101 protein-coding genes, 2 other RNA genes and 3 pseudogenes (2 of these 106 only partly in view) are annotated in these 114,528 nt (G+C 60.4%); 67 read left to right on the top strand and 39 right to left on the bottom strand.

Going from position 1 to position 114,528, the window contains the following annotated elements:
• Window positions 1-564, top strand: the final stretch of a protein-coding gene (metH, locus tag L904_RS18495; protein ID WP_059762621.1) for a methionine synthase. Its footprint begins 3,210 nt before the window's first position; the window shows 564 of its 3,774 coding nt (coding positions 3,211-3,774); its start codon lies off the left edge, out of view; it ends in the stop codon at window positions 562-564.
• 69 nt (window positions 565-633) lie between these two features.
• Here the strand turns inward: metH and L904_RS18490 are convergent, their stop codons facing one another.
• Together L904_RS18490 and L904_RS18485 are read right to left on the bottom strand one after the other, a co-directional pair.
• Entirely contained in the window at window positions 634-1,965 is a 1,332-nt protein-coding gene (locus tag L904_RS18490; protein ID WP_035261261.1) for an MFS transporter, read from the bottom strand.
• A 78-nt stretch (window positions 1,966-2,043) separates the two neighbouring features.
• Window positions 2,044-2,820 carry an AAA family ATPase gene (locus L904_RS18485; protein ID WP_035261258.1) on the bottom strand — a complete coding sequence of 259 codons (777 nt, stop codon included), beginning with the start codon at window positions 2,818-2,820 and terminating at the stop codon, window positions 2,044-2,046.
• A 332-nt stretch (window positions 2,821-3,152) separates the two neighbouring features.
• Here L904_RS18485 and L904_RS18480 point away from each other — a divergent pair, with 332 nt between their 5' ends.
• Window positions 3,153-3,794: a hypothetical protein gene (locus L904_RS18480; protein ID WP_035261255.1), complete on the top strand. Its 642-nt coding sequence runs from the start codon at window positions 3,153-3,155 to the stop codon at window positions 3,792-3,794.
• A 44-nt stretch (window positions 3,795-3,838) separates the two neighbouring features.
• Here the strand turns inward: L904_RS18480 and L904_RS18475 are convergent, their stop codons facing one another.
• The 6 genes and pseudogenes from L904_RS18475 to L904_RS18450 form a co-directional block, all read right to left on the bottom strand.
• Window positions 3,839-4,882, bottom strand: a complete 1,044-nt coding sequence (locus L904_RS18475) for a zinc-dependent alcohol dehydrogenase family protein (protein ID WP_035261253.1) — start codon at window positions 4,880-4,882, stop codon at window positions 3,839-3,841.
• A 95-nt stretch (window positions 4,883-4,977) separates the two neighbouring features.
• Window positions 4,978-6,035 (bottom strand): annotated as a pseudogene (locus L904_RS18470) (ABC transporter ATP-binding protein).
• Window positions 6,036-6,048: 13 nt separating this feature from the next.
• Complete coding sequence (locus L904_RS18465) at window positions 6,049-6,831, bottom strand: iron ABC transporter permease (RefSeq protein ID WP_035261247.1); 783 nt, start codon at window positions 6,829-6,831, stop codon at window positions 6,049-6,051.
• Window positions 6,828-7,712, bottom strand: a complete 885-nt coding sequence (locus L904_RS18460; RefSeq protein WP_020813650.1) for an ABC transporter permease subunit — start codon at window positions 7,710-7,712, stop codon at window positions 6,828-6,830. The genes L904_RS18465 and L904_RS18460 overlap by 4 nt, the downstream gene beginning before the upstream one ends.
• A 101-nt stretch (window positions 7,713-7,813) precedes the next feature.
• Complete coding sequence (locus L904_RS18455) at window positions 7,814-8,920, bottom strand: ABC transporter substrate-binding protein (RefSeq protein WP_003522812.1); 1,107 nt, start codon at window positions 8,918-8,920, stop codon at window positions 7,814-7,816.
• A 291-nt stretch (window positions 8,921-9,211) separates the two neighbouring features.
• On the bottom strand, window positions 9,212-10,090 hold the full coding sequence (locus L904_RS18450) for a MurR/RpiR family transcriptional regulator (protein WP_003522811.1): 879 nt from the start codon (window positions 10,088-10,090) through the stop codon (window positions 9,212-9,214).
• A gap of 174 nt (window positions 10,091-10,264) precedes the next feature.
• Between L904_RS18450 and L904_RS18445 the strand changes: the two genes are divergently transcribed.
• From L904_RS18445 to L904_RS18420, 6 genes are all read left to right on the top strand, one after another.
• Window positions 10,265-11,038, top strand: a complete 774-nt coding sequence (locus tag L904_RS18445; protein ID WP_020813648.1) for an N-formylglutamate amidohydrolase — start codon at window positions 10,265-10,267, stop codon at window positions 11,036-11,038.
• A 226-nt stretch (window positions 11,039-11,264) separates the two neighbouring features.
• Window positions 11,265-12,779, top strand: a complete 1,515-nt coding sequence (locus tag L904_RS18440) for an amino acid permease (protein ID WP_020813647.1) — start codon at window positions 11,265-11,267, stop codon at window positions 12,777-12,779.
• A gap of 64 nt (window positions 12,780-12,843) precedes the next feature.
• The gene (locus L904_RS18435; protein ID WP_031234598.1) at window positions 12,844-14,211 is read left to right on the top strand and encodes a glutamine synthetase family protein; all 1,368 of its coding nucleotides are present in this window, start codon (window positions 12,844-12,846) and stop codon (window positions 14,209-14,211) included.
• Between the two features lie 18 nt (window positions 14,212-14,229).
• A complete protein-coding gene (locus tag L904_RS18430; RefSeq protein ID WP_020813645.1) occupies window positions 14,230-15,618 on the top strand; it encodes an aldehyde dehydrogenase family protein in 1,389 nt (462 codons plus the stop codon).
• On the top strand, window positions 15,615-16,760 hold the full coding sequence (locus L904_RS18425; RefSeq protein WP_020813644.1) for an iron-containing alcohol dehydrogenase: 1,146 nt from the start codon (window positions 15,615-15,617) through the stop codon (window positions 16,758-16,760). The genes L904_RS18430 and L904_RS18425 overlap by 4 nt, the downstream gene beginning before the upstream one ends.
• A 384-nt stretch (window positions 16,761-17,144) precedes the next feature.
• Complete coding sequence (locus L904_RS18420; RefSeq protein WP_020813643.1) at window positions 17,145-17,861, top strand: ParA family protein; 717 nt, start codon at window positions 17,145-17,147, stop codon at window positions 17,859-17,861.
• A gap of 48 nt (window positions 17,862-17,909) precedes the next feature.
• Here the strand turns inward: L904_RS18420 and L904_RS18415 are convergent, their stop codons facing one another.
• Window positions 17,910-18,428, bottom strand: coding sequence for a Spy/CpxP family protein refolding chaperone (locus tag L904_RS18415; RefSeq protein WP_020813642.1), 519 nt, complete (start codon window positions 18,426-18,428; stop codon window positions 17,910-17,912).
• 57 nt (window positions 18,429-18,485) lie between these two features.
• Between L904_RS18415 and L904_RS18410 the strand changes: the two genes are divergently transcribed.
• The 3 genes from L904_RS18410 to L904_RS18400 are packed head-to-tail and all read left to right on the top strand — an operon-like array spanning window position 18,486 to window position 20,977.
• A complete protein-coding gene (locus tag L904_RS18410) occupies window positions 18,486-19,040 on the top strand; it encodes a Crp/Fnr family transcriptional regulator (RefSeq protein WP_020813641.1) in 555 nt (184 codons plus the stop codon).
• Window positions 19,041-19,077: 37 nt separating this feature from the next.
• Window positions 19,078-19,725, top strand: a complete 648-nt coding sequence (locus L904_RS18405; protein WP_031234597.1) for a TetR/AcrR family transcriptional regulator — start codon at window positions 19,078-19,080, stop codon at window positions 19,723-19,725.
• A 46-nt stretch (window positions 19,726-19,771) separates the two neighbouring features.
• Window positions 19,772-20,977, top strand: coding sequence for an MFS transporter (locus tag L904_RS18400; protein WP_020813639.1), 1,206 nt, complete (start codon window positions 19,772-19,774; stop codon window positions 20,975-20,977).
• Between the two features lie 69 nt (window positions 20,978-21,046).
• Here L904_RS18400 and L904_RS18395 read toward each other — a convergent pair whose 3' ends face one another.
• The gene (locus L904_RS18395; protein WP_020813638.1) at window positions 21,047-22,435 is read right to left on the bottom strand and encodes a L,D-transpeptidase; all 1,389 of its coding nucleotides are present in this window, start codon (window positions 22,433-22,435) and stop codon (window positions 21,047-21,049) included.
• A gap of 155 nt (window positions 22,436-22,590) precedes the next feature.
• On the opposite strand from L904_RS18395, the gene L904_RS18390 reads away from it, so the two are divergent.
• The 3 genes from L904_RS18390 to L904_RS18380 all read left to right on the top strand — a co-directional run bounded on the left by L904_RS18390 (window position 22,591) and on the right by L904_RS18380 (window position 24,270).
• Window positions 22,591-23,424, top strand: a complete 834-nt coding sequence (locus L904_RS18390; RefSeq protein ID WP_020813637.1) for an aldose 1-epimerase family protein — start codon at window positions 22,591-22,593, stop codon at window positions 23,422-23,424.
• 117 nt (window positions 23,425-23,541) lie between these two features.
• A complete protein-coding gene (locus tag L904_RS18385; RefSeq protein ID WP_003494827.1) occupies window positions 23,542-23,880 on the top strand; it encodes a TIGR01244 family sulfur transferase in 339 nt (112 codons plus the stop codon).
• A 48-nt stretch (window positions 23,881-23,928) separates the two neighbouring features.
• Complete coding sequence (locus L904_RS18380; RefSeq protein ID WP_003494829.1) at window positions 23,929-24,270, top strand: RidA family protein; 342 nt, start codon at window positions 23,929-23,931, stop codon at window positions 24,268-24,270.
• A gap of 224 nt (window positions 24,271-24,494) precedes the next feature.
• Here the strand turns inward: L904_RS18380 and L904_RS18375 are convergent, their stop codons facing one another.
• The 4 genes from L904_RS18375 to L904_RS18360 form a co-directional block, all read right to left on the bottom strand.
• Window positions 24,495-25,247, bottom strand: a complete 753-nt coding sequence (locus tag L904_RS18375; protein ID WP_020813636.1) for a HugZ family protein — start codon at window positions 25,245-25,247, stop codon at window positions 24,495-24,497.
• A gap of 189 nt (window positions 25,248-25,436) precedes the next feature.
• On the bottom strand, window positions 25,437-27,086 hold the full coding sequence (locus L904_RS18370; protein WP_020813635.1) for a thiamine pyrophosphate-binding protein: 1,650 nt from the start codon (window positions 27,084-27,086) through the stop codon (window positions 25,437-25,439).
• Window positions 27,083-28,285, bottom strand: a complete 1,203-nt coding sequence (locus L904_RS18365) for a CaiB/BaiF CoA-transferase family protein (protein WP_035263582.1) — start codon at window positions 28,283-28,285, stop codon at window positions 27,083-27,085. Before L904_RS18365 ends, L904_RS18370 begins: the two co-directional genes overlap by 4 nt.
• A gap of 101 nt (window positions 28,286-28,386) precedes the next feature.
• Window positions 28,387-29,337 carry an alpha/beta hydrolase gene (locus L904_RS18360; RefSeq protein ID WP_035263583.1) on the bottom strand — a complete coding sequence of 317 codons (951 nt, stop codon included), beginning with the start codon at window positions 29,335-29,337 and terminating at the stop codon, window positions 28,387-28,389.
• 148 nt (window positions 29,338-29,485) lie between these two features.
• On the opposite strand from L904_RS18360, the gene ettA reads away from it, so the two are divergent.
• From ettA to metF, 3 genes are all read left to right on the top strand, one after another.
• Complete coding sequence (ettA, locus tag L904_RS18355; RefSeq protein ID WP_003522791.1) at window positions 29,486-31,135, top strand: energy-dependent translational throttle protein EttA; 1,650 nt, start codon at window positions 29,486-29,488, stop codon at window positions 31,133-31,135.
• Window positions 31,136-31,295: 160 nt separating this feature from the next.
• Window positions 31,296-32,309, top strand: a complete 1,014-nt coding sequence (locus L904_RS18350) for a metalloregulator ArsR/SmtB family transcription factor (RefSeq protein WP_031234190.1) — start codon at window positions 31,296-31,298, stop codon at window positions 32,307-32,309.
• A 1-nt stretch (window position 32,310) separates the two neighbouring features.
• A complete protein-coding gene (gene metF, locus L904_RS18345; RefSeq protein WP_020811805.1) occupies window positions 32,311-33,204 on the top strand; it encodes a methylenetetrahydrofolate reductase [NAD(P)H] in 894 nt (297 codons plus the stop codon).
• Window positions 33,205-33,670: 466 nt separating this feature from the next.
• On the opposite strand, the gene L904_RS18340 is transcribed toward metF, so the two are convergent.
• The 7 genes from L904_RS18340 to L904_RS18310 form a co-directional block, all read right to left on the bottom strand.
• Window positions 33,671-34,897 carry a lytic murein transglycosylase gene (locus tag L904_RS18340; protein WP_003522178.1) on the bottom strand — a complete coding sequence of 409 codons (1,227 nt, stop codon included), beginning with the start codon at window positions 34,895-34,897 and terminating at the stop codon, window positions 33,671-33,673.
• Between the two features lie 122 nt (window positions 34,898-35,019).
• On the bottom strand, window positions 35,020-35,799 hold the full coding sequence (locus L904_RS18335; protein ID WP_035239183.1) for a GH25 family lysozyme: 780 nt from the start codon (window positions 35,797-35,799) through the stop codon (window positions 35,020-35,022).
• A 234-nt stretch (window positions 35,800-36,033) separates the two neighbouring features.
• Window positions 36,034-36,753, bottom strand: a complete 720-nt coding sequence (locus L904_RS18330; RefSeq protein WP_020812113.1) for a class I SAM-dependent methyltransferase — start codon at window positions 36,751-36,753, stop codon at window positions 36,034-36,036.
• The gene (locus tag L904_RS18325) at window positions 36,750-38,000 is read right to left on the bottom strand and encodes a DUF3419 family protein (RefSeq protein WP_035263584.1); all 1,251 of its coding nucleotides are present in this window, start codon (window positions 37,998-38,000) and stop codon (window positions 36,750-36,752) included. Before L904_RS18325 ends, L904_RS18330 begins: the two co-directional genes overlap by 4 nt.
• A 248-nt stretch (window positions 38,001-38,248) precedes the next feature.
• Window positions 38,249-39,322: a lytic transglycosylase domain-containing protein gene (locus tag L904_RS18320; RefSeq protein ID WP_004430705.1), complete on the bottom strand. Its 1,074-nt coding sequence runs from the start codon at window positions 39,320-39,322 to the stop codon at window positions 38,249-38,251.
• Between the two features lie 125 nt (window positions 39,323-39,447).
• Window positions 39,448-40,083 (bottom strand): LysE family translocator, encoded by a 636-nt coding sequence (locus tag L904_RS18315; protein ID WP_004430707.1) that lies wholly within the window; start codon window positions 40,081-40,083, stop codon window positions 39,448-39,450.
• A gap of 52 nt (window positions 40,084-40,135) precedes the next feature.
• Entirely contained in the window at window positions 40,136-41,347 is a 1,212-nt protein-coding gene (locus L904_RS18310; protein ID WP_004430709.1) for a pyrophosphate--fructose-6-phosphate 1-phosphotransferase, read from the bottom strand.
• A 319-nt stretch (window positions 41,348-41,666) separates the two neighbouring features.
• Between L904_RS18310 and L904_RS18305 the strand changes: the two genes are divergently transcribed.
• The 21 genes from L904_RS18305 to L904_RS18205 all read left to right on the top strand — a co-directional run bounded on the left by L904_RS18305 (window position 41,667) and on the right by L904_RS18205 (window position 63,174).
• Window positions 41,667-42,407 carry a DnaJ family molecular chaperone gene (locus L904_RS18305; RefSeq protein WP_004430712.1) on the top strand — a complete coding sequence of 247 codons (741 nt, stop codon included), beginning with the start codon at window positions 41,667-41,669 and terminating at the stop codon, window positions 42,405-42,407.
• On the top strand, window positions 42,404-43,183 hold the full coding sequence (locus L904_RS18300) for an N-acetylmuramoyl-L-alanine amidase (protein WP_035263585.1): 780 nt from the start codon (window positions 42,404-42,406) through the stop codon (window positions 43,181-43,183). Before L904_RS18305 ends, L904_RS18300 begins: the two co-directional genes overlap by 4 nt.
• 248 nt (window positions 43,184-43,431) lie before the next feature.
• On the top strand, window positions 43,432-43,971 hold the full coding sequence (locus tag L904_RS18295; protein ID WP_003522187.1) for a lytic transglycosylase domain-containing protein: 540 nt from the start codon (window positions 43,432-43,434) through the stop codon (window positions 43,969-43,971).
• A gap of 92 nt (window positions 43,972-44,063) precedes the next feature.
• The gene (locus tag L904_RS18290) at window positions 44,064-45,251 is read left to right on the top strand and encodes an FAD-dependent oxidoreductase (RefSeq protein ID WP_035263586.1); all 1,188 of its coding nucleotides are present in this window, start codon (window positions 44,064-44,066) and stop codon (window positions 45,249-45,251) included.
• A gap of 59 nt (window positions 45,252-45,310) precedes the next feature.
• Entirely contained in the window at window positions 45,311-46,501 is a 1,191-nt protein-coding gene (locus L904_RS18285; protein ID WP_035263587.1) for an FAD-dependent oxidoreductase, read from the top strand.
• Window positions 46,502-46,557: 56 nt separating this feature from the next.
• An RNA gene (rnpB, locus tag L904_RS18280) (RNase P RNA component class A) lies at window positions 46,558-46,959 on the top strand.
• 111 nt (window positions 46,960-47,070) lie between these two features.
• Entirely contained in the window at window positions 47,071-47,349 is a 279-nt protein-coding gene (locus tag L904_RS18275) for a type II toxin-antitoxin system ParD family antitoxin (protein WP_020811524.1), read from the top strand.
• Window positions 47,350-47,438: 89 nt separating this feature from the next.
• Window positions 47,439-47,792, top strand: a complete 354-nt coding sequence (locus L904_RS27185; RefSeq protein WP_020811525.1) for a type II toxin-antitoxin system RelE/ParE family toxin — start codon at window positions 47,439-47,441, stop codon at window positions 47,790-47,792.
• Window positions 47,793-48,222: 430 nt separating this feature from the next.
• Window positions 48,223-48,663, top strand: coding sequence for a division/cell wall cluster transcriptional repressor MraZ (mraZ, locus tag L904_RS18265; RefSeq protein ID WP_003522190.1), 441 nt, complete (start codon window positions 48,223-48,225; stop codon window positions 48,661-48,663).
• A 14-nt stretch (window positions 48,664-48,677) separates the two neighbouring features.
• A complete protein-coding gene (gene rsmH, locus L904_RS18260; protein ID WP_020811526.1) occupies window positions 48,678-49,703 on the top strand; it encodes a 16S rRNA (cytosine(1402)-N(4))-methyltransferase RsmH in 1,026 nt (341 codons plus the stop codon).
• A gap of 1 nt (window position 49,704) precedes the next feature.
• Complete coding sequence (locus tag L904_RS18255) at window positions 49,705-50,259, top strand: hypothetical protein (protein ID WP_020811527.1); 555 nt, start codon at window positions 49,705-49,707, stop codon at window positions 50,257-50,259.
• Window positions 50,259-52,001, top strand: a complete 1,743-nt coding sequence (locus L904_RS18250; RefSeq protein WP_003522193.1) for a penicillin-binding protein 2 — start codon at window positions 50,259-50,261, stop codon at window positions 51,999-52,001. Before L904_RS18255 ends, L904_RS18250 begins: the two co-directional genes overlap by 1 nt.
• 57 nt (window positions 52,002-52,058) lie before the next feature.
• Window positions 52,059-53,528 carry a UDP-N-acetylmuramoyl-L-alanyl-D-glutamate--2,6-diaminopimelate ligase gene (locus tag L904_RS18245; RefSeq protein WP_035263157.1) on the top strand — a complete coding sequence of 490 codons (1,470 nt, stop codon included), beginning with the start codon at window positions 52,059-52,061 and terminating at the stop codon, window positions 53,526-53,528.
• The gene (locus L904_RS18240; RefSeq protein ID WP_035263158.1) at window positions 53,525-54,958 is read left to right on the top strand and encodes a UDP-N-acetylmuramoylalanyl-D-glutamyl-2,6-diaminopimelate--D-alanyl-D-alanine ligase; all 1,434 of its coding nucleotides are present in this window, start codon (window positions 53,525-53,527) and stop codon (window positions 54,956-54,958) included. Before L904_RS18245 ends, L904_RS18240 begins: the two co-directional genes overlap by 4 nt.
• A 23-nt stretch (window positions 54,959-54,981) precedes the next feature.
• Window positions 54,982-56,082 carry a phospho-N-acetylmuramoyl-pentapeptide-transferase gene (gene mraY / locus L904_RS18235; protein WP_003522196.1) on the top strand — a complete coding sequence of 367 codons (1,101 nt, stop codon included), beginning with the start codon at window positions 54,982-54,984 and terminating at the stop codon, window positions 56,080-56,082.
• A gap of 3 nt (window positions 56,083-56,085) precedes the next feature.
• Window positions 56,086-57,495, top strand: coding sequence for a UDP-N-acetylmuramoyl-L-alanine--D-glutamate ligase (gene murD / locus L904_RS18230; protein ID WP_035263160.1), 1,410 nt, complete (start codon window positions 56,086-56,088; stop codon window positions 57,493-57,495).
• A gap of 5 nt (window positions 57,496-57,500) precedes the next feature.
• On the top strand, window positions 57,501-58,655 hold the full coding sequence (ftsW, locus tag L904_RS18225) for a putative lipid II flippase FtsW (protein WP_003522198.1): 1,155 nt from the start codon (window positions 57,501-57,503) through the stop codon (window positions 58,653-58,655).
• A gap of 6 nt (window positions 58,656-58,661) precedes the next feature.
• Window positions 58,662-59,798, top strand: coding sequence for an undecaprenyldiphospho-muramoylpentapeptide beta-N-acetylglucosaminyltransferase (gene murG / locus L904_RS18220; RefSeq protein WP_003522199.1), 1,137 nt, complete (start codon window positions 58,662-58,664; stop codon window positions 59,796-59,798).
• A complete protein-coding gene (murC, locus tag L904_RS18215; protein ID WP_020810677.1) occupies window positions 59,795-61,210 on the top strand; it encodes a UDP-N-acetylmuramate--L-alanine ligase in 1,416 nt (471 codons plus the stop codon). The genes murG and murC overlap by 4 nt, the downstream gene beginning before the upstream one ends.
• Complete coding sequence (gene murB / locus L904_RS18210; protein ID WP_020810676.1) at window positions 61,207-62,172, top strand: UDP-N-acetylmuramate dehydrogenase; 966 nt, start codon at window positions 61,207-61,209, stop codon at window positions 62,170-62,172. Before murC ends, murB begins: the two co-directional genes overlap by 4 nt.
• A gap of 192 nt (window positions 62,173-62,364) precedes the next feature.
• Complete coding sequence (locus tag L904_RS18205) at window positions 62,365-63,174, top strand: GGDEF domain-containing protein (RefSeq protein ID WP_031233977.1); 810 nt, start codon at window positions 62,365-62,367, stop codon at window positions 63,172-63,174.
• A gap of 115 nt (window positions 63,175-63,289) precedes the next feature.
• Here the strand turns inward: L904_RS18205 and L904_RS18200 are convergent, their stop codons facing one another.
• The gene (locus L904_RS18200; protein WP_020810674.1) at window positions 63,290-64,594 is read right to left on the bottom strand and encodes an MFS transporter; all 1,305 of its coding nucleotides are present in this window, start codon (window positions 64,592-64,594) and stop codon (window positions 63,290-63,292) included.
• Between the two features lie 543 nt (window positions 64,595-65,137).
• Between L904_RS18200 and L904_RS18195 the strand changes: the two genes are divergently transcribed.
• The 9 genes and pseudogenes from L904_RS18195 to L904_RS18155 all read left to right on the top strand — a co-directional run bounded on the left by L904_RS18195 (window position 65,138) and on the right by L904_RS18155 (window position 77,425).
• Window positions 65,138-66,064, top strand: coding sequence for a D-alanine--D-alanine ligase (locus tag L904_RS18195; RefSeq protein ID WP_003522204.1), 927 nt, complete (start codon window positions 65,138-65,140; stop codon window positions 66,062-66,064).
• On the top strand, window positions 66,052-66,984 hold the full coding sequence (locus L904_RS18190) for a cell division protein FtsQ/DivIB (protein WP_035263162.1): 933 nt from the start codon (window positions 66,052-66,054) through the stop codon (window positions 66,982-66,984). The genes L904_RS18195 and L904_RS18190 overlap by 13 nt, the downstream gene beginning before the upstream one ends.
• Complete coding sequence (ftsA, locus tag L904_RS18185; protein WP_003513208.1) at window positions 66,981-68,312, top strand: cell division protein FtsA; 1,332 nt, start codon at window positions 66,981-66,983, stop codon at window positions 68,310-68,312. The genes L904_RS18190 and ftsA overlap by 4 nt, the downstream gene beginning before the upstream one ends.
• Before the next feature lie 92 nt (window positions 68,313-68,404).
• Window positions 68,405-70,165, top strand: a complete 1,761-nt coding sequence (gene ftsZ / locus L904_RS18180; protein ID WP_020811994.1) for a cell division protein FtsZ — start codon at window positions 68,405-68,407, stop codon at window positions 70,163-70,165.
• 265 nt (window positions 70,166-70,430) lie between these two features.
• Window positions 70,431-71,389: pseudogene (gene lpxC / locus L904_RS18175) on the top strand (UDP-3-O-acyl-N-acetylglucosamine deacetylase).
• 233 nt (window positions 71,390-71,622) lie between these two features.
• Window positions 71,623-72,489, top strand: coding sequence for an outer membrane protein assembly factor BamD (locus L904_RS18170; protein ID WP_003522209.1), 867 nt, complete (start codon window positions 71,623-71,625; stop codon window positions 72,487-72,489).
• 15 nt (window positions 72,490-72,504) lie between these two features.
• Window positions 72,505-74,178, top strand: coding sequence for a DNA repair protein RecN (gene recN, locus L904_RS18165; protein ID WP_020810274.1), 1,674 nt, complete (start codon window positions 72,505-72,507; stop codon window positions 74,176-74,178).
• Between the two features lie 114 nt (window positions 74,179-74,292).
• Window positions 74,293-76,467, top strand: a complete 2,175-nt coding sequence (gene ligA, locus L904_RS18160) for an NAD-dependent DNA ligase LigA (RefSeq protein WP_020810273.1) — start codon at window positions 74,293-74,295, stop codon at window positions 76,465-76,467.
• Window positions 76,468-76,531: 64 nt separating this feature from the next.
• The gene (locus tag L904_RS18155) at window positions 76,532-77,425 is read left to right on the top strand and encodes an aminoglycoside phosphotransferase family protein (protein ID WP_020810272.1); all 894 of its coding nucleotides are present in this window, start codon (window positions 76,532-76,534) and stop codon (window positions 77,423-77,425) included.
• Between the two features lie 6 nt (window positions 77,426-77,431).
• On the opposite strand, the gene L904_RS18150 is transcribed toward L904_RS18155, so the two are convergent.
• Together L904_RS18150 and L904_RS18145 are read right to left on the bottom strand one after the other, a co-directional pair.
• Entirely contained in the window at window positions 77,432-77,965 is a 534-nt protein-coding gene (locus tag L904_RS18150; protein WP_020810271.1) for a GNAT family N-acetyltransferase, read from the bottom strand.
• A gap of 182 nt (window positions 77,966-78,147) precedes the next feature.
• Complete coding sequence (locus L904_RS18145) at window positions 78,148-79,077, bottom strand: DMT family transporter (RefSeq protein WP_031233882.1); 930 nt, start codon at window positions 79,075-79,077, stop codon at window positions 78,148-78,150.
• A gap of 197 nt (window positions 79,078-79,274) precedes the next feature.
• On the opposite strand from L904_RS18145, the gene gcvA reads away from it, so the two are divergent.
• Genes gcvA through L904_RS18130 form a run of 3 tightly spaced genes read left to right on the top strand, consistent with a single transcriptional unit; the run spans window position 79,275 to window position 81,367 of the window.
• Complete coding sequence (gene gcvA / locus L904_RS18140; RefSeq protein ID WP_020810269.1) at window positions 79,275-80,177, top strand: transcriptional regulator GcvA; 903 nt, start codon at window positions 79,275-79,277, stop codon at window positions 80,175-80,177.
• Between the two features lie 43 nt (window positions 80,178-80,220).
• The gene (locus L904_RS18135; RefSeq protein ID WP_020810268.1) at window positions 80,221-80,829 is read left to right on the top strand and encodes a 3'-5' exonuclease; all 609 of its coding nucleotides are present in this window, start codon (window positions 80,221-80,223) and stop codon (window positions 80,827-80,829) included.
• A gap of 46 nt (window positions 80,830-80,875) precedes the next feature.
• A complete protein-coding gene (locus L904_RS18130; RefSeq protein WP_020810267.1) occupies window positions 80,876-81,367 on the top strand; it encodes a CreA family protein in 492 nt (163 codons plus the stop codon).
• A gap of 234 nt (window positions 81,368-81,601) precedes the next feature.
• On the opposite strand, the gene L904_RS18125 is transcribed toward L904_RS18130, so the two are convergent.
• Window positions 81,602-82,069 (bottom strand): chemotaxis protein CheW, encoded by a 468-nt coding sequence (locus L904_RS18125; protein WP_003522339.1) that lies wholly within the window; start codon window positions 82,067-82,069, stop codon window positions 81,602-81,604.
• An 87-nt stretch (window positions 82,070-82,156) separates the two neighbouring features.
• On the opposite strand from L904_RS18125, the gene L904_RS18120 reads away from it, so the two are divergent.
• From L904_RS18120 to L904_RS18110, 3 genes are all read left to right on the top strand, one after another.
• The gene (locus tag L904_RS18120; RefSeq protein WP_236766922.1) at window positions 82,157-82,453 is read left to right on the top strand and encodes a hypothetical protein; all 297 of its coding nucleotides are present in this window, start codon (window positions 82,157-82,159) and stop codon (window positions 82,451-82,453) included.
• A 141-nt stretch (window positions 82,454-82,594) separates the two neighbouring features.
• The gene (gene sco / locus L904_RS18115) at window positions 82,595-83,194 is read left to right on the top strand and encodes a cytochrome oxidase assembly protein Sco (RefSeq protein WP_003522341.1); all 600 of its coding nucleotides are present in this window, start codon (window positions 82,595-82,597) and stop codon (window positions 83,192-83,194) included.
• A gap of 94 nt (window positions 83,195-83,288) precedes the next feature.
• Window positions 83,289-84,167 carry a 50S ribosomal protein L11 methyltransferase gene (locus L904_RS18110; protein ID WP_031234255.1) on the top strand — a complete coding sequence of 293 codons (879 nt, stop codon included), beginning with the start codon at window positions 83,289-83,291 and terminating at the stop codon, window positions 84,165-84,167.
• Window positions 84,168-84,313: 146 nt separating this feature from the next.
• On the opposite strand, the gene L904_RS28195 is transcribed toward L904_RS18110, so the two are convergent.
• Window positions 84,314-84,487: a hypothetical protein gene (locus L904_RS28195; RefSeq protein ID WP_003522343.1), complete on the bottom strand. Its 174-nt coding sequence runs from the start codon at window positions 84,485-84,487 to the stop codon at window positions 84,314-84,316.
• Between the two features lie 293 nt (window positions 84,488-84,780).
• Here L904_RS28195 and L904_RS18100 point away from each other — a divergent pair, with 293 nt between their 5' ends.
• On the top strand, window positions 84,781-86,622 hold the full coding sequence (locus L904_RS18100; protein WP_035264392.1) for an aminopeptidase P family protein: 1,842 nt from the start codon (window positions 84,781-84,783) through the stop codon (window positions 86,620-86,622).
• Here L904_RS18100 and L904_RS18095 read toward each other — a convergent pair.
• Both L904_RS18095 and L904_RS18090 read right to left on the bottom strand, forming a co-directional pair.
• Window positions 86,619-86,933, bottom strand: a complete 315-nt coding sequence (locus L904_RS18095; RefSeq protein ID WP_020812065.1) for an AzlD family protein — start codon at window positions 86,931-86,933, stop codon at window positions 86,619-86,621. The two genes, L904_RS18100 and L904_RS18095, sit on opposite strands and share 4 nt — an antisense overlap.
• A complete protein-coding gene (locus L904_RS18090) occupies window positions 86,930-87,649 on the bottom strand; it encodes an AzlC family ABC transporter permease (protein ID WP_020812064.1) in 720 nt (239 codons plus the stop codon). The genes L904_RS18095 and L904_RS18090 overlap by 4 nt, the downstream gene beginning before the upstream one ends.
• Before the next feature lie 183 nt (window positions 87,650-87,832).
• On the opposite strand from L904_RS18090, the gene L904_RS18085 reads away from it, so the two are divergent.
• Window positions 87,833-88,069: a DUF2164 domain-containing protein gene (locus L904_RS18085; RefSeq protein WP_003522348.1), complete on the top strand. Its 237-nt coding sequence runs from the start codon at window positions 87,833-87,835 to the stop codon at window positions 88,067-88,069.
• Window position 88,070: 1 nt separating this feature from the next.
• On the opposite strand, the gene pncA is transcribed toward L904_RS18085, so the two are convergent.
• Window positions 88,071-88,697 carry a bifunctional nicotinamidase/pyrazinamidase gene (gene pncA, locus L904_RS18080; RefSeq protein ID WP_003522349.1) on the bottom strand — a complete coding sequence of 209 codons (627 nt, stop codon included), beginning with the start codon at window positions 88,695-88,697 and terminating at the stop codon, window positions 88,071-88,073.
• Window positions 88,698-89,154: 457 nt separating this feature from the next.
• On the opposite strand from pncA, the gene L904_RS18075 reads away from it, so the two are divergent.
• A complete protein-coding gene (locus L904_RS18075; protein WP_020812063.1) occupies window positions 89,155-90,441 on the top strand; it encodes a DUF2778 domain-containing protein in 1,287 nt (428 codons plus the stop codon).
• 53 nt (window positions 90,442-90,494) lie between these two features.
• On the opposite strand, the gene L904_RS18070 is transcribed toward L904_RS18075, so the two are convergent.
• The 5 genes from L904_RS18070 to L904_RS18050 form a co-directional block, all read right to left on the bottom strand.
• Window positions 90,495-90,920, bottom strand: a complete 426-nt coding sequence (locus L904_RS18070) for a DMT family transporter (protein ID WP_020812062.1) — start codon at window positions 90,918-90,920, stop codon at window positions 90,495-90,497.
• The gene (locus L904_RS18065; RefSeq protein WP_020812061.1) at window positions 90,917-91,399 is read right to left on the bottom strand and encodes a DMT family transporter; all 483 of its coding nucleotides are present in this window, start codon (window positions 91,397-91,399) and stop codon (window positions 90,917-90,919) included. The genes L904_RS18070 and L904_RS18065 overlap by 4 nt, the downstream gene beginning before the upstream one ends.
• Window positions 91,400-91,670: 271 nt before the next feature.
• Window positions 91,671-92,483 carry a glycosyltransferase family 25 protein gene (locus L904_RS18060; RefSeq protein ID WP_020812059.1) on the bottom strand — a complete coding sequence of 271 codons (813 nt, stop codon included), beginning with the start codon at window positions 92,481-92,483 and terminating at the stop codon, window positions 91,671-91,673.
• Between the two features lie 102 nt (window positions 92,484-92,585).
• Window positions 92,586-95,060 carry an ATP-dependent helicase gene (locus L904_RS18055; RefSeq protein WP_031234254.1) on the bottom strand — a complete coding sequence of 825 codons (2,475 nt, stop codon included), beginning with the start codon at window positions 95,058-95,060 and terminating at the stop codon, window positions 92,586-92,588.
• 101 nt (window positions 95,061-95,161) lie between these two features.
• The gene (locus tag L904_RS18050) at window positions 95,162-95,572 is read right to left on the bottom strand and encodes a carboxymuconolactone decarboxylase family protein (RefSeq protein ID WP_020812057.1); all 411 of its coding nucleotides are present in this window, start codon (window positions 95,570-95,572) and stop codon (window positions 95,162-95,164) included.
• Window positions 95,573-95,811: 239 nt separating this feature from the next.
• Between L904_RS18050 and L904_RS18045 the strand changes: the two genes are divergently transcribed.
• The 4 genes and pseudogenes from L904_RS18045 to L904_RS18030 all read left to right on the top strand — a co-directional run bounded on the left by L904_RS18045 (window position 95,812) and on the right by L904_RS18030 (window position 105,487).
• Entirely contained in the window at window positions 95,812-96,978 is a 1,167-nt protein-coding gene (locus L904_RS18045; protein WP_020812056.1) for an efflux RND transporter periplasmic adaptor subunit, read from the top strand.
• Window positions 96,975-100,124, top strand: a complete 3,150-nt coding sequence (locus L904_RS18040) for an efflux RND transporter permease subunit (protein WP_020812055.1) — start codon at window positions 96,975-96,977, stop codon at window positions 100,122-100,124. The genes L904_RS18045 and L904_RS18040 overlap by 4 nt, the downstream gene beginning before the upstream one ends.
• A 134-nt stretch (window positions 100,125-100,258) precedes the next feature.
• Window positions 100,259-101,671, top strand: coding sequence for an FAD-binding oxidoreductase (locus L904_RS18035; RefSeq protein WP_020812054.1), 1,413 nt, complete (start codon window positions 100,259-100,261; stop codon window positions 101,669-101,671).
• A 91-nt stretch (window positions 101,672-101,762) separates the two neighbouring features.
• Window positions 101,763-105,487, top strand: a pseudogene (locus L904_RS18030) (AsmA-like C-terminal region-containing protein).
• Window positions 105,488-105,778: 291 nt separating this feature from the next.
• Here L904_RS18030 and L904_RS18025 read toward each other — a convergent pair.
• From L904_RS18025 to ssrA, 5 genes are all read right to left on the bottom strand, one after another.
• A complete protein-coding gene (locus tag L904_RS18025; protein WP_020812052.1) occupies window positions 105,779-106,108 on the bottom strand; it encodes a hypothetical protein in 330 nt (109 codons plus the stop codon).
• A 234-nt stretch (window positions 106,109-106,342) separates the two neighbouring features.
• Entirely contained in the window at window positions 106,343-106,552 is a 210-nt protein-coding gene (locus L904_RS18020) for a ribbon-helix-helix domain-containing protein (RefSeq protein ID WP_003522362.1), read from the bottom strand.
• Between the two features lie 113 nt (window positions 106,553-106,665).
• Entirely contained in the window at window positions 106,666-106,869 is a 204-nt protein-coding gene (locus L904_RS18015) for a DUF4169 family protein (RefSeq protein ID WP_003522363.1), read from the bottom strand.
• Between the two features lie 44 nt (window positions 106,870-106,913).
• The gene (locus tag L904_RS18010) at window positions 106,914-107,426 is read right to left on the bottom strand and encodes an SspB family protein (protein ID WP_020812051.1); all 513 of its coding nucleotides are present in this window, start codon (window positions 107,424-107,426) and stop codon (window positions 106,914-106,916) included.
• Window positions 107,427-107,655: 229 nt separating this feature from the next.
• Window positions 107,656-108,030: a transfer-messenger RNA gene (ssrA, locus tag L904_RS18005) on the bottom strand.
• A 142-nt stretch (window positions 108,031-108,172) separates the two neighbouring features.
• Here ssrA and L904_RS18000 point away from each other — a divergent pair.
• From L904_RS18000 to L904_RS17970, 7 genes are all read left to right on the top strand, one after another.
• A complete protein-coding gene (locus L904_RS18000) occupies window positions 108,173-108,481 on the top strand; it encodes a DUF2853 family protein (protein WP_003522365.1) in 309 nt (102 codons plus the stop codon).
• Window positions 108,482-108,580: 99 nt separating this feature from the next.
• Window positions 108,581-109,375, top strand: coding sequence for a thymidylate synthase (locus tag L904_RS17995; protein ID WP_020812050.1), 795 nt, complete (start codon window positions 108,581-108,583; stop codon window positions 109,373-109,375).
• Window positions 109,372-109,899, top strand: coding sequence for a dihydrofolate reductase (locus L904_RS17990; protein ID WP_020812049.1), 528 nt, complete (start codon window positions 109,372-109,374; stop codon window positions 109,897-109,899). The genes L904_RS17995 and L904_RS17990 overlap by 4 nt, the downstream gene beginning before the upstream one ends.
• 143 nt (window positions 109,900-110,042) lie before the next feature.
• Entirely contained in the window at window positions 110,043-111,161 is a 1,119-nt protein-coding gene (gene hflK, locus L904_RS17985; RefSeq protein ID WP_003522368.1) for an FtsH protease activity modulator HflK, read from the top strand.
• A 1-nt stretch (window position 111,162) separates the two neighbouring features.
• Complete coding sequence (gene hflC, locus L904_RS17980) at window positions 111,163-112,086, top strand: protease modulator HflC (RefSeq protein WP_020812048.1); 924 nt, start codon at window positions 111,163-111,165, stop codon at window positions 112,084-112,086.
• Between the two features lie 192 nt (window positions 112,087-112,278).
• Window positions 112,279-113,823, top strand: coding sequence for a Do family serine endopeptidase (locus L904_RS17975; RefSeq protein ID WP_003522370.1), 1,545 nt, complete (start codon window positions 112,279-112,281; stop codon window positions 113,821-113,823).
• Window positions 113,824-113,913: 90 nt separating this feature from the next.
• Window positions 113,914-114,528, top strand: the 5' portion of a protein-coding gene (locus tag L904_RS17970) for an SDR family oxidoreductase (protein ID WP_020812047.1). 135 nt of this gene lie beyond the right edge of the window; the window shows 615 of its 750 coding nt (coding positions 1-615); the start codon lies at window positions 113,914-113,916; its stop codon lies off the right edge, out of view.

Below are 114,528 nucleotides of genomic sequence, written 5' to 3'. Positions count from 1 at the left end.
GATAGCGGCGTTGCCGATTATGTCGGTGGCTTTGTGGTGACGGCGGGCATCGAGGAAGTGGCGATTGCCGAGCGGTTCGAGCGGGCGAATGACGATTATTCGTCAATCCTCGTCAAGGCGCTGGCCGACCGTTTCGCGGAAGCCTTCGCCGAGCGCATGCATGAGCGGGTGCGCAAGGAGTTCTGGGGTTATGCGCCGCAGGAAAACTTCAACGGCGATGAGCTGATTGGCGAGGCCTATGCCGGCATTCGCCCCGCACCCGGCTATCCGGCCCAGCCCGATCATACCGAAAAGAAGACGCTGTTCGCCCTGCTCGATGCCACCAATGCGGCGGGTGTGGAGCTGACGGAAAGCTACGCCATGTGGCCGGGCTCCTCCGTCTCGGGCATCTATATCGGCCATCCCGAGAGCTATTATTTCGGTGTCGCCAAAGTGGAGCGCGATCAGGTTCTGGACTATGCGCGCCGCAAGGACATGCCGGTGGAAGAGGTGGAGCGCTGGCTCGGTCCTGTCCTCAACTACGTGCCGACGAACGGCGCTGAGGAAATCGACAGCGCTGCCTGATGTTCGGTGTGCTGCCATTCAATAAAAAAGCGCGGGTCTTGCCCGCGCTTTTTGCATTCATTGGGTTGTTTAAGACCGTAACGCTGCCAGTTCTTCGATGCCGACATGGCTCTCCACCTCGCTGCCGCGCAGATAGAGATAGAGGCCGATCGCGAAGGCGAGGACGGCGATGAAGACCAGATACCAGGCATGGGCCATGGGGTTGACGGCAAGTGCGGTCGTCACGCCAATCGGCGTCAGCCCGCCGAAGACGGCATAGGAGACGTTATAGGCGAAGGAGAGGCCGGAGAAGCGCACCGAGGCCGGGAAGGCGCGCACCATGACGTATGGCACCGCGCCTGCCATGCCGACCGAAAGGCCCATGACGCCGTAAAGCACGAACATGGTTTGAAGCGATGTGCCGGCATAGCTGTAGAAGGTGACGGTGGCGATGCCGAAGAAGATGCTCGCCCCCATGAAGAAGATGCCGGAGCCGATGCGGTCGATCAGCGCGCCGGCGATGATGACGCCGAAGATCAGGAACAGCGTGCCGAAGCTGGTGCCGGCGAGCGCCTGTGTCGGGGTATAACCGTAGAGCTTCTGCAGGAAGGTGGCCGTCATCAGCGTCGTGACGACGATGGCGGCCGAGAGAACCCAGGTCAGCAGGGCGGAAATGACCACGCCGCGCATATGGTGCTTGAGCACCAGCCCGAGCGGCAGCTTGTCCGTCAGCGATTTCGACTTCTTCATCTCGGTGAAGATCGGCGTTTCTTCCAGCCAGCGGCGCAGATAGACGGCGATGAGGCCGAAAATGCCGCCGAGCAGGAAGGGAATGCGCCAGGCGTAACCGGCCACGTCCTCCGGTGTGAAAAGCGAGTTGATGGCGAAAGCGATCAGCGATCCCAGCATGATGCCGAAGGAAAGGCCCGATGTGAGGAAGCCGCAGGCGAGGCCAACGCGGCGGAAGGGCACATGTTCGGCAACGAAGGTCCATGCGCCCGGCACTTCACCACCGATGGCCGCGCCCTGCAGCATGCGCAGGATGATGAGCAGGATGGGGGCGGCCACGCCGATGGTGGCATAGGTCGGCATCAGTGCCATGCCCAGCGTGGAGAGCGCCATCAGCAGGATGGAGAAGGCGAAAACCCGCTTGCGGCCATAACGGTCGCCATAATGCGCCAGCACGATGCCGCCCAGCGGCCGCACCAGATAACCCGCGGCAAAGATGCCGAAGGTCTGGATCATCACCAGCCAGTCCGGCATTTCCGGCGGGAAGAACAGATGGCCTATGACGGTGGCGAAAAATACGAAAATGATGAAATCGTAAAATTCCAGCGCGCCGCCGAGGGCCGAAAGGCCAAGAGTTCTGTAATCCTGACCGTTGAGGGGCCGGGCTGCCGCCGGTGTGGTGGTGGGAGACATAAGGCTGCTTCTTTTCTAAATTACGTATTACTTATGGGCATGCGGCAAGCGCGGCGCGATTTCAAGCCTTATCGACGCTCAATCGCTCAGGTATTTCGAGGGACGATCAAGAAAGCGGCGCAGGAAACTGATGTTTTCCAGCTCGTCATAAAGGCGCTCGGTGATGCCGTCCGCGTCGAAATGATAGATGGTCGCCTCGGGAATGGCCAAAAGCACCGGCGAATGGGTGGCGATGATCAATTGTCCGCCACTATCGGCGGCGTCGCGGATAAGGGCTGCCAGTTCGAGCTGCTTTTGCGGCGAGAGCGGGCTTTCCGGTTCGTCGAGAAAATAGAGGCCGGCGCCGTGCAGCCGCTGTTGCATGATATCGAGAAATCCTTCGCCATGCGAACGCCGGTCGATGACATTGTTCCTGACGATCCTGCGAAACGTATCCGGGGTTTCTTCCGGAAAGTCTTCGCCCTTCTTGAGCGCCTTTTCCCGCTCCCAGCGAAAATCGTCCAGCGCGTTCTCGTTCTGCCGGCGGATATAACCAAGCACGTCTTCCGCGCGCATGAACATGCGGATTTTCGGATATTTCTTGCGGGCGAAATAGAAGGACTTCGCCACGGTCTCGGCATGCTGAAGGTAGAGGTCGCCGGCAACCTGGCCGTGATTGCCGATGGCATAGGCCGTCATTCCCGCCGCCAGCCCTTCCAGCAGCGTCGATTTGCCAGAGCCGTTATTGCCGGCAAAAAAGGTGATCGGCGTCTTGAATTCGAGGCGTTCCAGATGGCGCAGCGCCGGAACGGAGAAGGGATAGTCGTCTCTTCCGTCCGGGGTCTCTTTCATGGTTACGCTGTCGAGAAACAGCATGTCGCGTTCCTTGTATCTAATCCGTCATGTTCGCCGACGTTGCGCTCTGTCGCATCATCGTGGCGTTATGCTAAAAGCAATCGCGTGTGATTGCGGCTTAACGTGGGGCGCTGTTCGCGCCAATGGTTTGCAGCGTCGGCGGAGATACGTCATGCCGCATCTTTCGAATTTCATTTTATTATAAATTAGCACAGTTAATTCCTGTAATAAATCTATCAATATTAGATATATTCAATATATATCTTAAATTTAAGATGTTATCGTAAGTATAAATCTCAAATTAATTTAGTAATGCCAGTTGTTGTCATTCTCGTTGTTGTTGGAGAGAGTGAATGAAGCATATTGCGCTTTTTTCGGTTGGGTTTCTATTTTCCGCGATATTCGTGAGCGAAGCTGAGGCGCGGAAGTCCCGGTTTTTTGCCATCCCCGGATTCGGCGGCGGCGAGACAATCGATCTCGTTTACGATCTGCCGGATAACGAGCCTTTTCTTCGCGACGGGGAAGCATTCGACATTGGTTATCTCAACAGCGGGGATAGGAGCGGTTATGTGCTGTATCGCGGCGAGCGGTACAGCAGGCTCAGCGATGCGGATATCGTCAGGCTGAAGGCGACGCTTGGTTTTGATCCGACGACAAAAGACCGCATGGAGCGGGCGGCGAGGGGCAGCGACGCGCCCTGGAACCTCGTTATTATCATAGCGGTCGCAATTGCTGGTATCTTTGTGCTTGTTCACAAGGGCATGCAGCTGGTGCGGTGGATTTCGCGATTGGCGACGACCTCCGCAATTGCGGGAAGTAAGCGGCAGGAGGAGGACACCCCCGACCCGCTGGAGGTCCGCAAGAAACAGCTGGTAAACCGTCAATGGAGCGATAGCCAGACGGATCACGCGGCGCGTATCCCGGCAGCATCGCCGGCCCATGCGTCTGCCCGAGGAACCACGCCCGTCCGGACATTCGGACGCAGGAGCGCCTGAGCGGTGTGAAATCCCTAAACCTCAGACGGTCTCGGGAGCCCGCACTATTCGAACCGGTCGATGATGCTGATGCCGCTTTCCTTAAAGCTGTCCATGGCGGGCAGGGCGGTTGCTGCCTCGGAAAGCGTGATGTGGCGGCCGATCAGCTTTTCCGGCGCGAGCCTGCCGCTTTCGATCATCGCCAGCATGTCCTCGTAACGCCACGCCTGCATGCCGTGGCTGCCGTAAATCTCCAGCTCATGCGCGATCACCCGCGCCATGGGAATGGCGGGCATGGCGTGATCGGCCAGCATCAGCCCGATCTGCACATGGCGGCCGCGCCGACGCAGGTTGCTGATGGAGTTGCAGCAGGTCTGCGGGTGACCGAGCGCATCGATCGAGACATGCGCGCCGCCACCCGTCACTTCGCGTACCGCCTCGGCAACATCGGCAACCGAGCGGCTGTTGATGGTGGCGGTCGCGCCCAGCTGCCGCGCAAGTTCGAGCTTGTCTTCCGCAATGTCGATGGCGACGACCTGCGCGCCGAGGCCGGCGCCGATCATGATGGCGGAGAGGCCGACGCCGCCGCAGCCATGCACCGCCAGCCATTCGCCACCCTTCAGGCGTCCCTGATCGGTCACGGCCCGGAAGGAGGTGGCGAAACGGCAGCCGAGGCCGGCAGCGGTGGCGTAACTCATCGTATCAGGCAGATGCACGAGGTTCTGGTCGGCATAATCGATGGCGACATATTCGGCGAAGGAACCCCAATGGGTGAAGCCGGGCTGGAACTGCGCCTCGCAGACCTGCTGGTTGCCGGAGCGGCATTCATGGCAATGGCCGCAGCCGGAAACGAAGGGCACGGTGACGCGGTCGCCGGTCTTGAAGCGGGTGACGTTTTTGCCGACAGCGGCGATCACGCCTGCGAATTCATGGCCGGGAACATGCGGCAGGCGAATATCCGGGTCATGCCCCATCCAGCCGTGCCAGTCGCTGCGGCAGAGACCTGTCGCCTTGACCTCGATGACCACGCCGCCATCGGTCGGTTCCGGATCTGGCAGGGACGCAACAACCGGGGTTTCGCCGAACAGTTCGTAAAAAAGCGCGCGCATCATGGCCTCACATGGTTGGTATGCAGGTTCGAAGTCATACCTGCTCTACCATGTCCCGCAAATGGGCGAAGCGGTTTTGCGTCTGGAAAAGCGCTTCAGTCCTTGATGACCATCAGGTCGCCGGCTGCGAATTTCAGCGTCACCTGCTCACCGACGGCGGGCGGTGCTGTGCCGGGATCGTTGAACATGTCGAAAGACAGGGTCGAGCCGCCGAGATCGAGACGGGTGCGGATGACGGAGCCGAGGAACTGGCTGGAGGTGACGAGGCCGGAAATGGCGACATCGCCTTTCGCATCGCTGCCGAGCGAGCCCGCTTCCGGTCGCAGGGCAAGGGTGATTTTTTCGCCATTCGCCGCATCGACCGGCTTGTGCAGGGTGATCTGCTGCTCTCCGACACGGATGGTATTGGATGAGGAATCGACCACGGTGGCGTCGATGAGGTTCAGCGTGCCGACGAAGGAGGCGACGAAGCGGGTCGCGGGCTTGTTGTAGATATCGAAGGGGGAGCCGATCTGGTCGGCGCGACCGCCATTCATGACGACGATGCGGTCGGAAATCGACAGGGCCTCTTCCTGATCTGGGTCACGAAAATGGTGGTGATGCCGAGTTTCTGCTGGATCTGGCGGATTTCCTCGCGCAGCGACACGCGGATTTTGGCGTCGAGCGCGGAGAGCGGCTCGTCCAGCAGAAGCACTTCCGGCTTCGGTGCGAGCGCGCGGGCGAGCGCTACGCGCTGCTGCTGGCCGCCCGACATCTGGTAGGGGTAACGATCCGCCAGATGTTCCAGATGGATGAGCTGGAGCATTTCCTTCACGCGGGCGTCGATCTCGGCTTTCGGCTTGCCGGCGACTTTGAGCCCGAAGGCAACGTTTTCATAGACATTCATGTTCGGGAACAGCGCATAGGCCTGGAACACCATGCCGATATTGCGCTGGTTCGGTCTGAGCGCCGTCTGGTCCTTGCCGTTGATGACGATCGATCCGCCGCTCGGGGTCTCGAAGCCGGCGATCATGCGCAGCACGGTGGTCTTGCCGCAGCCCGACGGCCCAAGGAAGGAGACGAACTCGCCCTTTTCGATGGCCATGTTGAAATCATGCACGACCTGCACGGAGCCGAAGGATTTCTTGATGTTGCTAAGTGTCAAAAAGCTCATGAAAATATTGTCCTCAGGCCTTGGGAGGCGCGCCCTTCTGGTAGCGTGAAACGAGTTGGATCAGACCCAGGCAACCCCAGGTGATGCCGAAGGAAATCACGGCAAGTGCGGCCGGTTCATAGGCGCGGTTGGCACCGAGCAGCTGCATGTAGGGGCCGAAGGCCGGGCGGTTCAAAAGGGCCGCCATGGTGAATTCACCGATGACGATGGCGAAGGTCAAGAACGCACCTGACAGCACGGCGACCAGAACATTCGGCAGGATGATGCGCGAGAGGATGGTCGTCCAGCCCGCGCCGAGGCTCTGCGCCGCTTCCGTCAGCGTCGCCACATCGATGGTTCGGAGGCCAGTATCGACGGCGCGGTACATATAGGGCAAGGCCAGTGTGGCATAACCGAACATCAAAAGCAGGTTGGTGCCGAAGCTCGTGCCGGTCAGCGGCAGCCAGCTCGAGGTGTTGTAAAGCCGGATATAACCGAAGACGATGACGATGGCCGGGATGACCAGCGGCAAAAGCGTGATGAATTCGATATAGGGGCGCAGGCTTGGCAGTTTCAGGCGCACCCAATAGGCGGTGGGCACCACCAGCAGAACCCCGAAGACGATGGTGAACAGCGCCATCACCACCGAATAGCTGAAGGTTTCCTGAAAACGCGGGTCGGTGAGCACCTTGCCATAGGCGTCGAAGGAATATTCTCCGCGCCGCATTTTCAGCGAGAAGTTGGTCATGCCGATCAGTGGCAGGGCGAAATAGAGCAGGCCGAAGATCAGCGCGCCCCAGGCGAAGAAACGCTTCATTTCAGCCACCTTTCGCTGCGGGCGCGCAGCCAGATATAAAGCGCATTGGCAATGCCGGTGACGACGATCATGCCGAAGGCAAGCGCGTAACCGAGATGCGGATTGCCGAGAACGTCACCACGGATCTGCGCGAAGAGCAGGATAGGCACGATGTTGAGCGAGGAACCGGTGAGCGCGATCGCGGTCGCCACCGCGCCGAAGGCATTGGCAAACAGCAGCGACATGGTGCCGAGCAGCGACGGCAAAAGGATGGGGAATGCCACCATGCGCCAATATTGCAGGCCGGTGGCGCCAAGGATTTCCGCCGCCTCGCGCCATTCGCGCTTCAGCCCGTCCAGCGCAGGCGTGATGATGAGAATCATCAGCGGTATCTGGAAGAACAGATAGGTGACGGTCAGGCCCCAGAAGGACAGGATGTTGAAACCGAGCAACCTCAGATCAATGCCGATTTGCGTCTTCAGGAAGACGGTGAGAAGGCCGACCGGGCCAAGCGTGGCGATAAAGGCGAAGGCGAGCGGCACGCCGGCGAATTGCGAGGCGACGCCGGAAAAGGTCAGAAGCGGTCCGCGAATGCGCTGCGGCAGGCCACCAAGAACCACGGCGGCGGCGACGGCAAAGCCGATCAGGCAGCCCAGCGCCGCCGAGGCGAGGCTGATCTTGATCGAAATCCAGTAGGCCGCAAGGATGGAGGAGGTGAAAAGCCCGGCGATATTTTCCAGCGTGAAGCTGCCATCGGCATGCTGGAATGCGCCAATGACGATCTTCATCGTCGGCATAATCAGAAACAGTAAAACAAAAACGGCAAAAGGTACGACGCCAATCCAGTGCAGCGGCAGTTTCCTGCCCGCGTCGGATGGTCCGCCGGTGTTGGTTGATGGCATCCTTGTCCCCAAACGCCGTTTTCAAACGGTCTGTATATAAAGGTCTACATCATAAAAGAAGCACCCCGGCTTTTGATCGGCCGGGGTGCGTTTTCAACAGTTTACTTCACGTTTGCGCCGACAACGCTGTCCCAGCCACCGGTGACGGCAGCCTTGTTGGCGTCGACTTCCTCGAGTGTCGGGAAGATCGCCTTTTCATAGGCTGCTGCCGGCGGCAGGCTGTCGATCAGTTCCTGCGGAACCTTGCCGGCCTTGACCATGGCGTTGAAGCGGATCGGGTGGCAATAGCCCTTCAGCCAGCCAAGCTGACCGTCGTCGGAGTAGAGGTGTTCCATCCAGAGCTTGGCAGCGTTCGGATGCGGGGCGTAAGCGGAAATGCCCTGAACGTAGACGCCGGCCAGAACGCCCTTCTCAGGAACGATGACTTCCGTCGGCGGGTTGTCGTTCAGCGTCTTCTTCCAGGAAAGGGCGTTATAGTCCCAGGCGACGATGATCGGGGTCGCGCCCTGCGCCAGCGTGCCGGCCTTGCCGATAACCGGCAGGAAGTTGCCGGCCTTGTTGAGATCGGCGAAATATTTGAGACCGGCTTCACCGGCTTCCTTGCCGGACTTCGCACCGGTGGAAAGGCCGGCGGCGAGAACGCCGAGGATGGCCTGGTTGGAAGCGCGCGGATCGCCCGCGAGCGCCACCTGACCGGAATATTCCGGTTTCAGCAGGTCGGCCCAGTCCTTCGGTGCGTTGTTGACGAGGTCCTTGTTCACGAAGAAGGACATCACGCCGTAATAGTCGCCGTACCAGTAACCTTCCGGATCCTTGACGTTGTCGGGAATTTCGTCCCAGGTGGAGACCTTGTAGGGCTGCAGCAGGCCTTCGGCCTTCATCTGCGGGCCGAAAGCGAGGCCGACGTCGACGACGTCAGGCGCCTGCGGGCCCTTATTGTCCTTGTTGGCCTTCACCGCTTCGACTTCGTCGGCGGAGCCGGCGTCGGGGTTCAGTTCGTTGACGGTGATTTCCGGATATTTCGCCTTGAAGGCGGCAATCACGTCGCCGTAACCGCACCAGTCGTGCGGCAGCGCGACGGTGGTCAGCATGCCTTCCTTCTTGGCGGCGGCGATCAGCTCGGCGCTCGGTTCAGCGGCGGCAATTGCGGTGGAGGCGATGACCAGTGCAGTGGTCGTAGCGAGCAGTCGGCGGCAGTGAGAGATCACTTTTTTCTCCTCTTCGTGTTCTCATATTGCGGACGCTGATACGGATTCTCGATGAAGCTAATGTGACGGCTGGATTGCAATTTATTTATCCGGATTCCGTCACTTTACGCCCGTTTTCCGCCATCACCCGGCTTTTTGCCTGCAATTGCGGGAGATTCCCCTCATGATCCGTGGTGGCCAGATACGTTCCCCAGCTTGGTTTCTTGTCCTGTTTTATCGTGCTGGTAGCGATGACAGGTATCCAATCAGCGTGCGGCATCCGCGTCAAGCAAGTTGCCCGGCTATGTAGTTTCATGTTCTGTCCGGCCTGCGGAACAGCCGCGTCTGTTCGAACAGGCCTTCCAGTGCATTCATGCGTTCCCTGGTTTCATCCCAGGTGCCGTTCTGCACCGCTTCGATCAGCGCTTCGACCACGAACAGCGTGACGACCGAGGAATCCCATGCCGAGGGAGCTTCGATCCTGACGCGGAAAGTGTGCAGCGCGTGGCGCGCCACCGGCGATGTCCATTGATCGGTGAAGAGAATGATCTGCACGCCGTTTGCCTTGGCCACTTCGGCCAGCGTCGTCATGTCGTGCTCGTAACGGCGGATGTCGAAGATAACCAGTATGTCGCCGGCGCTCATGTTCAGCATATATTGCGGCCAGGCGCTGGAATTCGACGACATCAGCGTCGTCTTCGGCCGGATCACCTGCATATGGGTGAAGAAATATTCGGCAATCGCGCCGGTGATGCGCCCGCCGACGAAATAGATGCTGCGCTTGCGGTCGGAAAGCAGTGCCGCAGCATTGTCGAAGACGGCGGTGTCGAGATCGCTCAGCGTATCGCGCAGATTGCCGGTGATGGCATCGGCGAAGCGGTTGAGAATATGCAGGCCGGGCGCGTTGGTTGCCCAGCGGTCATGTTTGGCGATGGGGCCGGAGATCGTCGCTTCCAGTTCCTGGTGCAGATGCGCCTGAAATTCCGGGTAGCCCTTGTAGCCGAGCTTCTGCACCATGCGCGCCACCGTCGGCGTCGAAACGCCGGCATTTTCCGCAATGGTGGTGATGCTGCCGAGGCCGGAGACGGGGTAGTTGCCGAGCAGGCTCTCCGCCAGCCGTTTTTCCGAACGGGTCAGTGCGTCGTAATGGGCATGAATGACATCCGACACGGTCGCCGTCGTGCTGCGCAAATTTTTCCCCTTCCGGTCTTCTGCCGGTGCATGGCTAAAATAAACATCTGTGCCAGCTATCGAGTCAATGGGAAAATGAAGAGAAAATTTCAAAATTCCATTTGACACTCGCAATAATGTGAAGAATTCTTTTCGGCATTGACGGAGCGACGGGGTTCCGGGCGGGGTTCGTGCATGACGGTGCGGTCACGGTTTTTCACAGATGCGGAAGGGCAGGCCGTCGGCATCGAGAATGCTGCGGCGAAGGGCGATGTCCTTCTCGTCTGCGAACATGCCTCCGCCACCATTCCGCAGAAATTCGGCACACTGGGTCTTTCGCCGGAGGTGCTTTCGAGCCATGCGGCCTGGGATCCGGGCGCTCTGGCCGTTGCCCGGCTGCTTTCGGAAAAGCTTGACGCCACGCTCGTCTATCAGCGGTTTTCGCGTCTCGTCTATGATTGCAACCGGCCGCCCGAATCGCCTTCCGCCATGCCGGTGAAAAGCGAGATTTACGATATTCCCGGCAATTTCGATCTCAGCGAAGCGGAGCGGTTCGCCCGCACCTCAGCACTTTATGTGCCGTTTCATGACCGGGTGAGCGAGATCATCGCCGCGCGGCAGGCGGATGGCCGCAACGTGGTGGTGGTGACCATCCACAGTTTCACGCCGGTCTATCACGGCCGGTTCCGAAAGGTTGAGATCGGCATCCTGCACGATACCGACAGCCGCCTCGCGGATGCGATGCTGGCGGGCGCCGAAGGGTCCACGCTCACGGTCAATCGCAACGATCCCTATGGCCCGGAAGACGGCGTGACGCATACGCTGCGGCTGCATGCGCTGCCGGACGGGCTTTTGAACGTCATGATCGAGATCCGCAACGATCTCATCACCAATGAAGGAGAGCAGGCGGCAATCGCCGGTTTTCTTTACGAGCTTATGGGGAAGGCGCTCTCATCGATCGATGAGTGAGGGAGCTATGGCCGGCCGATGGTGAAAACACCGGGGTCGGCTGCCAGATGAGACTGCCGCCATTTTATAAAAACCGGCCATGCAGCCGGAAAAACACAAAGCGGCAAGGGAACAGCAAGTGCGTGCGGCCAATCGCGGGAAATTCCCGGGTGAAGCCGGAAACTGGGGCACAATCGGCCAATAATGGCTGACTGGCTTGTTTTTTTCTTATTCAGGAGAGAAGGGCATGGACAGTTCATCGTCAGGCGTCAGCTACAAGAAGGCTGATGCATCCTATTTCGAAAAACGCGGACTATCCCGTTATGCGGGCGTGTGGTCGCTCTGGTCGCTCGGCGTCGGCGCGGTCATTTCCGGGCATTTTTCCGGATGGAATTTCGGCTTCTCCACCGGCGGCTGGGGCGGCATGCTGGTGGCGGGCATCATCATCGCCATCATGTATCTCGGGCTGACATTTTCGATTGCGGAAATGAGCCCGGCCTTGCCGCATACCGGTGCGGCCTATTCCTTTGCCCGCACGGCCATGGGCCCATGGGGCGGCTTCATCACCGGGCTTTGCGAGAATGTCGAATATGTGCTGACGCCGGCGGTCGTCGTCACCTTCATCACGGCCTATGTGAACTCCATTCTCGGCCTCGATCCCGCTTATTCACCCTTCGTGTGGATAGCGTTCTACGCGATATTCCTTGCGCTCAATGTCTTCGGGCTTGAGCTTTCCTTCAAGGTGACGCTGGTTATCACGCTGATTTCGCTTGCCGTTCTGGTGTTCTTCTGGATCAGCACCATCCCGAACATCGATTTTTCGCGTTTCGCGCTCAACATCGGTGTCGGACCTGACGGCAAGGCGGTGGAGCTGCCGGAGGGCGGCGGTTCCTCCTTCCCCTTCGGGTTCTCGGGCGTTCTCGCGACGCTGCCTTTCGCGGTCTGGCTGTTCCTTGCCATCGAGCAACTGCCGCTGGCGGCGGAAGAATCGGTCGATCCCAAGCGCGACATGCCGAAGGGCATCATCCTCGGCATGATAACGCTGATGGTTTCGGCCTTCATGATCGTATTGCTCAACCCATCCCTGCCGGGCGTCGGCGCCTTCCATCTCAGCTCCTCGCTTGAGCCGCTGCTCGATGGTTTCAAGGCGATCTATGGCGATGGCGGCGTGGTGGTGCTGGGTCTCGTTGCCTTGACCGGCCTGATCGCCAGCTTCCATACGATCCTCTACGCGCAGGGCCGGCAGATCTATTCGCTGTCGCGTGCGGGTTACTTCCCGACCGTGCTGTCGATCACCCATTCCAAGTACCGCACGCCATACGTTGCCAACATCACCGGCGCGATTGTCGGCTTGGCGGTCATGCTCGTCATCTGGTTCGCGCTGGGTGCGGAACAGGGCGGCAGCATCATCGGCAGCGTGCTTTTGAACATGGCCGTATTCGGTGCGATGTTCTCCTACATCATGCAGGCGATTTCCTTCATTCTGCTCCGAAAGAACCTGCCGCATATCGAGCGGCCGTTCCGCTCGCCCTTCGGCATTCCGGGCGCGGTTCTGACGGTCATCATCGCCATCGTCACGCTGCTCTACCAGATCCAGGATCCGAACTTCACCAAGGGCGTGCTCTGGGTCGCCGTCTGGTTCGCCGTGGCGATTGCCTACTTCGCCTTTGTCGGACGCCATCGCCTCATCCTGTCGCCGGAAGAGGAATTCGCGCTGGAGCACAAGCAGGCTGCGGTTGCCGCAGCGGCTGCAAAGGCCTGATGTTCAAACAAACGGGCGGCCGCATTCCGGCCGCCCGGCCACGACAATAAAGGGAACGGACAAAATGACGAGCTACACATTCGACGCGCTTAAAATGGATGTCGCCGAGGGGCGCATCGACACGGTTCTGGCCTGCCTTGTCGACATGCAGGGGCGTCTGATGGGCAAACGGTTCCAGGCGGAATTCTTCGTTGAAAGCGCCTTTGAGGAAACCCATAGCTGCAATTACGTGCTTGCTACCGACATGGAGATGGAAACCGTTCCCGGTTACAAGTCCTCCAGCTGGGAAAAGGGTTATGGCGACTATGTGCTGAAGCCCGATCTTTCCACGCTGCGGCGTGTGCCGTGGCTGGAAGGCACGGCGCTGGTATTGTGCGACGTGCTCGATCATCACACCCATGAAGAAGTGCCGCATTCGCCTCGCGCGCTCCTGAAAAAGCAGGTGGCGCGGCTGGAGGCCATGGGGCTGAAGGCCTATATGGCGACCGAACTGGAATTTTTCCTGTTCGACCAGACCTTCGACGCGGCACGCGCTAACGGTTACAAGGGCCTGAACCTCGCCAGCGGTTATAATGAGGATTACCATATCTTCCAGACGACCAAGGAAGAGGATGTCATGCGGGCGCTGCGCAAGGGCCTGCAAGGCGCCGGCATTCCGGTCGAGAATTCCAAGGGCGAAGCGTCCGCAGGTCAGGCGGAAATCAATGTGCGTTATGCCGATGCGCTGACCATGGCCGACCGGCACGCCATCATCAAAAACGCGACCAAGGAGATTGCGTGGTCCAAGGGCAAGGCGGTGACCTTCCTCGCCAAGTGGAATTACAACGCCGCCGGCAGCTCCTCGCATATTCACCAGTCGCTGTGGAGCGCCGATGGCAAGACGCCGGCCTTCCTCGACAAGGACGCCAAGCACGGCATGTCGGAACTGATGCGGCACTATGTTGCCGGGCTTCTCGCCCATGCCAGCGAGATCACCTATTTCCTCGCGCCCTATATCAATTCCTACAAGCGGTTCATGGCCGGCACCTTTGCGCCCACCAAGGCGATCTGGAGCCTCGACAACCGCACGGCGGGATATCGTCTCTGCGGCGAAGGCACCAAGGGTATCCGCATCGAATGCCGCGTCGGCGGCTCGGACCTCAATCCCTATCTCGCCATGGCGGCTTTGCTTGCGGCGGGCATTGACGGCATCGAAAATAAACTCGAACTTGAGCCCGCTTTTGTCGGCGATGCCTATGGCGGCAAGGACGTGCGCGAGATACCCAAGACCCTGCGTGACGCCACTGCCTATCTGGATGGATCGAAAATGCTGCGCAACGCCTTTGGCGACGATGTGATCGATCATTACGTCCATGCCGGACGATGGGAGCAGGAAGAATACGACCGCCGCGTGACCGACTGGGAAGTGGCGCGCGGTTTCGAACGAGCCTAATCATTACGGGAAAACATCATGACCATGATCCAGAATATCTCGCCCATCGACGGCTCGGTTTATGCCGAGCGGGAGGCGATGTCGCTGGAGGCGGCGCGGGCCGCCGTTTCGAAAGCGCGCAAGGCGCAAAAGGACTGGGCGCGGCGTCCGCTTGAGGACCGCGTTCAGCTGGTTCTGAAGGGCGTCGCCCGCCTCAACGAAATGGTGGCGGAAGTGGTGCCGGAACTGGCGCATATGATGGGCCGTCCGGTGCGTTATGGCGGCGAGTTCAAGGGGTTCAACGAGCGCTCCAACTATGTCGCTTCCATCGCCGCCGATGCGCTGGCGCCGCTCGTCATCGAGGAAAGCGGCAATTTCGAACGCCGCATCGAGCGCGAAGCGCATGGCGTGGTCTTCGTCATCGCGCCGTGGAACTATCCTTACATGACGGCGATCAACACCGTCGCACCCGCCTTGATGGCCGGCAATACGGTCGTCATCAAACATGCGGCGCAGACGCTGCTGGTGGGCGAGCGCATGGTGCGGGCTTTCGTCGAGGCCGGTGTGCCTGACGATGTCTTCATCAATGTTTTCCTCGACCACGGCACGACCTCGGCGCTGATTTCCGAGGGCCTGTTCAACTTCGTCAATTTCACCGGTTCGGTGGAAGGCGGCCGCGCCATCGAGCGCGCCGCGGCCGGCACCTTCACCGGTCTCGGGCTTGAGCTTGGCGGCAAGGACCCCGGTTATGTGATGGAGGACGCCGATCTCGACGCCGCCGTCGATACGCTGATGGATGGCGCCACCTATAATTCCGGGCAATGCTGCTGCGGTATCGAGCGCATCTACGTCAATGAAAACCTCTATGACGCCTTTGTCGAGAAGTCCGTGGCGTGGGTCTCCAACTACAAGCTCGGCAATCCGCTCGAGCAGGAGACCACGCTCGGGCCGATGGCCAACAAGCGTTTCGCCAAGGTGGTGCGCGCGCAGGTCGCCGATGCTGTTGCCAAAGGCGCGAAGGCATTGGTCGATCCGAAGCTTTTCCCCGCCGATGATGGCGAGAGCGCTTATGTTGCGCCGCAAGTCCTCGTCAATGTCAATCATTCCATGGAATTCATGACCGAAGAAACCTTCGGCCCGGCCGTCGGCATCATGAAAGTGAAGAATGACGACGAAGCCATCGCGCTTATGAATGACAGCAAATACGGGCTGACCGCCTCGCTGTGGACGCAGGATGCCGCCCGCGCCGGGCGCATCGGCCGCGAAATCGAAACCGGCACCGTGTTCATGAACCGCGCGGATTATCTCGACCCCGCCCTTTGCTGGACCGGCGTGAAGGAAACCGGCCGTGGCGGCTCGCTCTCCGTTCTCGGTTTCCAGAATCTGACCCGACCGAAATCCTACCATCTGAAGAAAGTCACGAAATGAATATCGTCGCCAACTGGAGCTATCCCACCGCCGTCAAGCTTGGCCGTGGCCGGATCAAGGAACTGGCGGAAGCCTGCAAAACGCTCGGCATCAAGAAGCCGCTGCTCGTGACGGATCGCGGCCTTGCCAATATGGCGATCACCGCGCATGCGCTCGATGTGCTGGAAGAGGCGGGTCTCGGCCGGGCGATCTTCGCCGAGGTCGATCCGAACCCCAACGAAATCAACATGGAAGCCGGCGTGAAAGCCTATCGCGATGGCGGCCATGACGGCGTCGTCGCTTTCGGCGGCGGTTCGGGCCTCGATCTCGGCAAGACTATCGCCTTCATGGCCGGGCAGACACGCCCGGTCTGGGATTTCGAGGATATCGGCGACTGGTGGACACGGGCGGATGCCGCCAAGATCGCGCCCATCGTCGCCGTGCCGACGACGGCGGGCACGGGTTCGGAAGTCGGTCGCGCCAGCGTCATCACCAATTCGCAGACCCATGTGAAGAAGATCATCTTCCATCCGAAGCTCTTGCCCGGCGTCGTCATCTGCGATCCGGAACTGACGGTCGGTATGCCGAAGGTCATCACGGCGGGCACGGGCATGGATGCCTTTGCCCATTGCCTCGAGGCCTATTCGTCGCCCTTCTATCATCCGATGAGCGCCGGCGTGGCGCTGGAGGGCCTGCGGCTCGTCAAGGAATTCCTGCCGCGTGCCTATAAGGACGGCACGGATATCGAGGCGCGCACCAATATGATGGCGGCGGCGGCGATGGGGGCGGTTGCCTTCCAGAAGGGTCTCGGCGCCATTCACTCGCTCTCGCACCCGATCGGGGCGGTCTACAACACCCATCACGGCATGACCAATGCCGTCGTCATGCCGGCGGTGCTGCGCTTCAATCGCCCCGCCATCGAAGACAAGATTGCCCGCGCGGCCGCCTATCTCGGCATTTCCGGCGGTTTCGACGGCTTCTATGACTATGTGCTGGAGCTTCGCAGGGAACTCGGCGTGCCGGAAAACCTGACCGCCATGGGCATCAAGCCCGATCGTATCGACGAACTGGCGGCGGAAGCGATCAAGGATCCGAGCTGCGGCGGTAATCCGGTGCCGATGACGCTGGAGAATACGAAGAAGTTGTTCGAGGACTGCTTTTAAGGAGCGACCTTTATTCGTCAGGTTTGTGAGAGGTTGAGAGGGTGCCGCTTGTTTCTTCTCCCCGCCGGGGAGAAGGTCGCGGCAGCGGGATGAGGGGGCAAGCTCTCGGTCTCTCGCTGACGTTGCCCCCTCATCCGACCCTTCGGGCCACCTTCTCCCCGGCGGGGGGAAGAAACGAGTGGCAACGTCGTGCCCTGCGCGGGGAGCGAGCTACGTACGATTTCTAATCCATGAAGCCCGCGACGACCCGGTCGCGGGCTTTTCGTTGCGCGGCATAACCGTTCTTAGCCTTTTATTAACCCTGTTCGTTAAGATTATGGAAAGCACCATGATTGGCTCGGTGCGTGAATGAGCATGAAATGGCTCTGATCAATCGGGGATATCATGCCTGTCATTACTTTTGCCAACACCAAGGGCGGCGCCGGAAAAACCACTGCCGTGCTGCTTCTGGCAACCGAACTCGCCCGCAGCGGCTACCGCGTGACGGTTCTGGATGCCGATCCGCAATTGTGGATTTCCCGCTGGCACGATCTGTCCGGCGAGATCGAAAATCTCTCGGTGATTTCGCATGTGACGATGGCTTCGCTTGAAGGCCATATTCGCGAGAATAAAACCAATACCGACTGTTTCATCATCGATCTGCCTGGGTCGAAAAACCCGCTGCTGACTATGGCGCTCGGTATTTCCGATCACGTGCTGATCCCGGTGCAGGGCTCTGCCATGGATGCGCGCGGCGCTGCCGAGGTTCTGGATCACATCGAATTCCTGAACCGCAAGATGGGCAAGGCCATCGCCCATTCCATCGTACTGACACGGGTGAATGCCATGGTGGCGACGCGCTCGCTGCTGCTCGTCAAAATGCTGCTGGTGGAAAAGAACGTCTCGGTGCTCAATACGCCGATTGTCGAGAGAGCGGCCTATCGCGATATTTTCGATTATGGCGGCACGCTTCTCTGTCTCGATAAGGACAAGGTCAGCAATATCGACAAGGCGGTGGAGAACGCGAAAGCCTTCGCCACCGAAGTCGTCGGCCTGCTGCCGAAACGTCTTTTGCGGCTCGGCACGCAACCCGCGCGCCTTTTCACCCGCAAGGCCGCCTGAAAGCCGGAGCTGCCGCCAGGGCAGGGACCGGCTCCGTCCGCGCGCTCGTTAAGGTGCATAGCCGCGCAGCCTGTTGTACCGTGCGACCTGCTCCTTGGTCAGCAGCTTTACCGTTTCGAGATGAGCGGCAAGGTGGATGTATCTCAGTCTGGCGCGGCTTTCTTCAATACGGTCGAGTTGCGCTCGCAATTGATCCGCATCGATTGAGCCATTACGGAAGCCTGCATCCAGTGCCGCTTCGCGGGCGATCATTTGCCTGCCTTCTGTCGCAGCATCTTTCCGCATGGTTTGAAACAGCTGTTGGACGGCGGCGGCCTGCTCGGTCGTCAGCGCCAGTTCGGTCGCCATCTTGCTGACGTGTGAGGGACCCGGCATACCGTTGAGATCGGCGGCTTTCGCAAAGCCCCATCCGCCTCCCTGTTCCAGTTCGGCAATATCTTCAGCCGACAGGCTCTTGATGGTTCGGCTCTGCTGGCCCGCATAGGGAGATTGGTGGAGATGCTGCTCTTCCCCGGCGGCTGAGAGGGGGAGAAGAGCGGTGAGGAAGATAAGAACCGTGGATTTCATGGGGCTACTTGGGTTGTTGCGATCCCCTGAGCTTGTCAGCAGGCCGGTTTGCCGGACATGATAGAAATCATGTCGAGTTCGATTTTTGACCAGCTTCGCCCGAAGGCGTCCGCGTCCAGATCCTTTGAAAAAGGCGAATACCTTTTTCATCAAGGCGATTCCATTCACGTGCTGGCGCTGGTGGTCGAGGGCTATGTCCATCTGATGCGGTTTCAGGAGGATGGACATAGTGCCGTGTTGCAACGGGCGGGGCCGATGTCGGTTCTTGCCGAAGCCTCGGTGTTTTCGGAGAAATATCACTGCGACGCCATCGCCATGACAGCCGGACGTGCCTTGTTCGTGCCTATCGGCACGCTGCGGCAATTGCTGGAACGCGAACCCGCATTCGCACTCGAATGGATAAATCATATCTCCGGCGAGCTAAAAAAGGTCAGGACGCGGGCGGAAATATTGGCGCTGCGCTCGGTTGGCGCGCGGCTCGATGCCTGGATCACCGTCAATGAAGGTCTGCTTCCGCCCAAGGGGCAATGGAAGAGCCTCGCTGCTGAAATAGGTGTTTCTCCCGAGGCGTTGTATCGGGAAATAGCCAGGCGCCCGGCTTCATCGCGCTAGTTCGCACAGAGGATAAAATTATTCGCTTGATTTGGAAATGATCGTTTCCTATATTCCAGCCATGAGCAATATCAACCACACCAATTCACCGGAACAGCGCCATCGCGGCAGGCCGCGCGAGTTTGACGTCGACCGTGCGCTCGATGGGGCGATCCGCGTTTTTTCGCGGCGCGGTTATCATGCCACCTCCGTCGGTGATCTCACCGATGCGATGGAACTGGCGCAGGGCAGTCTTTACAAGGCTTTCAAGGACAAGAAAGCCATCTTCATCGCCACGATGGAACGCTACAGGATCGTGCAGACCGAGCGTTTCGAGGCGGCGGTGGCCGGTTGTGACACCGGTTATGAGCGCCTGAGAGCAGGCCTGATGTTCTATGCGGAACGGTCATATGGCGGTGTCGGTTCCGATGGATGTCTGGTGGTTGGTGCTGCTGCCGATCTGGCGGCTCTGGATGACGATATTGCAATCGTGGTCGAGCGGGCGGTGAAGGCGAGGGAGAGAATTGTCGCCCGCCTCGTTGCCGAAGGGCAGAAGGATGGTTCCGTGCGTTCGAAGGCCGATCCCGACGATCTCGCCCGGGCGATGCTGTGCATGATGTACGGCATGCGCGTGGTGGGAAAGACGGGGCGCAGCCTCAAAGACATGGTGGCCGTGGTGGATATCGCCATGAAGCTTGCCGAGTGATTTTGTGACTATTTAGGAAACGACTGTTTCCATTTTGGAGAAAATGATGACGACGCGTGTAATTGAAGGGGATGATGTCGAGGCAACATCCATTTCCCCGGCCTTGACTTTTTTGCTGGCGACAGCCTGCGGACTGATTGCCGCCAATCTTTATTATGGCCAGCCGCTGGCCGGCATTATCGGGGCGGAACTTGGTCTTTCCGCGGGCGCGACGGGGCTGATCGTGACCCTGACCCAGATCGGCTACGGTATCGGTCTGCTGTTTGTCGTGCCGCTTGGCGATCTCGTTGAAAACCGCAAGCTGGTGGTCAGCGCCGTCGCGATGGCGGTGCTTTCCCTTGTGGCAGCGGCATTCGCGCCGCATGCGGCCCCGTTTCTGATTGCGGCCTTTCTGGTCGGCGTCAGTTCCGTGGCGGTGCAGGTCATCGTTCCCTATGCCGCCCATATGGCGCCGCACGCCATTCGCGGCCGGGTGGTCGGCAATGTCATGAGCGGGCTGATGGCCGGCATCATGCTGGCGCGGCCGGTTTCCAGCCTGTTATCGGAAGTGGTCTCCTGGCGGGGTGTGTTTCTGACCTCGGCGGCCGTCATGGCGCTTCTTGCCGTGGTGCTTTTCCGGCTTCTGCCTGCCCGTATGCCCGATGCGCGCCTGAGTTACGGCGCATTGATGGCCTCGATGGGCCGGCTGGCGCTGCACACGCCGATCCTGCGGCGGCGGGCGATCTATCACGCCTTCCTGTTTGCGGCCTTCAGCCTGTTCTGGACCACGACGCCGCTTTATCTGAGCGGACCGCATTTCAATCTGAGCCAGGGTGAGATCGCGCTCTTTGCGCTGGCCGGTGCGGCCGGCACCGTGGCCGCGCCGATTGCCGGGCGGATGGCGGATCGTGGCTGGACGCGTGCGGCCACCTTCTTTGCCCTGGTGGCGGTGGCGCTCTCCTTCGCCGTTACGCATCTTGCGCCCGAAGGCTCGCATCTGGCGCTCGCCATTCTGGTCGTCGCAGCCATCGTTCTGGATTTCGGCGTCACCACCAATCTGGTGCTTGGCCAGCGTGCCATCTTCACGCTCGGAGCGGAATTCCGCAGCCGCCTGAACGGCATCTATATGGCGACGTTCTTCATGGGCGGCGCAATCGGTTCCGCCGTCGGCGGCTGGGCCTATGCCGTCGGCGAATGGCAAGCCGCCTCGTGGATCGGCTTCGCCTTGCCGGTGGCAGCCCTGCTTTATTTCCTCACGGAAAAACGGGACTGAAACGCCATTAAATGAAAAAAGCCCGGCGGACCAAACCGCCGGGCTTTCTCTTTTTTCTTTCGGTCGATCCTATTCCGCGAATTCGACCACCACGCCGGGGCGGACCATTTTCGCCAGTTCGGTCGCATCCCAGTTGGTCAGGCGGATACAGCCGTGGCTGTTGGTCTTGCCGATCTTCGAGGGTTCCGGCGTACCGTGAATGCCGTAGGTCGGCTTCGACAGCGCAATCCAGACCGTGCCGACCGGGCCGTTCGGACCCGGCGGAATCTGCAGGATCTTGTCGTTCTGGCCCTGCTTGAAGTTGATCTTCGGATTATAGGTGTAGCCGGGATTGAGCGCGATACGCTCCACCGTGTGCGTGCCGCTCGGCGAGGGCGTGTCCGTGGAACCGATGGTGGCGGGATAGGCGGCGATCAGATTGCCGTCCTGACCATAGGCGAAGACCTGTTTGATGCCCTTATGCGCGACGATACGGGCGACCTGTCCCTTTTTCGTCTCGCCCGGATTGACGACCTTGATGATGGTGCCGGGCACGGAAAAATCGATGCCGGGGTTGAGTTCCTTCAGATAGTTCTCATCCATGTGGAAGCGTTCGGCGAGCGCTTCCGAAGTCGAGGTGAAGGAGAGGGCAGGCAGCTGCGACTTCTCGGCATAGTCGTCCGGGATGGAGGCGACATAGGGACCGGCGGCGTCGGCGGCGGTGATGGTATAGTCGACGATCGGCATACCGCCGGAAGCGCGCAGACGCTCCAGAATGTCATCGGAATTGTTGGGGTCGAGCTTTTCGCCGGTCATGTCCTGCCAGGCGGCAATCGCCTTGTTGACATTGTCGCCCATCTTGCCGTCGATAACGCCGGGCGAGATGCCTTCACGGTCGAGGAATGTCTGGAGCGCAACGATTTCTTGGCGCGAGCGATTGACCGGCGTTGTCACCGGTGTATGGCGCTCGATCAGGTGGTCCGGCTGCGGAACGGCGGCGGTGGTGCTTTCGCCCGGCATCGGCTGGCCGAGCGGGCCGCTTTCCACCGCACCGGGTGCGGGAACGGAGCCGGTGTAGAAATTCTCGTCGGAACCGTCGCCGCGGTATTCGCGGTAATCGCGCACGCTGCCATTGTCCTGATAGCCGTAGTCTCGTTGCGGCTCACGATACTGGCCGCCGGGGGCGGGCGGATAATAGGTGGTGTCGCGCTGGCGCGCCTGCTGCCGCTGCTGGTAGCCAGAGGGCATTTCGGTGGCCAGGAGATTGCCGTACTGGTCGTAAAACACCGTGCGTCCCATGGAATCGCGGCTGATGACGATATCGCCGCGCTCCGGCATGAAGTCGAGCACGCGACCGTCCGGGGTCACCAGCATCGTCTGCTGATCGCCATAACGCTGCTGCGCGCCAGCCTGTAGCGGGGCGATAGCTGCCGCCAGCGCGACTGTCAGACCCAGAGCTGCGTTAAGAAACTGTTTCACGATTCTGCTATCCCTTGCTTGTTCACCGATAAACACACCGCAATCTTGACCCTATTGTGAAAAAGGTGAATTCGCGGTTAATGCAATCTTAATTTCCGTCACGGTTAGTAGCGTTTCCGTGAAGCATGCGTTTTTAGGGTCACAGGGAGGTTATCTTGCGTTCGTTTCAGGCTGGCAGATCGCCACGCATTTTCCTCGATGAAACCTCCGTTTTCGATATCGGCGCCTGTGTTGTCGATGGCATCGACATCGCGCCCGGCCGCGCCATTCCCGACGATGGCGATGCACGCATCGACCACTCGCTGGAAGGCTTTCTGTTCACCTGCGGCCCCGACCATATCCGCCATCCCGAGCCGATCCATGGCGACGGCGAAGGGCGTCGATATCCGCTGCATGGATCCTTTTCCTCCCATCCCGCGACGATCATCGCGTTCGACGTTCACGAGTCCAATGCATTGGCGCGCGTCGAGGTTCCCGTGAAGCTTGCCGATGGCGGCACTGCGCTTCTGGAACGGACATGGCGTATCGACGGAGAAAGCGGCGAAGTCAGCCTCGATGACCGGATCGTCAACACGTCCGAGCGGCCCATCCCGGTGTTCCTGATGTATCACATGAATATCGGCGCGCGTCTCTTCGACGATGCCGTGCGGCTTGAAGGCGGGATGTTGGAAGGCGGCGGCCACAGCTGGCGTTTCGGCGAAGAGCCGGGCACCGTTTTCTGCGTTCCCGCCGGTGATGACGAGTGGGCGTCGCTCGCGCTCGGACCGATTGCGGCCATCGGCGGGAAGACGCTGACCGTGCGTTTTCGCACGGAAACGCTGCCCTATCTGCAGATGTGGCGCAACCAGCAGGCGCCGGCCAATGTGCTCGGCATCGAGCCGGTATCGCATCGCTGGGTGGGGCGCGGCGAGCTTGAGGCGGCCGGCGAGTTCAATATTCTCCAGCCGGGCGAAAGCCGTTCCTTCGGCCTGCGCTTTTCCATCCTCTGAACTGTAGCGAATGACGGTGCGCCATCATTGACGCACGGGGTTTGACCGCTTACATCGGATGCGGATTTCAAGGGTGACAGCCAGCGGCGCGGACGCCGGTTTCAGCGGAGGCATGACATGGATATCAGGCGCATAGACGACGAATATTCGGTAACGGGACAGATCAGCGTCGCCGATCTCGATGAGATCAAGGCGCTCGGCTTCAAGTCGATCGTCTGCCACCGCCCTGACGGCGAAGAAGACGGCCAGCCGCTTTTCGCCGATATTGCCGAGCGTGCCGAACAGCTTGGCCTTACCATCATGCATGTGCCGGTTGGCCGTTATGGCGTCGATGCCGATGCCGTTACCGGCATGGTGGATGCACTGGACGAATTGCAGCGCCCGATGCTCGGCTATTGCCGTTCCGGCGCGCGCTCGACGGCGATTTACGAAAAGACCCATCACCTGCGCGGCTGATTTTCCGCGCATCGTTCTATTTTAAATGCCAATCAACAGGAGTTTTCCATGACCATCAAGCGTATCGAGCCGGGCAAGCGCATGAGCGGCGCCGTCGTTCACGGCAACACCGTTTATCTGGCCGGCCAGGTTGGCGAAGGCACGAGCGTTACGGAGCAGAGCAAGTCCGCTCTCGCTGAAGTCGACCGCCTGCTGGCCGCTGCCGGTTCGGACAAGTCGAAGATCCTGCAGACGATCATCTATCTCTCCGACATGTCCACCTTCGGCGAAATGAACGCCGTCTGGGAAGGCTGGATCGACCCGGCAAACCCGCCGGCCCGCGCCACCAGCGGCGCACCATTGGCAACGCCGGATTACAAGGTTGAGTTCATCGTGACCGCTGCTCTCTGAGCATCCGTCTGAATTTTTAAGAAAAGGCCGGGTCGCGGAATGCGGCCCGGCCTTTTTTGATGGGAAATTCGAAACGTTCGTTTCGTCATCCTCGGGCTTGTCCCGAGGATCCAATCACCTATCGCAAATTGATAGGTAGCAGATGCTCGTGACAGGCCCGAGCATGACGGAGGAGAGGGGATTGTCCCAGGTTTGTGAATCGCTTGGAAACTTCACTTCAAAAGCTAAGCAAGCGCCTTCTCAAACTGCTTCAACGTCGTCACCCGCTCCGCAAACCACAGCCGGGCCAGATCGCTGGCCGAGGCGAGATTGATGCCCTCAGGGTCGATGGAGGTGATCGTCCAGCGGCCAGTCTTTGCGCCGGCCAGAACGGCAAGCCGGGACGCTTCGCCCTTGATGGCGTTAAGGCGGATCGCTTCGCTTTTCGCCGCCGCCATCAGTTCGGCTGCGCCTGACAGATCGGTGCGCAGATCGGCCGGGGTGATGTTGCTGGCATTGCGGGCCGGGCCGCCATTGATCTGCACACCTTCCGTCCGCAGCCGGTAAAGCCGCGTGTCGGGAAGGGAGAGATAAAGTTTCGCTTTGGGGTAGCGGGCAATGTAGCGCGCGATGGCGAGCGGCACTTCATCCGGACCGATTTGTTCCGCCGTGCCCACCAGTGTCAGCCGCGGCAGCGTCAGCGCGTCACCCTTGCCGAAAGGGGCGAGCGTCAGTGAGATGCGCGCGTCTGTCTCCATGTTGCGGGCATGCAGCGTCAGCCCGGCCGCGAAGAAGAAGGGCGTGCCGTCCGGCTCGATGCCGATATTGGTGGCGGTCGTATAGGGATAGCCGCTGACGGGATCGAGGGTCGCGAGTGCTGCCGTGCGGGAAGTGTGCAGGACATCGCGGGCCACGCGCACGGCCTCGAAAGGCGCGCCGGCCGAGGGCTCGATCTTTGCGCCGCGCGGGGTGATGACGGGAGGGGCTGCATCCGGCATGTCGTTTCCTGATCCAAAGGGCTGCTGAAAGAAGTGTGAGACCCCTCCTTCGTCATGCTCGGGCCTGTCCCGAGCATCTGCAACCGATGAACTTTACGATACGTGATTGGATCCTCGGGACAGGCCCGAGGATGACGTCGTGCGAGCGTCAGGATTTACACCATGCCGGAGCCGTGTCCATGCGTCATATCAGCTTCCGGTCCTGATCTGCGTCAGGGTGCGCGTCGGCGTGATCGCTTCGGCATCCAGCTTCACCTCGATGATGGCCGGCTTGCCGCTGGCCCGCGCCCGTTCGAAGGCGGCGGCGAAGTCTTCGGTCTTTTCCACCGTTTCGCCGTGGCCGCCATAGGCTTTGGCAAAGGCGTTGAAATCCGGATTGACAAGATCGGTACCGCTGACACGGCCGGGATATTCCCGCTCCTGATGCATGCGGATCGTGCCATAGGTGCCGTTATTGACCAGCACGGTGATGATCGACAGGCCGTAACGCACGGCGGTGATGAATTCCTGCCCATGCATCATGAAACAGCCGTCGCCGGCAAAGCAGATCACCTCGCGTTCCGGGAACAGATGCTTGGCCGCGACCGCCGCCGGCAGGCCGTAACCCATCGAGCCTGATGTCGGGGCCGATTGCGTATTGTAGCGACGGAAACGGTGGAAGCGATGGACCCAGGTGGCATAGTTGCCGGCGCCATTGGTGAAGATCGCGTCCTCGGGCACATTGGCCTCGATCCAGTCCATGATCGGACCCATCTGCACAGCGCCGGGGCCGGTCTGCGGTGGGGTGGACCAGCTGAGATAGGCCGCATGCATGGCGGCGGTGCGATCGGCCCATGCATTTGCGGAAAGCGTAAGCGAGGAGAGGGCGGCAACGAAGTCATCCGGTGCAGCGCATATCGCCAGATTCGGTCGATAGACGCGGCCAAGCTCTTCGGCTTCCGGATAGATGTGGATGAGTTTCTGCGACGGGTAGGGGATGTCGAGCAGCGTATAGCCGGAAGACGGCATTTCGGAGAGGCGGCCGCCGAGCAGCACCACGAGATCGGCCTCCTTGATCTCCTTCGCCAGCGCTGGGTTGATGCCGATGCCGACATCGCCCGCATAAGAGGGGCTGAGGTGATCGAATAGCATCTGGCGGCGGAAGGAACAGCCGACAGGCAGCTTGTTGTTTTCCGCAAAAGCCTTGAAGCCCGCGACGCTTTCCTCAGACCAGCGCGTGCCGCCGATGATGAAGACCGGGCGCTTCGCCTCGCCCAGCATTTTTGCGAAGGCGGCCATCTGTGACGGGCCGGGATGCGCTTCGACCGGAGTATAGGGCTTTGCCTTGGGCGCTTCGACCTCTTCCACCAGCATGTCTTCGGGCAGCGTCAGCACCACCGGGCCGGGGCGGCCGGAGGTGGCGACGGCGAAGGCGCGGGTGACGAATTCGGGGATGCGGCGCGCATCGTCGATCTCACCCACCCATTTGGCGAATTCGGTGAAGGCGCGGCGATATTCCACTTCCTGAAAGGCCTCGCGCTCGCGCGCTTCGCGCTGCACCTGACCGATGAAGAGGATCATCGGAATGGAATCCTGCCTTGCGATGTGCAGGCCGGCCGAGGCGTTGGTCGCGCCCGGTCCGCGCGTCACCATGCAGATGCCGGGTTCACCGGTCAGCCGGCCCCAGGTGTCGGCCATCATGGCGGCGCCGCCTTCCTGGCGGCAGACCACGGTTTCGATGCCGCTTTCATAAAGCGCATCCAGCACGGCGAGATAGCTTTCGCCCGGAACGCAGGAAACGCGGGAAACGCCATTGGCCTTCAGCGCTTCGACGATCAATTGCCCGCCTGTTCTCTTCATGGCGTCGTGGTCCTTTCGATGTTTTCCAGTTCGGCCAGCACCTGCGCCTGATGTTCGCCGAGCTTCGGGCTCGGGCGTTCATAGCGCAGCGGCGTTTGCGACATGATAATGGGTGTGCGGACACCGGGGATGACGGTGCCGTCTTCCGCCTCCAGATCGACGCGAAGGCCACGGGCCTTCACCTGCGGATCGGCGAACATTTCCTCGATGGAATTGATCGGCCCGGCCGGCACGGCATTCTTTTCGCAGGCGGTCAGAAGATCGCGCTTCTGCCATTTCAGCGTTTCGGTGGAAACGATCTGCCGGACTTCCGCTTTGTGGGCCACGCGGGCCTTGTTCGTCGCGTAACGTTCGTCATCGGCAATCGCGCCGATGCCGAGAATGGTGCAGAGGCGGCGGAACTGGCCGTCATTGCCGACCGCGAGGATGAGGAAACCGTCGGCCGTCGGCACCACCTCATAGGGGGAAATATTCGGATGGGCGTTGCCGAGCCGGACGGGTGGCCTGCCGGAAATCAGGTAATTCATGTTCTGGTTGGCGAGCACGGCCGATTGCACATCGAGAAGCGCCATGTCGATATGCTGGCCTTCGCCGGTGCGGATGGCATGGATCAGCGCCGCCTGAATGGCTGACACGGAATAGATGCCGGTGAAGATATCGGCAACCGCCACGCCCGCCTTCATCGGCTGGCCGTCGGCTTCGCCCGTAATCGACATGAAGCCGGACATGCCCTGAACGATATAGTCGTATCCGGCGAGATCGGCATAAGGCCCGGTCTGGCCGAAGCCGGTGATGGAACAATAGATCAGCTTCGGATTGAGCGCCTTCAGGCTCTCGTAATCGAGGCCATATTTGGCAAGCCCGCCGCGCTTGAAATTTTCGATGACGACATCGGCGGTGCGCACCAGCCGGCGCACCAGCTCGCAGCCCTCGGGCGTTTTCAGATCGGCGACGATGGAGCGTTTGCCGCGATTGGTGGCGTGGTAATAGGCGGCGGAGAGGTTTTCGCCATCATCGCTTTCGACGAAGGGCGGTCCCCATGCGCGGGTATCGTCGCCGCCCTCGGGGTTTTCCACCTTGATGACGTCGGCACCCATGTCGGCCAGCATCTGCCCTGCCCAGGGACCGGCCAGAACACGCGCCAGCTCGATGACGCGAATGCCTGATAGCGGCGGTTTCCTGTTCGGCATGTCGGTCATCGGTCCCCCGGTATTTTGTGTCTGCCGGTTTATAGACCGCTGCTTGCCGCGTCGCATGTGATTTTATCTCATGGACTTATTCCGTTTCGGCAAAGGCCGCCTCAATCGCCGACGACGCGGCTGCACCAGGCGGCGAAATCCGCCGCGACGGCCTGCCAGCCGATTTCGTTCAAGGTCTCGTGCCGCATGCCCTTGTAGATCGTGTGCTCGACATGGCTGAAACCCGCCTCGCGGAAACGTTCGGCGAGCCAGACGATCTCTTTGCCGTCATTGGTGGCTTTGTCCTGATCGCCGCTGACAAGCAGAAGCGGCAGGGTTTTCGGCAGGCGCTCGATGAGTTTCGGTGCGCGATAGGAGAGTTCGAAGACATCCTGCCACAGGGAAACGCTCGCTTCGAACTGGCAGAGCGGGTCTTCCACATAGGCGTCCACCGCCGCCCTGTCGTGGCTCAGCCAGTCGGCATGGGTGCGCCTTTCCGGCATTTTCGCATTCCACACGCGGAAGGTTGCCTTCGGCAGAATGGCGCTCGGCACATCCGAGCCTTTCAGCATTTTTTCCAGCCGCAGCAGAACCTGTGCCAAACGGCCCATGAAGCCGGGATTGAGGTTGGAATTCCAGATAGACAGGCCATCGAAGGCATCCGGATGGCTGACGGCGGTGTTCAGCGCCACGAGGCCGCCCATGGAATGGCCGAACAGGATTACCGGCAGGCCGGGATGCCTTTCGCCGACCATCTGGCGCATCGCCATGACATCGGCAACGACCTTTTCCGCACCGTCCTTCCAGCCAAAACGGCCGAGAGGCGCATCCGCCGCTCTCGTGCGGCCATGGCCGCGATGGTCGTGGGCGTAGACTTCGAAACCCTGCTTCGACATCACATCCGCAAGCCGGCGATAACGGCCCGCGTGGTCAACCAGCCCGTGGCAGATCATCAGCACGCCGCGCGCGGGGGCAAGAGCGGAGGGCTGGTGGCGAAAGGCGATGGATGCGCCGGAGGGGGCTTCCAGCCTCTCAATACGGCTGAAGGCCAAGTCGTCGGTCGTTTCATTCATGATCGCGCCTGTCCCTGCCATAACATCCCTTGTCATAATCATGGGGTCATAATCGTGCCAGAGGTTGCCCCAAGGTCCTATTTACCCTACATAGCGGCAAATTTCCCGATACGTACTCTTAAAAATCCGATGTGGAGCATTCGCTACAATGGCACGTCAATTCATCTATCACATGGCCGGACTGAACAAGGCCTATGGCGCGAAGAAGGTTCTGGAGAACGTTCATCTCTCCTTCTACCCCGACGCCAAGATCGGTATCCTCGGCCCGAACGGCGCCGGTAAGTCGACTGTTCTGAAAATCATGGCCGGCCTCGACAAGGAATATACCGGTGAGGCCTGGCTGGCAGAAGGCGCGACCCTCGGTTATCTCGAGCAGGAGCCGAAGCTCGACGAAAACAAGACCGTGATGGAAAACGTCATGGAAGGTGTGGCGAGCAAGACGGCCATTGTCGACCGCTACAACGAATTGATGATGAACTATTCCGACGAAACGGCGGATGAGGGCGCGAAGCTTCAGGACATCATCGACAGCCAGAATCTCTGGGATCTGGAAAACCAGGTCGAAATGGCCATGGACGCGCTGCGTTGCCCGCCCGGCGACTCGGCCGTAACAGGTCTCTCGGGTGGTGAACGCCGCCGTGTGGCGCTCTGCCGTCTGCTGCTGTCGCAGCCGGACCTGTTGCTGCTCGACGAACCGACCAACCATCTCGACGCGGAAACCATCGCATGGCTTGAAAAGCACCTGCGCGACTATCCCGGCGCCGTGATGATGATCACCCACGACCGCTACTTCCTCGACAACGTCACGGGCTGGATTCTCGAACTCGACCGTGGCCGCGGCATTCCTTACGAAGGCAACTACTCCGCTTACCTGCAGGCGAAAGCCAAGCGCATGCAGCAGGAAGCCCGCGAAGACGCCTCGCGCCAGAAGGCCATCAGCCGCGAAAGCGAGTGGATCGCCTCCAGCCCGAAGGCACGCCAGACGAAATCCAAGGCACGTATCAAGGCCTATGACGAGCTGGTGGAAGCAGCGGAAAACCGCCGTCCCGGCGATGCGCAGATCGTCATTCCGGTTGCCGAGCGTCTCGGTCGCGTCGTCATCGAAGCCGACAATCTGACGAAATCCTATGGCGACCGCGTGCTGATCGAAAACCTGTCCTTCAAGCTGCCGCCCGGCGGCATCGTCGGCGTCATCGGTCCGAACGGTGCGGGTAAGTCCACGCTGTTCAAGATGATCACCGGTCAGGAAAAGCCGGATAGCGGTTCGGTGACTGTCGGTGAGACGGTTCAGCTCGGTTATGTCGACCAGAGCCGCGATACGCTGGCGGGTGACAAGACCGTCTGGGAGGAAATCTCCGGCGGCAACGACATCATCAAGCTCGGCAAGTTCGAAGTGAATTCGCGCGCCTATTGCGGCGCTTTCAACTTCAAGGGCGGCGATCAGCAGCAGAAGGTCGGCAATCTCTCGGGTGGTCAGCGTAACCGCGTGCACCTCGCCAAGATGCTGAAGGCCGGCGGCAACGTTCTGCTGCTCGACGAACCGACCAACGACCTTGATACGGAAACGCTCGCAGCGCTTGAAGAAGCGCTGGAAGCCTTCGCAGGTTGCGCCGTTATCATCAGCCACGACCGCATGTTCCTCGACCGCCTGGCCACCCACATCCTCGCTTTCGAGGGTGACAGCCATGTGGAATGGTTCGAAGGCAACTTCGAAGACTACGAAAAGGACAAGGTCCGCCGCCTCGGCCCGGAAAGCATCAAGCCCGGCCGGGTGAGCTACAAGCGCCTGACGCGCTGATCCTTTTCCGGATCCCTTCAGAAAGGCCCGCCGCAAAGCGGGCCTTTTTCCATGTAATAAGTTGACATGATCGCCTCACGGAACACTTTGCGCTTGCATCGAACGCCACATCGACATAAAGATATCTTTATATCTTGATTAGCTTGCGAGGCGCGGCAGAGTGGCGTTCGGTCTGGACAAATTGGTGGATCTTCTGAAGGCAGCGGGTGAGCCGACGCGCTTTCGCTTGCTGGCGCTTCTTTCGGCCGGCGATCTGACGGTTACCGATCTTACCGAAATTCTCGGCCAGTCGCAGCCGCGCATCTCCCGTCACCTCAAGCTTTTGACGGAAGAGGGGCTGATCGAGCGTTATCAGGAAGGCGCCTGGGCCTATTTCCGCTTGCGGCAGGATGGTGAGCCCGCCATTGTGGTCCGGCAGCTGCTTGGCGCCGCATCGCCCTCCGATGCCGTTCTCCAGCGTGACAGCGAGCGGCTTGCAACCGTCAAGCGGGTGCGGGCGGAGCGGGCGCAGGATTATTTCAGCCGCAACGCCTCCGCCTGGGACGAGCTGCGCCGCCTGCATGTCAGCGACGAGGCCGTGGAAGGCGCGCTCCTGAAGCTGGTGGGCACCACGCCGGTCGATTCGCTGCTCGATCTCGGCACCGGCACCGGCCGCATTCTGCAGCTTCTGAGCGGTATCTATCGCCGCGCGATCGGCGTTGATGCCAGCCGCGACATGCTTTCGGTGGCGCGCGCCAATCTCGACAAGGCGGGCGTGGTCAATGCATCCGTGCGCCATGGCGATATTCTCAATCTGCCGCTCGAAGGCCAGGATTTCGATCTGATCGTCATCCATCAGGTTCTGCATTTCCTCGACCAGCCGGAAATCGCGCTGGCCGAAGCCGCGCGCATGCTGCGTCCCGGCGGGCGGCTGATCGTCATCGATCTTGCGCCGCATTCCTTCGAATATCTGCGCGACGAGCATGCGCATGTGCGGCTGGGTTTCTCGCATCCGCTGATGGAAGAATGGCTGAAGAAGGCCGGGCTTTCTCTGGAGCGCGCTGTCGATCTTCATTCTGAAAAAGCGTCCGACGAAGCTCTGGACGTGACGATATGGGTTGCCCGTGACCAGCGGCTGCTGATGGCAGACGATGTGGTGCAAGAGGCCGTTTTACTTGCTGCCGGGAGGGCATGATATGTTGAGGTCGGAAACCGCGCGCCAAAATGGCGATATCCGGTTGTCTTTCGAGTTTTTCCCGCCCAAGAATCCCGAGATGGAAACCCAGCTCTGGGAAACGGTTGCCGAGCTGAAGAAATGGAACCCGGATTTCGTGTCCGTCACCTATGGCGCCGGTGGATCCACCAAGGCACCGACGCTGGATGCGGTGCGCCGCATGATCGGCGACAGCCATCTGGCAACCGCCGCGCATCTGACCTGCGTGGATGCCAGCCGTGAGGACGTGCATCAGGTCATTGAAGAGTTTCGCAATGCCGGCGTTCGTCATTTCGTGGCGCTGCGCGGCGATCCCTCCACGGGCATCGGTACGGCCTATAAGCCGCATCCGGAAGGGTATGAGAACGCTGCCGCTCTGGTGAAGGGGCTGCGTGAAATTGCCGATTTCGAGATTTCCGTGTCGGCCTATCCGGAAAAACACCCTGAAAGCGCAAGCGAAGAGGTCGATATCGATATGCTGAAGCGCAAGGCTGATAATGGCGCGACGCGGGCGCTGACGCAGTTCTTCTTCGATAATGACGTGTTCGAGCGCTATATGGAGCGGGTGACGGCGGCAGGCATCACCATTCCGGTGGTTCCGGGCATCATGCCGATCCAGAACCTCACCCAGCTCAAGCGTTTCGCCGGTCGCTGCGGCACCAGCATTCCCGGTTTTCTGGATGAGCGTTTCGAAGGTTATGACGACGATCTGGAAGGTCGCGCCCGCGTGGCCGCGGAGGTTGCCGCCGAGCAGATCGCCGATCTGCAGCGGCGTGGCGTCAATGAGTTCCATCTCTACACCATGAACCGCGCGCCGCTGGTTGACGCGGTGCTTGAAAATCTCGGGCTGGAGCGTCTGCGCCGCAGCGCCGCCTGATTTTACCGCAGCGGATTACCGACATGAAAAAAGCGCAGGTCCCTTAGGGCCTGCGCTTTTTAAACTCGTGTCATCTACGGTTCTTATCTGCGTTTGGTCTTCACGTCTCGTCAGATGAAAAGCATCATCGCTACGAACAAAAACGCCAAACCGACTGCCAAGGCATTGAGAGATTTTGTAAGTCCCATGGGTGCCTCCTCTTGTTGACAGGTTCGATAATATGACCGTTTTGTGGCAGTTGAAAAGCGGTTTTTGTGATGCAGTGCAGCACGTCTCTAGGCAGCATAAAAAAGAAATTTCTGTAATTATTTGAAAATAAAAGATTATTTTCTTATCACGCAGTGCTTCATATGTTTAAAAAAAGTAAATGACCGGGGTGTTATCCCCAGTCATCAGGTCGAGATTAACACTTTATGCCTTGATTCCGTCCGACAGATTAAGGGCCGGAAGGCGCCGTTAAGATTGCTTAAAGCGCTTGGAGAAGGGCGGTCGAAGGCCAGCCATCGGCGGGCAGTCCGAGACGCTGCTGCTCCTTCTGGATGGCGACGCGGGTGCCAGAACCGAGAATGCCATCCACCTTGCCGACATTGTGTCCGCGCGCTTCGAGCTTGGTCTGAAGCTCCTTCATGGTCGCATCATCGAAACCGGGCTCCGGGTTGCCCTTGTTGTAGACCGGAGAGCCCATGAGGCGGGTGGCGAAATAGGCGGCCGAGGTCGTGTAGATGAACGACTGGTTCCATTCCAGATAGATGTTGAAGTTCGGATAGGTGATGAAGGTCGGTCCCTTGCGTCCCTGCGGCATGATGAGGGCAGCGGGCAGGGTGGCGAAGTTTCTGTTGCCGTCGCGCGGGGTCACGCCCAGTGCGAACCAGTCACCCGCGGTCAGCGGGCCGCCGAGGCCGGATTTTTCCCAGGGCAGGTTTTCAGGCAGGGAGACTTCCTGAATCCAGGGTTCGCCCTTCTTGAAACCGAGATGCTGGATGAACTTCGCAGCCGTCAGGATTGCATCCGGGGCGCTGCTCTTGACGTTGATGTGGCCGTCGCCATCGCCGTCGACGCCGAAGGCGATGATGTCCTTGGGCAGCATCTGCACCTGGCCGATTTCACCGGCCCATGCGCCGGTATTGGCGGCGGGATCGAGATCGCCGTGCTGGACCATTTCGATCAGCGCCAGCAGCTGCGGACGGAAGAGTTCCGGGCGGCGGCAATCATGCGAGAGGGTCACCAGCGCGTTGCGGGTGTTGAAATCGCCCTGAACGGCGCCGAAATCCGTCTCCATGGCCCAGAAGGCGGCGATGACGCCTGCCGGAACACCGAATTCGTTTTCGGCGCGGGCGAAGGTGGAGGAGAGTTCCTGAAGTTTCTTGCGGCCGATATCCAGACGGGCCTGGCTGACGGTGCGCTGGGAGAATTCCAGGAAGGTCTGGCGGAAGACGCCCTGTGCACGGTCACGCGAAAGCACCTTCGGGTCGATCTGCGCGCCGGCAAGCGCCTTCTGGATGGCGTCGGCCGGAATGCCCTTGGCAAGCGCGTCGGCTTTCACGCCTTCGAGAAATGCACCGAGATCGCCGCCGCAGGCAACCTGCTTGGGGTCGTCGGGCGCGGCCACTGGCGGTGTGGCGAGGGCGGAGCCGGTGGAAAGAAGCGACAAAGCGGCGGCAAAAACGATGCTGCGCGACCGGAACGTGGGCATGGGAATTTCCTCGATAGGTTGTTAGCCCGCTTTACCCATATGTTTGCGACAAAAAAACGGACCGAATGATCTGGCGCTGCAGAACAACGCCGATTTTTCAAAAGTGTTGCTTCTTGGCCGTGTTATTTGGCGGAAGCAATCCATTTCCGCCAGTTTTTCTCCGTGCCGGCAAAGACATTGATGTCGGTCGGACCGTTCACGCCGGGCACGACGCCGGTTGCAGTATATTGCCAGAAGGCCCATTTGCGATCTTCGTAGATCTTGGCCGGATGGGCGGCGACGGAGCGGACCCAGAAATGGTAATCCTTGAACTGACCGACGAGATTGTCGCGGTGAAAGTCGACCGAGGTATAGATGATCGGACGCTTGCCATAGTGGGCTTCGATGCGGTCGAGGAAACGCTGCATCTCGGCGCGAACGATGCCGGGCGCCGGGCGCGTCTTGCAGGTGGGCGAGGCCGGGTTCCATTCCACGTCGAGAACCGGGGGCAGGGTGACGGCTTCCTTCGGCACATTGCGAATGAACCAGTCGGCCTGGGCGTCTGCTGTCGAACAGAAATAATAGAAGTGGTAGGGCGCGTGCAGAACATCTGCCGCCGCCGCGCTGCGCCAATGGTCGCCGAATTTCGGATCGATGCGGTCCGATCCCTCCGTCGCCTTGATGAAGACGAAGGACACGCCTGATTTGCGAACGGTCGGCCAGTCGACATCGCCATTCCATTTGGACACGTCGATGCCGTGCACCTCATGGCGGTGCGGGTTGTTCGTACCGAAATCCTGCGGATCGGTATCGGAAAATTTCGGCCTGGAAACGGATGCGGTTTCCAGCAGGTCATAGCTGGTGGAGGTGCAGCCGCCGATCAACAGCAAAGCCGACAATAGTGCCGATAAACGCAGCCGCATTGAAACCCTGATGAAAGTGTTGCCCATCCCGCGGCCGCAAAACGGCGCGCCGTATCTCCCGATTTACGCATAACATGGTAAACAAGCGGTTATGACAAGGGCAAAGGTGCTTTTTGCATCTCGCAAGCCGCTGGATTTGAAGCGATTTGCGATTTTTACTGCTGAAACCTCGCCCGGCGGAGCCTTGAAGGCAACGCCACAGGCGCGCAGGCGAGTTTCGCAATCCGCCTGGAATCAGGCGTCGGCCAAGATGCGGTGGATTTTCGGCTGCTGCGCTTCGGCAACTGGAAGCGTGATGACAGCCCGCCAGGCATAACCCCGGGCGATTTCCTCGAATTCGAGATTACCGTCGAAACGGCCGGCCATATTAGCCAGAACATAGCGGAGATTGGCGCGGGGCGTGACGTGGAAACGGGTGAGCCAGGCTTGCAGAAGGGTGCGGAACCACTTCGGCAATTGTTCCTGCTGGCCGAAATCGACGATATGCAGCGAGCCGCCGGGTTTCAGCGCCGTGAGCGCCTGTTCGATCGCCTTTTCCCAGTCCGGTATCATCGACAGCGCATAGGGGATCATGACGCGGTCGAAGCCGTCGGGCTGGCCGAATTCGGAGGCGCGAAAAGCGGTGGCGTCGGCCACGCGCAGAATGGGGCGTTCCGCCTTGCCGGCGAAATTCTCGGCTGCGGTCAGCAGCATTTCGGCGGAGATGTCGAGGCCAAACAGTCTCGCCTGCGGAAATTTGCGGCTGGCCAGCAGCAGGTTGCGGCCGGTGCCGCAGCCGACTTCCAACAGCGTGCCGCCCTTCGGCACATCGAGGCCGGAAATGGTCCGGTCACGGCCGAGAAGGTAATATTTGCGGGTGATATCGTAGATATGCCGCTGGTGGCGATACATGCGGTCCATCAGGCTCGCATGCGCGCTATCTGCAAGGCCCACATTCTCGCCGACGGTTTTCATGCCATAGCCCTCTGGTAGATATGGAAGCCGCCGTAGATGGCCGAGCGGTCCATGGCGTTGAGCTCATTGGAGCGCTCTTCGAGATAGACCCACTGGTTGCGGATATCGGGCGAAAGCCGGCCTTCGATGACGCTCTTTTCGGCCGCGGTGCGGAAGATGACGCGCGCGCCCGATGCGGCGGTGCGGCTGATCTGCGACCACAATTCGTTGAGCTGCGTGTCCGTCATCCAGTCCTGTGCGTCGAGGAGGATGTAGCGGTCGACGGCGCTTGCCGGCTTGCGCGAGAGAAGCTCGGTATAGGTGGCGTGGTGCACTGCGACGCGCGCCGTGTTGTTGCGGATCGTCTCATAATATTCCGGCTTGAGATAGGCAGGCAGTGCGCCTTCATGCGGCTCGGGGTAACGGCGCGCGAAGGCCTGCCAGGCGAAATAATTGTCGCTGAGCGGGAAGTTGCAGGCGAGCTTTTCCAGGCGCTGCTTGAGAACCGAGGCAACCGTGCCGTTATCGGAAAGGCTGGCCAGCTCGTCATATTGGCGCGGCGGAATACCGAGGCCGAAAAGCGAGCTTTTGCGCTTCGTCAGCCAGCGCACCACCGGCTTGTCGAACAGCGGTGCGACCTTGCTGTCGAAGAACTGGCGCTGTTCATCCAGCGTCCGGGTCTTGGCCATTTCGGTGAGTTTCACGCCGTGCAGCCGGGCCATGAGATGGCCGGCGCCGATGAAGCGGCCGAGCAGGCCGGTGCGGTAGATGTTCCTGTCGAACACCGAGATGCGGCGGCGGCCGGAAAGGGTGCGCTTCGACCAGTAAGCCTTGGTCGTGGCGTCAAGGTGCTCGGCGATGAAGCGGTCGTAACCGTGGCTGTTGCTGCGGGTGTTGGCGCGGCCGAAATGGCGCACCACATCCTGATGGGCCGGCAGATGGCGGAACGCGGCAAGCTTCAGCTTGTTCAGCGCAATGTGATGCGGGTTGAGATCAACCACATCGATGCTGGCAGGGTTGCGGGAGAGATAGGCCAGCATGTTGCAGCCGCCTGAGCCGATGGTGACGATGCGGTGGCCTTCGCCAAGCTCCATCGCTTCCATGTCGATCTCAGGGTCTTCCCAGATCTGTGGATAGACGAGGCCGGAAAAGAGGACGCCGAAGAAGCGCTCGGACAATCCGCTTTTTGAGAGCGCCTTGTGCTGGAGCAATGCGGACTTCAGTTTTGTGTTCTTGCTGAAGCCGGTCTTGGGTGCCGCACTCGTCATATGTTCACCTCTCAGTCGATTGAGAGGCGTCTACAGCCGTGACACTACAATTTGATGACAGGGGCTGTGGGCAAAGACGGGGAATAAAGGAGACGGTGGAAAACCAGCCCGTATCTCGGATTGCCGATAAGCTTCCATTGGATACGGCGTCATCCTCGGGCTGGTCCCGAGGATGACGAAAAAAACGTCGCGGCGTTTATTTGGAAAGGCTGCTTAGCTCACGGCGCTCCCAGCGCCGCCAGAGGCCATCACTTGCGCAGAACGTGCAGCATGCCCTTGCGCTTGGCATCGTAATAATAACCGCGTGCGTAAAGCCGGACGGCATTGTCGCGGTCGTTACCAGCCACAACCCATGCGCCGCGCAGATATTTCACGGCGTATTTGAGATTGGTTTCGGCATCGAAGAGGCCGGAGGCGGGGCCATCGAAGCCCATGGAGCGGGCCGTGGCGTGCCGGATCTGCATCAGGCCGAAATTGCCGCTGCTATAGGCGCCGGGATTGTATCGGCTCTCGCGCTGCACCACGCGGTGAACCAGATCTTCCGGCACATCATACATGGCGGCGTATTTGGTAATAAGGCCGCTCAGCTTTTCGCGTCCGGCCGGCGCGGAATTGAGCGGCGCCGTCATTGATTCGTTCTGCCGGATGGCGGCAAGTGCGGCATTGGTGGGGCCGGCGGCATAAGCCAGAACCGTGCTGTCCGGCTTCGGCAGCGGAATGACTTTGCGTTCCGCCGTCAGTTCGGTGCCGATGGAGGGCGAGCCGGGCGGCGGCGGTGCGGGAGGGAAGCTGCCCTTGATGGCAACCACCTGCGGCAGATCGGCGGCGGCATTGTGGGCAGCCGGCTTGGCCGCCGTTTCGATGGCTGCTGCCGCGGGAGCGGCGCCTGTCGGCGCGAGTGCTGCAACGGCGGTGGGTGCGGATGTCGCCCCTGCGGCCTGAGCCACTTCCGTCTGGTGCGGCTGCATCTGGGCGGTGATGGCTGCGGCGGCTGCGATTTCGGACGCCGGCGGCAGGGCCACGCGTCCGCCCTTGACGGCGACGGCGGTGGGAAGTGCTGCTGGCTGGGAAGAGGTTGCGGTTTCGGCGGTCTGCACCGCTGATGCTGCCGAGGTTGCGCCCGCTGCGGCTTCGGCCGTTGCCGGCTGCGTCGATGTTTGCGCAGGAGTGGTCGCGGGATTGACCGTCGCGATCTTCGGGCCGTTAGGCCCTTCCTTCGCAGTATATTCGACGCTTGTGCATGCGCTCAATGCCAGTGCCAGACCCACGGTGGAAGACAGAAGAAGTGCACTTCTTCCGCGGAATTTGCCCGAATTTCGCATGTTGCCGCCTTCGTTATGCCTGTCTTTCGATACCCCCGCGTCGAGCGAAGCAGGCAGTGTCCCGTCGAGCCTTCATTAACCTATTGTAAGGATAGCGGCAAGCCGGGACGTGGCGGCCCGGTTTTTCAGGCTGCGATGCGCCTGTATCCGGCGCTGACAGCGCGGCCGGAAATGAAGTGAGTGCGGTATTTCGGCCGGATTTTCTTGTCGCCCGACATGCGGCGCACCAGCGCGAGCGTCGGGCCGGCAAACAGCGCCTGCGCGGTCAGAATCACAAGCGCCAGAAGCAGGATGGCGGCCTGCGCCATGGCGAGCGTTTCAATTGTGTTGCCTGACGTGGAAACGAATTGTGGCAACAGCGCCAGAAAGAAAGTGAAGTAGCGCGGGCGCAAAGCGGCAATGGCGTAACAATCGCGGAAAATGCCGCTCCAGGATTTGCCCGGCAGATTGTCATTATCGGCATTGGCCGCCTGGGCGGCCGGCGTGGCGAAGGTCCACAACAGAAACAGCATCAGCCAGCCGATGCCGGCCCATTGCACGATTTCCACGAAGGATTGCGGCAGGTAGGCGAGACCGGCCACCGGAATGGCCGAAATCGTCATGGCCGTGACGATGCCGAGCGCGCCGCCGACAGCGGAGGCGAAGACCGTCTTTTTGCCGCGGATGGCGGCATAGGAGGCAACAGAGAATACAAGGGGAGAGGGGAGTGCGAACACAACGGCACATGCTGCACAAAAAATCAGCCAGGCCTGTCCAGACATTCTCTTCCTCCTTGCCCTCCCTGTCGCCGTCTTATTTTAGACTATCGTAAAATCAGGCCGCTGTGAACGGCTGACCGACGTGTTCCATCACTTCGGTAAACCATTTTGCAGAGAGGTCGAAATGCTTTCCGCCCTTGATACGCGGAAACTCGATCGTCCGCAATTTGCCATTCTGGTCTTCGTCATGGCCGGTGACGCCGGAGACCTTGTTGAGCGCGCTTTCGACGGCGAGATCGACCATGCCCTGGATGAGGCGCAGATCGTCCCCATTGGCGGCGGCGGAGCGGGCGAAGTAACCCGATTTCTGTACCATGGAGCGTTCCGCGCCGATGAGGCTGGCGAACTGCTTCTGGAACCAGCCGCCAACATTGATCGTGTCGATCTTGACGTGGCCGAAGGCGTCGCGCTTGACGGCCTCTCCGGACGCTTCGCGTTCGGCAACGATCGAATCAAGGCCGGCGCCTTCCGACACGAACAGCGTGACATAGCCGTTTTTGTCCATGATTTCCTTCAGGCGCTCGGCTTCCGCCTCGATGTCGAAGGCCATTTCCGGCAGGTAGATGCCGTCGATGTTCTTCATCTGCGTGTTCATCATCAGGCCTTCGACATATTCATTGCCGCTGGTCTTCTGGATATAGGCGCGGGCGGTGGCGGCCGTCAGCCAGCCGCAATGGCGGCCCATGACTTCGTGGATGACGAAGGTCTTCGGTGCAGCGCTCTGCTCGTTGCTGACATTGTCAAAGAAGGAGGCGCCGACTTCGGCGGCCGTCCAGGCGCCGAGCGACTGCTTGATCGGCACCACGTCATTATCCACCGTCTTCGGCAGGCCGACGACGGTGAGGTTATAGCCGTTCGCGCCGAGATAGGCGGCAAGGTCCGCAGCCGTCGTGTTGGTGTCGTCACCGCCGATGGTGTGGAGAATGGTGATGCCGTCGGCCGCCAGCCGGTCAGCGGCGACGCGCAGCGGATTGTCGCCTTCCTTGACCAGACCGCGCTTGGCGCAATCGGCGGCATTGGTGAGCTTGACGCGGCTGTTGCCGATCGGCGAGCCGCCGTAACGGTGCAGCAGATGCGCCTTTTCCCGCATGTCTTTGTTGATTTCGATACGGTCACCCAGAAGCACGCCCTGATAACCCGAGCGGTAAGCGATGATGTCGATCTCGGGCGCAATGTCGCTGTAACGCTCGATCAGGCCGCCCACGGCCGAAGAGAGACAGGGCGCAAGGCCACCCGCGGTCAGCATTGCGACTTTCTGTTTGGCCATCATGGCTCTCCTTTTCACATATACCCAAAGACATGTCTGGCAAATGGATGCGACAGCCGCGTGTAGGTGTAAAGTGAATTTATGAAGAAAAACGCGGATTTCTCGCGGTTTTTCAGCGGCTTGAGCAAAGTGGTGGAATATAATCGTTTCAATCGGCATAGCCGGTGGCCGGCTATCTGCCGTCTGTGGAAAACCGTGGTCCCATCGTCTGCCGCGCTCTTGTTCCTGAAGCAAAACTGTCGCAAAGATGAATAAAAGTTAATGCCGCCGGACCGCTGGACATATTGCATTCGCGGCAATATCCCGTCATGCTTGTCGCATGATGTTCGATTTCGCGTGTCTGCAAATTTCATCCCTGTGGGAACGGCTGCTCGGCGCAATCGGCGACGCGGCAGGCGGTGCACTCGGGCGCGTGGTGGAAGCCATCCGCACCCTTTTCGAAGGTGATCCGGAAACCCGCCGCAAGGTTTCCTTTTCCGTGGCCATCATTGCACTTTCCGCCAAGATGGCGAAGGCCGACGGGGTCGTCAACGATGCCGAGGTTCGCGCTTTCCGGCAGATTTTCGATTTCCCGGAAGAAGAAGCCAAGAACGTCGCTCGTCTTTATAACCTCGCGCGTCAGGACGTTGCAGGTTACGAAGCCTATGCGGAGCGGCTGGCGGGTCTTTGCGGTTCCGGGCACGCCAATTGCGAGATGCTGGAAAGTGTCATCGACGGCCTGTTCCACATCGCCAAGGCCGACGGGCTGATCCACGAGCGGGAACTGGCCTTCCTCGGCCGGATCGCGGAAATCTTCCGTATCACCGAAGATCATTTCGAAACGATCATGGCGCGGCACGTCCACATGGACGGGCGCGACCCTTACCGCGTACTCGGTGTTTCACCTTCGGACGATTTTCTGGATATCCGCAAGCGGTACCGAACGCTGGTTGCCGAACACCATCCCGACAAGCTCATCGCCCGCGGCGTTCCCATGGAATTGCATGCGGCCGCGAATGAGCGTATGGCGGCTCTCAACGCCGCTTATGCGGCCATTGAGAAAGAACGCCGCGTCGCATGAGTGAATGTCTGCCGGATTTTACCCCGGATTTCGGGGGCGCAGCCGTTGCGCCTTCGCCTAATCATGGCGAAAGGCTGGGTGTAGCCGGTCCTGACATCATTCTTCTGCACTATACCGGCATGACGACGGCCGACGGCGCGCTGTCGTGGCTCTGTAATCCCGAAAGCCAGGTCTCAAGCCATTATTTCGTCTTCGAGGACGGGCGCGTCATCCAGCTCGTGTCGGAAACCCGCCGTGCCTGGCATGCGGGCAAAAGTACCTGGGCGGGGGACGAAGACATCAATTCCCGCTCTATTGGTGTCGAAATTGCCAATCAGGGCCATCCAGGCGGCCTGCCGGAATTTCCGAAAAAGCAGATCGAAGCCGTCATCGAATTGTGTCGCGATTGCGGCCAGCGCTGGAATATCGCCCCTGAAAGGGTGTTGGCGCATTCGGATGTCGCCCCGATCCGCAAGGTCGATCCGGGTGAAAAATTCCCGTGGGACATCCTGTCGCAGCAAGGTGTCGGCCATTGGGTGGAGCCTGCGCCGATCCGTGGCGGGCGCTTTTTTCAGCGCGGGGACCATGGCCAGCCGGTCGAAGCGCTGCAGTCGATGCTGTCCATTTATGGTTATGGCGTTGAAATAACAGGCGCTTATTGCGAAAAAACCGAAGGCGCCGTGGCTGCTTTCCAGCGGCATTTCCGCCCCGCTCTGGTGGATGGCATCGCGGATTTCTCCACCATTGACACGCTGCACCGGCTGATCGCCAGCCTGCCGAGATTTTCGGGCGCTTAACCGCCGATTCTGGAAAAGCATTCCCGCTTTTCCAGCGTGTTCAAGTCGCTTTTTTTCTTGTGCCACAGTTAATCCGCATTGAGGAAGTTTAAGAACGTCACTGCATGCGGTGTCGTTCTTCAGGGGAACTTACCGTCAATATCAATCAAGGAGACTGGACAGCGGAAGGTCGTTATCGACTTTCCGGGCGCAGACTATTTGTGTCGCTTCATTGTTTCGGTCATCCGATCTGGAGAATTTTTCTACATATGAACAGGGTTGTTGTTGCTGTCGTGGCGGGCGTTGTTATGCTCGCTTCGCAGGCGGGGATTGCTTTTGCCAAAGACGAGGACGTCAAGACCAAAACCGTGACGCTGGAGACCTTCTTCCGCAAGCCCGGTTATCCCATCCCCGAAAAGAGCCTGCCTTCCTCGCTCAGGAACGATTATTCCGATCTGATCGTCAAATATGCCAAGCGTTACGGCGTTCCCACCAATCTGGCGCATGCCGTGGTTTCGGTCGAAAGCAAGTTCAATCCGAAGGCCCGCGGCAGCGCAGGCGAGGTCGGGCTGATGCAGATCAAGCCGGCGACGGCGCGGATGATGGGCTATCGCGGCACCACCAAGGCGCTCTACGATCCCGAGACCAATATTCGCTGGGGCATGCAATATCTGGCGACGGCGCATCAGCTGGGCGGCGGCCAGGTCTGCAGCACGATCCTGCGCTACAACGCCGGTCATGGCGCCACCCGCATGAACCCGGTCTCCAAGCGTTATTGCGGCAAGGTGCAGGCGCTGCTGGCCGGCTGAGGCCGGTTTGTATTGCTTGTTAAATTGCGAAAAGCGATTCCGGTTCGGCCCGGCATGCTGTAGTCAGAAACAAAGCTGATACGGAGCATGACATGCCGGATTTCAAATATATCGTGGTCGGGGCCGGGATGATGGGAGCGGCCGCGGCGCGGCATCTTTCGGCGCAAATGGATGGCGTGGCGCTGATCGGACCGGGCGAACCCGCTGACCGCAAGACCCATCAGGGTGTGTTTTCAAGTCATTACGATGAGGCGCGCATCACCCGCGGGTTTGACGGCGATCCGGTCTGGGCGGAACTGGCGCAACGCTCCATCCGCCGTTATGCGGAGATCGAGGCCAAAAGCGGCATCCGCTTTTTTACCGAAGCAGGTTGCCTGTTCACCGGCAATGGTAAGGGTCTTGCGGGAGATTATGTCTCGCGCGCCCTTTCCTCGGTCGACCGTCTCGGTCTTGGTGTAGAGACACTCGGCAGCGATGTGCTCGTTGACCGGTTTCCGATGTTCTCCCTGCCGGCCGATCACGACGGTTATTTCGAGGCGCAGAATGCCGGTCACGTCAATCCGCGCGCCCTGGTGAAGGCGCAGTGCGCCATTGCCGAGGTGCAGGGTGCGAAACTGCTGCGTGAGACGGCGGCGCATATTCGCGACACCTCCCATGGCGTGGAGGTTTCGACCCGCGAAGGGGCCGTCCATACCGCCGAAAAGGTCATTGTCGCGGCGGGCGGTTTTACCAACATGGCGGAACTTCTTCCATCGCCGGTCGATATGGCGGCAACGGGCCGTACCATCGTGTTTTTCGAGCTGGATGAGGCGAGGCAGGCCCTGTTCGGTGCGATGCCTTCCACCATCGTGCTCGCGGAAACCGAGGACGACATCGTCTATATCCTGCCGCCGGTGCGTTATCCCGATGGCAAGGTCTATCTGAAGATCGGCGGCGAAAGCGAGAAGGGCAGGCTTGAAACGCTCACTGACGCGGTTGACTGGTTCCATTCGGACGGCACGCCGGGTGAGGTGGAATTTCTGAAACAGCGGGCGCTCTCCTTGATGCCGGAGCTTGCCGGCTGCCCGGTCACTTCAGGTTCCTGTGTCGCCTCCATCACCCGCAGCGGCTATCCCTATATCGGCTATACGCAATCCTCCAATATCGCGGTTCTGACCGGCGGCAATTTCGTCTCCGCCAAGTCTTCGGACGAAATCGGCCGACTGGGCGCCATGCTGCTTTTGAACGGCCAGTTGACCGAGGATGAATTCGCCGCCGAAATGTCGCCGGTTTTCGTCTGACATTCAGGGGCGAAGCAGCTACAAGGTTGCGATGGAAGTGAGCGGGTGAAGAGGGCGGCATGTCGGGACATTTCAGATACATCGTCGTGGGTCGCGGCATGATGGGTGCCGCCGCCGCCCGCCATCTGGCTGAAACGGTCGATGGCGTCGCGTTGATCGGCCCCGGCGAACCTGCCGACATCAAATCGCATCGAGGCGTCTTCGCCAGTCACTATGACGAGGCGCGGATTACCCGCACCATCGATGGTGATGCCGACTGGGCGCTGCTCGCCAACCGCTCGATAGCGCGTTACGCCGATATTGCCGCAAGAAGCGGCGTTGAATTTTATGCGCCGGTCGGCTGCCTGATGGTGGGGCCCGAACGGGGCGGCGATAATCCTTTTGTCGACGATGTCCGCAAGGCGGCGGCGCGGCTCGGGGTTTCGACGGAACTGCTGGACGGGGAAGGCCTCGAAAGCCGCTTTCCCTATTTCTCCTTCGAGCCGGGTTGCGAGGGGGTATTCGAGAGAAACAATGCCGGATACGTCAATCCGCGTGGGCTGGTGAAGGCGCAGGCTGTTCTCGCTGAAAAGGCGGGTGTCACGCTTATTGACGATATCGTCGTCTCGACGCGGGAAGAGGGTGGTCGCGCACGGGTGGAGACGGCCTCGGGCGCGGTTTATACCGCAGACCGGGTGCTGGTGGCGGCCGGCGGCTTCTCGATCACGAAAGATCTGCTGCCGCAGCCGGTGGCCCTCGATGTTTATGCGCGCACCGTCGCTTTCTTCGAAGTAGATGAGGGCGATCTGGATCAATATGCGGACATGCCGTCGTTGATCTATGAGCCGCGCGACACGACGAAACATATCTATCTTCTGCCGCCGGTGCGTTATCCGGATGGCAAATTCTATCTGAAGATCGGCGGCGATCCCGACGACAAGAGGCTCGGCAGCGACCCGGAAATCCGGGAATGGTTCCGCTCCGGCGGACGCGAAAGTGTGCGTGATCATCTCTCGGAGATCGTCGGATCGCTGGTGCCTTCCATCGATCTCTCGCGTGTCTCGATGGCCGCCTGCGTCGTCTCCAAAACGCAAAGCGGTTATCCGGCCATCGGCTTCACCGCCTCGCCGAAGATTGCGGTTCTGACCGGCGGTAACGGTACGGCGGCCAAGAGTTCCGATGAGATCGGACGGCTCGGTGCTGTGCTGCTGCGGGACGGAAAAATCGCCGACGGCGCCTTTGCTACGGATTTCAAGCCGGCATTTCTTTGATCCTTGCCTGCGCTTTTCGGTGGCTTTCGCCTCGGAACATGGTTATTGAGCCCATGCCAGTTGGCCGGGCAGCCGCGCTTTACCAATGTCGAAAGACGGTAAGGTGAGGAAAGTCCGGGCTCCACGGAAATACGGTGCCGGATAACGTCCGGCGGGGGCGACCCCAGGGAAAGTGCCACAGAGAGCAAACCGCCATGCATCGCATGGTAAGGGTGAAAGGGTGGGGTAAGAGCCCACCGCGCTTCTGGTAACAGCGGCGGCAAGGTAAACCCCACCGGGAGCAAGACCGAATAGGGATGACACGGGGCGGGCGAAAGCCCGTTCACAGCCGGTTTCCAGGCCCGTCATCCGGGTGGGTTGCGCGAGGCGGCATGCAAATGCCGTCCCAGATGAATGGCTGCCACGTTCCGGGTCAAACCGGGGCCATACAGAACCCGGCTTACAGGCCAACTGGCGAATTTTCCTCAATCTTGCGGCGGCTCCTACATGCCGCTTCCCCCATGGCTAATCAGGAATGTGTATGATTAAATCATACCGTGTGATACAAGGGTGAATGAAAGGCGAAAACCATGCGCACCACCCAAGCTTTCAGCATCACACTTCCCCTGGAAATGGCGGAAATGGTCAAGGCAAAGGTCGCTTCCGGCGAATATGCGACGGAGAGCGAGGTTATCCGTGATGGCCTTCGCACCCTGGCAGCCCGCGATGCGGCCGTGGAGCGGTGGTTGCAGGAAGAAGTGACATCCGCATACGATGCTCACAAAGCAGACCCGGGCAGGGCCAAGCCTCTCAGTGAAGGTTTGGCTGAGGTCAGGTCGCGTATTGCCAAGGGTGAGGGGCGCACGTAGCTCCCACCTCTCGGAAACCCTTTATCTATTTATATTTATGCAATTCGTAATGCCAAGTTGCCGCATGTTTTTGCTGGAAACGCTTTTAAATGAAGTATTACGTTGTGCGCCTGTCACCCGAAGCGCAGACCGATCTGGTGCATATCCATCAAAATATCGCCGGCAAATCAGGGTCGTCCGCTGTCGCAGATCGGTACATTGATCGCATCGGCATATTTCTTTCAACTTTGAATGTCTTTCCCGAACGGGGCACGGTGCGTAACGAACTGCGTGTGGGACTCCGCATAATCGGTTTTGAACGCAGCGCCAGTGTCGCTTTTGTGGTGGAGCAGGACGATGTGGTTGTTCTGCGTCTTCTGGCTAAAGGCCAGGAGTTTGATGAGGAAGCACTGCGCCCTGAGAATGCGGTTATAGAGCGCAGCGATGGAAACCATCGTGACTGAGCTTCTCATCGATTCCATTATTTTCTGACGTTGACGGCCTGACCCATCTGCCCGTGAAGCCGGGTAATGTGGCCATCTCCTTGTTTTAACAAAGAAAAACAGCGCCTTCACCGCATCTTCCCGTGCCGTGAAAGCGCATCGCCGCGCGGCTCGGTAAACCATTCGTTAAACTTAACGGCTTATGAATTTCCGATGCGAAGTCGGTATCGTGCCGGCTTCTCCCATTGACGCCCATAGTGTCCCATGATATCCCAAATGCACACCACATTGGGTCGTGTTTTTGACCCGCAATCGCTGAAACGAGTGAGGAGCCTGCGAGGGGCTGCTGCAGGGCACGTCGCCCTGGCGCTTGGCGATGTGTCGTGCGTACCGGTGTCGTCTGCAAAGTGGATGGTTCGCTTTGCGGAATGCGGTTTTGGCGAGTTGAGTAATGGACCGCTTTTTATCGAACGTGACGAACAGGATCGACGCCAAGGGGCGCGTTTCGGTTCCGTCTCCGTTTCGTTCGGTGCTGGTCAGGCGCGGCATTCAGGAGCTTTATTGTCTTCAGGATTTCGCCTTTCCGGCCATCAGTGTCGGCGGTCCGGATTTGCTGGAGCGCTACGAGCGGCAGATCGCGTCGATGGATGCCTTCTCGCCCGAGGCGAACGCGATGTCGCTGCTGGTTCACGGCGGCGGCGTTTTCATGAAGCTCGACCAGGAAGGTCGATTGATGGTGACGGATTTCGTGCGGGAATTCACCGGCATATCCACCGAGGTCACCTTCGTCGGACGGGCGGATCATTTTCAGCTTTGGCAACCGAATGCGTTTTTGGCGGCGCAGGCGGAAGCAAGAGCGGGGCGCGGTTTTTCGGCTGCTCGCCCCGCCTAGGACGGGGACACGGAATGGCGGCGAATTCTGGCGGACGATCTTCTGATGCCGATGGCGGACCTCAGCGTCACATACCGGTCCTGCTTCGCGAAGTCATTGCCGCGCTGGAGCCATCATCCGGCAAGGTCATCCTCGACGGCACGTTCGGCGCCGGCGGCTACACCCAGGCCATTCTCGATCAGGGCGCTGACGTCATCGCGCTCGACCGCGATCCGACCGCGATCGCCGGCGGTCAGGCGATGGTTGCCGCCAATGGCGGCCGGTTGAGCCTCATCCAGTCGCAATTCTCCGATCTCGCGAAGCATGCCCCGCAAGGCGGGCTCGATGGCGTCGTTCTGGATATCGGCGTTTCCTCCATGCAGATCGACGAGGCCGAGCGCGGTTTTTCCTTCCAGAAAAACGGCCCCCTCGATATGCGCATGTCGGGTTCCGGCGTTTCGGCGGCCGATGTCGTCAATCGTGCGAAGGTCAGCGATCTGATCCGCATCTTCGGTTTTCTCGGCGAAGAAAAGCAGCCGGGCCGCATCGCCCGCGCCATCGAGAAGAAGAGGGCCGAAGAGCCGTTCCGCACCACCCGCGATCTGGCGGGCCTCATCGAAATTGTCACGCCGCGTAAGGCCAAAGACAAGATTCATCCCGCAACGCGGGTGTTTCAGGCGCTGCGCGTTTTCGTCAATGACGAGCTGGGCGAGCTGGCGCAGGCGCTTTTTGCCGCCGAGCAGGTTTTGAAACCCGGCGGCCGGCTGGTCGTCGTCACCTTCCATTCGCTGGAAGACCGTATCGTCAAGAAATTCTTCTCCGACCGTTCGGGCAAGGCCGCTGGTTCCCGGCACCTGCCGATGGTGGAGGACAAGCCCGCCATTTTCGATAACATCGGCAAGCCGATGATCGCCGCCAGCGATGAGGAGGCGGAACTCAATCCGCGTGCCCGATCCGCCAAACTGCGGGCCGGTCTGCGCACGACCGCACCGGCGCGCGCGGCGGATTATTCGATCTTCGAGCTTCCCGATCTCGCCAGCCTTGAAAAGATGGGAGGCTGATATGCTGCGCACTTTCGATGTCATCTTGATGGGTGTGATGGTCGCCGCGGCCGTCGTCACCTATTCGATCAAGCACAAGGCCGATCTGAAGCTTGAGGAGGTCCGCAAGCTGGAGGCCGAAATCAAGCTTGAGAAGGATACGATCGATCTTTTGAGAGCCGACTGGGCGCTCTTGACGCAGCCGAACCGTCTGCACCGGCTCGTGAATGCCTATCAGGACGAGCTTGGCCTTTCGCCGACGCTGCCGACGCAACTGGCGCAACCGCGCGAGCTGCCGATGCTGCGCTCGCAACTGCCGCAGCCGCCCGAGCCGGAAGGTATGAGCGTCGAGGATGTCATTGCCGCCGCCGTCAACGGTTCCAAGCCGGGTGCGACGCTTGGCGCGGCCACCAAAAAGAAATCACCGCCGGCGGGTCAGATTGCCGTCAACGGCACTCCGGTTCCGACACCTCGGGCGCGTGTTTCCCGTCCCACAGCGGCTCCGGCCGTCTCCGCCGTCGCGGGCGATGAAACCGACGACATGGATGACACGATAACAGGATCGGTGAACCGCTGATGTCTTTTCTCTCCCGCGTCATGGTTTTGAAGAGCAAGGCTCATTTTTCCGCCAGCACCACCGGCGTCTATACCGATCATGCGGCCTTTGAAGGCGCGCGCAAGAAGCGCGCCGCCCAGGCGAAAAGCCGCGTCGGCCTGATCATTTTCGGTTTCGTCGCCTTTTACGCCGTCGTTGGCGGGCGTCTTGTGCAATATGGCATGGCCGAGCAGGAAACGGTGTCGAGCATCGCACCCGCCGACCGTTTGATGGCGTCGCGCCCCGATCTTCTCGACCGCAATGGCGAGGTTCTGGCCACCGATATTCGCACCGTCTCGCTGTTTGCCGAACCGCATCGCATCGTCGATATCGATGAGGCTATCGAGAAGCTGCGGACGGTTCTGCCGGATCTCGACCAGCGCAGCACCTATCAGAAGCTTTCTTCCAATTCGCGCTTCCAGTGGCTGCGCCGGCAGCTGACGCCGAAGCAGCAGAGCCAGATTCTGGCGCTCGGCATTCCAGGCGTCGGCTTCCGCCCGGAAAAGCGCCGCTTTTATCCCGGCGGGCCGACCGCCGCGCATGTCGTCGGTCACGTCAATATCGACAATCGCGGCGTTGCCGGCATGGAACGTTACGTCGACAGCCAGGGCCTTGCCGATCTGACGGCGCTCGGCATGACCAGCGACCAGCCGCTGGAGCCGGTGAAGCTTTCCATCGATCTGCGCGTGCAGTCCATTGTCCGCGAAGTCGTGACCTCGGCCATCACCAAGTTCCAGGCGATCGGCGCCGGCGCGGTGGTTCTGGACGTGCATACCGGCGAAGTCCTCGCCATGGCCTCCGTGCCGGATTACGATCCGAACAACCCGGCCGAAGGCGCCAAGGAAGGCTGGCTCAACCGCATGTCGAACGGTACGTTCGAAATGGGGTCCACCTTCAAGTCCTTCACCATCGCCATGGGCCTCGATTCGGGCCGCGTCCGTCTCGGCGACACCTTCGATGCGCGTTATCCGATCCGCATCGGCGGTTTCACCATCAAGGACTTCCACGGCAAGGGCCGGATGCTTTCGGTGCCGGAAATCTTCCAGTATTCCTCCAACATCGGTACAGCCAAGATTGCCGACACGGTGGGAACGGAAGGCCACAAGGAATTCCTCACCCGGCTTGGCCTTTTGACCCGCATGCAGACCGAATTGCCGGAAGTGGCTCTGCCGTCGCAGCCGCGCGAATGGAAGAAGATCAACTCGATTACCATTTCCTTCGGCCACGGCGTTTCCACGACACCGCTGCAGACGGCGGTTGCCGGCGCCGCACTGGTCAATGGCGGCAAACTGATCGAACCGACTTTCCTGCCGCGTACCCGCGAACAGGCCGATCAGGTGGCCAAGCAGGTTCTGAAGCCGGGCGCCAGCAAGGACATGCGTTTCCTGTTCGAGTGGAACGGTGTCAACGGTTCGGGCCGCAACGCGCGCGTCGATGGTTTCAACGTCGGCGGCAAGACCGGCACGGCCGACAAGGTCGTCAACGGCCGTTACGTGCACGACAAGAACTTCAACGCCTTCCTCTCGGCCTTTCCAATGGACGATCCGCAATATGTCGTGCTGTCTTTCATCGACGAGCCGAAGACGGACAAGGGCAATGGCGCGGCACTCGCCGGCACATCCGCAGCGCCGATGGTGCGCGATATCATCACCCGCACGGCGGCGGTGCTGGGCGTGAAGCCGAAGTTCGGCAAGGATGGCTCGGCCTTGCTCGTGTCTTATTGATTGTTAGCTTATGATGTTCCGGCGATTCGCGCCGGGGGGACAAGACGGACACAGTCGATGAATTTGCGAGATATATCCGGAAATGCGTTTCCGGAATTGAAAGAATTGCTCCTGTCTGAGATCGGGGCGATCGAAATCGGGGGGATCACCGCAGACAGCCGCAAGGCTGCGCCCGGCAGCCTGTTCGTGGCGGTTGCGGGCACCAGGGCGGATGGCGCGGCCTATGTGAAGGACGCGGTCGCCAAGGGCGCGGTCGCTGTCGTTTCCGGACACGCGCTGGATGCCGATGTGCCGGTGCTTTCGGTCACCGATCCACGCCTTTATCTCTCCCTTGCCGCTTCCCGTTTTTATGGAAAACAGCCGGAAACCATGGTCGCCGTCACCGGTACTGCGGGAAAGACGTCCGTTGCTTCCTTCGTGCGGCAAATCTGGGCTTTCGCCGGCCATGCCGCAGCGCAGATCGGCACGACAGGTGTGATTGCACCCGGCCGCGAGGACTACGGCGCGCTCACCACGCCCGATCCGGTAACGCTGCATGCGCTTCTGGCCGAACTTGCGGCCGAAGGCGTGACGCATGCGGCGATGGAGGCGTCCAGCCATGGTCTCGACCAGCGCCGTCTCGATGGAGTGAGACTGGCAGCCGCCGGTTTCACCAATCTCGGCCGCGACCACATGGATTATCATCCGACCGTCGAGGACTATATGGCCGCGAAGATGCGGCTCTTCGATACGCTGATGGAAAAGGGCGCTCCCGCCGTGATCTTTGCCGACGATCCATGGTCGCAACAGGCGATCCGCGCGGCGCGCGAAGCCGGTCTCGATGTGCGCACGGTCGGTCGCAAGGGCGAATATCTGGCCCTGAAGCGTGTCGAGCACTTCCGTCACAAGCAGATGATCGAAGTGCATCATGACGGTGAGATTTATGAAGTCGACATCCCCTTGGCGGGTGACTTTCAGGTTGCGAACGCTCTCGTCGCAGCCGGTCTTGCCATGTCCACCGGCGTTCCCGCGGCAACCGCGTTGAAGGCGCTCGAAAAGCTGATCGGCGCTGCCGGCCGTCTGGAACTCGTAGGCCAGACGAAGAACGGCGCGCTTGCCTATGTGGATTATGCCCACAAGCCGGATGCGCTGGAAAATGTGCTCACCTCGGTCCGGCCCTTCACCTCGGGCCGCATCATCACCGTCTTCGGCTGCGGCGGCGACCGCGACAAGGGCAAACGCCCGATCATGGGCGAGGTTGCGACGCGGCTTTCCGACATCGTCATCGTCACCGACGACAATCCGCGTTCGGAAGATGCTGCAACGATCCGTTCCGAAGTCATGGCGGCAGCGCCCGGCGCATTGGAAATCGGCGACAGGGCGGACGCTATCCGCCATGCGGTGTCGCTGCTTTCGCATGGAGATACGCTGATCGTCGCGGGCAAGGGGCATGAAGAGGGGCAGATCGTCGGTTCGGTAACGCTGCCGTTTTCCGATCATGAACAGGTGCGCGCTGCACTGGCAGGGCTGGAAGGATCCAAGATTTGAGCTGGTTATGGACAGTCGCCGACATGATCGCCATCACGGCGGGACGCCCCGTGGGCAACCTGCCGACCGGAATCACCGGCATTTCCATCGACAGCCGGACGGTCAAGCCGGGCGAAGCATTCTTCGCCATCAAGGGCGACCGAGTGGACGGTCATGATTACACCAGCTTCGCCGTTGCGAACGGGGCGGGACTTCTGGTCGTTGCCGAGGCCAAGCTGCCGGCGCTTGGCCGCCTGACCGTGCCGATGATCGTGGTAGAAGACGTGCTTGCCGCACTTGGCAAGCTCGCCATCGCGGCGCGTGAAAGAACGTCGGCGCGCATCATTGCGGTGACTGGTTCGGTCGGCAAGACCACGACCAAGGAAATGCTGCGGCAGGCGCTCGCCCCTTCGGGCCGGGTGCATGCGGCGGTGGCCTCCTTCAACAACCATTGGGGCGTGCCGCTGACGCTGGCGCGCATGCCGGCGGACACGGAATTCGGTGTGTTCGAAATCGGCATGAACCATTCCGGCGAAATCCGGCCGCTGGTGAAGCTGGTGCGCCCGCATGTGGCGATCATCACGACCATCGCGCCGGCCCATCTTGGCAATTTCAAGAACATCGAAGAGATCGCCGCCGCCAAGGCGGAGATTTTCGAGGGTCTGGAGGAGGGCGGTTCCGTCATCCTCAACCGTGATAACGCCCAGTTCGAACAGCTTGAAGAAGCGGCGCAGGAACAGGGTATCGAGCATATCCTCACCTTCGGGCAGCACGCCAAGGCGGATTTCCGCCTCGCGGATTTCGAGAGCACGACGACGGGCTCGACGATCTGGGCGATCCTGAACGGCGAAACCAGCGAATTGCACATCAATATTCCCGGCCGGCACATTGCCGATAACGCCATGGCCGTGCTGGGCGCCGTTGCCGTCACCGGCGCCAATCTCGACCGCGCCTTCGAGGCGCTGGGAACGCTCGAGGCGGTAAAGGGGCGCGGCCAGCGCCATCAGCTGGCAATCAACGGCGGCACCTTTCTGCTGATCGATGAAAGCTACAATGCCAATCCGGCCTCCATGCGTGCGGCGATTGCCGTGCTGGCGGAAACGGAAACGCAGGGTCACGGTCGGCGCGTCGCCGTTCTCGGCGACATGCTGGAGATGGGCGAGTTTTCCGCGCAGTTGCATGAAGAGTTGGCGGGCCCACTGCTCGCGGCCGGTATCGAACATGTCTGGCTGGCGGGGGAGGCGATGGCCGCATTGCGCGATGCGCTGCCTGATAGTGTGACCGTCATCTGGTTCCCGACGACGGCGGAACTGACCGATTTCGCCCTGCAATGGGTGCAACCGGGAGACGCGCTGATGGTAAAATCGTCACTTGGCCTCGGTTTCGGCAAGATTGTCGCTGCCCTGCTTGACAAGTATCCGGCATTCCCCGAGACGGAACGCCAAGTCTGAAATAGCCTTTTGAAAGGGCAATTATGCTGATCTGGCTCGTCGAACTGTCGGATAAAATTCAAATCTTCAACCTGTTCCGGTACATCACCTTCCGGGCGGGTGCTGCGATGTTCACCTCTGCGTTGATTGTCTTCCTGTTCGGACCGGCGATCATCAATTCGCTGCGCGTGCGCCAGGGCAAGGGCCAGCCCATCCGCGCCGATGGGCCGCAGACGCATTTCAAGAAGGCCGGCACGCCGACCATGGGCGGGCTGATGATCCTTGCCGGCATTCTCGGTGGTTCGCTGCTCTGGGGCGATCTGTCGAACGTCTATGTCGTCGCCGTTTTGATGGTGACGCTCGGTTTCGGAGCCATCGGCTTCTATGACGATTACCTGAAGGTGACGAAGCAGAGCGACAAGGGCTTTTCCGGCAAGGCCCGTCTCGGCATCGAATTCCTGATTGCGGCGATTGCCGTGTTCTTCATGATGAAGATGGCGCTGGCTTCCGCCCCGCATGGCGGCACGCTCGGCAGCTCCATCGCCTTTCCCTTCTTCAAGGAATTCGTGATCAATCTCGGCTACTTCTTTGTGCTGTTCGGTGCTTTTGTCATCGTCGGTGCGGGCAATGCCGTGAACCTGACGGATGGCCTCGACGGGCTCGCCATCGTGCCTGTGATGATCGCCGCGGCCACCTTCGGCGTGATCGCCTATCTCGCCGGTAACGCGGTTTTCGCCAATTACCTGCAGATCAACTTCGTGCCCGGCACGGGTGAGCTTGCCGTCATCGTCGGTGCGGTCATCGGCGCGGGCCTCGGCTTCCTCTGGTTCAACGCGCCGCCCGCCGCCATCTTCATGGGCGATACGGGTTCGCTGGCGCTCGGCGGGCTCATCGGTTCCATCGCTGTCGCCACGAAGCACGAGATCGTCATGGTCATCGTTGGCGGTCTCTTCGTCATGGAAACCCTGTCGGTCATCATCCAGGTCTTCTGGTTCAAGCGCACCGGCAGGCGCGTCTTCCTGATGGCGCCGATCCATCACCATTTCGAGAAAAAGGGCTGGACGGAAAGCCAGGTGGTGATCCGTTTCTGGATCATCTCCGTGGGTCTCGCGCTGCTTGGCCTCGCCACCCTGAAGCTGAGGTGAGCGATGATCCCGGTCACGTCGTTCAAAGGTAAGAAGGTCGCTCTCTTCGGGCTTGGCGGTTCGGGTCTCGTCACGGCCCGGGCGCTGGTGGCCGGCGGGGCGGATGTCGTTGCTTTCGACGACAATCCCGACAGTGTCGCGAAGGCTGAGGCCGAAGGCATCAAGACGGCGGATCTTCGGACGATTGACTGGCCGAACTTCTCGTCCTTCGTTCTGGCGCCCGGCGTGCCGCTGACGCATCCGAAACCGCATTGGTCGGTCGACCTTGCGAAAGCTGCGGGCGTCGAGATCATCGGCGATATCGAGCTTTTCATCCGCGAGCGCCGTGCGCACGCGCCGGATTGCCCTTTCATCGCGATTACCGGCACCAACGGCAAGTCCACGACGACGGCGCTGATCGCGCATATTCTCAAGGCTTCGGGCCGCGATACGCAGCTCGGCGGCAATATCGGTACGGCGGTGCTGAGCCTCGATCCGCCGAAGGCGCAGCGTTTCTATGTTGTCGAGTGCTCGTCCTACCAGATCGATCTCGCACCGACGATCAATCCGACCGCCGGCATTCTGCTCAATCTGACGCCTGACCATCTCGACCGTCACGGCACGATGCAGCACTATGCCGATGTCAAGGAACGGCTGGTGGCTGGCAGTCAAACGGCCATCGTCGGCGTCGATGACAGCCATTCGACATTGATTGCAGACCGTATCGAACGCGCCGGTGTCAAGGTGGAGCGCATTTCCAAGCGCAATGTTGTTTCCGAAGGTCTCTATGCCGAAGGCAGCCGCATTTTCCGTGCGCATGGCGGCACTTATTCGCTGCTCACCGATCTCGAGGGTATCCAGACCCTGCGCGGCAGCCACAATGCGCAGAATGCTGCGGCGGCAATCGCCGCCTGCCTTGCGGTCGGCGTTTCCGAAGAGGAAGTTCGCGCAGGCCTGAAATCCTTCCCCGGCCTCAAGCATCGTATGCAGCCGGTCGGCCGACGTGGCAATGTCACCTTCGTCAACGACAGCAAGGCCACCAATGCCGATGCTGCGGCACCGGCGCTTTCAAGTTTCGACCGTATCTACTGGATCGCCGGCGGTCTGCCCAAGGCAGGCGGCATCACCAGCCTTTCGCCGCTTTTCCCGCGCATCGCCAAGGCCTATCTGATCGGCGAGGCGGCGGCCGAATTTGCCGCGACGCTTGGCGAGGCCGTGCCTTACGAAATATCCGGCACGCTGGACAAGGCCGTGCAACATGCGGCGGCGGATGCGGAAAAAGATGCGACGGCCGGCAATATCGTGATGTTATCCCCGGCTTGCGCAAGCTTCGATCAATATAAGAACTTTGAGATCAGAGGTGATTCGTTCGTCGCGCAGGTCGCGGCGCTCGATGGCATGACGATGCTGGTTGACTCTGGAAAAGGGGGCTGAAGGCCATGGTAAGCCGAGTTGATCGTGGTCCGGTCGCGGAGTGGTTCTGGACCATCGACCGTTTCTTTCTGGCGGCGTTCATCGCGCTGATGGGCATCGGTCTGATGCTGTCCTTTGCGGCGTCGCCTGCGGTTGCCGAGCGCATCGGCCTCAACAGTTTCTTCTTCGTCGAGCGTCAGGCGATGTTCATGGTGCCGTCACTGGCGATCATGGTCGGCCTGTCCTTCCTGTCGCCGCGTCAGGTGCGGCGCGTGGCGGTCATCATGCTTATCGCTTCGCTGCTGATGATGATCTTCGCGCTGTTTTTCGGCATCGAGGTCAAGGGTGCGCGGCGCTGGATTTCCATCGGCACCTTCTCGATCCAGCCGTCGGAATTCATGAAGCCGGCCTTCGTCATCGTCTGCGCCTGGCTGTTTGCCGAACGGGCACGCCATCCGGAAATTCCGGGCAACCTCTTCGCCATCATCACCTTCGGCATCGTGGCAGCGCTCCTGATCGCCCAGCCCGACTTCGGCCAGACGATCCTGACGTCGGTGGTCTGGGGCGGCATGTTCTTCATGGCCGGCGTGCCGTGGTTTTGGATCATCATGCTCGGCGGTGTCGGCGTCGGCGGCATCATCTCCGCTTATCTGATGCTGCCGCATGTGGCCGGTCGTATCGACCGTTTCTGGACCGGCGAAGGCGATACGTTCCAGGTGGACACGGCGCGAGAGGCGATCATTCGCGGCGACTGGTTCGGGCGCGGGCCGGGCGAGGGCATCGTCAAGCGCATCATTCCCGACAGCCATACCGACTTCATCTTCTCGGTGGCGGCGGAAGAATTCGGCATCGTTTTCTGCATGTTCCTGGTGGCGATCTTCGCCTTCATCGTGCTGCGCGGCCTCTCGCATGCCTTCAAGGAAAAGGACGACTTCTGCCGCTTCGCCGTGGCCGGCCTCGTTTTGCAGATCGGCATGCAGTCGATGATCAATATCGGCGTCAATCTGGAACTGATGCCCGCCAAGGGCATGACGCTGCCGCTGATTTCCTACGGCGGTTCGTCGATGATGGCGATCTGTGTGACCGCCGGCTTCCTTCTGGCGCTGACACGCCACAGACCCGAAAAGCGGGCGCAGGAGCGGAGTTTCTTCCGCGTCGGTTCCGGCGTTCCCGCGGAGTAAACGATCATGAGCAAGGGTATTGTTCTTCTTGCCGCCGGGGGAACCGGCGGTCATGTCTTTCCAGCCGAGGCGCTCGCGCACACGCTGAAAGCGCGCGGTTATCAGGTGCATCTGGTCACTGACAGCCGCGCCGAGCGTTATGCCGGCAAGTTCCCGGCGGACGAAATCCATGTCGTGCCGTCCGCCACCATCGGCTCGAAAAACCCGATTTCCGTGGCGCGTTCGCTCTGGAAGCTATGGGTCGGTCTGCGCGCCGCGCGCCGGCTGGTAGCGAAACTGAAGCCGGTCGCAGTCGTCGGTTTCGGCGGTTATCCCACCGTGCCGCCGCTTCTGGCATCGACCGGGCTTGGCGTTCCCTCCATCATTCACGAGCAGAATGCGGTAATGGGCCGCGCCAACAAGGCGCTGGCAGGCCGGGTGAAAGCGATTGCCGGCGGTTTCCTGCCACCCGCCAACGGTCAATATTCCGACAAGACCGTGGCGACCGGAAATCCCGTGCGCCCGGCGGTGCTGGCGGCGTCGGAGATACCCTATACGCCCTCGCAGACGGGTGAGACATTCCAGCTTGTCGTTTTCGGCGGCAGCCAGGGTGCGCAGTTCTTCTCGAGCGCGGTGCCTGCGGCGATCTGCCTGCTGAAAGATGAGCAGCGCAAGCGCATCGTCGTCACCCAGCAGGCACGGCCGGAAGACAAGGACAGCGTGATCGCCTCCTATCAGAAGCTCGGCGTGAAGGCGGATGTTTCGCCCTTCTTCGGCGATATGGCGTCGCGTATCGGCGAGGCCGATCTGGTCATCAGCCGCTCGGGCGCTTCGACCGTATCGGAGCTTTCGGTGATCGGCCGCCCGTCGATCCTCGTTCCCTATCCGCATGCGCTCGATCACGATCAGGCCGCCAATGCGGCAGCGCTTTCGGCGGCGGGCGGGGCAAGCGTCATCAAGCAGGCGGAACTGTCGCCGCAGAAGCTCTCCGGCCTGCTGTCCTCGGCACTTTCGGAGCCGGACCGTCTTTCGGCAACGGCGGCGGCGGCGAAGGCGACGGGCAAACCGCATGCGGCGGATGTGCTGGCCGATCTGGTGGAGGCGATTGCTTCCGGTCGGTCCGTACAGGAATTCAAGAAGAAGAATGAAGGAGTCGGGGCATGAAGATGCCGAAAGCCATAGGCCTTGTGCATTTCATCGGCATAGGCGGGATCGGCATGAGCGGCATTGCCGAAGTGCTTCACAATCTCGGCCACCGCGTTCAGGGGTCGGATCAGGCCGACAGCGCCAATGTGCAGCGCCTGCGCGACAAGGGCATCGAGGTTTTCGTCGGTCATACGGCGGATAATATCGGCGATGCCGAGGTCGTGGTCGTTTCCACCGCCATTAAAAAGAACAATCCGGAACTCATCGCGGCGCGTGAAAAGCACCTGCCGATCGTTCGCCGGGCCGAAATGCTGGCCGAGCTGATGCGTTTCCGTAACGCCATCGCCATTGGCGGCACCCATGGCAAGACCACGACCACCTCCATGGTCGCGACGCTGCTGGAAGCCGGCAATCTCGACCCGACCGTCATCAATGGCGGCATCATCAATGCTTACGGCACCAACGCCCGCATGGGCGAGGGCGAATGGATGGTGGTGGAGGCCGACGAGTCCGACGGCACCTTCCTGAAGCTGCCAGCCGATGTGGCCGTCATCACCAATATCGATCCGGAACATCTCGACCATTACGGCAATTTCGATGCCGTGCGCGCCGCATTCCGTCAGTTCGTCGAGAACGTGCCGTTCTACGGTTTCGGCGTCATGTGCCTCGATCATCCGGAAGTGCAGGCACTGGTCGGCCGCATCGAGGACCGCAAGATCATCACCTATGGCGAGAACCCGCAGGCTGATGTGCGTTTTTCTAATGTGCGCATCGACGGCACGCGCTCGGTGTTCGACGTGGAAATCCGCCGTCGCCGCACCGGCAAGATATTCTCCTTCAAGGACCTCGTCCTGCCGATGCCCGGCCGCCACAATGTGTCGAATGCGACGGCGGCGATTGCGGTTGCCAATCGTCTCGGCATTTCGGAAGCCGACATCAAGAAGGGCCTTGCCTCCTTCGGCGGCGTCAAGCGACGCTTCACGCTGACGGGCGAAGCCAATGGGGTGCAGGTTTTCGACGACTACGGTCACCATCCGGTGGAGATCAAGGCCGTGCTGAAGGCGGCGCGGGAGGCCTGCAAGGGCCGTATCATCGCCGTGCACCAGCCGCACCGCTATAGCCGCCTTTCCAGCCTGTTCGACGATTTCGCGCATTGTTTTAACGATGCCGACACGATTATCCTTGCTCCGGTCTATGCCGCGGGCGAAGATCCGATTGAGGGCGCAAGCTCGGAAGCGCTGGTTTCGGCCATCAAGGCCGCCGGCCACCGTGACGCCCGTTTTCTCGAGAAACGGGAAGATCTCGCCTCAGTGGTTGCAGGCATTGCGAATCCGGGTGATTTCGTGGTTCTCTTGGGGGCTGGAAATATCACGCAATGGGCAGCAGTACTGCCTTCGGAATTGAAGAGCATATCAGGAAAGTCTGAATGAGACAGGTCGATGGGGTTAAATTGCTGGGGAGGCTCGGCGACGGGGTAAATGAATTGCGGGGACGTCTGACACCGGATGCGCCCATGGACCGCGTGACGTGGTTCAGAGCCGGCGGTCTTGCGGAAGTCATGTTCCAGCCGCACGATACCGACGATCTGATTGCCTTCCTGAAAATTCTGCCGGAAGACGTGCCGTTGACCGTGGTTGGCGTCGGCTCGAACCTTCTGGTGCGCGATGGCGGCATTCCGGGCGTCGTTGTTCGTCTGTCCGCCAAGGGCTTTGGCCAGGTGGAGCTTGCCGGTGAAAACCGCATCAAGGCGGGCGCGATCTGCCCGGACAAGCATATTGCGGCCATGGCCATGGATAATGGCATCGGCGGTTTCCATTTCTATTACGGCATTCCCGGCTCCATCGGCGGTGCGCTGCGCATGAATGCGGGCGCCAATGGCGGCGAGACGCGCGAGCGTGTCGTGGAGGTCTATGCGGTCGACCGTCAGGGCAACCAGCATGTACTTTCCAATGCGGATATGGGCTACAGCTATCGCCATTCCGGCGCCGATGCGGGCCTGATCTTCACGGGCGCGCTGTTTGAGGGTTATCCCGAAGACAAGGCGAAAATCCGTGCCGATATGGATGCCGTGCGCCACCACCGCGAAACCGTGCAGCCGATCCGCGAGCAGACGGGCGGTTCCACCTTCAAGAATCCCGAAGGTCATTCCGCCTGGGAGCTGATCGATGAGGCGGGCGGTCGCGGTCTGGTCATCGGCGGCGCGCAGATGTCATCGCTGCATTGCAATTTCATGATCAATACCGGCCATGCGACCGGTTACGATCTGGAATATCTGGGTGAGACCATCCGCAAGCGCGTGTTCGAAAAGTCGGGCATCCGGCTGGAATGGGAAATCAAGCGGCTTGGCCTTTTCATGCCGGGCCGTGAGGTGGAGCCTTTCCTCGGAAGCTGAAATCCGGTGTAGGCCGGTATGGTTGGCGACAAAACCTTGCGTTGATGCGGCCGTTGGCGTTTATCGTAACGGTCGATCAATGGTTATGGTCTATAGCAAGATGAAAGTGGAGAGGGTGTCGGCCCTCTCCAATATTTTAGACGATTTATATTAGAGTTTTCGACGACGTTAGATGATTGGGCGCTGCTGGGGATGGTATTGGGTCTCTGGAAAAAACTGATCGAGATGATGAGTTTTTCGATTGCGACGTCGGAGCGCCGCCGGCGGCTTGAACCGCTGGAATTTGCAATCCGGGTCGCCTGTGTCGTCACGGTCATAGCTGTTCTTATCTGTTTTTTCGGTCTGCTTCTGCTGGCGGAGTTCGGGCTGGTAACGGATCTCGTCAACGGGCTTATCCTTGGCATCACCCTGTCCGCCGCTATCTCGTTTACGATAACGCTGCTGGTTTGCTGGCTGAATGCCAGGGAAGTGAAGCTTCTGGCGCAATCGCATGAGCGATTTCTGTATCTGAGCCATACGGATGCCTTGACGGGCCTCAGCAATCGCCTTGGGCTTTATGCCGGATGTATCGATCTCGGTCCGCATTATTGCGTCGCCTTCCTCGATATCGATCATTTCAAGTCCGTGAACGACAGGTTCAGCCATCTGGCAGGCGATGCGGTGATTTCCAGTGTCGCACAGCGGATACGCGCCGCTTTCGCTGCTTCTGCCAGCGTTGCCAGAATGGGTGGCGAGGAATTCGTTGTCGTGCAGGAAACTGGGCTGCAATCGTTCCTGGACGTTTGCGAAAGGCTGCGTGCGAGTATCGAGGCCGTGCCGGTCGATTATCAGGAGATGCGGATCGGTGTCACCATATCGATTGGCGTGGCCGTCCGGAAGGATGCCGAAGTCTTCGAAAAAGTCCTGCACAATGCCGATCTGGCGCTCTATCAGGCAAAGGGAACGGGGCGTAACCGCATCTGCGTGTCAGGCCAGCGCGACATCCGCCAATCCGTCGCCTAGCGTATTTCCAACAAGGCTGGGAAGAGATGCGCTGTTGCGCTGTCGGGCGCAGATAAAAAAGGCCCGCGAAACTTCAGGTTCCGCGGGCCTTCTTGTATTTTGAACTCTGCGTGGCTCAGACTTCGTCCTTGCGGGACATAAGGATGCAGGCCAGCGTGATGAGCGCCGATACGCAGAGATAATAGCCGACATAACCCATGCCGTAATTCACCTGCAGCCATGTGGCGATGTAAGGCGCCAGCGATGCGCCGAAGATGCCGGCCATGTTGAAGGTGATGGACGAGCCGGTGTAGCGCACGCGGGTCGGGAAGGGCGCGGCGAGCGCCGTTCCGATCAGGCCGTAGGTCATGCCCATCAGCATCATGGCCAGAGCCGCGAAGACGAAGATCGAGCCTTCGCCACCGGTCATCAGGCTTGGCAGCAGGAAGGAGAACAGGCCGATCAGCACCGTCGTCAGGATCAGGATTTCACGGCGACCGAATTTTTCGGCGAGCTTGCCGGCGATCGGAATGAAGATGCCGAAAACGATGGAGCCGAGGATCTGCACTTCCAGCGCGTCGAGGAACGGGATTTTCAGGACCTTGACGTTGTAGGACAGAAGATAGGCGGTGCCGATGTAGAAGAGCACGAAGGTGGCCAGCGCCACGAAGGTGCCGAGCACGAGGCTGCGCTTGTGGTTGCGGAACAGTTCCGCGACCGGCACGGCCACACGCTCTTCCTTTTCGATTGCCTTCTGGAAGTCGGGCGTTTCGGTGATCGACAGGCGAACCCACATGCCGACCGCGATCAGGATGATCGAAGCGACGAAGGGAATGCGCCAGCCCCAGCTCAAAAGCGCTTCCTGGGACATGAAGTGCAGCAGGATCCAGAACACGCCGGACGAAAGGAACAGGCCAACGGGTGCACCGAGCTGCGGGAACATGCCGTACCAGCTGCGCTTGCCCGGAGGTGCGTTTTCCGTAGCGAGCAGGACGGCGCCGCCCCATTCGCCACCGAGGCCGAAACCCTGACCGAAGCGGCAAAGCGCGAGCAGCAGCGGGGCCAGAACGCCGGCGGTCTCATAGGAGGGCAGGAGGCCAATCACGACCGTGGAAACGCCCATCGTGAGCAGGGCGGCGACAAGGGTGGTCTTGCGGCCGACGCGGTCGCCATAGTGGCCGAAGACCACAGCGCCCAGCGGGCGGGCGAAAAAGGCGATGGAGAAGGTGGCGAAGGACGCCAGAAGCGCCGTCATCGGGTCATTGTTCGGGAAGAACAAAGTGGGGAACACGAGCACTGCGGCCGTGGCGTAAACATAGAAATCGAAAAACTCGATGGTCGTGCCGACCAGGCTGGCAGTGAGAACTCGTGCAGGCGAATTTGTCTTTACAACGTTCGAAGTGTCAGCGGTCGGCGATACCGGAGATATCGCGTCGGTCATGGTATTGGTTCCATTTTGGATGATTGCAATGTCATGCCTTGGGAGGCGACGACTGCGTTAACGCAATTTTTGTTCTTATGGAATGCTAAAAAAGAAATAATGCAGATAATGTGATCCATCAGTGCGACACGTGTGGTTATGCCTCTCGGGGATGCTTTGGCGATTGAGAGACTGATTCAGGCCGCGGTTTTAAAACGCTGAAACGCCAGATAATTTTCCCTGGGGAATAATCCCGTCTGTTAACGTTTCGGCCTTGCCTTTATCGCGGAGCGGCAGACGCACGAGCGCCGTTTTATTTCCGATCATTGAAAACCTGCATGTTGCAATCCATGCAACTCTCTGATTCCAAGGAGGGAATCCGGATCGGTGCTGATTCTTTAACGAAACTCGGCACGTTGGACGCGGCGGTTAACGAAAGTAAACGATTCATTAACCTTAATGGCGTTTAACTGATCTCAAGGGTCATGTGCCAGAATCACCGTTCGTCAAATTCGGTCGGTTCGGAGCGTGGTTCGTAACGGAGAGTTGGTGTCAGAGGTATCGATGAGCGGCAAGCACGTAGCTGTTCTTTTGGGTGGATTTTCGTCGGAGCGGCCGGTCAGCCTGTCGTCGGGCAACGCTTGCGCGCAGGCTCTGGAAGACGAGGGCTACAAGGTCACCCGGGTCGATGTGGGGCGCGATGTCGCCGCCGTGCTAGCCGAGCTGCGCCCGGATGTGGCTTTCAATGCGCTGCACGGTCCCTTTGGCGAAGACGGCACCATTCAGGGCATCCTCGAATATCTCGCCATTCCCTATACGCATTCCGGCGTGCTCGCTTCCGCGCTCGCCATGGACAAGGCGCAGGCCAAGAAGGTTGCCGCTGCTGCCGGCATCCCGGTGGCTGCCGAGCGCGTCATGAACCGCTTCGATTTCACCAGCGAGCATCCGCTTGCACCCCCTTATGTGGTGAAGCCGGTGCGTGAAGGTTCGAGCTTCGGTGTCGTGATCGTCAAGGAAGACCAGTCGCATCCGCCGCAGATCCTGACCTCGTCGGAATGGCGCTACGGCGATCAGGTCATGGTCGAACGCTACATTCACGGCCGCGAACTGACCTGCGGTGTGCTCGACGGCGAGGCGCTGGGCGTCACCGAAGTGGTGCCGCTCGGTCACAATTTCTATGATTATGATGCGAAATATGCGGCTGGTGGCTCGAAACATGTCATTCCCGCAGAAATTTCACCGAAAATTTACCAAAAAATTCAAACACTGGCGGTTATGGCGCATCGGGCGATCGGATGCCGTGGCGTAAGCCGTTCAGACTTTCGTTACGACGACCGTTTCTCAGAAGATGGCGAAGTTATCTGGCTTGAAGTGAATACGCAGCCGGGCATGACGCCGACCTCCCTGGTGCCGGAAATGGCGGCCCATGCTGGCCGCTCCTTTGGTAACCTTGTCAGCTGGATGGTGGAGGACGCTTCGTGTTTGCGGTGATCGGCAAAAAGTCGACGGCAAAAAAGCGCGAACAATTCGCGGCGGCGGCCAGCGCCGACGACCGCATGGTATTGCCGCGTCCTCTGCGTCGCTTCGTGCGTTTCGGTGTCAGCCTTGCGACCGGACGCATTCACATTCCTGCCCATACCGGTACGATTTCGGCCGTTGCCTTTTACGCGGTGACCGGGCTTTACGGCATGTCGCTCGGCGGGCACACCAATATCGTTACCCAGACCACGACATCGGCTGCGGGCTTTGCGGTCGAGGACGTGAAGGTCTCCGGCAATTTGCAGACCTCCGAAATCGAAGTGTTCCAGCTTCTCGGCCTCGATGGCAGCACCTCGCTGATCGCGCTCGATATCGATGCGGCGCGCCGCAAGCTGGTGCAGCTTCCCTGGGTGGAAGATGTCGATATCCGCAAGGTGTACCCCAAGACCGTGGAAGTCCGGCTGAAGGAGCGTCAGGCCTTCGGTATCTGGCAGCATGGAACGGAACTGTCGCTGATCGAAAAAAGCGGCAGCGTGATTGCGCCGCTGCGGGACAATAAATTCGCCTCCCTGCCGCTCTTCGTCGGTCGTGACGCGGAAACGGGTGCTGCCGGTTTCGTCGAGCAGCTGGCCGACTGGCCGGAAATCCGCAACCGTGTCCGCGCCTATGTCCGCATTGCCGGCCGCCGCTGGGATCTGCATCTCGATAACGGCATCGTCGTCAAGCTGCCGGAAGAAAACCTGCCGCAGGCGCTGCAATTGCTGGCGCGGCTCGATCTCGAGGAAAAGGTGTTGTCGCGCGATGTCGCCGCCGTCGATCTCCGGCTTGCGGACCGCACCACGATCCAGTTGACCGAGGGCGCTACGGAGCGCCGTCAGGCCGCTGTCGATGCGCGCACCAAGGCTCTCAAGAAGGCGGAGAAGAACACATGAGCTTTTTCGGTTCTTCCCATTTCGGCCTGCCTCGCCTGAAGCCGCTTTCCTCCAAGCGCAGCCACATCGTTTCGGTGCTCGACATCGGCTCCACCAAGGTCGTCTGCATGATCGGCCGGCTGACGCCGCGTCAGGAAAGCGAAATCCTGCCCGGCCGCACCCACAAGGTGGAAATCATCGGCATCGGCCATCAGCGTTCGCGCGGCGTGAAATCCGGCGTAATCGCCGATCTCGACGCGCTGGAAGGCGTGATCCGTCTTTCGGTCGATGCGGCCGAGCGCATGGCGGGGCTTACCGTCGACAGCCTGATCGTCAATGTTTCGGCTGGACGGCTGGCGAGCGATATCTATACCGCGAGCATCGATCTCGGCGGCCAGGAAGTGGAGGCAAGCGATCTGCGCAAGGTTCTGGTGGCGGCAAGCCAGCAGTCCATGCGCCAGGACCGGGCGATCCTGCATTCTTTGCCGACGGGTTATTCGCTGGACGGCGAGCGCGGCATTCGCGATCCGCTTTCCATGTATGGCGATCTTCTCGGTGTCGACATGCATGTGGTCACGGTCGAGCGCACGGCGCTGAAGAACCTCGAGCTTTGCGTCAACCGTGCGCATCTTTCCGTGGAAGGCATGGTGGCGACGCCCTATGCCAGCGGTCTTGCGGCGCTGGTGGACGACGAAGTCGAACTCGGTTGCGCGGCCATCGACATGGGCGGTGGCACCACGACGATCTCTGTTTTCGCCGAAGGCCGTCTCATTCACACCGACGCGATCGGCCTTGGCGGCCATCACGTTACGACAGATCTTGCACGTGGCCTCTCGACACGAATCGAAGATGCGGAGAGACTGAAGGTGGTGCATGGTTCGGCATTGCTGAATGGCGCGGATGAGCGCGACATGATTTCGATCCCGCCGATTGGCGAAGACGATCGCGATCAGCCATCGCAAGTTTCAAGAGCACTTGTAACCCGCATCGTGCGGGCGCGTATCGAAGAGACGCTGGAATTGATCCGTGATCGTATCCAGAAGTCCGGCTTCAGCCCCATCGTCGGCAAGCGCGTTGTCCTGACCGGCGGCGCAAGCCAGCTGACGGGGCTGCCGGAAACGGCACGGCGCATTCTCGCCCGCAACGTTCGTATCGGCCGCCCCATGGGTGTGGCCGGTCTTCCGGTCGCGGCGAAGGGACCGGCATTTTCAACCGCCTGCGGACTGATGATCTATCCACAGGTGGCGGACATCGAAATTCATGCGGCGCAAGGCGGAATGTTCTCGCCGTTTGGTACGGGTAGCGGCCGGATAGCCCGGGTGGGGCAATGGCTGAAAGAGAGTTTTTGAGTGGCCTCGTGGCGTAAGCCGGAGGTTTCAGAGTTGAGTTTTCAAGAATCGGCCAGCGGGGCGATGCGGCCAGAGAAAGAAGGAATGCTAAAATGACGATACAGCTGCAAAAGCCTGATATCACCGAGCTGAAGCCACGCATCACTGTTTTCGGTGTCGGCGGTGGTGGTGGTAACGCTGTCAACAACATGATCACGGCCGGCCTCCAGGGCGTCGACTTCGTCGTCGCCAACACGGATGCGCAGGCGCTGACCATGACGAAGGCAGACCGGGTCATCCAGCTCGGCGTCAACGTCACCGAAGGCCTCGGCGCCGGTTCCCAGCCGGAAGTCGGCCGCGCCGCCGCTGAAGAATGCATCGACGAGATCATCGATCACCTGAACGGCACCCACATGTGCTTCGTCACCGCCGGCATGGGCGGCGGCACCGGCACGGGTGCTGCTCCGGTTGTCGCACAGGCCGCCCGCAACAAGGGCATCCTGACGGTTGGCGTCGTCACCAAGCCTTTCCACTTCGAAGGCGGCCGCCGTATGCGTCTTGCCGAACAGGGCATCGAGGAACTGCAGAAGTCCGTCGATACGCTGATCGTCATTCCGAACCAGAACCTCTTCCGTATTGCCAACGACAAGACGACCTTCGCCGACGCCTTCGCCATGGCCGACCAGGTTCTCTATTCGGGCGTTGCCTGCATCACCGACCTGATGGTGAAGGAAGGTCTCATCAACCTCGACTTCGCCGACGTTCGCTCGGTCATGCGTGAAATGGGCCGCGCGATGATGGGCACCGGCGAGGCTTCCGGTCCGGGCCGTGCGATGCAGGCTGCGGAAGCGGCAATCGCCAACCCGCTGCTCGACGAAACCTCGATGAAGGGCGCACAGGGCCTGCTGATCTCCATCACCGGCGGTCGCGATCTTACCCTGTTCGAAGTCGACGAGGCTGCAACTCGTATCCGCGAAGAAGTCGATCCGGATGCCAACATCATCCTCGGCGCAACCTTCGACGAAGCTCTGGAAGGTCTCATCCGCGTCTCCGTCGTGGCGACCGGCATCGACCGCGTTGCTGGCGTCGGCGAGCAGAACGTTGCCGATATGCGCGCCGCAGCAGCCGTTGCCAAGCCGCTTATCCGTCCTTCCGCGGCCGTTGCTTCCGCTCCGGCCGCAGTTCAGCCTGCTCCAGCAGTATCGCAGGCACAGAAGGCCGTAGACCCGATCGCCCAGACCATCCGTTCGGCGGAAGCCGAAATGGAACGCGAACTCGGTTTCGCCGCACACCAGCAGCCGGCTCAGGATTTCCGTCCGCAGAGCAAGCTGTTCGCATCTTCTCCGGCTGAAGCGCCGGCGGCTCTCCGTCCGGCCCAGCCGGTTCAGCAGGCCGCTCCGGCGCCGGTCGCTCCGGCGCCCGTCTACCATGCCCCGGAACAGGTTGCCGCTCCGGCGCCGCGCATGCAGCAGCCGCAGGCTCCGGTCTATCAGGAACCCGCACCGGTTGCCCGCCAGCCCGAGCCGGTACGCATGCCGAAGGTCGAAGACTTCCCGCCGGTCGTAAAGGCCGAGCTGGACCACCGCACCCACGCCGCTCCTGCCGCACAGGAAGAGCGTGGCCCGATGGGTCTTCTGAAGCGCATCACCAACTCGCTTGGTCGCCGCGAAGAAGAAGAAGTTCCGTCCGACATGATGGATGCGCCGAGCATGGCGCCGCAGCAGCGCCGCGCCCCGCTTTCGCCGGAAGCCAGCCTCTACGCACCGCGTCGTGGCCAGCTTGACGATCACGGCCGCGCAACGCCTGCATCGTCCAGCCATCACGACGACGACCAGCTGGAAATCCCGGCCTTCCTGCGCCGCCAGTCCAACTAAGGGCGATTCCATCCGCCTCTTCGAACGCCCGGGTTTCACGATCCGGGCGTTTTGTTTATTTTGCGTTATTAACACTAAATTAATTCGCGTTTTCAAAGGTTTACGCGTGTAACAATCCGAAACGAACAGTGATTTGTCGTGGCACCTACATGTGCGTATGTATGAGGCTGGGTAAAGGAAAACACGGACTTGGCCGGTTGCCAAGCCGGCTCGAAAACTTGAACGGCGCTCAAGCGGCGCGGTTTGCAAAACAAGGCATATTCGCATGACTATCGGACTGCTCGGATTTCAGACAACTATCGCAAATGCTGTTCAGCTCAAAGGCATTGGCGTGCATTCCGGCAATCCGGTTTCGATGACCTTCCAGCCCGCAGAAGCCGGAACGGGCATCGTCTTCCATCGCCTTCATGACAATGGCAGCGTTACCGAGTTGAAGGCGGTTTCGGCCAATGTCGGCAATACCGACCTGTGCACCGTGCTCGGCCGTTCGCTTTCCCAGTCGGTGGCGACGATCGAGCACGTCATGGCTGCCATCTACGCCATGGGCCTCGATAACCTCATCGTTGAAGTCGACGGTCCGGAAGCGCCGATCATGGACGGCAGCTCCGCACCTTTCATCGAAGCGATCGAATCGGTCGGCATCAAGAGCCTCGGCGTGAAGCGCCGTTATATTCGCGTCACCAAGCCGGTGCGCATCGATTCGGGCGCCTCCTGGGCGGAGTTCCGTCCTTATGACGGTACGCGCTTCGAGGTCGACATCGATTTCGACACGCCGCTGATCGGCAAGCAGTCCTGGAAGGGCGACCTGACGGCGAGAGCTTCAAGAATGAACTGTCGCGCGCCCGCACCTTCGGCTTCATGCGTGATGTGGAGCGCTTGTGGGCCGCCGGTTATGCGCTCGGCTCCTCGCTTGAGAACTCGGTCGTCATATCCGACGATAACAGCGTCATCAATATGGAAGGCCTGCGTTACGCCAAGGACGAATTCGTCCGTCACAAGACGCTGGACGCCGTGGGCGACCTGGCGCTTGCCGGCGCGCAGTTCATCGGCTGCTACCGCTCCTATCGCGGCGGCCACAAGGTCAATGCGAATGCGCTGAAGGCGCTTTTGAGCGACCGCACCGCCTATGAGATCGTCGAAGCGCCGGCTGCCCGCAACCAGATGGTGCGCGCCCGCGAATTCGTTGCGGTCAACATGCCGGAATTCGCACCCTGGTCTGCGTGAATTCCTTCGCAGGCTATCAATTGACAGAAAAAGCCGCTCCCTTTGGGGCGGCTTTTTCGCGATGCGAACAAGAAGTTGCGTAATATCGCCTGATATTCATGCGATTGCATGGGTCGATGCCATAAAAATGCGTTAATGCGTCATCATTGCGTTGCCCTGCGGATGCTTTTATGGCTAGAACGCCAGTGCAAAGCCGATGCTTATGTATTTGCGCGGGAAGTGGGAACTGTCGAATGAAGCATGTAGGGTCTGGTGCAATGAAGGGTACGATGCGGGGGATCGCCGTTTCGTTGATGTTGGTCGGCGCGAGTGTCGCTGTCACGGCCTGCCAGTCCGATCCGGATATCGACATCACCAAGCTCGGCGTCGAGACCGATCCGCCGGATGTTCTGTACAAGCAGGGGCTTGCCAACATGAACGCCGGTAACATGACGGAAGCCTCACGCAAGTTCGAGGCGATCGACAAGCAGTACCCGTTCACCGAATGGGGCCAGAAGGCGCTGGTGATGCAGACCTTCATTGCCACGCGCACCAACAAGAACGATGTGGCCATTACCAATGGCAGCCGGTTCCTGCGCCAATATCCGCGCTCCAAGGATGCCGCTTACGTTCAGTACATGATCGGTCTTGCCTATTCGAAGCAGATTTCCGACGTGACGCAGGACCAGCGCGCCGCACAGCGCACCGTCGAGGCGATGAACAAGGTCGTCAACGACTATCCCGATTCGGAATATGTCGCCGATGCGCAGGCCAAGATCCGTTTCGCCCGCGACCAGCTCGCCGGCCGCGAAATGCAGGTCGGCCGTTATTATCTTGAGCGCAAGGAATACCTCGCCGCCGTTTCGCGTTTCCGCATCGTCGTCGAGCAGTACCAGAACACCAACCAGATCGAGGAAGCGCTGGCGCGTCTGACGGAAGCCTATTACGCAATGGGCCTGGTGGACGAAGCGCAAACCGCGGCCGCCGTTCTCGGCAACAACTATCCTGACAGCCAATGGTATTCGGATTCCTACAAGCTGCTGAAGGGCAGCGGGCTGGAGCCGCGTGAAAACAAGGGGTCCTGGATTTCGCGCGCCGGCAAGAAGCTCATCGGCGCCTGAGACGGGGCATAGGCCATGCTGGTCCAGCTCTCGATTCGCGATATCGTTCTCATCGAAAGGCTCGACCTCGGTTTCGAGGCGGGCCTTTCCGTGTTGACGGGCGAGACGGGTGCGGGCAAATCCATTCTTCTCGATAGCCTTTCGCTGGCGCTTGGCGGCCGTGGCGATGGCGGCCTTGTGCGGCACGGGGAAGAGAAGGGGCAGGTCACCGCCACCTTCGAGGTCCCGAACAATCACCCGACACGGCTTCTCCTGCGTGAAAACGGTCTCGACGACGATGGCGACCTGATTTTCCGCCGGGTGCAATCCTCTGACGGTCGCACCAAGGCCTATATCAACGATCAGGCCATCAGCGTGCAGATGATGCGCCAGCTCGGGCAATTGCTGGTCGAGATTCATGGTCAGCATGATGATCGCGCGCTTGTCGATACCGATGCACACCGCACGCTGCTGGACGCCTTTGCCGGGTTGAGCGATGAGGCTCGTGCCGTTCAGGGCCTCTATCGCACCTGGAAGGATGCCGAGCGTGCGCTGAAGACGCATCGCGCCAAGGTGGAGGCTGCGGCGCGCGAGGCGGATTACCTTCGCTCCTCCGTCGAGGAACTGGAAACGCTTTCCCCGCGCGACGGTGAAGAGGACGAGCTGGCCGAACGTCGGGCGGTGATGCAGAAATCCGAACGCATTGCTGGCGATATCGCCGAGGCAAGCGAGTTTCTGAACGGCAATGCCTCGCCCGTGCCTGTCATCGCCTCGATGATGCGGCGTCTGGAGCGCAAGAGCCACGAGGCTCCCGGCTTGCTGGAAGACACGGTGCAATTGCTGGATGCCGCGCTCGACAGCCTTTCCAATGCGCAGATGGAAGTGGAGGCGGCGCTGCGCCGCACCGAATTCGATCCGCGTGAGCTGGAGCGGGTGGAGGAGCGGCTGTTTGCGCTGCGTGCTGCCGGGCGCAAATATAATGTTGCCGTGCCCGATCTGCCGGCTCTCGCCGAAAAAATGGTGGCCGATCTCGCCGATCTCGATGCCGGCGAAGAAAAGCTCGGCAAGCTCGAGGCCAATCTCGGCGTGGTGAAGGCCGATTTCGACCGTGCCGCGCAATCGCTTTCCGACAAACGCCGCCATGCGGCGGATGCGCTTTCCAATGCGGTGATGGCAGAACTGCCGGCGCTGAAGCTGGAGCGGGCGCGGTTTACCGTCGAGGTGACCTCCGATGCCGAGCAGGCGACGGCCGACGGCATCGACACGGTGGAATTCCACGTCCAGACAAATCCGGGCACACGTCCCGGCCCGATCATGAAAGTGGCCTCGGGTGGTGAATTGTCCCGCTTCCTGCTGGCGCTGAAAGTGGCGCTGGCGGATCGCGGCTCAGCGCCGACCTTGGTGTTCGATGAAATCGATACGGGTGTCGGCGGCGCGGTGGCGGATGCCATCGGCCAGCGGCTGCGCCGCCTGTCGAAAACCGTGCAGGTTCTGTCCGTTACCCACGCGCCGCAGGTGGCGGCACGGGCGGCGACCCATCTACTCATTTCCAAGGGCCCGTCTGGCGACGGCAGCGAGCGTATCGCCACGCGCGTGGCCACCATGGAGCCGAAACACCGCACCGAAGAGATTGCCCGTATGCTCGCCGGCGCGTCGGTGACGGACGAGGCGAGGGCTGCGGCGGCTCGCCTGCTGGCGGCCAAGGACTGACGGCTGCCCGCTGCGTTGAGCGAGCGGATTCGGCTTGTGAGTCCAACGGCAAAACTGTTTTTAATGTTTGTTATTTCGGCTAAAAGCGTTCGGTAATTCCGAAAAGAGGCCGTCATGTCGAAAGACCAGAAATCCGTCGAAAACCTCACCGAGCTTGAAGCCTCTTCCGAGCTTGCGTTTCTGGCAGCCGAGCTTGCGCGCCACGATGCGCTTTACCATGGCAAGGATGCGCCGGAGATTTCGGACGCGGACTATGATGCGCTGAAGCGGCGTAACGATGCCATCGAAGCGGCTTTTCCGGCGCTGGTGAGGGCCGACAGCCCGTCGAGAAAAGTCGGCTTCGCACCGCTTCCGACCTTTGCGCCCATCGTGCATGCGCGGCCGATGCTTTCGCTCGACAACACGTTTTCGGAAGAGGATCTGCGGGATTTCGTCAGTTCTGTCTATCGCTTCCTCGGGCATCTGCCGGACGATTCCATCGCCTTCACCGCCGAGCCGAAGATCGACGGGCTTTCCATGTCCATCCGCTACGAGAACCGCAGGCTGAAGACGGCGGCGACGCGCGGTGACGGCACCACCGGTGAAAATGTCACCGCCAATATCAGGACCATCAAGGAAATCCCGGACGAGCTGCCCGCCGATGCGCCCGATGTGGTGGAAGTGCGCGGCGAGGTCTATATGGCCAAGAGCGATTTTCTGGCGCTCAATGCCCAGATGGAGGCCGAAGGCAAGCAGACCTATGTGAACCCGCGCAACACCGCATCCGGTTCCCTGCGCCAGCTCGACGCCAATGTGACGGCGAAACGCAAGCTGCGGTTCTTCGCCTATGCGTTGGGCGAGGTTTCGAATAGCGGCCAGCCGGCGCGGATTGCCGATACGCAATATGGCATCGTGGAGAAATTCCGGGAGTGGGGATTTCCGGTCAATCCGCTGATGAAGCGATTCACCTCCGCCGAGCAATTGCTTGAGCATTATAATGAAATAGGCGTCGCACGGCCCGATCTCGATTACGATATCGATGGCGTGGTTTACAAGGTCGACCGGCTCGATCTGCAGGAAAGACTTGGCTTCCGCTCGCGCAGCCCACGCTGGGCTACCGCCCATAAATTTCCGGCCGAGCAGGCCTTTACCACCGTCGAGAATATCGAAATCCAGGTGGGGCGCACCGGTGCTTTGACGCCGGTGGCGCGTCTCACCCCGATCACTGTTGGCGGTGTCGTCGTCACCAATGCGACGCTGCACAATGCCGATTATATCGAAGGCATTGGCAATAGCGGCGAGCGTATCCGCCCGGAAGATCACGATATCCGCATCGGCGATACGGTGATCGTGCAGCGCGCCGGCGATGTCATTCCGCAGGTGCTGGACGTGCTTCTGGAAAAGCGCCCGACCGAGGCGGTGAAATATGCGTTCCCGGAAAAATGTCCGGTCTGCGGCAGCCATGCGGTGCGGGAGCGTAATGAAAAGACCGGTAAGCTCGATTCGGTCACGCGCTGCACGGGCGGGTTCGTTTGCCGCGCGCAGGCGGTTGAACATCTCAAACATTTCGTCTCGCGCAATGCTTTCGATATCGAAGGGCTTGGCACCAAGCAGATAGACTTCTTCTTCGAAAGCGACGATCCGACGCTCTCGATCAAGACCGCGCCCGAGATTTTCACCCTCAAGGCGCGGCAGGAAGCCTCGCATCTGACCAAGCTCGAGAATATCGACGGCTTCGGCAAGGTCAGCGTCAGAAAGCTGTTCGACGCCATCGATGCCCGCCGCGAGATCGATCTGCATCGGCTGATCTTCGCGCTCGGCATCCGCCATGTGGGCGAGACCACGGCGAAGCTGCTGGCGCGCTCCTATGGCACTTACGAACATTTCGAAGAGAGCATGAAGGCGGCAGCCGACCCCGCGAGCGATGCCTGGGCCGAACTCAATAGCATCGACGGCATCGGCGAGGTGGTGGCCCGCGCCATCATCGAATTCTACAAGGAGCCGCGCAATCTCGATGTCATCGACCGGCTGATACGGGAGCTTCGCCCGAAGGAAGCCGAAAAGCCCTCGACCGATGGCAGTCCGGTGGCGGGCAAGACGGTGGTGTTTACCGGCTCGCTGGAAAAATTCACCCGTGACGAGGCGAAGGCGCGCGCCGAAAGCCTCGGCGCGAAAGTGGCCGGCTCGGTTTCCAAAAAGACCGATATTCTGGTGGCAGGACCGGGGGCGGGTTCCAAGCTTGCCAAGGCGACGGAACTGGGTGTGCAGACCATGGACGAGGACGAGTGGCTGGCCCTGATCGGCGGCTGATACACCGTCATGGCGATGTTGTTCTCTGCCGCTAGAGCTTTGCGCCTGACACGGAGAGCACAGCATGGATGACCGGATTGTCGTCAGCACACAGCAGGTCCGGGCGCTGGTAGGCAGCCAGTTCCCGCAATGGGTGGGGTTAAATATCCGGCCGGTGGAACTGAGCGGCTGGGACAACCGCAGCTTCCGTCTTGGCGACGACATGCTGATCCGCATGCCAAGCGCTTCGCGTTATGTGGCGCAGGTCGACAAGGAGCACCGGTGGCTGCCGGCGCTTGCGCCGCTACTGCCTTTTCCGATCCCTGCGCCATTGGCGCTCGGGCAGCCGGGAGAGGACTATCCGTTCCGCTGGTCCGTCTATCGCTGGCTTGAGGGCGAACCGCTCGCTCGGTATCTGGATTGCGTTGATCTTTCAACCATCGCCATCGATGTTGCTGCGTTTTTAAGGGCATTGCATCGAGTGGACGCTTCGGATGGCCCACCCGCAGGCGCGCATAATTTCCATCGCGGCGGCTCGCTTTCGGTCTATGACGGGGAGGCGAAGGCTTCGGCGGCGCGGCTTGCCGATGAGGTGGATCAGGCGCTGGCCATGGAGATATGGCAGCTTGCGCTTTCGAGCCATTGGCGGAAGCTGGGAGTGTGGCTGCATGGCGACATTGCCGAGGGCAATCTGCTGGTGAAGGACGGCCGGCTTTCGGCCGTCATCGATTTCGGCAGTTCCGGCGTCGGCGATCCGTCTTCCGATCTCATCCTCGCGTGGAATGTGCTCGATGCGGGAAGCCGCGCCGTTTTTCGCCGGGCGCTGGAGCTGGATGAGGCGACATGGCAGCGCGGGCGTGGCTGGGCGCTGTGGAAGGCTTTGATCGTGCTGGATGCGGAGCGTGGACGTAACGACAAAATGGCCGAATGGTCGCGGCGGACCATTCGGGAAGTGTTTGCGGATCACCTGGACAACTGACCGGAACTATCGAAGACGCGCCATCACGTGGGCATCGACGTATTTCCCGTCACGATAGGCGTCGTTGCGCAGGGTGCCTTCACGTTCGAAACCGAATTTCTCGTAGAGCCGGATTGCCGGGAGATTGTCGGTGAATACGTTGAGCTCGATGCGGCGTATATCGTGCCAATTGTCGGCCGTGTCGATCAACGCCGTGAGGATATATGATCCGACGCCCTTGCCCGCAAAATCGTCGTGAACACTGATCACCAGATCGGCGATGTGGGACTGCCTTCCCGCCCTGCGAAACAGTCCTGCATTGGCAACGATCTTTCCACGCCATTCGCCAACGATGGCGATATCGTTCGGGCCGCGGTTTTCCATCGATTTTCGCGTTTTTTCAACGGACTGAAACGGCTGTCGGAGCGTGCCGTGACGGACGCCGGGTAGGTTGAACATTTCGGTCAGGGCTTCGGCATCGTCCAGACGCGCCGCACGCAGGACGACTTCGTTCAAGCTGAATTGCGAATCTTCACTATCGGCAAATTTCATGTTCTGCATGCCTGTCTCCTTGGGCGTATGGGAGCAGGTTTGCGGACCCTGCTCTAGTGGCAGGGTGGAAATGGATCGCTTAACGCGACGACATACCTCTGCCTGCCGGGTGGCCGGTGATGGTATGGCGACGGGTGATGTTCTGTTTCGTTGCGATCATGCGCGCAGAATGCTTTTGCCGCATGACCCTGTCAAGCGGGTGCGTTGCGCAGCAGGCTTCTGAGTTTTGCCGGCAGCCTGCCGTCGATCGCCGCAAGACCGGCGGCGATCATTGCCATGCCGGCGAAGTGTTTCATCTCCAGCTGCTCGCCGAGAAGCAGCGAACCGAGCAGGATGGCGCTGACGGGAATGAGGAAGGTGACGAGGGCGAGGTTGGTGGCGCCGGCGCTGGCGAGGATGCGGAAGAAGATCAGATAGGCGAGTGCCGTCGACAAGAGGGCGATGCCGACAAGCGCGCCCCAGGTGCCGAGGCCCGGCATGGCGAGCGTCCATGGTTTATCGATAAGAAGGGCGGCCGGGATGAGCATCAGTGTTGAAGAGGAGATCTGGCCGGTGGCGGTCATCAGCGGCGGTACGCCCATGGCCTTGAAACGGCGGCCGAATATGCCCGCGAAGGAATAGGAGATGGCCGCGCCGAGAATGGCGATCTGGCCCCAGAGGCCGGATGAGCCGGTGAAGGCAGCCGGGCCGATCATGGTCGCCACGCCGGCAAAGCCGATCAGCACGCCGGTAAGCTTGTTGCCGGTCATCTTCTCGTCGGCGGTGAGAAAATGGGCGACGATGACGGTGAAGAGGGGCGTGGTGGCATTAAGAATCGAGGCCAGTCCGCTGGCAATGTGGGTCTGACCCCAGACGATCAGGCAGAAGGGGATGATGTTGTTGAGCAGACCCATGCCGAAAAAGGCGCGCCATACCGCCCATTCACGCGGCAGGCGAAGGCCCATGATGCGGCAGACGATGAGAAGCGCGATTGCCGCCAGGCTGACGCGCAGCGTGACAATGGTGACGGGCGGTAGTTCCTTGACGGCGACACCGATGAAAAAGAACGATCCGCCCCAGAGAAGCGAAAGCGCGACAAGCATTGCCCATTCACCGGCATCCATCTGTTTCTGTATCGCCATCGTCATCTCCCAAAGCATGAGTATCGACATGATCGCAGGCGGGATCGCCGCCATCCACCCGATATCGGTTGAGTTTAGCTCAAACTGGAAATGGGTGGTTTTCACTGCGTTTCAGGTCTTGTTGCGTCTATTTACTCCCTGTTTTATGATGCTTTCAAACGATTGTTTCTCGTTCGATAATTGAGATGAGCTAAACCATGGCAGTCGAACTTCCTTCTTTGAAAGGGTTGCAGGCCTTCGAGGCCGCAGCGCGGTATCGCAGCGTCACGCTTGCTTCCAATGAGTTGAATGTCACGCCCGGTGCCGTCAGCCTGCAAATCCGGGAGCTGGAAGCGCGGCTTGGGGTGCAATTGTTTTTCCGCAAGCCGCGCAGCATCCAGCTGACGCGTGAAGGGGAGCGTTATTACGGCGCGCTTCGCACCGCCTTTCGGATGATGCGCGAGGCGACGGCGGAACTGACGGCGCGCTCCGAGATTACGGTTCTGACGCTGAGCTGCACGCCGACTTTCGCCGTTCAATGGCTGATGCCGCGATTGCCTGCCTTCCAGCAGCAACATCCGCAGGTGGATGTCCGCATCAGCGTGACGAACCGGCTGGTGGATTTTTCGAGGGACGACGTCGATCTGGCGGTACGGCACGGGTTCGGTCGGTATGAGGGGCTGGAGAGCATCCGCTTCATCGATGACGGCACTCTGCCGGTCTGTTCGCCGCAACTTCTGGAAAAATATGGGCCGCTTCAGGAGGCGGGGGACCTGAAATCCATTCCGCTTCTGCACGATGAAAACCGCAATGAATGGCGGCGCTGGCTGGAGGCGGCGGGGGTTTCGGATGTGGATGCCTCCGGCGGCACCGTCTTCATCGACAGCAATGGTGCGCTGGATGCGGCCAAGGCCGGGCACGGCATTGCGCTGACCCGGCGTTCGCTGGTTTCCCGCGAGCTTGCGGAAGGCGCATTGATTGCGCCCTTCGGCAAGGACATGGCCAGCACGCTCGCCTATTTCCTCGTTTATCCGCGGCGGATGCTGGACAATCCCGATCTGGTGACGCTCATCGACTGGATGCTTTCGGAAGCGGGTTCTGCCGAGGCCGGTTCTCTTTGACGTCAATCCGGTCTATGCCGGAATGAAACAACGGGAATCACTCTTGAAAACCATCGCCATCGATTTCGAGACCGCCAATGAGGAACGGGGCAGCGCCTGCTCCGTCGGACTTGCGTGGATAGAGGGCGGCGAGATCGTTCGCGTCGAGGAACGGCTGATCCGGCCGAAGGACATGCGGTTTTCGCCCTTCAACATCGCCGTGCATGGCATCCGCCCGGCCGATGTCGAAGATGCGCCGGAATTTCCCGAGGTTATGGAGGAGTTCATCGACGACTTCCACGGCGCCACCATGATCGCCCATAATGCCGCCTTCGATTTCAGCGTCATGCGGGCGTCTTTCGATAAATACCGGCAGTCCTATCCCGATCTTTCCTATCTGTGCAGCGTCAAGATCGCCCGGCATGTCTGGCCCAATCTGGCCTCGCACAAGCTGAATGTAATCGCCCATCACCTCCAGCTGCGTTTTGTGCATCACAATGCCGCCGAAGATGCCGTCGTCTGCGCGGCCGCTTCGATTGCGGCGGCCAGGGCTTTGCGCGTCGCCCATATCCGCGACCTGCCTGAAAAGATCGGCATGGTCGCGGGGCGTCTCACCTCCACCGGTTACCAGCCCTGCAGCATGAAAAAACGCGCCGCCTCCCGGGTTGCGTAACCGTTCCCCGCACTTATGTTTGAAGCAGCGTAACGGAGAAGATGCGATGACGATGAAAACTCTGTCGGGTTTGTTTGCGGGCTTTCTGGCATTGCTTCCGGTGACAGCGGCGCATTCGCAGGTGGTGGGAGAGGTCGGCGTCGACTGGATCGGCAACGATATCGTCATCGAGGCGATCGCCGATCCGAAGATCAAGGGCGTGACCTGCCATGTGACCTATTTCGAGCGCGGCGTCATCGACCGCCTGAAGAACGGCAACTGGTTCGAAGACCCTTCCAACAACGCCATTTCCTGCAGCCAGACGGGGCCGGTGGAGATCGGCGATATCGATCTGTCGAAGGGCGGGGAAGAGGTGTTCCGGCAGGGCATGTCGCTGGTGTGGAAGAAGCTCGTCGTCAGCCGCGTCTATGACAGGGCGAATGACACGCTGATCTATCTGGTGCATGCGCGGGAACTGACCGACGGTTCGGCCAAGATGGCGATTTCCACGGTACCGCTCTATAACCAGCAGGTCACATGGCAAAAGGGCAAGCCGTGAGATTTTGTCCGACTCTGTCCGTCATGCCGGACTTGATCCGGCATCCAGCCACGGCGCGTCTGCGCCGTGAAAGAGTCTTTCGCGATCAATGATTTGATCGCGCTGGACCCCGGATCAGGTCCGGGGTGACGGAGTACTTCTGAAACGGGACTGCCAGACTATGCAGCCCGCGCCGCTTCAACGGCGCTGGCGCTAGGCGCTCCAAATCCTATCAAGAGGCAAGAGCCGGCTTAATCAGGCTGCTTCGCGTGCCAGCTCGTCCGCAATGACGGTGTCGAGGTTGAGGAAGCAGACCATGCTCTTTTCCAGCGCCACGATGCCGCGGCAGAAGCTGCGCTGTTCTTCCGGAATGATATCGGGCGCGGGCTGCAGGTCTTCGGAGCGGATGGTCATCATGTCGGAGACCTGTTCCACCAGAAGGCCGACCAGCTTGCCGCCGATATCGGTGACGATGATGGCGGAGCGTTCGGAGGGTTCGGTCATCTTCATGCCGAGGCGGCCGGCCATGTCGATGACGGGAATGACGGCGCCGCGCAGGTTGATGAGGCCGAGAACATAAGGCGGGGTGTGCGGCATCGGGGTAACCGGCGCCCAGCCGCGGATTTCGCGGATCGCCATGATGTCGATGCAGAATTCCTGATCGCCCAGATGGAAGGAAACGATTTCGAGATATGCGCCGGATTGCTTGATGGCGTTGGACATGACGGCAGGGTTCCTCTGATGGCTCTCTAACAGGCCCGCGCAGGATTGAGCTTTATGCGGTGGCCGGAGAATGGACCGGGAGACATCATGTCGAGGCTTAAAAACCGCTATGGTCATAATGCACAGCAAGATTTTAAACTTTCCCTAACAATTGCTGCTGCCCCGCCGGCAAAACCCAGTATTTTGGCGGTTTTCGCGCTCACGCAAACAGGTTATGATGGGCACATGAACGCACTCGTTTCCCATCCGCTGAAGTTTATTCTGGCTAGTCTTGCCGCTGTGGCCTCGCTTGCCGTCGTGCTTCTTGCCTTTGACGGCTGGGTGCGGCACGGCACGGATATTTTCCTGTCCACGGTGCAGAGCGGCATCGCCTGGTGCCTGTGACGTGTTTTCCGGCTGCGGATTTGTGACAAATCAGCGCGGTTCCCGCAAATACGCCCAGTTGATTTGCCGTCCCCGTCGCCTTTCGTTATCTGTCTGCCAGGGCCTGCGATGTGCCGCCGGCTTTCGGGGTAGGATTGGACAATGAGAAATATTCGCATCGTATTGTGGGCCGTCGTGCTCGTTCTCGCCGGCGTTGTCAGCTGGTTGACGATCGAAATGACGAAGACGCGTAATGAAATGGTGGAGACCGCCTATGGCGTGCCCTTCCAACTCACGGCGCAAAACGGCCAGCCGATCACTGAAAAGGCCTTTCAGGGCAAGCCGACAGCGCTGTTCTTCGGTTTCACCCATTGCCCGGAAGTTTGCCCGACAACCCTTTTCGAGCTGAACGGCTGGATGGAGAAGGTGGACCCGGCCGGCGACAAGCTGCAGGCCTATTTCGTCTCCGTCGATCCCGAGCGCGATACGCCTGAGATCATGCAGCAATATGTCTCCAACGTCTCGAAGCGCATCACCGGCATCACCGGTCCGGCGGACAAGATCGCCGAAACGCTGAAGGGCTACCGCATCTATGCCAAGAAGGTGCCGGTTGACGAGAAGGATCCGAATGGCGATTACACCATGGATCACACGGCGTCCGTCATCCTGCTCGATGCCAATGGCCGTTTTTCCGGCACCATTGCCTATGGTGAAAACCCGGAAGTTGCCGAGCAAAAGCTTCAGAATCTCCTGAAGGGCTGATAGAGGCGGCATAATTGCGCCGGGCTTATTGGACTGGCCGAGGTTTTGTGGCAAAGGCAAGAGCAATAACCTCATCCAGAGAAAGCAGCCCGCCGTGAGCGAAATCCGACTTTACGTCACCACGACCGAAATCCAGGCGGGTGAAATCCTCGATCTCATGTCGGACTATTTCGGCGAGGAGGATGTCGCGATTGCCACGACCGAGGTGGATGAGAAGCGCGATATCTGGGAAGCCTCGGTCTATCTGATGGCCGAACAGGAGGAAGAGTTCCGCGAGCGTGTCAGCGCCCTGCTTGCTCCTGCCTTTCCCGGTCTCGTCATTGAAAAGGAGACCGTTCCGGATGTCGACTGGATCGCCAAGTCGCTCGAGGGGCTGAAGCCGGTCAGGGCAGGGCGTTTCATCGTGCATGGCGCCCATGATCGCGACAAGGTGCGGGCGAACGATCTGGCAATCGAAATCGAGGCCGGACAGGCTTTCGGCACCGGCCATCACGGCACGACGGCCGGCTGCCTTGAGATGATCGAGGAGGTTCTGCGGGCGCGGACCGTGCGCAATGCACTCGATCTCGGCACCGGTAGCGGCGTTCTGGCGATTGCGGTGCGCAAGATGCGCCCCATTCCCGTGCTGGCGACGGATATCGACCCCATCGCCGTCAAGGTGGCGAAGGAGAATGTGCGGCTGAACGGCATCGTCTCCGGGATGGCGCTGGAGACCGCGCCGGGCTTCCACTCGGACGCCTTCCGCAAGCATGGCCCGTTCGATCTCATCATCGCCAATATTCTCGCGCGGCCACTCATCAAGATGGCGCCGCAGCTCGTCACGCATCTGGCGCCCGGCGGCACCGTCATCCTGTCGGGCATTCTGGCGTCGCAGCGCTGGAAGGTGCTTTCCGCTTATAATGGCGCCCGGCTTTCCCATGTCCGCACCATCTGGCGCAATGGCTGGGTCACGCTGCATCTGCGCAGGGACTGAACCAGCGGCAATATTCCTTTCAGGCAAAAGAAAAGGCGGCGCTTTCGCGCCGCCTGGAAACCCGCGAGCATGGGAGGAGCTTGCTCAAGCGGGTCGACGTATTCCTGTTCGGCGCGGTGGAGGGAGGATCGCCGCGCCGGACGTCATCAGAATACGTAGCTAGACTTTGCCTTGCGACGAAGATCGGCGCGGTTCATGCCGAGCGCTTCGAGCGACTTGTCGTCGAGGTTCAGAAGGGCGGCGTTGACATGGCGGCTGACCTGACGCTCGCGTGCTTCAACGACGCGATCGAAGGCGGTGCGGAGGAAAGATTTTGCCATTGCTTCAAATCCTTGTTTGCCAGGAGAGTGTCTCTCTCGCTGTGTTGATCTGAAGATAAGCGATGTGTTTTTGTTTAGTTAGAGGGGATATCTCAGGGTAGATATGCATTTATCGCATGTCACTTCGCCTTGAGTATTACTTATTTCGCAAAATGTGCACAATTTATCGCCGCAATCCGGTCTGTCATATATGGCTTGAAACCGGCTTTGTCCGCATGGCATTGTCGTTGCGCGCCAATGATTTGACGGCGCAACCTTGCAGCTTTTCTCATGACAGTTCCCGAAAGACGCCTATGTTCCAGACCTTCGAAAACAAATCCGCGCCGCAATTTGGCAAGGCCCGCGTCGAGGCGCTGCGCGCCGGTTTCGATGCCCTTGGTATCGACGGTTTTCTGGTGCCGCGCGCCGATGAATATCAGGGGGAATATGTGCCGGAGTGCGCCGAGCGCCTGTCCTGGCTGACCGGCTTTACCGGTTCCGCCGGCATTGCGCTGGTGACGCGCACGGAGGCGGTGGTTTTTGTCGATGGCCGTTATACGACGCAGCTCAAATCGCAGGTCGACCAATCGGTCTTCAGCGGCGGCGATCTGGTTGGCGCGCCGCCCTCCGTCTGGCTGGCCGAACATGCTCCACAGGGTTTCCGGCTCGGCATCGATCCGTGGCTGCACACTGGTGCGGAGTTGAAGCGGCTGGAAAAGGTGCTTGCCGGCAAGGGCGGTTCGGTCGTTCTCCTGGAAAAGAACCCGCTCGATGCCCTGTGGCAGGACCGTCCCTCCGAGCCGCTGGAGCCCGTCGTTATCCAGCCCGAGGCCTTTACCGGCAAGCTGGCGAAGGAAAAGATCGCCTCGTTGGCGGAGACGGTCTCGGCAAAGGGCGCGGATGCCTTGCTGGTTACCGATCCATCCTCCATCGCCTGGATTTTCAATGTTCGCGGCAACGACGTGCCGCATACGCCGCATCCGCTGGCGCGCGCCATCATCTACGCCGACGGCAGGGCGGATATTTTTCTCGACAAGCGCAAGACCGGCATCGAGACTGAGGCCTATCTGGCGCAGCTCTCGACACAATTGCCGTCGTCGAAGATCGCTGACCGTCTGCATGCAATCGCCAGCGCCAAGGGCCGCGTCATGGTGGATGCCGATCTGACCCCGGTGGCGCTGACCGGCGCAATCACCGCGGCGGGCGGCTCGCTGATAGAGGAGGCCGATCCCGTTCGCCTGCCGCGCGCGCGGAAGAACAAGGCGGAGCTGGCCGGCTCGGCAGCCGCCCATGTGCAGGATGGCGCGGCCATGGTCGAATATCTCTGCTGGCTGGACCGCCAGCAACCGGGCAGCATTACCGAAATCGCCGCCGTCAAGGCGCTGGAGGCCGCTCGGGTCAAGGTGGGGCAGGGGCTGCAAAACCCGCTCAAGGACGTGTCTTTCGATACGATTTCAGGTGCCGGCGAACATGCCGCCATCATCCATTACCGCGTCACCACCGATACCGACCGCACACTTGCGGAGGGGGAGATGTTCCTCGTCGATTCGGGCGCGCAATATGTCAACGGCACCACGGATATCACCCGTACCGTCGCAATCGGTACCGTTCCGGAAGAGCAGAAGCGTTTCTTTACGCTGGTGCTGAAGGGCATGATCGGCATCAGCACCGCGCGGTTTCCGAAGGGAACGCGCGGTTGCGATCTCGATCCGCTGGCGCGTATCGCGCTCTGGAAGGCGGGAGCGGATTACGCCCATGGCACCGGCCATGGCGTCGGGTCGTATCTTTCGGTGCATGAGGGGCCGCAGCGTATTTCACGGCTTTCGACGCAGGAGCTTCTGCCCGGCATGATCCTGTCAAACGAGCCGGGTTATTACCGGCCTGGCGCTTTCGGCATCCGCATCGAGAACCTCATCTATGTATGCGAGGCGGAGGAGGTCGCCGGCGGCGACCAGCCGATGTTCTCCTTCGAAACGCTGACCTGGTGCCCCATCGACCGCAGACTGGTCGTTGCCGCTCTCCTGACCGATGAAGAACTGGGCTGGCTGAACGCCTATCACGCCGGGGTTCTGGAGAAGCTTTCTCCCTTGATCACCGACGAGGAGGTTAAGGCGTGGCTCGTTGCCGCGACGAAGCCATTGGAGCGGGGCGCTTAGAGCAGCCCGAAATGCCTGATGGCGATGACGATGGCCCAGCCGATGGCGAGCATCGTCAGGCCGGGAAAGCGCAGGCAGACCAGAAGCGCTGCCACCATGCCGATCTTCACCTCGTATCCGCCTTCAAAAAAGGCGGGTGCGACGAGCGTGGTCAAAACCGCCACGGGAACGGCGTTCAGTCCCGCCTCCATGCGCGGCGGGATGGATTTCATCCGCGTCATCAGCACATAACCGCCGATGCGGGTCAGATAGGTGGCGATGGCGGCGAGCGCGATCAGGATCAGCGTATCGGTGTGCAGCATGTCGCTCATGGCGTTTCCACCCTGCTTTCAGAATTCGTCCCGTCGTTCGGCTTCGGTGGATAGAGGACCGCGACGAGAATTCCGGCGACAGCGCCGAGGCTGACATGCCACGGCGAGCCGACGATGTGATAGGCAACCGTTGCACCCACCGCGCTTGCCAGCATGACAGGGTAGAAATTCTCCCGCTGGCGGAAGCTCAAGACCATACCCATGAAATAGATCGGCAGCAGCACATCGAGACCGATGGCTTTGGGATCGCCGACCATATTGCCGAGCGATGCGCCGAGAATGGTCATGGCCAGCCACAGCACATAGACCGGCGCTGCAAAGCCCATGTACCAGGAAAAGCCGACCGCGCCGGTATTTTCGTATTTCCTGACCGATTCGGCGAATTGCGGATCGACCAGCACGAAGAAGCCCGCGGCTTTTTGCAGGAAAGACCAGTTCGAGATCATCCGGGCAATGGCGGCCGAATAGAGGATATGGCGGAAATTGACGGCAAAGACGGATAGAACGATCAGCCAGGGGGCAACCTTCTGGCCGAACAACTCGATACCCACGAGCTGGCTCGCGCCCGCATAGACGGTGCCGCTCATGATCGTGGCTTCGGTGACGCTGAGCCCGTTATCGACTGCGACCGCGCCGAACAGCGCACCGAAGGGGGCGGCGGAGAGGGCGATCGGGAAACCGCTCTTCAATCCCTCGCGAAAATCTGCATTGAACATTTCTGGAAACTCCTTGCCCGCCGCTCTATCGCCGTCCCGCCCGGCTGGCAAACGAATTGCATGAATGGATCGATTGATTCCCTTGAAGCTTCCGTTACGGTAACGCCCCATAAGGCCGGTGCCGGACGGACGGTTTCACCGCCTTCCTCCCGTACCCCTCAACAGTCAGACGATGGAAGATCGATGCTGGAAAAGCAGGAAAAGGCCGCCTTGGCCGCACGTATCCGGGATTATCTTGCCCGGGAGACCGAAGCCGAGATCGGGCATCTGCAGGCGGAAATCTTCGTGGATTTTCTGGCCGAGGAGCTGGGGCATGTTTTTTATAATGAGGGGCTCAGGGATGCGCATGCCGCGATCCTGAGACGCCTTGAGGATGCAGCAGGCGATATCGACGTGCTGGAGAAGCCGAAGCCGCGCTAAACTAGTCCCGCAAAATGTCGCGGCTTTTGAGAATCGCCGCGCCTTTTTCCCGCATCGTCGAAATCGCGGCCTTGATGCCCTGCGGATCGATGCCGCGACTGGCATCTTCGATGAAACGGACATTCACACCGGGCAACATGTCGAGGGCATCGAGCACCGAAAAACTGACGCAATAATCGGTGGCAAGGCCGCAGACGTCGAGTTGCGTGACACCCTGACGGCTGAGATAGTCGGCCAGTCCCGTCGTCGCGCCCTGGTCATTGTCGCGAAAGGCTGAATAGCTGTCGACGGCGGGGTTTTCGCCCTTTTGCTGAATATAATCGAAGGCGTCCGTCTTGAGGTCGGGATGGAATTCCGCATCCGGCGTGCCCTGCACGCAATGGTCAGGCCACATCATCTGCGGTTTGCCGGAGAGTTCGCCCATGTCGAAGGGCTTCTTGCCGGGATGCTGGGAGGCGAAGCTGCCGTGATTTTCAGGGTGCCAGTCCTGCGAGGCGACGATGAGATCGTAGCCGCCATTGTCGATCAGGGCATTGGCGATGGGCACGACCCTGTCGCCATCGGCAACGGCCAGATTGCCGCCAGGGCAAAAACCGTTCTGGATATCGATGAGCAGCAGCGCCTTCATGATGTGCCTCCCTTTTTAGGGCAGGATGCCAAGCCGGCTTTAACGGATCAAGCCCCTTTCGACCTCTTCGGCAGGCACGGGTGTTTCGGGCAGGGGCTTGCCCTGTCGCAGTCCTGCCGCAATTGCAGCAAATTTCCGGCCAAGTCGGAATTTACCTGACAATGCGGCGACGGAAATTTTTTAGGCCGATGACGACCCTCTAAGGGGCATTTCCCCGGACGACGCAGTGCGGATGCACGCAGTCTCGGCGCAAGTCATTGTTTTGCCTTCGCCTTACAATGCGCAGACCTTAACGAATTATTTTTGCAGGGACTCGTAAACACTTTGGTTACCATAATTCGTCATGCTTCGAACCAGTCAGTTCCGAAACCGGCGCGGTGTTTGCCCGCCCTTCGGATGTCCCAAAATCCCTCCGGCGTCGGCCGGGTGTGCGTGAACGGTTCGAGTAACGAGTATCATGGCGTTTTCTGCTGCGGCCTATAATGGCGCCGGTCTTGCCGGTTCGTCTTCCGTCAAGAGAGGCAAATCCTTTGCGTTCGGCCGAATGTCCGCCCTCCTTGGCGGCGGCGCCTTTGCCGGCCTTTTCGCCTTCGCCGCCTTTGCCTCGCTGCACAGCATGGCCGCCGCTTCGCATGGTGTCGGGCAGTTTGAAAAGACGCTGGTGACGCGATTCGCTTCCACGGAGACGGCAATTGCCCATGCGGCCGCGCGGGATATTCACGTGCGCAAGTTTTCCCGCCTGAGCGACCACAGCCACGGCCAGCAGAAGGCGGTTCGCCTCGCCGGCATCATGCCCGAGATCGGCGCGAAGGAATTCGGCGAACGCTTTGGCGCAGCTGTCAATGCCAAGGGGCAGGCGACGGTGAAGCAACTTGCCGCGCTCAAGCCGTCGGCGATCGTCGATTCTGCGCTTGGGCGTACCTCCGAGGTTGCCTATCAGAGCGCCGTTCCGCAGCATCCGGCATTTGAAGTGGCGCTGGCACGGCCGCAGATCGAGGAAGAGGCAAGCAGCCTGCTGCCCGATGATGTGCCGCTGCCGAGCTTCCGTCCCGAGGTGGCGACGGCTCAGACGGTCGAGCCGTCACCGCGTCCCGCGACATCGTCCAAGACCGAGGAACATGTTCCGGCCGTCGCTTCGGCACCGGCTTTCGATGCGCCGGTTCCCCTTCGCGCGCCTGCGCCGGCGAAGCAGAGCACCGGCGCCATGCTCGCCTTTGCAAAGCCTGACAATCCGATGCGCGAGCCGAGCAAGATGGATGCGGTTCCGTGGCCGGATCGCGGCAATGGCACGGCGATCTACGATATTTCCTCCGGCGTGGTGCACATGCCAAATGGCGAGAAGCTCGAAGCGCATTCCGGCATCGGCAAGATGCGCGACAACCCCGATTACGTGCATGTGAGAATGCGCGGTTCGACGCCGCCTTCCAGCTATCGTCTGACGATGCGCGAGGCGCGGTTCCATGGCGTCGAGGCCATTCGCCTGACGCCGGAAAACGGCGTCAACCCGCACGGCCGCGACGGTCTTCTGGCGCATACCTACATGCTGGCGAAACGCGGCGAATCGAATGGCTGCGTGGTGTTCCGGGATTACCCGCGCTTCCTTGCGGCCTTCAAGCGCGGCGAAGTCAAGCGCATGGTGGTGGTGCCGAAGTTGAACGGCAACCGGCCGACACTTGCGAGCAGTGGCGGTAAAAGCGGCGGCAAGACCCTGCTCGGCATGTTTTCGCGCGGCAGCGATTCCTGAGCTTTCCGCATTTTCCTGACGTAAAACCGCTTTGCACTTTTACTGGAAATGCTCTAGCGACCGCGCCGCTGCGTCAGCACCATGCCGGCGAAGATGAGCAGGATGCCGAGTGCGCTAGCCCAGAGTTTCGGCGGATGATCGCCGAAAAGATCGAGAACCACGCCTGAGACCATCTGGCCGCTGATGACCAGAAGGGCGGTATTGACCGCACCGATGCGCGGAATGAGCCAGCTTCCCGAAGCGATGAAGACGACACCGATCGGCCCGCCGATAAATGCAAGCCAGGGCGCATCGGCCGCGCCCGGGGGAATGAGGCCGCCGACGATGAGGCCGATGACCGTCAGCACGGCAAAACCGACAATGTGATTCCAGAACGATGCGATGAGCGGCGAGTTGGACAGGCTGAGGCGGCCGTTGATCTGGCGGCTCAGCGCCACGAAGACGCCGCCGGTAAAGGCCATGGCGATCCAGACAATCATGCCGTTCTCCCGACAAGGATGATGAGTGCGCTGCCGCAGAGAATGAGCGCCACAGCCGCCATGTCCCGCAGGTCCGGCTTTCTTCTGGGCAGACCGAAGAGGCCGAAAAGATCCGCCAGGAGGCTGAAGATCACCTGTCCGCCAAGCCCGAGCGCAATGGTGCCGGAAAGCGCCAGCGGCGAATTGACGGCGGTGGAGGTGAGGATGACGATGGCCGCACCCACCACCCCGCCGCAATAGGCCCAGAGCGGCGCTTTCGGTTTTTCTGCCGCGCCCGCGTCTTTCTTCGGACGCATGATGGCGAGATAGATCAGCGCCGCCACCGTGCCGGTGCCATGCGCCGTCCAGGAGGAAAACAGCGCATTGCCGTAATGGGCAAGCTGACCGTTGAAATGCACCATCAATGTCAAAAGGCAGCCGCTGGCGAAGGCGGCGGCAAGATGCAGCGGGTTGAGGCGTGGATGCGTCGTGTCTGTCATGGCGGGCCGGAAAGCTGAAGATGGAGACGAGCTTTAGCCCATATGTGCCTGAAGCGGAATCGAATTGCGGCGGCTCACGGTTTTAGACGACATTATCCTGTGCGTTGCGGAACAAGCGATGCGGCCACGCATTATTCCACCATGAAGAAAACGACGCGCAAACCATTGAACCGGATGACGATTTTCGTCATTTCTATTTTCATTCTCGCAGCCGTGGTCGCGGCGGTCTATCTCGTCGGCTTCACGCCCGGCGAAGTGTAAGACAGATCGATCAATGACCGGCCTGGGCGGTCTTGCCCTTGCCGCGCCCCATCGCAACGCACACTTTGGCGACGGCGAAGCGAATGCCGCGCAGCAGGAACCGGCTGGTTTCCAGATAGGCGCGATAGGGCAGAACGGTGAAATAGCGCCAGCGCGGCAGGCGATAGATGCGCAGATTGTTCTGGATCTGGCTTTCCCCGTCCGCATCCTGCGTGGCGCAAAGCGGGTAGAGGAAGGCCGCCTTCAGCCCCGCGAGATATTCCAGATCGAATGCGATGTCATAAGCGAGCCGCATGGGGATCAACTTCGATATCCATTTTCCGGCGCGGCGGTTGACGAGATAGGCGCCCGACCCTTTTTCCCGCGTGATGGCAATGGCGAGCGAGCGACCGTTGGAAAGCGGGCGGAACGGGAATTTCCGGCCATTGCTGACCGTCGTGAGCCGCAGCAAATCCCAGTCGCCGCCATTCAGCACCGCCTCGTCGATGGCGTTGAGAAAATCATCGTCGAAGACCACGTCATCCTCAAGGATGAGCGCGATATCTGCATCGCCCGCCATGAATTTATTGGCGCAGGCGACATGGCTGAGATAGCAGCCGATTTCCGGCGGCGAGGTGCGGCGGCCATGCATGAGCATGTAGGAAATCTCGCTGAATTCCGGGATGGGGTAATTCAGTTCCCTGCCATTGACGCCGGGGACACGCTCCGCCTTGAGCCCCATGGCGTCGAGGCGCGCGGTCATATCCGCGAGGCGTTTGGTGGCGCTGTCCATATTGATCAGGAAAACGGCGAGCCTGCGCTGGCTTTTCGGTAATATATGCAAAGCTGTCCTCGCCAGTTCCACTTCCCCATTGCAACTCCTTTATTGCAACGGCATGACGCGGGCTATGGAAAAAGCAGCCTTCGGGCACTCATGGTTGTCGAATCAGACCTTTTCCACAAATCCGTCCAGCACACGCTTCTGGCCGGCGCGATCGAAGTCGATCGTCAGCTTGTTGCCTTCGATGGCGGAAATGTTGCCATTGCCGAATTTGAGGTGGAACACGCGGTCACCGACAAAGAATTTCGATGGCGTGTCAGCGACGGATTTCGCCACCAGTTCGCCGTCGATCGTGCGGGTGCGCGGGCCGCTTTCGCCATAACCGATCCGTTCCACCGCATGGCCGGAGCGCGTGCCCCAATTGTCGCGGGTGGCGTCGCTGCGGTTCTGCTGCGCGCGCTTCCAGCCGGGGGTGGAATAATTGTTGGTGAAAGGATCGGCCTTGTCGAAGCGCGACTGGCCGTAGCCGCCGCGTCCGCCATAACCGCCGTAACTGCTGTCGGATGCCGCGACATCCACATGGGCGGGCGGCAATTCATCGAGGAAACGCGAGGGCAGGGTGGATTGCCACAGCCCGTGAATGCGCCGGTTCGACACGAACCAGATATGGCAGAGCTTCTTGGCGCGGGTGATACCTACGTAAGCGAGGCGGCGTTCTTCCTCCAGACCGGAGCGCCCGCCTTCGTCCAGCGCCCGCTGGTGCGGGAACAGGCCTTCTTCCCAGCCGGGCAGGAAGACGGTGTCGAACTCCAGCCCCTTGGCGGAGTGCAGCGTCATGATGGAGACGGCATCGAGATTTTCGTTCTGCTCGGCATCCATGACGAGGGCAACGTGCTCAAGGAAGCCGCGCATGCTCTCGAAGGCCTCCATCGAGCGGATGAGTTCCTTCAGGTTCTCAAGTCGTCCGGGCGCTTCGGCCGTCTTGTCGGCCTGCCACATGGCGGTATAGCCGCTTTCGTCGAGGATCTGCTCGGCAAGGGTGGTGTGCTCGGTGTTTTCCAAGAGGCCCTGCCAGCGGCGGAAATCCTGCACCACATCGAACAGCGCCTTGCGCGCCTTCGGTTTCAGCTCGTCGGTCTCGATGATGTCGGCGGCCGCTGCCAGCATCGGAATATCGCGGGCGCGGGCATAGTCGTGCAGATTGCGGATCGTCGTATCGCCAAGACCGCGCTTCGGCGTGTTGACGATCCGCTCGAAGGCGAGATCGTCGGCCGGCTGGCAGACAAGGCGGAAATAGGCCATGGCGTCGCGGATTTCGAGACGCTCATAAAAGCGCGGACCGCCGATGACGCGGTAATTGAGGCCAAGCGTGACGAAACGGTCTTCGAACTCGCGCATCTGGAAGGAGGCGCGAACGAGGATCGCCATGTCGTTCAGATTATGGTTCTTGCGCTGAAGCTGCTCGATCTCCTCACCGACAGCGCGGGCTTCCTCCTCGGAATCCCAGGCGGCATGAACCACGACCTTTTCATCATCCGGGCTGCTGCGTTCGGTAAACAGCGTCTTGCCGAGACGGCCCTCATTATGGGCGATAAGATGGCCGGCCGCGCCGAGAATATGCTCGGTGGAGCGATAGTTGCGTTCGAGCTTGATGACCTTGGCGCCCGGAAAATCCTTGTCGAAGCGGAGGATATTGTCCACTTCCGCGCCGCGCCAGCCATAGATCGACTGGTCGTCGTCACCCACGCAACAGACATTCTGCGGTTCGCCCTTGGCGCGCTGGGCGAGAAGCCTCAGCCACATATATTGCGCCGTATTGGTGTCCTGATATTCGTCTACCAGAATGTAACGGAACTTCTGGTGATACTCCTTCAAAATATCGGTGTGGCGGCGGAAGATGCTGATCGGATGCATCAGAAGGTCGCCGAAATCGCAGGCGTTCAGCGTTTTCAGGCGGTTCTGATAGGCGGTGTAAAGTTCGCGGCCCTTGCCGTTGGCGAAAGCGCGGCTGTCACCCTCCGGAATGTCCGGCGGCGTCAGGCCCTTGTTCTTCCAGCCGTCGATCATGCCGGCGAACTGTTTTGCCGGCCAGCGCTTGTCGTCCAGCCCTTCTGCCTGAATGAGCTGCTTGATCAGCCGCACCACGTCATCGGTATCGAGAATGGTGAAGTCCGATTTCAGGCCGACGAGTTCCGCATGGCGGCGCAGCAGCTTGACGCCGATGGAGTGGAAGGTGCCGAGCCAGGGCATGCCCTCGACAGCGCCGCCGACGAGAACGCCGATACGTTCCTTCATCTCGCGGGCGGCCTTGTTGGTAAAGGTCACGGCAAGAATCTGACTCGGATAGGCGCGGCCGGTCGCCAGAATATGGGCGATGCGGGTCGTCAGAACGCGGGTCTTGCCGGTGCCGGCGCCGGCGAGCACGAGAACGGGTCCGTCCAGCGTTTCCACGGCATCGCGCTGTTCCGGGTTGAGGCCGGAAAGATAGTCGGGCGCAGCACGCGCCTGATCGCGCGCCGCCATGGCGCGGGCGGCAATGCCGAGCCCGCCGCCGCTTTCCGCACCGGCATTGTTCGTTGCCCTGCGCGGTGCGGCGGGTTCCTCATCGAAGAACGGCATATCGTCAAAACTGTTGCTCATGCGGCCCAATGTAGTGATTCGGGATATAAAGGCCAGAACCGTGTTCTGCTTTTATTCCGGTATCAACCGTCAAAACGCCCATTCCAAGGCATTTTTTCGTTTCATGTCTGCCTGTCGGCGTCGAAAGCGGCGTCAACGGGCACTTGCAGCGCCACCGCAAGCTGGTTGGTCTTGGCGGCAAGCGCGATGACGCGCAGCAAATCGGCATGCTGCTCTGTCGTCATGCCTTTGGCTTTGGCGGCTGCCGTGTGGGAATGGGCGCAATAGGAGCAGCCATTGGTGACGGAAACGGCGATATAAAGCATTTCCTTCACCACGGGATCGAGTGCGGAAGGTGTCGCCATCACCGCCTTGACCTCGCTCCAGGTCTTTTCAAGCAGATCGGCATCGAAGGCGAGGTAGAGCCACATATTGTTGATGAAATCCGATTTGCGGGTGGCGCGGATGTCATCGAACACCGCCTTGACGCGAGGATCGGTTTCCGGGTTTTCGGTCTTCGTCACGGTGCTCATCGTTTCCTCCGGTTATGGCGTCTCGGGGGCAGATTAGCCCAATGGCGGATATTTGCGACAGGAATGCGTGGCCCAGATTGCCGTTTGGCTGCGCCGGGCGGCATTTGCGCCCAAATTACAATTACGTAAGGAACGGATTTGTGCGTTGCCTTGCCTCAGCCAAGCAGGAATACTGCATCTGTCCCGGAACGTAGGTTTTCGGGAATGCTTTATGCTGCGCGGATCAACCGGAGAAATATATGCGGGTCTGGAAACAGGTGGGTGTCAGTGTTGCCGTGGTGGGAGCGGGGCTCTGTCTCTGGGGCTTCTATTCGCCCGAAGCCCGCAATGTGCTCGCCAGTATGGGGCTTGGCAAAACGCCTGCCGGGGCGATTGAAGTCGCCGCATCCGGCGGCCCGGCAGCCGGTGCGTCCACAGGGCAGAATGCCGGCGGCGCGCGCCGCAACGGCAACGCCACACTGGTGGTGACGGCCCCGGTGAAGAAGGGCACGGTCAATGACCGGCTGAACGCCATCGGCAATGGCGAGGCGATCCAGTCCGTCGTTGTCATGCCGCAGGCTTCCGGCACGCTTTCCGAAATTCGCACGTCGTCCGGCGCTCGTGTCGTGAAGGGGCAGGTGCTGGCGCGGCTCGACGATGAAGAGCAGGTGATCGAGCGCGACAAGGCGCAGGTGGCGCTGCGCAGCGCCGTTGAAAAATCCAATTCCTACAAGAACCTGAAATCCGTTTCCCGCCTCGATGTGCTGGATGCGCAGATCGCCGAAGAAGCCGCCAAGCTTGCGCTGAGCACCGCCGAACTCAATCTCAAGCGCCGCGACATCGTTGCGCCGATAGAGGGTGTGGCGGGTATCGTCGCCGCCAATATCGGCGATAACGTCACCACGCAGTCAACCATCGTCAGCATTGATGACCGTTCGGAAATTCTCGTCAATTTCTGGGCTCCCGAGCGGTTCGCAACTGCGATCAAGGTCGGCATGCCGGTGGAGGCGACGTCCATTTCCCGGCCGGGTGAGACCTTCAAGGGCGAGATCGAGGCCGTCGACAACCGCGTCGATGAGGCGAGCCGCACGATCCGCATCCGGGCGAAGTTCGGCAATGAGAAGGACGAACTGAGGGCGGGTATGTCCTTCGGCGTCACCATGCGTTTTGCCGGGGAAACCTATGCCTCGGTCGATCCGCTGGCCGTGCAGTGGGATGCGGAAGGCTCCTACGTCTGGCGTGTGACCGACAATAAATCGAACAAGGTGCGGGTGCAGATCGTGCAGCGCAATCCCGATGCCGTTCTCGTCAAGGCGGAGCTGGCGGATGGCGAGCCTGTCGTAATCGAGGGCCTTCAGCGTGTCAGGGAAGGCGGCGCGGTCCGTGTCGGCAGCCAGCCGAAGCCCGAGGAGGTTGCCAGCCAATGACGACGCAGCCGCCCTCGGTTAAGGATTCCAAACTCGCCTTTACGGCATTGTTCGTGCGCCGGCCGATTCTGGCGGCGGTTCTCAACACGCTGCTGGTCGTTGCCGGCCTTGCGGCGCTCGTGGGCGTTGAAGTGCGCGAATTGCCTGACGTCGACCGGCCGACGATCAGCGTCAGGACCACCTATGAGGGGGCGGCGCCCGAAACCATCGATCAGGAAGTGACGCAGACCATCGAAGGTGCGGTGGCCCGTGTCAGCGGCGTCAAGTCCATCTCGTCCAACTCGCAGTTCGGCACCAGCCGCGTAACGCTGGAATTCGGCGACAATGTCGATCTGGCGGTTGCCGCCAACGATGTGCGCGACGCCATCGGCCGCGTTACCAACCAGTTGCCTGACGATGCCGACGAGCCGCAGATCATCAAGGCGGATTCCGACAGCCAGCCGATTATGCGCCTTGCCGTCACTTCCTCCACGCTCAGCATGGAAGACCTGACCAAGCTTGTGGATGACGAGATCATCGACCGTCTGGCCGCCGTCGACGGCGTGGCCGATGTGGAGCTTTACGGCGATCAGGAAAAGGTTTTCCGGGTCGATCTCAATCAGGCGGCGCTCGCCAGCCGCGGTTTGACGGTGACCGATGTTTCGAACGCGCTTGCCAGCGCAGCCCTCGACGTGCCGGCGGGGTCGCTGAAAAGCACGACGCAGGACATCGTCGTGCGCGCCACCGCCAGCCTGACGAAGCCCGAAGACTTTTCCAACCTTCTCATCAAGAACAATATCCGCCTCAGGGACGTCGCGACCGTCATGCTGGGCGCGGATGATGAATCCACCTCGCTGCGCTCCAACGGCGTGCAGGGTGTCGGTCTCGGTGTCATCCGGCAGGCGCAGTCGAACACGCTCAGCATCTCGACCGGCGTGAAGGCCGCCGTCGACGCCATGTCGGCCAATCTGCCCGAAGGTACGCGTATCGTCGTCACCAGTGACGATGCCGTCTTCATCGAAGGCGCGCTGCATGAGGTGGAACTGGCGCTCGGTCTCTCGGCGATCATCGTCGTCGTCGTGCTTTATCTCTTCCTGCGCGACTGGCGCGCCACCCTTATTCCAGCAATCACCATGCCGGTGGCGCTGATCGGCACCATTGTCGCTATCTATATGGTCGGCTTCTCGGTCAATATTCTGACGCTGCTTGCCATCGTTCTGGCGACCGGTCTCGTGGTCGATGACGCCATCGTCGTGCTGGAAAATATCGTGCGCCGACGGGCGGAAGGCATGGGGCCGCGCGCCGCTGCCGTTCTTGGCACGCAGGAAGTCTTTTTCGCGGTCATCGCGACGACGGCGACGCTTGCCGCCGTGTTCATTCCGCTCTCCTTCCTGCCGGGCCAGCTTGGCGGCCTGTTCCGCGAATTCGGTTTCGTGCTGGCCTTCGCGGTGGGCTTGTCCTCCATCGTGGCGCTGACGCTCTGCCCAATGCTCGCCTCGCGCATGCTGAAGGAGGGGCTGAAGGAGCCGACGGGGCCGCTCGCATGGTTCGGCAATGTCTTTGCCTCCACCTACAAAACGACGCTTTCCGCCTGCCTCAACAATCCGCTGATCGTCATCGTCGTGGCGCTGATCTTTTCCGGCCTGTCGTGGATCGCCTTCGGCATGATCCAGAACGAACTGACGCCGCGCGAGGACCGCGCCTCGATCATGATGCGGGTCACCGCGCCGCAGGGCGTCAGCCTCGAATATACCCGCGACCAGTTGCAGCGGATCGAAGAAAACCTGCAGCCGCTGCGCGACAGCGGTGAAATCCGCAATATCTACTCCATCACCGGCATGAACGGCTCGTCCAATACCGGTTTCATGGTGTTGACGCTCGCGCCCTGGGCCGACCGCGAGCGTACGCAGAACCAGATTGCCGCCGATGTCACTTCCGCCGCCAACAGGGTGCCGGCGCTGCGCGGCAATGCGATGCAGCCGAACAGCCTCAGAATTCGCGGTGCCGGCAACGGCCTGCAGATGGCGATGGTCGGCAGCAATTATGCGGCGCTGACCGAGGCGACGCAGAAATTGCTGCTTTCCATGGAGGAAAGCGGCCTGTTCGACACGCCGCGTTTCGACAATGAACCCAATCAGGCGCAGATTTCCGTCTCCATCGACCGCGAGCGTGCATCGGATCTCGGCATCGATATCACCGGCCTGTCGCGCGCCATGCAGTCGCTGCTGGAAGGGCGCTCGATTGTCGACGTCTTCGTGGATGGCGATGCGATCCCGGTGCGGCTTTTGTCTTCTACCCGGCCGATCAACGATCCGACCGATCTGGAAAACGTCTTCCTGAAAACGGGCGACGGTAAGATCGTGCCGATGTCGGTCATCGCCACCCTGAAGGAAAATGCGGTTGCGCCGCAGCTCAACCGCGAGCAGCAGCTTCCCTCCGTCGGCTTTACCGCCAATCTCAAGGACGGCGTTTCGCTGGGCGAGGCGCTGCAAAAGGTGAATGAGCTCTCGCAATCCGTCATGCCGCCCGGCGCACGCCTGCTGCCGCTGGGCGAAGCGGCGACGCTGGAGGAAAATTCGAGCGGCATGCTGCTGACCTTCGGTTTCGCCATCGCCATCATCTTCCTCGTGCTGGCCGCGCAGTTTGAAAGCGTCTTGAGTTCGGTCATCATCATGACGACGGTGCCGCTCGGCCTTGCCTGCGCGGTCATCGCGCTGTTGGTCACTGGGTCCAGCCTCAACGTCTATAGCCAGATCGGGCTCGTACTCCTCGTCGGGGTGATGGCGAAGAACGGTATTCTCATCGTCGAATTCGCCAATCATCTGCGCGATCAGGGAGCCAGCGTGCGCGAGGCCATCGAAAAGGCCACCAGCATCCGCCTGCGCCCTGTCATGATGACGATGATTGCGACCATTCTCGGCGGCGTGCCTCTGGTGCTGGCGCAGGGCGCCGGCGCGGAAGCGCGCATCGCGCTCGGCTGGGTTATCGTCGGCGGCCTCGGTTTTGCGACGCTGGTGACGCTTTACATCACGCCGGTCTCCTACCTGCTGATCGCCCGCTTCGCCAAGCCGCAGGCGGATGAGGAAATCCGCCTTCACCGCGAGCTTGAACTTGCCGCCCGCCGCAAGGCGCTGGAAGAGGACAAGCCGTTGCTCGCAGCGGAGTGAAAAACGGTTGCCGCCAAACAGTGTTTGGCGCAATCGCGATGCTGGACAAAGCGTTAACCTTATCCCATACCACCTGACGGAATTTCGTAACGGATCGAATCCTTTACGGGCAGATGTTGCGGTGGAGACGGACGATGGCGCTGAAAGATGTGGTGGCGGGAAAGCGAAACGAAGAGGGTATCGCGTCTGCGCTCGCGGTGCTGAAACAGCAGCTTGGAGACAGGCTCCAGACCGGACAGGCGTTTCGCGAACAGCACGGCCACACCACCACCTATCTGACGCTGCAGGCGCCTGACGGCGTCGTTTTTGCCGAGAGCGCGGACGACGTTAAGGCCGTGGTGAAGGTCTGCGCGCAACATAAGGTGCCGGTCATTCCTTTCGGAACGGGGTCTTCGCTGGAAGGGCAGGTGAATGCTCCGAATGGCGGAATCTGCATCGATTTCAGCCGGATGAATCGCATCATTGAGGTGAATGCCGAAGATCTTGACGTGACGGTGGAGCCGGGCGTGACGCGCGAGGACCTCAATGTCTATCTGCGCGATACCGGCCTGTTCTTCCCCATCGATCCCGGTGCCAATGCCTCCATTGGCGGCATGGCCTCGACGCGGGCCTCCGGCACCAATGCCGTGCGGTACGGCACGATGAAGGACAATGTGCTGGCCGTCACGGCCGTCGTCGCCAATGGCGAGGAAATCCGCACCGCGCGGCGCGCCCGCAAGTCGTCTGCGGGTTACGATCTGACGCGGCTTTTCGTGGGTGCAGAGGGGACGCTGGGCGTCATTACCTCCGTTACGCTGCGCTTGCAGGGTATTCCCGAAAAGATCGCCGGCGGGGTCTGCACCTTCGACAGCGTCAAGGCGGCCTGCGATGCTGTCATCATGACGATCCAGATGGGGGTTCCGGTCGCCCGCATCGAATTGCTGGACGAGGTGCAGGTGCGGGCTTGCAACGCCTATTCCGGCCTGAACTACGCGGAGAAGCCGACGCTCTTCGTGGAGTTCCACGGCACCGAGGAAACGGCGGCGCTGCAATCGCAGCAGTTCGCCGAGATCGCGGCCGAATGCGGCGGCGTGGATTTCCGCTGGACGAGCGACGCGGCCGAGCGCAACAAGCTCTGGAAGGCGCGGCATGACGCCTACTGGGCTTCCCGCGCGCTTGCGCCGCAGCTCGACGGGCTTTCCACCGATGTCTGCGTCCCGATTTCGCGGCTCGCGGATTGCGTGGTGGAAACGCAGCAGGATATCAAGGAAAACGGCTTTCTGGCGCCGATCGTCGGCCATGCGGGCGACGGGAACTTCCACGTCCTCATCCTCTTCGACGGCAAGGACGCGGAAAGCGTTGCGAAAACCGAAGCCTTCGTTGCCCGCCTCAACCGCCGCGCCATCGCCATGGACGGCACCTGCACCGGTGAACATGGCATCGGCCAGGGCAAGATGAGTTTTCTGGCCGAAGAGGCGGGAAATGCGCTCGATATGATGCGTGCCATCAAAACGTCGCTCGATCCCGATAACATCTTCAATCCGGGCAAGTTGTTCCGTCTTGTCTGATCATTCTCATATTTGATTGGTACAAAAGGCTGCTTGCCGTTAAGGCAGAAAAGAATAGGTTTGCAGCGTTCGCGAAGGGAGATGCAGGTCAGTGCTCGGGCGTATTCTGGTTTTTCTGGGCGGACTGCTGGCCGTGGTGCTGTTTTCGGCGCTGCTTATTCCCTATTTCGTCGACTGGACGGACTTCCGCCGCGATTTTGAGGATCAGGCAAGCCGTATTCTCGGCAAGAAGGTGGTGGTGCATGGCCGCGTCGAAGCCCGTATCCTGCCTTTCCCTTCGGTAACATTGCATGATGTGCGGGCCGGAACGGATGCGGATGGATCGCCGCTCATTCAGGTCGCCCGTTTTTCCATGGATGCCGAGCTTGCGCCTTTCCTCTCTGGCGAGGCGCGCATCTTCGACATGCGCATCGAGGAACCGAAAGCCAAGATAAGGCTGCTGAAGGATGGCACGCTGGACTGGATGCGCGGCAGCCGCGCGGAAATTCCCGCCCGCACCGTGGTTCTGGAAAGCGTGCAGATCGAAGGCGGGCAGATCGAATTCATCGATGAGCAATCCGGCCGCAACCGTGTCGTGACCGGTCTCAATGCCGACATGTCCGCCAATTCGCTGGCCGGGCCGTGGAAGGCGGAGGGACGCGCCGCCGTCGACGGGCATCCGGGCTCCTTCTCGCTCTCCAGCAGCGAGCCGGATTATGCCGCCGGCCGCATGGGGCTGAGGGTGCGGCTGGTGCCGGACGAACATCCGGTCGAGGTCGATCTCGATGGCGCGATTGCCGCAACGGCGGGAAAGCCAGCCTATAGCGGTTCTTTCTCCTTCAGTTTCCGCGAAGACGAAAAGCAGAAGCAGCAGGCCGGACAATCGCTGTTTTCCTCGCCGCGCACCCGCGGCAGCTTTGAACTCACCAATGAAAGCGTGCGTATCCCGAGCTACCGCATGGAGCTCGGCGGCAGTGAAAACCCCTATGTCGTGACCGGGGAAGCGACGCTCGATACCGGCGCCAAGCCGGAATTCCTGCTGACGGCCGATGGCCAGCAGATCGATGTCGCCCGCTTTGCGCCGCCCGTTGTGCAGGCGGGCAAGACCTCGCGCCAGCCCACCGCCTCGGTGCGCCAGCGTATCGAGGCCTTTGCGGCCATGGTGGCCCGCATTCCGGTGCCGCCGGTGCCGGGCAAGGCCAGTATCAGCCTTCCGGCGCTCGTTTCCGATGACACGACCATTCGCGACATCAGGCTGGATGTGCGCCCGGAAGGCAGCGGCTGGCAGGTGGTGAATGCCGTGGCGACCCTGCCGGGCCGGACGCAGCTCGAAGCCAAGGGATCGCTGACGCTTCTCGGCGGCCCCGCCTTCAACGGCAATCTGCTTCTCGCCTCCAACCAGCCTTCGGGTCTGGCGAACTGGCTTTCCGGTTCCGTCGATCCGGCGATCCGCCAGCTCAATGCCGCCGGTTTTTCCGCTGATGTCTCGCTGACGACGCTCAACCAGCGTTTCGACAATCTGGAGCTTGCAGTCGGCGATGCGTCGTTGAAGGGTGAGCTGGAGCGGCGCTCCGACGGCAAGACCTCCAATCTTTCCATCGATCTTGCCGGTAACGAAATCGATCTCGATGCGCTGAAGGCGCTCGGCAGTCTGGCGCTTGGCGATCAGGTCGGCAGTTCCGTCCTCGACCACCGCATTACCGCAAAATTCAAGGCTGACCGGTTCAACATGGCCGGTGTGACCGCCAATCATGTCGAGACCGCCTTCACCATGGCGGGGGGCGTTCTCTCGCTGGAGAACATGACGGCCGGAGACATAGCCGGTGCGGAAGTCAGGGCAAGGGGTGAGCTGCAGGGTTCGCTGCTGAAATATGCGGGCAAGGGCACGGTGAACCTGCATGCGGCGGATATGCAGCCGTTCTTCACCATGCTGCAGCAGAAATTGCCGAACCATCCATTCCTCAGCCGTCTGGCGGCGAGCGCGCCGTGGTACGCCAATTCCGATCTGGCAATGGATGTTTCGGTCAATAGCGAAAATGGCGGTGCCAATGTCGCCGTTTCCGGCACCGTCAATGGCAGCCGGCTGTGGCCGTGGCCAAGATGCCGGATTTCCTGTCGATCACCGATGATACCGCCATGTCGCTGGAAGCGGTTCTGAAAAACCAGTCGACGGCCATCCTGTTCGGGCAGGCGGGGCTCGATCCGCTGCCCTTCGATGCGGATGGCGAGGGGCTTTTGTCCATCAAGCTCAACGGCACGCTCGGCTCGCCCGCCCAGACGGAACTGCGCTTCTCGACGGAGCGCACGCATTTTTCGATGAACGGTTCCTTTGCCGTTTCGTCGGCCAATTTCGGTGAGGGCAGCGCTGACGTGGCGCTCGAAAGCGCCGACATCGAGCCCTATCTCATCATGAACGCCGTCGGCCTGCCGCAGCTTGGCGGCGGCATGGCGTTGAAGGCCAATGCGAAAGTGGCGGTGGATGGGCAAAAGATCGCGCTTTCCTCGATAGGCGGGCAGGCGGGCGGAAATCCGTTCTCGGGCAATCTGACCTTCCAGCGCGCCGCGCCCTATCCCGTCACCGGCGATCTTGCGGTCAGAACGGCCGATCTCGCCTGGCTGGGTGATGCGATCTATGGGCCGGTGATCGATCCGGAAACCGGGGCGCTCAACGCCAAGCCGCTGGCCATGGCCGCCTTCCCGCAGCTTAAGGCTTCGCTTGCCTTGAAAGCGGAAAGCTTCGAGGCGGGCCCCTTCGGCACGGTCACGGGTGTTTCGGCCAAAGTCACGCATGATGCGGGCAGCCTCTCGCTCGACGATGTTGCCGGCACCTTCATGGGCGGCAAACTCACGGGACGGCTTGCCATGTCCACGGGCGAGGGGGCGGGCATTTTCCGCACCAAGATCGCGGTGACCGACGCCAATCCGGAGCCGATCCTGTGGGCGAATGCCAACGGGCCGGTCGCGGCAGGCCGGGTCGCCATCGACCTGACGGCCGAATCGACCGGCAAGAGCGTCGGTGAAATGCTGAAATCGGCAGGCGGTTCGGGTGAAATCCGGGTCGGTGGGCTGGTGCTGAAGGGGCTTAATCCCGGCACCCTGCCGCCGATCCTGCAGGCGGCCGATGGCTTGCCGCAGCCGATCGACGCGCCCAAGGTGCGGCCGCTGGTGGACCAGAGCCTGTGGCAGGGTGAAATCGGCCTCGGCGATGTGGCCTTGCCATTCTCGCTGAATGGCGGCGCGCTTCATTTCAAGAATTTGCGTGCGGGGATCGATCCGGTAACGCTGACGGCCGATGCAACGGTCGATCTCGCGGCTTCGACGGTGAACGGCGACCTCGATCTCCTGTTCAATCCCGGCACCGAAACGGTTGCGGGGGCCGAGCCTTCGGTGCGCCTGAATTATAACGGCCCGCTTGCCGCGCCGGCTTTGACGACCGACGTTTCGGCGCTCAGCAATTATCTATCGCTCCGGGCTTTCGAAAAGGAGCGCCGCCGGGTGGAGGCCATGCAGGCCAGCGTTCTCGAAAAGCAGCGCCTGCGCCGCGAAGTGGCGCTTTATCGCTCGCAGGCGGCCGAGCGGCAGGCCGAGAAGGAACGGGCAGAGGCGGAAGCCAAGGCCAAGGCCGAAGAAGAGGCGCGTTTGAAGGCTGCGGCCGAAGAACGTCTGCGTCAGGAAAAGGAACAGCAGGAGCGGTTGCAGCAGCAACAGCAACAGCAACAACAGGAACAGGGGCAACAACCGACGCCCGAGCGGCAATCCGCGCCGGTTCTGGTGGTGCCTCCGACGGAAAACGCGATCCGGCAACTGGCGCCGGAAAACGCTCCCGCCACGCCGTAAGCTTGCGTGGCAGGGAGGCCGATTTCCCTTTAAGTAGTTGACGGACGGCGTGGGGCTTCCCTCCGTATATCGCGTCATGCTCCGGCTTGTTTTAAAACGTGTTTAGATTTTTGGCGCAGTTCCGAGGGCATCGAACGAAAGTGCGTTCGTCACGGGCGACTTCAAGGGCACCGGACAGCAATGGCTTGACCTAGCGATAGCGCCAAATCTCGCAAAAGGTTTGCGGCCTTACGCGGCGAGCATTTTGCGCCGCCCATCAATCGCTTTGACGGAAAAATCCCGACGAAACTGTCAAATCCAGGTTTCGCGTTCGCCGAATGGCGTGTCGGCGTCGAAATTTTTGGTGCCGATCCTGGCGCTTTCACCGGAAAGGCTCGGCTTTTCCACATTTTCGCTCGACGATGCCGATTTTTCGCCACTGTTTTCGAGAGCCTCGAGCTGAGCTTTGAGGGACGCGATTGCGCTCTTCAGCTCTTCCTGTGCTTTCGCTTCCGTGGTCTCAGCAAGCTCCGACTGCTTTTCGGCAATCTGTGCTTTCAGTTCGGAAACGCTTGAAGACGATGTGGATGAAGAAGACAGCAGGGAAACAGCGGTGCCCGTTTCCGAAACGGCAGAAACCATGGTCGCCTCGTGGCGGATGTGTGGAATGGAAGGATATGAAACAAAATCTGAAAGCAAGGCTACGCAATACGGGGATGCCTTGGAGCGCAGATTATGCCGCTAATGTTTAATGAATACTTTCACGGCGTTACGAGTTTTCGGCGGAATTTTTCGTAGTGGCTGGATGGGTAAAATCCGGCGGGCGAGATGCCCGCTCGTGGCCGGAGCGTCTTTGACAGGAAAGCTTGCGAAAGGTCAGCGGGTTTTCAGCCAGTTCAGCACATAAACCCGCAGCGACGAGGACAGATTGCTGTCGGCGGAGCGGTTGTCGTCTATTTCTGCAAGCAGGGCCGCGAAACTGATCTTGCGTCTTTCCGCAATGGTTTTCAGCTCGTCCCAGAAGGCGTCTTCGAGTGAAATGCTGGTGCGGTGGCCGTGCAACGTCGCGGAGTGCTTGCGGATCATCAGATCGGTCTCCGGTGAAACCGGTTGGAGGTCTGAATCATGTCTCCCCGGCAAGTCCCTGTTTTGCGATTCTTTTCCGATAGTCCCGAAATCCGCGACGGTCGGCCGGCCTGTCAGTCTTTGCCGGTCCCGTCATCGTTTTTTTCGAGCCGCCCCTGATCGAGCGCCTTTTCGGCCTTTTCGTTCAGGGCCGAGGTAAGATTTTTTTCGGTCTTGGTGCGGCCGAAGGACAGGCGGTTCTGCTCCGCCTGCTTTTCTTTTTCGCTACGGGCTTTCTGTTTGCGAAACTGACGCAGATTGACGATATCGGCCGCCATGGGGATATGTCTCCTCGGGTTTCGTAAGCTCGGCGTAAAAGCCGTTATTGCTTCTTGCGGAAGGCATCCAGCGAAACGACCGAGCCTTCCTTCTTTTCCTCGCCGGATTTGGGCGTCTCGGAAGCAGCAGCGGGCTTTGCCTCATGGGAAACGGGATAAGCGGTGATCTCCGCGTCTTCGATTTCTTCCTCTTCGGCCAGAGGCACGTCGAATTCGAGCTCGAAATTGACGGAAGGATCGTAGAAACCGCGAATGGCGTTATAGGGAATAACCAGCTTTTCCGGTGTATCCGAGAAGGACAGGCCGATTTCGAAGCCGGTTTCGGTTACTTTCAGGTCCCAGAACTGATGCTGGATAACGATGGTCATCTGCTCGGCATATTTCGCCTTGAGGTGCTGGGAAATCCGCACGCCCGGCGCGCCGGTCAGGAAGGTGATGAAGAAGTGGTGGTCGCCGGGCAGACGGCCGGTTGCGGCCACTTCACCCAAAACCTTACGAATAACGCCGCGAAGGGCATCCTGTGCGAGAATGTCGTAACGGATATGATCCTGCCCCATGCGGTCCTGTCTTTCCCTTATTCGAACGTCTTTTCATGCACGGCGCGGCTTGCGCGCCAAGGACGCTGTAACACTTTGAATCTTCGCGTAATCCTTGAGCCGGGATCATTTCCGATCCTGACGCTCACGCGTTGGCCAAGTATACGCAATGTCCTGAACGGCAGCAACGGAAAAGCCGATGCCGATTGCGAGTCAGCTATCATATAACCAATTCAGGCAAAATGGAGAAGGTGGAGGTTTCTGTTGCCAGGTACCTCCGAACCCCGCCTCACGGGGCTAACCGTGAGGACTTTAGAGCGGAATTCCCGCACCGCCATTAGGCAGCGAGAGCATATTCCTTAGCGTTGTTGTCGTTTGCAACTACACTTGTGACCCGATAACGGCGGTATCATGCCGAGCAAAAGTTCGATCTTTACGCCCTTGTCGATCCTATTTCGCCCCCATCAAAAGCCGGCCTTCGCTTCATGAAAGTCCGCCGGTTTTTGGTGGAGGCGCCGGGTACCGCCCCCGGGTCCAATAGGTTTATTACACCGACCGTTTATCGCCATAGCCGGGTTGCCCCGGCAAGGCTCATATAGGCGTTTCGACCGCCTGAGAAAAGGGGGGTGATGACAATTCCATGAAAAGGTTTCGTGATTGCGGTCCGCACTTTAGACAATTCTTGACGACGAGGGATTGCTGTCCCATTGTCCATGCAACCGGTCACCAGAAGCAACACCGGGCCGGGGACACACGAAGGAGTGGACATGACTGACTATCTCGCAGATGTGAAGAAATACGACGCAGCAGCCGACGAAGCCGTGGTCGGCAAGATCGTCAAGCATCTCGGCATCGCCCTGCGCAACCGGGATTCCTCGCTGGTGTCCGCTTCCGATCCGGAAGAGCTTGCACGTGTGAAGGCGAGCTGGTGCGGCAAGAAGCTCGGCGTGACCGACGGTACGGCCGATCAGGCAATCGATGCTGTCGCCAAGGCCATGGCTGCGGACCGCTCCAAATCGCGCGTGACCTTTTATTATCTGGTCGCCAAGGAACTCGGGAAACTGCAATCTCTCTGATTTTTCCTGAAAGGCGGGGATAAGCGTTTCCCCGATGATTGGTTCTGCCGCCCTGTGCTATTATATTCCCTCGATATCAGGGAATCGGCGGCAGAACGCATGAAACAATATCTCGATCTTCTCCGGCATGTGATGGAAACCGGCTCCGACCGCGGAGACCGCACCGGCACGGGTACGCGCTCGGTGTTCGGTTACCAGATGCGTTTCGACCTTTCCGAAGGCTTTCCGGTTCTCACCACCAAGAAGCTGCATCTGCGCTCCATCATTCATGAACTGCTGTGGTTCCTGAAGGGCGATACCAATATCGCCTATCTCAAGGAAAACGGCGTTTCCATCTGGGATGAGTGGGCCGACGAGAATGGCGATCTCGGTCCGGTCTATGGTGCGCAGTGGCGCTCGTGGCCCGCACCGGACGGTCGCCATGTCGATCAGATCGCGCTTTTGATCGAGAGCCTGAAAACCAATCCGAACTCCCGCCGCCACATCGTTTCGGCCTGGAACCCGGCGCTGGTGGACGAGATGGCGCTGCCGCCCTGCCATTGCCTGTTCCAGTTCTATGTTTCCGATGGAAAGCTCTCTTGCCAGCTCTATCAGCGCTCGGCCGACATTTTCCTCGGCGTGCCGTTCAACATCGCGTCCTATGCACTTCTGACGCTGATGGTGGCGCAGGTCACCGGTCTGAAGCCGGGCGATTTCGTCCATACGCTCGGCGATGCGCATATTTATGCCAATCATTTCGAGCAGGCGAAGCTGCAGATGACCCGCACGCCCAAGGCCCTGCCGACGATGCGCCTCAACCCGGATGTGAAGGACCTTTTCGCCTTTAAGTTCGAAGACTTTACGCTGGAAAACTACGAGGCCGATTCAAGCATCAAGGCGCCGATCGCGGTATGAGCGAGCCGTGTGTCACCATCATCGTCGCGGTGTCCGAAAACGGCGTCATCGGCCGCGACCTCGACATGCCGTGGAAACTCTCTACTGACCTCAAACGCTTCAAGGCGATGACGATGGGCAAGCCGCTCATCATGGGCCGAAAGACATTTTTATCCGTCGGCGAGCGTCCATTGCCGGGCCGCCCGCATATCATCGTCAGCCGCAATGCCGATTACCGGCCGCAAGGCGTGGATGTCGTCTCCTCGCTGGAGGAGGCTTTGAAGCTTGCCAGAAGCAGGGCTGCGGAACTGGGTGTGGATGAGGTTTTCGTGGCCGGCGGCGGTGAGATTTACCGTCAGGCCATGCCCTTCGCCGATCAACTTTCCGTCACCCATGTCGCGGTAAAGCTCGATGGCGACACTTTTTTTCCGGAAATCGATCCTGCCGTTTTTGAGAAAATCGAAGAAATCCCCGCTCCCGCAGGGGAAAAGGACAATTATCCGGTTCTGTTTACCACTTATGTGCGAAGAGCCGCGTCAAAGTGAACTATTTACCCTGATTGGGTATTTAGTTACCACCTCTGCGTTGAAACGGACGCTTCTCCTTCCTATAACGGGTCGATATTCCCGCCGCACGCGAGCAATCGCTTTCGAACGGAACCGGGAGAGGCTTTTATAAAGAGGTATTGATGCCCTGGAGCAATCAGAATGGCGGCGGCGGCCCTTGGGGCGGCGGCGGTGGAGGAAACAACCAGGGCGGCGGTGGCGGCCCATGGGGGCAGGGGCCTAACAGGCCTCGCGGCGGTGGCGGCGGCAATGGCGGCCCGCCCGATCTCGAAGAGATCATCCGGCGCAGCCAGGACCGTTTCAAGAATGTGCTGCCCGGCGGCTTCAACGGCGGCGCGGTTGCCATCGTGGTTCTCGTCGTGCTGGTTTTCCTCGGCATCCAGTCCATCTATACCGTCCAGCCGGACGAGCGCGGCGTGGAGCTGCGTTTCGGACGTCCGAAGGACGAAATCTCGATGCCCGGTCTGCATTTCCATCTGTGGCCGATCGAGACGGTTGAAATCGTCAAGGTTACCGAGCAGCAGCAGAATATCGGTTCGCGCGCCTCGTCGTCTTCGTCGAGCGGCGTGATGCTGACGGGCGACCAGAACATCGTCAACGTGCAGTTCTCGGTGCTCTATACGGTTTCCGATCCGAAATCCTATCTCTTCAACGTCGACAGCCCGGCCGAAACCCTGCAGCAGGTTTCCGAAAGCGCCATGCGCGAAGTCGTCGGCCGTCGTCCGGCACAGGACATTTTCCGCGATAACCGTCAGGCGATTGCGGCGGATGTGCGCACCATCATCCAGTCCACCATGGACGGTTATGGCGCCGGCATTTCCATCAATGCCGTGGCCATCGAAGATGCGGCGCCGCCGCGCGAAGTGGCCGATGCCTTCGACGAAGTGCAGCGTGCCGAACAGGACGAAGATCGCTTCGTTCAGGAAGCCAACCAGTACGCCAACCAGAAGCTCGGCGCCGCTCGCGGTCAGGCCGCGCAGATCCTCGAAGAAGCGAACGCGTACAAGTCGCGCGTCGTCAACGAGGCGCAGGGTGAGGCGCAGCGCTTCGTCTCCATCTATGACCAGTATCGCACCGCGCCGGACGTGACCCGCCAGCGCATGTTCCTGGAAACGATGGAACAGGTCCTGAAGGGTTCCAACAAGATCATCATCGACGAAAAACAGGGCGTGGTGCCTTATCTGCCTCTGAACGAGATCATGCGCAACAATCCGGGCGCAGCACAGCAGGGAGGCAACTGATATGGGTAACCGTCTTTCTGCCATTCTCGTCGGTCTCGCCGTCGTGCTTTTCCTCGGTTACTCGTCGATCTTCGTCGTCAACGAGCGCCAGCAGGCCATCGTCGTCCGCTTCGGTGAAATCCAGGATGTGAAAACCGCGCCGGGCCTCTATTTCAAGCTGCCCTTCGCCTTCATGGATGCCGACCGGGTGCAATATATCGAGAACCGGGCGCTGCGCTTCGATCACGACAATATCCGCGTTCAGGTTTCCGGCGGCAAGTTCTACGAGGTCGATGCCTTCGTGGTCTATCGCATTACGGATGCGCGCCGCTTCCGGCAGACGGTCTCGGGTGACCAGATGTCGGCGGAATCGCGCCTGCGTACCCGTCTCGACGCCTCGCTGCGCCGGGTCTACGGTCTGCGCGGCTTCGAATCGGCGCTTTCGGACGCCCGTGCATCGATGATGCAGGAAGTGCGCGACGATCTGCGTCCCGATGCGGAATCGCTCGGCATCAGCATCGTCGATGTCCGCATCCGCCGCACCGATCTGACGCAGGAAGTCTCGCAGCAGACCTTCGAGCGCATGAAGTCGGAACGTCTGGCCGAGGCCGAACTGATCCGCGCCCGCGGTAACGAAGAGGCGCAGCGCCGCCGCGCCATCGCCGACCGTCAGGTCGTCGAGCTGGAATCCGACGCTCGCCGTCAGTCCGAAGTGCTGCGCGGTGAAGGCGATGCGGAGCGCAACAAGGTGTTCGGCGAGGCTTTCCAGCGCGATCCGAACTTCTTCGAGTTCTACCGCTCCATGTCGGCCTATGCCAATGCGCTGAACGGCAATGGCACGACGCTGGTTCTGTCTCCGGACTCGACCTTCTTCCGTTATTTCAACAATATCGACGGTGCGGCCCCTGCCGCTCCGGCTGCCCCTGCGCCGGCACCGGCGAACTGATAGCGGATAAAATGATTTTGGAGGGGCCGGTTTTACCGGCCCTTTCTTTTTGGTCCGTTTTCGTGCCAATGCTGTGGCTAAGGGCAAGGCGTCCCCCGCCTGTTCACGAAAAGGTATTTTTACACTTCATCATTCCGCCTTATGCTTTGCCGATATATGCAGGGCAAGACTATTTGAAACGCGAGGACGCTTATGGCCGTGACCCTTCTTTCGCCTTTTCGCAGCAGCATCGCCGCAGTCGCGGGCATCGCGCTTGTGGCAGGTAGCCTGACGGCACCGGTTGCTGCGAGAGCGCAGAGCCATGGGCCGGAATCGGTGGCCGATCTCGCCGAGCCGCTTCTCGATGCGGTGGTGAATATTTCCACGTCGCAGAACGTCAAGACCGAGGGCAAGGGCCCTGTTCCGCCGCGTCTGCCGGAGGGCTCGCCGTTTCAGGAATTCTTCAAGGATTATTTCGACAGCCAGAAGCCCGAGGGTGGCGAGAAGGTGAGTTCGCTGGGTTCGGGTTTCGTCATCGATCCGGCCGGCTATGTGGTTACCAACAACCACGTTATCGAGGGTGCTGACGCCATCGAGGTGATTTTCCCGAACGGATCGAAGCTCAAGGCAACGCTGGTTGGCACCGATACCAAGACCGACCTTTCAGTGTTGAAGGTGGAGCCGAAAACGCCTCTGAAGGCCGTCAAGTTCGGCGATTCGCGCAGCATGCGCATCGGCGACTGGGTGATGGCCATCGGCAACCCCTTCGGGCTTGGCGGCTCGCTGACGGTGGGCGTCATTTCCGCGCGCGGGCGTAACATCAATGCCGGTCCCTATGACAATTTCATCCAGACGGATGCGGCGATCAACAAGGGCAATTCCGGCGGTCCGCTCTTCAACATGAAGGGCGAGGTTATCGGCATCAATACGGCGATCATTTCCCCGAGCGGCGGTTCGATCGGCATCGGTTTCGCAGTGCCGACGGAGCTTGCCCAGAATATCGTTCAGCAGCTCATCGAGTTCGGGGAGACGCGCCGCGGCTGGCTCGGCGTTCGTGTCCAGCCCGTCACCGACGATGTGGCGGCAAGCCTCGGCATGGACAGCGCCAAGGGTGCGCTCATCTCCGGCGTCGCCAAGGGCGGACCGGTGGAGAACGGCCCTATCCAGGCCGGCGATGTCGTGCTGAAATTCGACGGCAAGGATATTCATGAGATGCGCGACCTCTTGCGGATCGTGGCGGAAAGCCCGGTCGGCAAGGAGGTCGATGTGGTGATCCTGCGTGACGGCAGGCAAGAGACCGTCAAGGTCAAGCTCGGGCAATTGCAGGATACGACCGATGAAAAGGCCTCGGCCGAAGATCAGCAGAGCGAAGACGGCGATGGCGGTGTGGTTGCACCGGAAGATGATGGCGGCGCCGACGATCAGGCGCAGGACCAGACGCCGGAAGTGCGCGAGGCGCCGCAGAGCGTGCTCGGCATGAACCTCGTGGTGCTGAGCAATGAGTTACGCACCGAAAAGGGCATTGCCGAAAGCGTCGAAGGCGTGCTGGTGGCGAGCGTCGATCCGGGCTCGCCCGCCGAGCAGAAGGGCATGAAGGCCGGCGATATCATCGTCGAGGTTGGGCAGGACTTCATGGAAGTTCCGGGCGACGTGCTGGTGCGCGTCAACGGCCTGAAATCCGAGGGCCGCAAGAATGCGCATATGATGGTGGCCGATGCGCAGGGCAATCTGCGCGTCGTGGCGCTGCCGCTGGAATAAGGCGCTTTCCGCCCGGTCAGGCAGGAATCGGGTGGTTGTGATCCCGGCCGCTCTCTAATTCTCGGTCTCCATCGAACGGAGGCCAAGGACATGAAATTACTCGAAAACAAGGTTGCCATCATCACCGGCGCGTCATCCGGCATCGGCCGGGCGACGGCGATGCTGTTTGCCGCCGAAGGTGCGGCCATTGTCATCAATGCGCGCGGCGAAAAGGCCCTGCATGAGGTTGCCGCAGACATTCGTGAGGCCGGCGGTCGTGTCCACACGGTTGCCGGCGATGCCGGTGTTGCCGAAACCCATTCGCGGTTGGCGGATGAGGCCATAAGCGTCTTCGGTGGCCTCGACATCGCCGTCAACAATGCCGGAGCGGTGGGAGCCATGAAACCGCTGGCGGAGATTTCGCCTGCGGAATGGGATCATGCGCTCAATGTCAATCTCACCTCCGCCTTTCTGGGCGCGCGTTACCAGATTCCGCCGATGTTGATGCGGGGTGGCGGTTCCATCATCTTCACCTCGAGCTTCGTCGGCACCAGCGCCGGCATACCGGGCATGGCGGCTTATGGCGCGGCCAAGGCGGGGTTGATGGGGCTGGTGAAAGGCATTACCGCCGATTATGCCGTGAAGGGCATTCGCGCCAATGCGCTGCTGCCCGGAGGGGTCGATACACCTGCTGCGGGAGACGACGCCCAGAAGGAATGGGCCGCC

Origin of the sequence: Agrobacterium sp. LY4 (genome assembly GCF_001526585.1) — a bacterium.
Lineage (GTDB): Bacteria > Pseudomonadota > Alphaproteobacteria > Rhizobiales > Rhizobiaceae > Agrobacterium > Agrobacterium leguminum.
The sequence above is the reverse complement of the archived record's forward strand: the minus strand, read 5'-3'. Positions and strand labels throughout refer to the sequence as shown.

What these genes read in the sequence shown, in the direction of transcription:
- L904_RS18085 (WP_003522348.1), top strand. Translation starts at nt 87,833, where the DNA reads ATGCTGGAAAAGCAGGAAAAGGCCGCCTTGGCCGCACGTATCCGGGAT.
- L904_RS18035 (WP_020812054.1), top strand. Translation starts at nt 100,259, where the DNA reads ATGGCGCTGAAAGATGTGGTGGCGGGAAAGCGAAACGAAGAGGGTATC.
- L904_RS27185 (WP_020811525.1), top strand. Translation starts at nt 47,439, where the DNA reads ATGAAGTATTACGTTGTGCGCCTGTCACCCGAAGCGCAGACCGATCTG.
- ligA (WP_020810273.1), top strand. Translation starts at nt 74,293, where the DNA reads ATGTCGAAAGACCAGAAATCCGTCGAAAACCTCACCGAGCTTGAAGCC.
- murC (WP_020810677.1), top strand. Translation starts at nt 59,795, where the DNA reads ATGAAGATGCCGAAAGCCATAGGCCTTGTGCATTTCATCGGCATAGGC.
- L904_RS18310 (WP_004430709.1), bottom strand. Translation starts at nt 41,347, where the DNA reads ATGGCCAAACAGAAAGTCGCAATGCTGACCGCGGGTGGCCTTGCGCCC.
- L904_RS18070 (WP_020812062.1), bottom strand. Translation starts at nt 90,920, where the DNA reads ATGATTGTCTGGATCGCCATGGCCTTTACCGGCGGCGTCTTCGTGGCG.
- L904_RS18290 (WP_035263586.1), top strand. Translation starts at nt 44,064, where the DNA reads ATGCCGGATTTCAAATATATCGTGGTCGGGGCCGGGATGATGGGAGCG.
- L904_RS28195 (WP_003522343.1), bottom strand. Translation starts at nt 84,487, where the DNA reads ATGGCAAAATCTTTCCTCCGCACCGCCTTCGATCGCGTCGTTGAAGCA.
- L904_RS18275 (WP_020811524.1), top strand. Translation starts at nt 47,071, where the DNA reads ATGCGCACCACCCAAGCTTTCAGCATCACACTTCCCCTGGAAATGGCG.
- murB (WP_020810676.1), top strand. Translation starts at nt 61,207, where the DNA reads ATGAGACAGGTCGATGGGGTTAAATTGCTGGGGAGGCTCGGCGACGGG.
- L904_RS18415 (WP_020813642.1), bottom strand. Translation starts at nt 18,428, where the DNA reads ATGAAATCCACGGTTCTTATCTTCCTCACCGCTCTTCTCCCCCTCTCA.
- L904_RS18305 (WP_004430712.1), top strand. Translation starts at nt 41,667, where the DNA reads ATGATGTTCGATTTCGCGTGTCTGCAAATTTCATCCCTGTGGGAACGG.
- murD (WP_035263160.1), top strand. Translation starts at nt 56,086, where the DNA reads ATGATCCCGGTCACGTCGTTCAAAGGTAAGAAGGTCGCTCTCTTCGGG.
- ftsW (WP_003522198.1), top strand. Translation starts at nt 57,501, where the DNA reads ATGGTAAGCCGAGTTGATCGTGGTCCGGTCGCGGAGTGGTTCTGGACC.
- hflC (WP_020812048.1), top strand. Translation starts at nt 111,163, where the DNA reads ATGGGTAACCGTCTTTCTGCCATTCTCGTCGGTCTCGCCGTCGTGCTT.
- sco (WP_003522341.1), top strand. Translation starts at nt 82,595, where the DNA reads ATGAGAAATATTCGCATCGTATTGTGGGCCGTCGTGCTCGTTCTCGCC.
- L904_RS18200 (WP_020810674.1), bottom strand. Translation starts at nt 64,594, where the DNA reads ATGACCGACGCGATATCTCCGGTATCGCCGACCGCTGACACTTCGAAC.
- L904_RS18330 (WP_020812113.1), bottom strand. Translation starts at nt 36,753, where the DNA reads ATGAAAACCGTCGGCGAGAATGTGGGCCTTGCAGATAGCGCGCATGCG.
- L904_RS18405 (WP_031234597.1), top strand. Translation starts at nt 19,078, where the DNA reads ATGATCGTTTCCTATATTCCAGCCATGAGCAATATCAACCACACCAAT.
- L904_RS18490 (WP_035261261.1), bottom strand. Translation starts at nt 1,965, where the DNA reads ATGTCTCCCACCACCACACCGGCGGCAGCCCGGCCCCTCAACGGTCAG.
- L904_RS18255 (WP_020811527.1), top strand. Translation starts at nt 49,705, where the DNA reads ATGCTGCGCACTTTCGATGTCATCTTGATGGGTGTGATGGTCGCCGCG.
- L904_RS18300 (WP_035263585.1), top strand. Translation starts at nt 42,404, where the DNA reads ATGAGTGAATGTCTGCCGGATTTTACCCCGGATTTCGGGGGCGCAGCC.
- L904_RS18045 (WP_020812056.1), top strand. Translation starts at nt 95,812, where the DNA reads ATGCGGGTCTGGAAACAGGTGGGTGTCAGTGTTGCCGTGGTGGGAGCG.
- L904_RS18150 (WP_020810271.1), bottom strand. Translation starts at nt 77,965, where the DNA reads ATGCAGAACATGAAATTTGCCGATAGTGAAGATTCGCAATTCAGCTTG.
- L904_RS18440 (WP_020813647.1), top strand. Translation starts at nt 11,265, where the DNA reads ATGGACAGTTCATCGTCAGGCGTCAGCTACAAGAAGGCTGATGCATCC.
- L904_RS18285 (WP_035263587.1), top strand. Translation starts at nt 45,311, where the DNA reads ATGTCGGGACATTTCAGATACATCGTCGTGGGTCGCGGCATGATGGGT.
- L904_RS18250 (WP_003522193.1), top strand. Translation starts at nt 50,259, where the DNA reads ATGTCTTTTCTCTCCCGCGTCATGGTTTTGAAGAGCAAGGCTCATTTT.
- recN (WP_020810274.1), top strand. Translation starts at nt 72,505, where the DNA reads ATGCTGGTCCAGCTCTCGATTCGCGATATCGTTCTCATCGAAAGGCTC.
- L904_RS18040 (WP_020812055.1), top strand. Translation starts at nt 96,975, where the DNA reads ATGACGACGCAGCCGCCCTCGGTTAAGGATTCCAAACTCGCCTTTACG.
- L904_RS18335 (WP_035239183.1), bottom strand. Translation starts at nt 35,799, where the DNA reads ATGCGGCTGCGTTTATCGGCACTATTGTCGGCTTTGCTGTTGATCGGC.
- L904_RS17975 (WP_003522370.1), top strand. Translation starts at nt 112,279, where the DNA reads ATGGCCGTGACCCTTCTTTCGCCTTTTCGCAGCAGCATCGCCGCAGTC.
- L904_RS18090 (WP_020812064.1), bottom strand. Translation starts at nt 87,649, where the DNA reads ATGTTCAATGCAGATTTTCGCGAGGGATTGAAGAGCGGTTTCCCGATC.
- L904_RS17995 (WP_020812050.1), top strand. Translation starts at nt 108,581, where the DNA reads ATGAAACAATATCTCGATCTTCTCCGGCATGTGATGGAAACCGGCTCC.
- mraY (WP_003522196.1), top strand. Translation starts at nt 54,982, where the DNA reads ATGCTGATCTGGCTCGTCGAACTGTCGGATAAAATTCAAATCTTCAAC.
- L904_RS18430 (WP_020813645.1), top strand. Translation starts at nt 14,230, where the DNA reads ATGACCATGATCCAGAATATCTCGCCCATCGACGGCTCGGTTTATGCC.
- L904_RS18155 (WP_020810272.1), top strand. Translation starts at nt 76,532, where the DNA reads ATGGATGACCGGATTGTCGTCAGCACACAGCAGGTCCGGGCGCTGGTA.
- L904_RS18125 (WP_003522339.1), bottom strand. Translation starts at nt 82,069, where the DNA reads ATGTCCAACGCCATCAAGCAATCCGGCGCATATCTCGAAATCGTTTCC.
- L904_RS18425 (WP_020813644.1), top strand. Translation starts at nt 15,615, where the DNA reads ATGAATATCGTCGCCAACTGGAGCTATCCCACCGCCGTCAAGCTTGGC.
- L904_RS18400 (WP_020813639.1), top strand. Translation starts at nt 19,772, where the DNA reads ATGACGACGCGTGTAATTGAAGGGGATGATGTCGAGGCAACATCCATT.
- L904_RS18295 (WP_003522187.1), top strand. Translation starts at nt 43,432, where the DNA reads ATGAACAGGGTTGTTGTTGCTGTCGTGGCGGGCGTTGTTATGCTCGCT.
- gcvA (WP_020810269.1), top strand. Translation starts at nt 79,275, where the DNA reads ATGGCAGTCGAACTTCCTTCTTTGAAAGGGTTGCAGGCCTTCGAGGCC.
- L904_RS18370 (WP_020813635.1), bottom strand. Translation starts at nt 27,086, where the DNA reads ATGAAGAGAACAGGCGGGCAATTGATCGTCGAAGCGCTGAAGGCCAAT.
- ftsA (WP_003513208.1), top strand. Translation starts at nt 66,981, where the DNA reads ATGAGCTTTTTCGGTTCTTCCCATTTCGGCCTGCCTCGCCTGAAGCCG.
- L904_RS18485 (WP_035261258.1), bottom strand. Translation starts at nt 2,820, where the DNA reads ATGCTGTTTCTCGACAGCGTAACCATGAAAGAGACCCCGGACGGAAGA.
- L904_RS18340 (WP_003522178.1), bottom strand. Translation starts at nt 34,897, where the DNA reads ATGCCCACGTTCCGGTCGCGCAGCATCGTTTTTGCCGCCGCTTTGTCG.
- L904_RS18375 (WP_020813636.1), bottom strand. Translation starts at nt 25,247, where the DNA reads ATGCCGGATGCAGCCCCTCCCGTCATCACCCCGCGCGGCGCAAAGATC.
- murG (WP_003522199.1), top strand. Translation starts at nt 58,662, where the DNA reads ATGAGCAAGGGTATTGTTCTTCTTGCCGCCGGGGGAACCGGCGGTCAT.
- ettA (WP_003522791.1), top strand. Translation starts at nt 29,486, where the DNA reads ATGGCACGTCAATTCATCTATCACATGGCCGGACTGAACAAGGCCTAT.
- pncA (WP_003522349.1), bottom strand. Translation starts at nt 88,697, where the DNA reads ATGAAGGCGCTGCTGCTCATCGATATCCAGAACGGTTTTTGCCCTGGC.
- hflK (WP_003522368.1), top strand. Translation starts at nt 110,043, where the DNA reads ATGCCCTGGAGCAATCAGAATGGCGGCGGCGGCCCTTGGGGCGGCGGC.
- L904_RS18325 (WP_035263584.1), bottom strand. Translation starts at nt 38,000, where the DNA reads ATGACGAGTGCGGCACCCAAGACCGGCTTCAGCAAGAACACAAAACTG.
- L904_RS18205 (WP_031233977.1), top strand. Translation starts at nt 62,365, where the DNA reads ATGGTATTGGGTCTCTGGAAAAAACTGATCGAGATGATGAGTTTTTCG.
- ftsZ (WP_020811994.1), top strand. Translation starts at nt 68,405, where the DNA reads ATGACGATACAGCTGCAAAAGCCTGATATCACCGAGCTGAAGCCACGC.
- L904_RS18055 (WP_031234254.1), bottom strand. Translation starts at nt 95,060, where the DNA reads ATGAGCAACAGTTTTGACGATATGCCGTTCTTCGATGAGGAACCCGCC.
- L904_RS18320 (WP_004430705.1), bottom strand. Translation starts at nt 39,322, where the DNA reads ATGCGAAATTCGGGCAAATTCCGCGGAAGAAGTGCACTTCTTCTGTCT.
- L904_RS17990 (WP_020812049.1), top strand. Translation starts at nt 109,372, where the DNA reads ATGAGCGAGCCGTGTGTCACCATCATCGTCGCGGTGTCCGAAAACGGC.
- L904_RS18000 (WP_003522365.1), top strand. Translation starts at nt 108,173, where the DNA reads ATGACTGACTATCTCGCAGATGTGAAGAAATACGACGCAGCAGCCGAC.
- L904_RS18245 (WP_035263157.1), top strand. Translation starts at nt 52,059, where the DNA reads ATGAATTTGCGAGATATATCCGGAAATGCGTTTCCGGAATTGAAAGAA.
- L904_RS18100 (WP_035264392.1), top strand. Translation starts at nt 84,781, where the DNA reads ATGTTCCAGACCTTCGAAAACAAATCCGCGCCGCAATTTGGCAAGGCC.
- L904_RS18445 (WP_020813648.1), top strand. Translation starts at nt 10,265, where the DNA reads ATGACGGTGCGGTCACGGTTTTTCACAGATGCGGAAGGGCAGGCCGTC.
- L904_RS18460 (WP_020813650.1), bottom strand. Translation starts at nt 7,712, where the DNA reads ATGCCATCAACCAACACCGGCGGACCATCCGACGCGGGCAGGAAACTG.
- L904_RS18410 (WP_020813641.1), top strand. Translation starts at nt 18,486, where the DNA reads ATGATAGAAATCATGTCGAGTTCGATTTTTGACCAGCTTCGCCCGAAG.
- metF (WP_020811805.1), top strand. Translation starts at nt 32,311, where the DNA reads ATGTTGAGGTCGGAAACCGCGCGCCAAAATGGCGATATCCGGTTGTCT.
- L904_RS18360 (WP_035263583.1), bottom strand. Translation starts at nt 29,337, where the DNA reads ATGAATGAAACGACCGACGACTTGGCCTTCAGCCGTATTGAGAGGCTG.
- L904_RS18435 (WP_031234598.1), top strand. Translation starts at nt 12,844, where the DNA reads ATGACGAGCTACACATTCGACGCGCTTAAAATGGATGTCGCCGAGGGG.
- L904_RS18420 (WP_020813643.1), top strand. Translation starts at nt 17,145, where the DNA reads ATGCCTGTCATTACTTTTGCCAACACCAAGGGCGGCGCCGGAAAAACC.
- L904_RS18315 (WP_004430707.1), bottom strand. Translation starts at nt 40,083, where the DNA reads ATGTCTGGACAGGCCTGGCTGATTTTTTGTGCAGCATGTGCCGTTGTG.
- L904_RS18020 (WP_003522362.1), bottom strand. Translation starts at nt 106,552, where the DNA reads ATGATCCGCAAGCACTCCGCGACGTTGCACGGCCACCGCACCAGCATT.
- mraZ (WP_003522190.1), top strand. Translation starts at nt 48,223, where the DNA reads ATGGACCGCTTTTTATCGAACGTGACGAACAGGATCGACGCCAAGGGG.
- L904_RS18145 (WP_031233882.1), bottom strand. Translation starts at nt 79,077, where the DNA reads ATGGCGATACAGAAACAGATGGATGCCGGTGAATGGGCAATGCTTGTC.
- L904_RS18475 (WP_035261253.1), bottom strand. Translation starts at nt 4,882, where the DNA reads ATGCGCGCGCTTTTTTACGAACTGTTCGGCGAAACCCCGGTTGTTGCG.
- L904_RS18065 (WP_020812061.1), bottom strand. Translation starts at nt 91,399, where the DNA reads ATGACAGACACGACGCATCCACGCCTCAACCCGCTGCATCTTGCCGCC.
- L904_RS18075 (WP_020812063.1), top strand. Translation starts at nt 89,155, where the DNA reads ATGGCGTTTTCTGCTGCGGCCTATAATGGCGCCGGTCTTGCCGGTTCG.
- L904_RS18120 (WP_236766922.1), top strand. Translation starts at nt 82,157, where the DNA reads ATGTCGAGGCTTAAAAACCGCTATGGTCATAATGCACAGCAAGATTTT.
- L904_RS18095 (WP_020812065.1), bottom strand. Translation starts at nt 86,933, where the DNA reads ATGAGCGACATGCTGCACACCGATACGCTGATCCTGATCGCGCTCGCC.
- L904_RS18480 (WP_035261255.1), top strand. Translation starts at nt 3,153, where the DNA reads ATGAAGCATATTGCGCTTTTTTCGGTTGGGTTTCTATTTTCCGCGATA.
- L904_RS18025 (WP_020812052.1), bottom strand. Translation starts at nt 106,108, where the DNA reads ATGGTTTCTGCCGTTTCGGAAACGGGCACCGCTGTTTCCCTGCTGTCT.
- L904_RS18465 (WP_035261247.1), bottom strand. Translation starts at nt 6,831, where the DNA reads ATGAAGCGTTTCTTCGCCTGGGGCGCGCTGATCTTCGGCCTGCTCTAT.
- L904_RS18010 (WP_020812051.1), bottom strand. Translation starts at nt 107,426, where the DNA reads ATGGGGCAGGATCATATCCGTTACGACATTCTCGCACAGGATGCCCTT.
- rsmH (WP_020811526.1), top strand. Translation starts at nt 48,678, where the DNA reads ATGGCGGCGAATTCTGGCGGACGATCTTCTGATGCCGATGGCGGACCT.
- L904_RS18385 (WP_003494827.1), top strand. Translation starts at nt 23,542, where the DNA reads ATGGATATCAGGCGCATAGACGACGAATATTCGGTAACGGGACAGATC.
- L904_RS18195 (WP_003522204.1), top strand. Translation starts at nt 65,138, where the DNA reads ATGAGCGGCAAGCACGTAGCTGTTCTTTTGGGTGGATTTTCGTCGGAG.
- L904_RS18130 (WP_020810267.1), top strand. Translation starts at nt 80,876, where the DNA reads ATGACGATGAAAACTCTGTCGGGTTTGTTTGCGGGCTTTCTGGCATTG.
- L904_RS18380 (WP_003494829.1), top strand. Translation starts at nt 23,929, where the DNA reads ATGACCATCAAGCGTATCGAGCCGGGCAAGCGCATGAGCGGCGCCGTC.
- L904_RS18365 (WP_035263582.1), bottom strand. Translation starts at nt 28,285, where the DNA reads ATGACCGACATGCCGAACAGGAAACCGCCGCTATCAGGCATTCGCGTC.
- L904_RS18050 (WP_020812057.1), bottom strand. Translation starts at nt 95,572, where the DNA reads ATGAGCACCGTGACGAAGACCGAAAACCCGGAAACCGATCCTCGCGTC.
- L904_RS18015 (WP_003522363.1), bottom strand. Translation starts at nt 106,869, where the DNA reads ATGGCGGCCGATATCGTCAATCTGCGTCAGTTTCGCAAACAGAAAGCC.
- L904_RS18170 (WP_003522209.1), top strand. Translation starts at nt 71,623, where the DNA reads ATGAAGCATGTAGGGTCTGGTGCAATGAAGGGTACGATGCGGGGGATC.